We start from the raw sequence: 115,343 nt of genomic DNA, 5'->3' as shown, positions 1-115,343 counted from the left end.
CTGCTTGCGGCCGGCCGCATCCATCAGCGCGGCGCGCTCCGCCTGCACGCCGACGCCATACCCGCTTTCCTTGAACGACGAACAGGCGGCGAGCAGCCCCGCCAGCACCGTCACGCCCGCCAGTTTCACGATTCCATCGATCCGCTTCATCTTCGTTCCTCGCATTCGCCGCGTCAGTGCTGCGCCAGCGACAGCGCGTGCATCACCGAGATCATCCCGGGGCCTGCCGTCACGATCAGCAGCGCCGGCAGCAGCGTGACGATCATGACGCCCGTCATCTTCACCGTCAGGCGGCCGATGCGCTCGCGCAGCATCGCGCGGCGCGCCTCGCGCAGCCGGTCGCCGAACTGCTTGAGCGGCTCCTGCACCGCGCCGCCATGCTTGTCGACCTGGATCATCAGGCGCACGATCGCGCGCAGGTCCTCGTTGTCGAAGCCCGACGCCAGCCGCTGCAGCGATTGCTCGCGCGTGCGTCCGGCCGCGAACTGCCGCTGCGCGATGCCCATCTCCGACGACAGCACCGGCATCATTCCCCTGAAATCATTCGTCACGACCTGCAGGCTCTGGTCGAGCGACAGGCCGACGCCCTGCAGCAGGCGCAGCATGTCGACCAGCAGCGGCAGCTCGTCGACGACCGCCTGCCGGCGCGCAGCCGCGCGCCGCCGGATGAGGATCTTCGGCAGCATGAAGCCCGTGACGAACGCCAGCACGAGGCCGAGCACCCAGCGGCCGCCGTGCAGGCGCGGCCCGACGAAGGCGAGGAACAGCACCGGCGCGACGAGCGCGCCGGCCATCCGCGCGCTCAGGAACAGCCCGCGCGTGCGCGCGTCGGCATAACCGCACTGTTCGAGCAGCCGGCGGTCCTCGTCCGCGACGATGTGCCGGCCGAACCCCGTATCGAGCCAGCGGGCGCCGGCCGTCGACATCCGCTCGAGCAGTTGCGCGATGCGCGCGCGCCGCCCGGCGGCGGCCGGCGTCTCGCGCTTCGGCGGCGGCGCGGCGCCGTCCGGCGCGGGGCGCGCACCCGCTGCCGTGAGCGTGGCCGCGCGGCGGTCCAGCGCATCGGCCAGCGCGCGGCGGCTGCGCGACTCCGCGCCCGCGCGCCGCAGCGCCAGCCAGGCCAGCAGCAGCACGCCGAGCGCGCCGAGCGCGAGCGCAATCGATCCGAGTTGATTGGGCGTCATCGCATCACCTGAGCCGGGACATCCGGTACAGCCAGGCGCCGCCCGCGATCTGCATGATGAAGGCCAGATACAGGTACGAGCGCCCGCTGTCGTCGTTCCACATCGCACTGAGATACGACGGATTCGTCGCGATCACGAAGCCGCCGATCGCGATCGGCAGCATCACCAGCACCCAGGCCGACAGCCGCGTCTCCGACGACATCGCCACCAGTTCGCGCTCCGCCTGCTCGAGATCGCGCATGAACACCGCCATGCGTTCGAGCATCACGTCGGCGCGGCCGCCGTAGCGCACCGACAGCCGCAGCACCGACCCGACCAGTTCGAACTCCCGCGTGTGATAGACCTTCGCGATATGCACCATCGCGCGATCGATCTCGACGCCCGTGCGCAGCATCCGCGACACGACGTCGAGGCAGCCGCGCAACGGCGCCTCGGTCGTCAGCAGCGCGGCCTGGAACGCGGCCGGCACGCTGTTGCCGAGCGTCACGAGACGCACGATCCCGTCGAGGAACGACGGCAGCTGCCGCACGATCTGCAGGCGGCGGCGATGAATCCGCGACACGAGCCAGAACGCGAGCAGCGCGAGGCCGGCCGCGAGCGCCGCGACACTGCCGAGCAGCCCGCCGGTCCGCCCTGCGACGAGCGCGACGGCGGCCAGCGCCGCCAGCGCGAGCAGCCCCTTGCCGCGCGCATCCTCGATCCCGGCGCGGCTCGCGAGATGGTCGAGGTATTCGGCGAGCCGGTCGCGCCAGTGCACCCAGCGCGACGCGGGCGCCGATCCCGAGGCCGGGGCGGCCGCGCGCGCGCCGGTTCCGCCGGACGCCTGCGCCGCCCGTGCGCCCGGCGCGGACGCCCCCTGCGTCATGCCCCGCGCGCGCGCGGCCGGCTCGATCCGGCTGTCGATGAAGCGCTGCGCATCCGCGCGAGCGCGCCTGAGCTCGCCGTGCCGCCACAGCAGCAGCGCGGCGGCGATGCAGACGAGCGCGAGCGCCAGCGCGGCGACCATCAGGCTAGACATTGAAGCCTCCGCCGCGGCCGAAGCCGTCGCCGCCGAAGCCACCTCCCCCGAACCCGCCGCCCGACAGCGTCTGGCGGAAGCGCGCGAGCTTCGGCGAATGCGGGTGGATGCCGAGCGATTCCCAGTGGTCGACTTCGTCGCCTTCGGGCGTCACGCGCGCTTCGTAGCGGTACAGCTCCTGCGTCGCGATGATGTTGTCCGACAGCCCCGTGACCTCGGTGATCGACAGGATCCGCCGCCGCCCGTTCGACAGCCGGCCGATCTGCACGATGAAGTCGATCGCGTTCGCGATCTGCCGGCGCAGGCTCGATTCGGTGCCCTGGAACCCGGCGAAGCCGGCCAGCATCTCGAGACGGTACAGGCACTCGCGCGGCGAACTCGCGTGCACGGTGCCCATCGAGCCGTCGTGCCCGGTGTTCATCGCCTGCAGCATCTCGAGCACTTCGCCGCCGCGCACTTCGCCGACGATGATGCGGTCCGGCCGCATCCGCAGCGTGTTGCGCAGCAGGTCGCGGATCGTCACGACGCCGGTGCCGTCGAAGCCGCCCGGCCGGCTCTCGAGCCGCACCACGTGCGGGTGGTTCAGCGACAGCTCGGCCGTGTCCTCGATCGTGACGACGCGCTCGGGCTCGGGAATGTGGAATGCGAGCGCGTTGAGCAGCGACGTCTTGCCGGAGCTCGTGCCGCCCGATACGAGGATGTTGCAGCGCGCCTCGACCGCCGCCTCGAGCAGCGCGCCGAGCTCCTCGTTGAAAGTGCTGTTGGCGAGCAGGTCGGCCGGCTTCAGCGGGTCCTTGCGGAACTTGCGGATCGACACCACCGGCCCGTCGATCGACAGCGGCTCGATCACGACGTTCACGCGCCCGCCGTCCGGCAGCCGCGCATCGACCATCGGATTCGATTCGTCGAGGCGGCGGCCGATCGGCGCGAGGATGCGCCGCACGATCCGCAGCAGGTGCGCGTTGTCGGTGAAGCGCACCGGCAGCTTCGCCAGCACGCCGTGGCGCGACACGTAGATGTCCTTGTAGCCGTTGATGAGGATGTCCTCGACGTGCGGATCGGCGAGCAGGTCCTCGATCGGCCCGAAGCCGGCGAGCTCCTTCGTCAGCGCCTCCGCGATCGTGCGCACCTCGTTCTCGTTGAGCGGGATGCGGCGCAGGCGCACGAAGCTGTCGATTTCCAGGTCGACGAACTGGTTGATCGCCTGCCGCGACCAGCGTCCGAACTCGGCGCCCAGCTCCTCGATCCGCGTGAGCAGATGCTCGTGCGCGGCATTCTTGATGTCGTGGAATTGCTGCGTCTGGGAGAACGGCGCGGCGCCGTCGGCGAATTGAATGTCGTGTGCCATCGCTTACGATCGCCTGGACGAAGGTTGAATGAAGCGCTTGAGCGCGGAAAGACCCGACGCGGCGCGCGGTGCGGCGGCGGCGCCCGCCAGCCGCTCGGCGAGCGGCTCGAGGGCGCGCACGTACGGGTCGCGCTCCGCCGTGTCGACGATGAGCCGGCCCTGGTTCGCCGCCTGGCCGATCGGCACGCGGCGCGCGGGCAGCGTCGCCAGCAACGCGACGCCGAGGCGGTCGGCGATCTGGGTCGGCGTCAGGCTGAGCGCCGGGTCGTACTGGTTGACGACGAGCCGCATCTTGCCGCTGTCGACGCCCGCATCGCGCAGCCCCTCGAGCAGGTCGACCGCCGACACGATCGACGCGACGTTTTGGTCGCAGACGAGCCACGCCTCGTCGGACGCCGCCGCGATCTGCGCGACGAATTCCCGGTTCGAGAACCCGCCGAGATCGACGAGCTGCTGGTCGAAGAACGCGCGCAGCCGGTTCAGCAGGCCGACGCACGACGCGTACGACACCTCGCGCAGGTCGGCGAGGTTCGGTGGCAGCGTCGTCAGCGCGACGCCGCTCGCATGGCGGGTCAGCGCGGTGTTGACGAACGTGCGGTCGATGCGGCGCAGGTTGCGCACGGCCTCGACGAAGTGAAACTCGCAGCGCGTGTTGAGGAACAGCGCGCTGTCGCCGGTGGGCAGCCCGAGGTCGACGAGCGCCGTCTGCCGGCCGAGCGACGTGGCGCCGCCGCTTGATGCACCGCTCGATACACCGATTGCCGCACCGTCGGCCGCGCCCGCCGACCCGCGCTTGTGCAGCCAGACCGACAGGTTCGCCGCCAGCGTGCTCACGCCCATTCCGGCGCGCGCGCCGAGCAGCGCGACCAGCTTGCCGTGACGGTTCGCCGGCTCGCCGCCGCCGGCGTGCTCGAGCAGCCCGCGCGTGATGCGCAGCGCGTCTTCCGCGGCGCCGGACACGTCGATGAAGTCGCGCACGCCCGCCCGCAACGCGGCGAGCGCGCTTTCCGGTTCGGCGAGCGTGCCGAGCGCGACGACCGGCAGCCCCGGATGCGCGACCCGCACCGCGGCGGCGGCCGCACTCGCCGCCGCCTGCGCGCCGGAGAAATCGATGAAGACGATCGCGGGATTGAGCCCCGCGATGCGCTGTGCAAGCGCGGCCGGATCGAGCGGCGCGGCTTCCACCGCGCCGGCCGGCACCAGGGTCTCGCCGAGCCAGCCGATATGCCGGTCGTGCTGCGACGCGCATACGAAGTAGTCGGTCACGGCGGGCTCAGCCAACGAATGGGTTCTCGCGTTCATGTGGGACATCCCCGGTCAGACAGCGCGCGACGACGCGCCCCGCGTTCATTTCGAAAACCCCGGCGCCGCGTCGGGCGATGCGATGCCGCCGAGGTACGACCGCCACACCGGGCCGTCGCGCTGCTCGGACAGCTCGCCCGGCGTGGCCGGCAGCGAGGCGCCCTTCGCGATCGGCGCGACGAGGTGCGGCGTCACGATGATCAGCAGCTCCTTGTCGTTCTGCTGATAGTTGAGCGTCTTGAAGAACGCCCCGATGATCGGCAGGTCGCCGAGCACCGGCACCTTGTTGACGTTCGACATCGTCTCGCGATCGATCAGGCCGCCGATCACGAAGCTCTCGCCGTCGCCGAGCTCGACCGTCGTGTCGGCGCGGCGCGTCGTGATCGCGGGCACCGCGACGCTGTTGATCGTCACGCCATGCACGAAATCGAGCTGACTCGATTCCGGCGCGACCTTCAGTGCGATGCGCCGCGCACTCAGCACCGTCGGCGTGAGCGTCAGGCCGACGCCGTACTGCTTCCACTGGATCGCCGTCGAGCCGAGCGCCTGCGGCACCGGCACCGGGATCTCGCCGCCCGCGAGGAAGCTCGCGCTCTGACCGGACAGCGCGACGAGCGTCGGCTGCGCGAGCACGCGTGCGAGGTTGTTTGCTTCGAGGATCGAGATGTCGCCGAAAATGCCGCGGCCGGTCGAGTTCACGACAAGGTTGAATGCAGATGCAAGCGGCGTTGCCAGTGTCGGAATGAACGACAGTGTGCCGGGCCCGGATGTGTAGTCTGCGGGAGGCGACGCGTTCGTCGACGTGCCGCCCGTCGAAGTGCTGCTCGTTGCCGAGCTATACGATTGCAGCCCGCCGGGCCCCAGCGCGCCAAATGCGAAGCCGTTGCTGTGCTTGAAAAAGTTCAGCCCTGCCTGTTTCAGCACCGAGCGGCTGAATTCGACGACGCGCACGTCGACCTGCACGGTATTCCGGCCGCCGACCGTCGATGCGTCGATCATCGTGCCGCCCTTGCCGGCCTTGCCGAGCGTTCCGCTCGCGCCGCCGCCGCGCTTGCCGGTCGCGCCCGCGTCCCCCGCGCCCCAGCTTGCGCCGCCCTTGTCGGCCCCCTTGTCGGCCATGTGCTGGCCGATCGCGGCGGCGCGCTCGTGCGCATCGAGCGATGCCGCCGAACCGGACAGCACCGCGACGTCGCCATACGCCTTCGCGTCGGGCGTCGAGCTGTCGAGCACCGCATGCGCGGCCGCGTCGACGACGTTGACGTTCCATACCGTCGGCTCGTCGCGGCCGCGCTCCCACAGCATCACGTTCGTCGAGCCGGGCGCCTTCGCGACCAGCAGCACGGCGCCGGCGCGGCTGCCCTTCATGATCAGTACGTCGGCCACCGACGGGTCGCCGACCGCCACCCGCTGCAGCGCGCGCCCGGCGGCGATCTGCCGTTGCGAGCCGACGGCGAGATCGATCGATGCGCCGGCGCCGGCCGCCGCGGCCAGCGTCGCGCCTGTCAGGGTCCAGATGGCAATCGCGAATGCAATCAGTGTGTTCTTCATTGTGTCGCTGCTTTCGATGACCGTGCGGGTTGTCGTTCAGAAGTTGTTCAATAGGCGACCGTCTCGGCCCGCCCGCCGCGTATCACTTCGATGCCGCCGCCCGGCCGCGCCATGACCGGCGCGCGCGGCGCGGCCGGCTCGCGTGGCGCGCTGCGCGCGCGCGACGCGGACAGCTCGTCGAGCGCGACGCCCGTGGCCGCCACGGCCGACGGCCCGAGCTCGCCCATCGTGCGCATCGCGACGGTCTGCGCGGCGATTTCGTCATCGTGCGGATTGCGCAGCGCGAGCGTCAGGCGACCGTTCGCGTCGGCCAGCGTCAGCGCGTCGACCTGCGCGGTCGGTACCGCGAGCACCGCGGTCCGCGCCATGCTCGTCGGCCCAGCCGCGCCGTCGCGATCGGGCGTCGCATCGCCGAATGCCAGCACGCGCACCTTCGACAGCAGCAGGCGCGCCTGCGTACGCGGAATCTCCGAGCCGGTCTGGCCGCCGGCGCCGCCCTCGCGCTTCAGGTTCAGGAACACGTCGACGAAGTTGCCGGGCCGCAGCCGGTTGCCGACCGCACTCGTTTCATCCACCCTGACCGCGACCGCCCGCTCGCCGGGCGCCACCTGGTCCGCGAGCCCCGACGTCAGCGCGGCCGCGAGCACCGGCGACGCATCGAGGATGTCGTTCGCCGGCACGCGGCCGACGAGCGCGTCCGGATCGCTGAATGCGCCCGCCGGCAACACCGGCGCCTGCACGATCTTCAGCCCGTCGGCGGTGATCGCCTGCCCGGCCGGCAGCAGGTGCGCGGCGACGACGAGCGCCACCGTCGTCGTCACCGCGGCCTGCGCCACGACCGGCGCCGGCGCTCGGGCCGGACCGCGCCCGAGCATCCATGCATAGATGCCCAGCAAGACTGCGATCGCAATCAGCAGGCCGGCGATGATTTTGGTCAGGTTGTTCGCCATGGTGAGTGTCGGGTGCCGTCAGTGATGTTGTCGTGTCGGTTGTGTCGAAGTGCGGATCAGGGTTCACGCATCGGGGTCGCGTCGCGCATGCTGCGTCACAGGATGGTCGCCGGATTGATCTGCACGGTCGCCGTGCTCGTCAGCGCGCTCGGCAACACGAGGCCGAGCAGCGGCAGCGACGGCACCAGCGGATATTGCGCATACGGGTAGGTCACCGTGACCGTCACGCAGTACATCGAAGCGTCGTAGCTGCACGCCGCCGACGACGGCGCCGGCACCACGACGTTCGGCAGCCAGCGGGTCAGGTTCTGCGCGGCCCTGCGGGCTGCACTCGCGCGGTCCTGCAGCGCCTGCGCCCCCTGGCCGTTCGCCTCGGGCACATAGTTCAGCGCCGCCCGCGCACCTTCGGTCGCGGCCAGCGTCAGGTTCTGCTGGATCGCGAAGATCAGCCCGTACGACACGAGCGCATAAAAGATCACGAAGAACAGCGGGAACACGAGCGCGAACTCGACCGCCGTCGCGCCCCGCTGGCGCCGCCGTGCACGCGGCTGTCGCTGCGTCGTCATTGCACGCCCCCTGACGCGACGAGATGCGCGAGCCACCCTGCCGCCGGCGCCACGAGGCACGCGGCATACGGCGTCGCGCGCCGGCCGCCCAACGTCATCGCGGGCGCGCTGCGCTGCCGCAGCGCGCCGATCGACGTGTTCGACATCGCCATCAGCGCAAGCGCATGCACGCCGGCCGCGATGCTCGCGACCGCCCATAGCCAGAACAGCGCATGCGCGCCGCACCATGCGCCGAGCACCGCGAATACCTTCACGTCCGCTGCGCCCATGACGCGAAAGGCGAAAAAGGGAAAAAGGCTGACTGCCCCGACCAGCATGCCGATTAATGCCTGCTTCGGGAAAATGCCGAATGGATTGGCATGCGCGAATGTGCTTGCGAATCCCGCAATCAATCCCGCGACGACCAGCGTATTCGGTACGCGTCGAAAGCGGATATCGCCGAGTGCGACAAGCATCGCCCAGGCGAAGAAAATACCGATGCTGAACAGGAGTGCCATGTCGAAACCGGACGCGCGTGCGACAACGAGCGAGTCGCGATCGCGACTCGCTCGCCACGACTGCCGAACGCAGCGATCAGCCCGCGGCGGTTGCCAGCTGGTTGTAGATGTTGGTGAACACCTGACCCAGTCGAGTGCCGATATCCGAGACGCTCGTCATGATGGCAACAGCAATCAGCCCCGCGATCAGACCATATTCGATCGCGGTCACCCCGTCTTCCTCCTTGAGGAAGCGAATCATCATTGCTTTCATTTTATTTCCTCGTGCCTGTATGTTTGTTTCTCTGGCCGCTTTTACGATGCTTGAGTCCTCGCATATCCGGCCTGGCTCCGCGCCGTTTGCCACACTTGCCGTGACAACGATCGGATGCCCATTCTTTATAGCGCGTCCTGCACGACGCGGATCATCATTTGATGGAAATTAACATTCGCGTCATAGATCTCCTCGAACGTGTGTACCGAATCGTACAAAACTTACAACTGCCACGAATCTTATCTCCGAACCCTTTTAATTTCCAACCTCTTTTAACAATCCTGATCGAAAAAAACGATGCGTAGCACACCCTATTTGTACGGCGTTCCGGTACGTTTTACACATAGGATTTACGATAGGTTAGATGTGCACATCTAATCCACCTATAAAACAGACGACCGTTCGCACTCTCCTGCCCCGCACGTTACGTCGCTCGCGTAACGCCAATGATGTGACGTTACGTTACGAACCCGTTGAAATCGCTCCCCGGTTCCGGCCGCTCAAACATTTTCAACAATCTTTCAATTCACGCAAGCCCTTTTCCCATAAGGAAATACCTCGTTTAAAACCCGTCGTCGAACCATCGATCGCCGAAATGGCACGACAGTTGCAGAGTAGTCCGCGCACCACTCAACACAACACTAGTTTTAATGCGAGGACGAAATGGACACTCAGGTTATCCCTCATGGCGCGCTCCGGACGACTCTGATCACGGCCACCGTGGCAGCCATGCTTTCCCTGTCCGCCTGCGGCGGCTCCGGTTCGATCAGCAAGGGCCTCGGCGGCTCGAACTCGGGCGGCGGCAGCGATTCGATTTCCACGTCCGGCGGCGGCACGTCGGGCTCGACGAGCGGCACGTCGGGCAGCACGAGCGGCGGCACCAGCGGTTCAACGAGTGGTAGCACCAGCGGCACGACGAGCGGGACGACCAGCGGCACGAGCGGCACGTCGGGCGTGTCGTCGAACCCGGTCGGCAACGTGCTCGCCAGCAGCAGCAACATCGTGACCGGCGTCGGTTCGACCGTGTCGGGTCTCGGCGCCGTGGTCGGCAGCCAGACGCTGCCGGGCGTCAACCCGCAGACGACGCAAGCGGCCGGCGGCATCGTGCAAAGCGTCGGCGGCGCGGTGACCGCGCTCGGCGATGGCCTCGGCAACGGGCTCGGCCAGCTCGGCGCGACGAGCAACCCGGTCGGCGTCACGGTGGCCAGCACCGGCGGCGTGGTCAATCAGCTCGGCAACGCGGTCACGCAGACCGGCAATCTCGTCACGAGCCTCGGCAGCGGCCCGCTGTCGCCGCTCGCGCCCGTGACCGGCGCCGTCGGCGGCCTCGTGCAGACGGTCGGCAACACCGTCGCGAACGGCGGCAACACGCTGACCAACGCCCTGTCGACCGGCCCGATCCAGCAAGTCACGCAGACCGTCAGCTCCGTGATCACGCCGATCACGACGATGGTCGGCAACACGACCCAGACGGTTGGCTCCGCAACCGGTCTCGGCGCGCCGGTCAACACGCTGCTCGGCACGCTCGGCAACGGACTGAACCAGGCCGGCGCAATGATCGCGTCGACGGGCGGCAACCCGGTCACGACCGGCCTCGGCACCACGGTCTCGTCAACGGGCAATACCGTGAAGGCGGTCGGCGGGCTGCTGACCGGCGGCAGCGGCGGCGTCACCAATCCGCTCGCGCCGATCACGGGCATCGTGTCGACCGTCACTGGAGCGCTTGGCGGCGCGACCGGCGGCTCCACCAGCCCGCTCGCGCCGATCACGGGCATCGTGTCGACCGTCACCGGCGGGCTCGGCGGCGCGACCGGCGGCTCCACCAGCCCGCTCGCACCGGTCACGGGCATCGTGTCGACCGTCACCGGGGCGCTTGGCGGCGCGACCGGCGGCTCCACCAGCCCGCTCGCACCGGTCACGGGTCTCATCTCCACGGTCACCGGCGCACTCGGCGGCGCGACGGGTGGCTCCAGCGGCGCCAGCCCGCTCGCGCCGGTCACCGGGGCGCTGAACACGGTCACCACCGCGGCCGGCAGCGCGACGTCGGGCGCACCGGCGCTGGCCGGCGGCACCGGCGCAGTGACGAGCTCGGGCACGTCGTCGAATCCGCTCGCCCCCGTCACGTCGCTGATCGGCGGCCTGCTCGGCGGCATTCACAAGTAAATCCGCTCGTTCCATTCATCGACAAGACTGCGAGGAGTCAACCATGTCCCAGCAACGTACTCTCACGTCGGCCGCGCTGCGCCAGTGGCGCGTTCCCCTCACCGCGTTCGCCGCGGCGTGCCTGCTCGCCGCCTGCGGCGGCAACGGCGTGAACGCGCCGCCGGCCAGTGCCGACGGCGGCACCACGAGCGGCACGAACAACCCCAGCACGAGCGGCACCAGCAGCGGATCGACGGGCACCAAGGGCGTCGTCAGCACGCTCGGCCAGACCACCTCGGATCTCGGCAGCACGATCGGCAACGTGAGCGTGCCGGGCCTCGGCAACGGCGTGACGCAAGGCCTCGGCAGCACCGTGTCGAGCACGGGCACGATCCTCGGCGCAGCGGCGGACGCCGTCAGCAACGGGCTCGGCCAGATCGGCTCCACGCAGAACCCGGTCGGCACGACGGTGGCCGGCCTCGGCAACGTCGTCGGCGCGACGAGCAACACCGTGTCCGGGCTGAGCGCGACGGTCAAGGCGCTCGGCACCGGCCCGCTGGCGCCGCTCGCGCCGGTCACGTCCCCGGTCGGCACGGTGCTCGACACGGTCGCCAACGGCCTCGGCGCCGCCGGCAACACGATCGGCTCGACGCTGTCGTCCGGCCCCGTGCAGCAGGTGACGCAACCGCTCAGCTCGGCGATCACGCCGCTCGTCATCACGGCCGGCCAGCTCACGCAGCAGGTCGGCACGACGACGGGCCTCGGCCAGCCGGTTTCCGGCCTGCTCGGCCAGGTCGGCGGCGCGATCAGCTCGGCCGGCCAGCAGGTCGCGGGCACGTCGAGCCAGCCGCTCGTCGGCGACGTCGGCCAGCTCGTCAGCTCGGTCGGCAACACCGTGACCAACGCCGGCGGCCTCGTCAATCCGAACGGCCCGAATGGCGCCGCGCCGATCCCCGGCCTGATCACGAGCCTCGTCGGCGGCTCGACGGCCACTGTTCAGAGCGGCTCGCCGAGCGGCACGGCATCGGGTTCGACCAACCCGCTCGGCGGCCTGTTGTCGGGTCTCGGCTCGACGCCCCTCGGCCCGCTCACGGGCGCAATCGGCGGCTCGACGTCGGGCGGCGCGAGCAATCCGCTCGCGCCGGTCACGGGTCTCGTGTCGACCGTCACCGGCGCACTCGGCGGCGCGACGGGCGGCACGGGCAGTACAAACCCGCTCGCGCCCGTTACGGGCTTGCTGAATACTGTCACGGGCACGGCGAGCACCGGAGGATCGTCGAGCCCGCTTGCACCGCTCACGTCGCTGGCCGGAGGCGCGACGGGGTCCACGTCGGGCGGATCGACCGGTCTGCTCGCGCCGGTCACGGGGTTGCTGGGCACGCTGGGCGGCGTCGGCAAGTAAGGACACCTGCGCATTCGCGGCCGGATCGAACGCGCAGCCGTCCCGATCGCAACCGGCAAGGCGGCACACCACGCGCGGCGCCATCGGCGCCGCGTGCGGATATTAGAAGACGACAAGCAAGGCCAACGAGGAACAACAATGAAATCCAGACGCGATAAATGGATGCTGCTGCTCGCCATCACGGCGGCGGTAGGCGCGGCACAGGCGCAGACGCGCATCGCCGGCAACCCGGTCGACTCGCTTCCCCAGATCAATGCGCCGAAGAAGGGGCCGAACGTGACCGTGCAGGTCGCGCCCCAGGCGCCGCAATTGCAGGAACTGCTCTCGCGTCACCTGACGCCGGCCACGTTCCAGGTCGAAGGCGTCAAATCGGTGCCGTTCGAGGAAATCTCGCGCCGTTTCACGCCGCTCGTCGGCAAGGACATCACGATCGGCGAGCTGATCGAGACCGCCAACGGCGTGACGAAGCTTTACCAGGATCGCGGCTACGCGCTGTCGTTCGCGTTCATCCCCGCGCAAACCTTCGAAAACGGCGTCGTGCGCGTGACCGTCGTCGAGGGCTATGTTGCGGACGTGAAGGTCACCGGCAAGCCCGGCGCGATGGAATCGAAGATCCGCGCGATCGCCGCGCACATCACCGCCGATCGTCCGCTGCGCCGCGCGACGTTCGAGCGCTACGTGAACACGTTCGGCCTGCTGCCCGGCCTGTCGGTGAAGGCCAACGTGCCCCCGCCGCAGAGCACCGACGGCGCGACGACGCTCGAGCTGAACGTCGACCGCAAGCCGTTCAACATCGGCACCGGGATCGACTTCAACCACCCCGGCGTGCAAGGCCTCATCACCGCGACCGAAAACGGCCTCACATCGTTCGGCGAGCAGTTGAGCATCTCCGCGCTCGCGCCGCCGGGACGGGACAAGCAGACCTACTTCGCGTTCAGCGGCGCGGTGCCGGTCGGCAGCAGCGGGCTCATCACGCGCCTCGACGCCAGCACGTACCGCGGCAAGCCGGCCGACAACCCGGGCCTGCCGTCGTACGTCCAGCGCACGGTGAAAAACGAAAAGCTGGGTCTTTCGGCATCCTATCCGTTACTGCTGAACAACCAGCGCAGCCTGCTCGGCACCGTGTCCGGCTACGCGTCGCACAACGAGGATCGCTACCAGAACCAGATCAACGGGGCGACGCTCGACAACCGGACGCAGGTTCGCGTGCTGCAGATGCAGCTCGACTACACGAGCGTGAGTCCGACGCAGGTGCGAAAGCTGAGCGTGAACGTCGCGAAGGGTTTCGACATTCTCGGCGCGTCGAAATCGCAGGACATCAGCGTCGGCAACGCCACGACGTCGGTGCCGAGCCCGATTTCGCTGACCTTCGTGCGCACCGGCGCGACGTTCACGCAGACCAACGAATGGCCGTTCCGGATCGGCACGTCGGTCTCGCTGACGGGCCAGTACAGCCCGAATTCGCTGCCGACGTCCGAGCAGATCTCGTTCGGCGCGCAGCGCTACGCGCTCGGCTATCAGCCGGGCGAGACGTCGGGCGATTCGGGATGGGGCATGTCGCTCGAGGTCAATCGCGCGTTCTCGCCCGGCTGGACTTACCTGAAGTCGATCACGCCTTACATCGCGTACGACATGGCGCGGATCTACCTGCATGCCGGCACGCCGTCGCCGAGCCGGCTGTCGTCGGTCGGCATCGGCGTGCGGCTGACCGACAGCCGCTACTACAGCCTCGACCTGTCCGTTGCGAAACCGGTCGGCGACGCGCCGCTCGAAAGCGCGTCGCGCAGCCCGCGCGTGAACGCGTCGTTCTCGTACCAGCTCAATTGATTGCGCCCCGCTCGGCCCGCCGCGCGGGGCGTTTCGATTAGAGTCCCCTCTATCAAACGCGGCGCCTGGTTTCACGTATTCTGCCGGAAGCTCGCAACATGCCACCGTCCCACGCAGACGGTCGTGCGAGCGGTTCGAAAACGACATGCAAAACAAGGAGGACGACGATGACTCACCTGACCCGCCCGTTGCGCGCGATGGCCCTGGCCGGCGCGCTGCTCGCCTGTGCCGCGCACGCCTTTGCGCAAGGCGACAGCCCGATCGGCACGTGGCAGACGATCGACGACAGTACCGGCAAGCCGAAAGCGCTCGTGCAGATCGCCGAGGATTCGGACGGCTCGCTGTCGGGCAAGGTCGTCAAGGGCCTTGGCGCGAACGACACGCCTGATCGCCGCTGCACCGCATGCACGGACGAACGCAAGGATCAGCTGATCAAGGGCATGACGATCATCAAGGCGATGAAGAAGGATGGCGACCACTGGGATGGCGGCAACATCCTCGACCCCGAGAACGGCAAGGTCTACAAGTGCAAGATGACGCTGGACGACGGTGGTCAGAAGCTGGTCGTGCGCGGCTATATCGGCGTGTCGCTGCTCGGCCGGTCACAGACCTGGGTTCGCCAGCCGTAACGGCCTGCGCGCGACAGCGCGCCGCATCACATCAATCGGCCTGCGACGATGTCGCAGGCCGATTTCATTTCGGGACGACACAGGCGTGCAATGCGGGCGATCATGCTGCGCGCTTCAGTGCTTCCGCCCGATACGCGCGCGGCGCCGGCATTGCCACGCTGCGCGCTTCCGCTGCCTTCGACTGCGCGTGCTTGCGCATCCGCGTGACCAGCGTGTTGCACAGATTGATGCCCGCCTCGCCATAGAGCGCACGCATCACGTGCATCAGCGCGCCGGTTTCATGCCAGACCTTGAAGCGGCGATGGCACGTCTGGTACGACGGATAGCGGCGCGGCATTGCAGACCAGGTCGCGCCGCTGTAGATCACCCACAGCACGCCGTTCAGCACGGCGCGTGTGTTGGCGAGCGGCCGGCCGCGCAACTCGGTGCGCGGCTGCAATTCCGGTAGAAGCGACGTGACGCGCTTCCACTCGTCGTCGGTTAGATCGCGATACGGTGTCATGGACATCTCCAGCCTTAGGAACCATGACGCAACGATATCGGCTCAACCCGGGGTTGAATATAAGACTAATCCGAAATTACGACGAGATGACATCGATTTAACCGGAATTAAACATTGAATACCGCGACTTCGCACGCCGCATCGATCGCTCGCGCTCAGGTCAACGAAGTATCGACGATGCGGCGCGGCGTCTTGAGATACTCCTTCGACTGCATCTCGACGATCCGCGAGACCGTCCGCGTGAATTCGTTGGCCATCGGCCCTTCAATGTACAAATGCTCGGCCGGCACCGCCGCGGACATCAGCAGCTTGACCTTGTGGTCGTACAGCACGTCGATCAGCCACGTGAAGCGGCGCGCCTCCGACGCCATCCTCGGCGACATCTGCGGCACCTCGGACAGCACGATCGCATGGAAGCGGCTCGCGAGCTCGAGGTAGTCGTTCTGCGAACGCGGCCCGCCGCACAGCGTCGCGAAATCGAACCACACGACGCCGTCGGCCTTGCGCAGCGCCTTCAGCTCGCGCTTCTCGATATGCAGGATCGGGCTCTCGTCGGGCACCGCGGCGAGCTGCGCGAACGCATGGCGCAGCGCGCGATCCGCGTCCGCGCCGAGCGGCGTGTGGTACATCTGCACCTGCGCGAGCGTGCGCTGGCGATAGTCGACGCCCGCATCGACGTTGAGCACGTCGAGCCTGTTCTTGATGAGCGCGATCGCCGGCAGCATCCGGTCGCGATGCAGGCCGTCCGGATACAGGTCGTCCGGATCGTAGTTGGACGTCATCACGAACTGCACGCCGTTCGTGAACAGCCGGTCGAGCAGCCGGTACAGGATCATCGCGTCGGCGATGTCCGACACGTGGAACTCGTCGAAGCAGATCAGCCGGTAGCGCTTCGCGATGCGTCGCGCGAGCTCGTCGAGCGGATCGGCCTGCCCCTTCAGTTCCTCGAGCTCGCGGTGCACTTCGCGCATGAACTCGTGGAAATGAAGGCGCGTCTTGCGCTGCACGGGCACGACCGCATAGAAGCTGTCCATCAGGAAGCTCTTGCCGCGCCCGACGCCGCCCCACATATAGACGCCGCGCGGCAGGTCCGGACGAATGATGAGTTTCTTGAACGCGTTCGAGCGGCGCGCCTTGTAGGCCACCCACTCGTCGTAGCAACGCTGCAGGCGATCGATCGCCGCGCGCTGCGCGGGGTCGGACTGGTAACCGCGCGTGGTCAGCTCCCGCGCGTAGTATTCGGTGACGTTCATCGGGCAAACCAGAAAAGACGAAGGCGGGCAGGAAACCCCGCCCGCCTTCGTCGTAGGACCGCAGCGCCGGCCGCAGGACGGGCCGGCGCGTCAATGCGCGCTTAGCTGTTCAGCGAGCGCTTGTCGACGGCGAGCGCCGCTTCGCGCATCACTTCCGACATCGACGGGTGCGGATGGCAGATGCGGGCGATGTCTTCCGACGCCGCCTTGAACTCCATCGCCACCACGGCTTCCGCGATCAGGTCCGACGCGTTCGCCGCGATCACGTGCACGCCGAGCAGCTCGTCGGTCTTCGCGTCCGCGATCATCTTCACGAAGCCGTCCGGCGCGTTCATGCCGAGCGCGCGGCCGTTGATCGAGAACGGGAACTTGCCGCTCTTGATCTCGCGGCCTTCCGCCTTCAGCTGCTGCTCCGTCTTGCCGACCCATGCGATTTCCGGGTACGTGTAGATCACCCACGGAATGCAGTTGTAGTCGATGTGCGGCTTCTGGCCGTCGATCACTTCCGCGACCAGCACGCCTTCGTCTTCCGCCTTGTGCGCGAGCATCGGGCCGCGCACCACGTCGCCGATCGCGTAGACGTTCGGCACCGCCGTGCGGCAGTGGTCGTCCACGTCGATGAAGCCGCGCTCGTTCGCCTTCAGGCCGATCGCCTCGAGGCCGAGGTTGTCGGTGTTCGGCACGCGGCCGACCGACACGATCAGGCGGTCGGCGTCGAGCGTCTGTGCGTTGCCGTCCTTGTCCGTGTACGCGATCGACACGCCGTCCGGCGTCGCCTTCACGTCGCCGATCTTCACGCTGAGGTGAATGTCGAGGCCCTGCTTCTTGAACAGCTTCGCGGCTTCCTTCGCGAGCGCTTCGTCAGCCGCGCCGAGGAACGCCGGCAGCGCTTCGAGCACCGTCACTTCGGCGCCGAGGCGGCGCCACACCGAGCCGAGCTCGAGGCCGATCACGCCCGCGCCGATCACGGCGAGCTTCTTCGGCACCGAGTCGAACGTCAGCGCGCCTTCGTTGTCCGAAACGATCTTGTTGTCGACCGGGATGCCCGGCAGGTGACGTGCCTTCGAGCCCGTCGCGATGATCACGTTCTTCGCGGTGACGACTTCGGTTTCGCCCTCGCCGCTCACTTCGATCTGCACGCCGGCATCGGTCTTGCCGGTGAACTTGCCGTGGCCCTTCAGCCACGTGATCTTGTTCTTCTTGAACAGGAACTCGATACCGGACGTCATCTTCTCGACGATCCCGTCCTTGCGGCCGAGCATCTTCGCGAGGTCGATCTTCACGCCGTCGACGCTGATGCCGTGGTCGGCGAGGTGGTGCGACGCGTTCTCGAACTCTTCCGACGACGCAAGCAGCGCCTTCGACGGGATGCAGCCCACGTTCAGGCAGGTGCCGCCGAGCTTCAGCGCGCCGGCCGGGTTCTTCCACTTTTCGATACAGGCAACGGTCTTGCCCAGTTGAGCGGCGCGGATCGCGGCGATGTAGCCGCCGGGGCCGGCGCCGATCACGACGACGTCAAATTCCTTGGACATGGCAATCCTTTCTTCTTGTGCGTGCGCACGGGCGCGCGAGATCGCGCGCCCGTGCGGAGCGGGTCAATGCAGGTGGCGTGGCTTACAGGTCGAGCAGCAGGCGTGCCGGATCCTCGAGCGCATCCTTCATCGCGACGAGCGACAGCACCGCTTCGCGGCCGTCGATGATCCGGTGGTCGTACGACAGCGCCAGATAGTTGATCGGACGGATCACGATCTGGCCGTTCTCGACGACCGGACGCTCCTTCGTTGCGTGCACGCCGAGGATTGCCGATTGCGGCGGGTTGATGATCGGGGTCGACAGCATCGAGCCGAACACGCCGCCGTTCGAGATCGAGAACGTACCGCCCGTCATTTCCTCGATCGACAGCTTGCCGTCCTTCGCCTTCTGGCCGAATTCCGCGATCTTCTTTTCGATGTCGGCGAGGCTCATCTGGTCGGCATTGCGCAGGATCGGCACCACGAGACCGCGCGGCGAGCCGACGGCGATACCGATGTCGAAGTAGCCGTGATAGACGATGTCGTTACCGTCGATCGACGCGTTCACGAGCGGGAACTTCTTCAGCGCGTGGACTGCCGCCTTCACGAAGAACGACATGAAGCCGAGCTTCACGCCGTGTTCCTTCTCGAACTTGTCCTTGTACTTGTTGCGCAGCTCCATGACCGGAGCCATGTTGACTTCGTTGAACGTCGTCAGGATCGCGTTGGTCTGCTGCGACTCGAGCAGACGCTCGGCGATACGCGCACGCAGGCGCGACATCGGTACGCGCTGCTCCGGACGGTCGTTCAGCCACGTCGTTGCCGACGCCGGCACCTTCACGTCCGGCAGCGACGCCTTCGCCGCGGCGGTCTTCGCCGGTGCGGCGGCCGGTGCGGCCTTCGGCGCGCCGGCGGACAGCACGTCGCCCTTCGTGATGCGGCCGTCGCGGCCCGAGCCGGCGACGTCGCCTGCGGCGAGGCCCTTCTCGGCCAGCAGCTTCGACGCGGCCGGCGATGCAGCCGCCGTGCTCGACGCCGTCGCGGCGGCGGCCGGCTGGGCGGCCGGTGCGGCAGCAGCGGGAGCGGCTGCCGGCTTGACTTCGGTAGCGCCTGCCGCTGCTTCGGCCGCGCCTGCCTTCGCTTCGGTGTCGATCGTCGCGATCACCTGGTCGGCGACCACCGTGTCACCGTCGTTCTGCAGCACTTGTGCGAGCACGCCGGCGGCCGGCGCCGGCACTTCGAGCACGACCTTGTCGGTCTCGAGTTCGATCAGGATTTCGTCCTGCGCGACGGCTTCGCCGGGCTTCTTCTTCCACTGCAGCATGGTGGCTTCCGAAACCGACTCCGAAAGCTGGGGGACCTTGACTTCTACGATAGCCATGTGATTTTCCTGGATGCTTAATCTGGGTAATGACGAGCTGGCGATTCTTCAGGCCGATGCGGCGCGATGCGCGTCCTGCGGGCCAAAAGATTCGGGAAAGCGCTGCGCGCCTTCCCGTTTCGCTTGACGTCGGTTATTTCGCGATCGATGCGCTCTTCAGGCGGCCGAAAGCACCTTCGATGAGGGCCTTCTGCTGCTCGTAGTGCTTCGCGTAGTAGCCGACCGCCGGCGAGGCCGAAGCCGGACGGCCGCTGTATGCCAGCTTCTGCCCTTCCTTCATGCCTTCCTTCAGGTGGTGTTCGACGTAGAACCACGGGCCCTGGTTTTGCGGCTCGTCCTGCACCCAGACCACTTCGGTCGCGTTCTCGTACTTCTTCAGTTCAGCTTCGAACTGCTTGTGCGCGAACGGATACAGCTGTTCGATACGGATGATCGCAACGTCGTTCGCCTTCGTTTCGCGGCGATGCGCGACGAGGTCGAAGTACACGCGGCCCGAGCAGGCCAGCACGCGCTTGACCTTCTTCGCGTCGATGCCGCCGTCGGTTTCGCCGAGCACCGGCTGGAACGAGCCCTTCGCCAGTTCCGACAGGTCCGACACGGCTTCCTTGTGACGCAGCAGCGACTTCGGCGTCGCGACGATCAGCGGCTTGCGGAACAGGCGGATCATCTGGCGGCGCAGCAGGTGGAAGATCTGCGCCGGCGTCGTCGGCTGGACCACTTGCATGTTGTGGTCCGCGCACAGTTGCAGGAAACGCTCGATACGGGTCGACGAGTGCTCCGGGCCCTGGCCTTCATAGCCGTGCGGCAGCAGCATCGTCAGGCCCGACACGCGGCCCCACTTCACTTCGCCGGACGAGATGAACTGGTCGATCACGACTTGCGCGCCGTTGACGAAGTCGCCGAACTGCGCTTCCCACAGCACGAGCGTGTTCGGCTCGGCGGTCGAGTAGCCGTATTCGAAGCCCAGCACCGCCTCTTCCGACAGCACCGAGTCGATCACCGTGAACTTCGCCTGGTTGTCGGCGATGTTCTGCAGCGGCACGTACGTGCCGTCGTTCCAGCGCTCGCGGTTCTGGTCGTGCAGCACCGCGTGACGGTGCGTGAACGTGCCGCGGCCCGAGTCCTGGCCGGTCAGGCGCACCGAGTAGCCCGACGCGACGAGCGACGCGAACGCGAGGTGCTCGGCCATGCCCCAGTCGAGCGGCTGGTCGCCGCGCGCCATGTTGCGGCGGTCGTTGATCACGCGCTCGACGAGCGGGTGGACCTTGAAGTTTTCCGGCACCGTCGTGATGCGTTCGCCGAGACGCTTCAGCTCGGCGAGCGGCACCGCCGTGTCGGCTGCGTCCGTCCACTTGCGATTCAGGAACGGCACCCAGTCGACCGCGTACTTGCTCTTGTAGTTCGACAGGACCGGATCGACCGTGTGGTGTCCGTCGTCCATCGCCTTGCGGTACGCCTTCACGAAGCCGTCGGCGTCTTCCGCATTGATCACGCCCTGCTGCACGAGCTTCTCGGCGTACAGCGCACGGGTGCCCGGGTGCTGCGCGATCTTCTTGTACATCAGCGGCTGCGTGACCGCCGGCGTGTCCTGCTCGTTGTGACCCAGCTTGCGGAAGCAGACGATGTCGATCACGACATCCTTGTGGAACTGCATCCGGTAGTCGATCGCGATCTGCGTCGCGAGGATCACGGCTTCCGGATCGTCGCCGTTCACGTGCAGCACCGGCGCCTCGATCATCTTGACGACGTCGGTACAGTACAGCGTCGAGCGCGCGTCGCGCGGGTCGGACGTCGTGAAGCCGATCTGGTTGTTGATGACGATGTGCAGCGTGCCGTGCGTGCCGTAGCCGCGCGTCTGCGCGAGGTTCAGCGTTTCCATCACGACGCCCTGGCCTGCGAAGGCCGCGTCACCGTGGATCTGCACCGGCAGCACCTGCAGGCCGTCTTCGTCGCCGCGACGATCCATCCGCGCCTTCGCCGAGCCCTCGACCACCGGGTTCACGATTTCGAGGTGCGACGGGTTGAACGCGAGCGACAGGTGGACCGGGCCGCCTTCCGTCGACACGTCCGACGAGAAGCCCTTGTGGTACTTCACGTCGCCGGCCGGCAGGTCATCGACGTGCTTGCCTTCGAATTCGGCGAACAGGTCGGCCGGCATCTTGCCGAGCGTGTTGACGAGCACGTTCAGGCGGCCGCGGTGGGCCATGCCGATGATGATTTCCTGCACGCCGCGCTTGCCCGAGTGCTGGACGACTTCGTCCATCGCCGCGATGAAGCTTTCGCCGCCTTCCAGCGAGAAGCGCTTCTGGCCGACGTACTTGGTGTGCAGGTAGCGCTCGAGGCCTTCAGCGGCCGTCAGGCGGTTCAGGATGTGCTTCTTCTTGTCGACCGTGAAATTCGGCGTCGCGCGGGTCGATTCCAGGCGCTCCTGCCACCAGCGCTTCTGCTCGGGATCGCTGATGTACATGTACTCGGCGCCGATCGTGCCGCAGTACGTGTCGCGCAGCCCCTTGACGATGTCGCGCAGCGAAGCCTGGTCGAAACCGAAATACAGGTTGCTGGCGCTGTACGTCTGGTCCAGGTCGCCTTCGGAGAAGTCGTAGAACGCGGGTTCGAGTTCGGGAATGGCGGGACGTTCGCGACGCTTCAGGGGATCCAGATTGGCCCATTGCGAACCAAGGAAGCGATATGCGCTGATGAGGGACTGGACGTGAACTTGCTTGCGCGCCGCAGCCAGATTGGTGCCGCTTTCGCGCGGGATGAAGGCATTGGCCTTTGCACGCTCGGCGAACGATTCGACGATCGGGAAATGCGCGACGTCATTGGCATTCGAACCGTCCGTTGCAGGCACATTCTGCAGCGCGTCGAAATACTCTCGCCAGTTCTCCGGCACTGACGCCGGATTGTTGAGGTATGCATCGTACAGTTCTTCAACGTACGAAGCATTGCCGCCGAACAGATACGAGTTCAGCTGAAACTGCTTCATTACATCTGACATTTTACGCTCACCTTTCTTCGAGCTTCTCGAGAAATAGCGGGTTGCTCAACCTTCCGCGACACGGCCTGACCGTTTAGCGGATTGCGAATCAAGTCTTGCTTGGAAGGACCTAAAACTTGCGTGCGCGCAGCATATCACAGAACCGTTACCAGAGTTCACGCGGAAATGTGCCTGAAAGCACCGTGTGGCGGGGTTTCGCCGGATTGCCACATGCCGCTGAAACATTGTTTTGCAGGCCGCGCGCCTGCACGCCGCGCGGATGCGAAAAAGCCGCCCGGAGGCGGCTTTTTTCGTGTTGCCCGGAGTCGCTCCGGCGCACTCAGTCGATCGCGGCTTCGCGGCTTGCGCGGCGACGCTCGTGCTCCTTCAGGTGACGCTTGCGCAGGCGGATCGACTGCGGCGTCACTTCGACCAGTTCGTCGTCGTCGATGAACTCGACCGCGTATTCGAGCGACATCTGGATCGGCGGCACGAGACGCACGGCTTCGTCGGTGCCCGACGCGCGCACGTTGGTGAGCTGCTTGCCCTTGATCGGGTTCACGACGAGGTCGTTGTCGCGGCTGTGAATGCCGATGATCATGCCCTCATAGAGCGCGTCGCCCGGCTTCACGAACATGCGGCCGCGATCCTGCAGCTTCCACAGCGCGTATGCCACCGCTGCGCCGTCGTCCTGCGAGATCAGCACGCCGTTGCGACGCTCGCCGACCGAGCCGTCCTTGACCGGCGCGTACGAGTCGAAGATGTGGCTCATCAGGCCCGTGCCGCGCGTGAGCGTCAGGAACTCGCTCTGGAAACCGATCAGGCCGCGCGCCGGAATCTTGTATTCCAGACGCGTGCGGCCGCGGCCGTCCGACGCCATGTCGAGCATCTCGCCCTTGCGGCGACCGAGCTCTTCCATCACGCCGCCCTGGTGTTCGTCCTCGAGGTCGACCGTCAGCAGTTCGTACGGCTCGTGCTTCACGCCGTCAACTTCCTGCATCACGACGCGCGGACGCGACACCGCCATCTCGTAGCCTTCGCGGCGCATGTTCTCGACCAGGATCGTCAGGTGCAGTTCGCCGCGGCCCGACACTTCGAACACCGTCTCGTCGCCCGTGTCGCGCACGCGCAGCGCGACGTTGTGGTTCAGTTCCTTCATCAGGCGGTCGCGGATCTGGCGGCTCGTCACGAACTTGCCTTCACGGCCCGCGAGCGGCGACGAGTTGACGAGGAAGTTCATCGTCAGCGTCGGCTCGTCGACGGTGATCATCGGCAGCGCTTCCGGCGTGTCCACCGCGCAGATCGTCGCGCCGATGCCGACGTCTTCGATGCCGTTGATCAGCACGATGTCGCCCGCTTCGGCCGACTCGACCTGCACGCGCTCCAGACCCTTGAACGACAGCACCTGGTTGATCTTGCGGTTCAGCACGTCGCCTTCCGGGCCGAAGCGCATCACGACCGGCTGGCCCGGCTTGATGCGGCCGCGCGTGATGCGGCCGACGCCGATCCGGCCGACGTACGTCGAATAGTCGAGCGACGTGATCTGCAGCTGCAGCGGCGCTTCCGGGTCAGCCGGGCGGACCGGCACGTGCTCGAGGATCGCCTCGAACAGCGGGCGCATGTCGCCTTCGCGCGTGGCCGGATCGAGCGACGCGTAGCCGTTCAGGCCCGATGCGTAGACGATCGGGAAGTCGAGCTGCTCCTCGGTTGCACCGAGCTTGTCGAACAGGTCGAAGGTCTGGTTGATGACCCAGTCGATGCGCGCGCCCGGGCGGTCGACCTTGTTGATCACGACGATCGGCTTCAGACCGAGCGCGAGCGCCTTCTTCGTCACGAAGCGCGTCTGCGGCATCGGGCCCTCGACTGCGTCGACCAGCAGCAGCACCGAGTCGACCATCGACAGCACGCGCTCTACCTCACCGCCGAAGTCCGCGTGTCCCGGGGTGTCGACGATGTTGATGTGCGTGCCTTCGTATTCGACCGCGCAGTTCTTCGCGAGAATCGTGATCCCGCGCTCCTTTTCGATGTCGTTCGAGTCCATCACCCGCTCGGCGACTTGCTGGTTCTCGCGGAAGATGCCGGACTGGCGAAGCAGTTGGTCGACGAGCGTTGTCTTGCCGTGGTCGACGTGGGCGATGATGGCGATGTTGCGAAGGGCGCGGGTCATAGAAACCTGGAAATCGATTGGGTGCGCAAGTGCGCACGCCCGTTTGTCACGTGCGTGCGCGATGCACAGCTTGGAAACCATAAATTATAGCACGCGCGAATGACGCGAACGGTCCGCGCACTGCACCGCAACAAACCGGACCGCGATCCCAGTCCGCCAATGCGCCGGGCGCCCGCCCCGCCCGGCTTCCACCCCTCCGGCAAAAACCCTCTTTTCCGTAGGGCATTGGGCGGCGCCCTGCATACCCAAAGCCGTTCGATTAACATTTGTCGAAGCAAGCATTTGCGCCTACACTACTGCCTAGTCAACTATTGCAGTTTCACGGTTTTATGTCGGATCCTTCCTCTTCCCAGCCGCAGTCCGTATCGCTTTCGACCTATCAGGTGAACGATAGCGTCGGCTATCTGATGTCGCGTGTGAAATCGCTGATGACCAACCTCGTCACGCAGCGCACGCAAGGCGAACTCGGCATCACCGGCACGCAGGCCAGCATGCTGTTCATGATCGCGGTCGGCAAATGCTCGACGGCCGCCGAACTCGCCCGCGAATACGGGATCGACGCGAGCGCGGTGACGCGCCTGCTCGACCGCGTCGAGAAGCGCGGCCTGCTGTCGCGCGTGCGCAGCATCGAGGACCGGCGCGTCGTGCGGCTCGAACTGACCGACGAAGGGCGTGCGCTCGCCGAACGCCTGCCGGCCATCTTCCGCAGCGTGCTCGACCAGCTGCTGGACGGCTTCACGCCGGAGGAAGTCGGCTTCCTGAAAAGCATGCTGCGCCGCATTCTCGGCAACGCGTGCGAGACGACCGGCGGCAGCACGCCACAATAATTGCAACAACAATCATCTTTGACAGATTAATGTAAGGAAATCCTTGCAGTGGCCATTATTCATTCCGAGTCAGGGATCAGCGCGATGAAATCCTCTCCGTTATCCGTGCGCGCCGTCTCGTACCGGTCCGCCATCGCCGTCGCGGTCGCCGCGCTGGCGCTGACGGGCTGTGCGAACTACTTCGGCATCAAGAGCGACAAGCAGATCGCCCCGGCGTCGCAGTTCGAAACCGCGCAGAGCCTGCCCGCCCAGGGCGGCAAGTGGCCGTCGCTCGACTGGGCCACCGGGTTCGGCGACCCGCAGTTGCCGAAGCTTATCGACGAGGCGCTCGCCGACAATCCGTCGATCGCGCAGGCGCAGGCGCGGATCGCGAAGGCGTCGTCGTACATCGAGTCGTCGCGCTCGACGCTGCTGCCGAAGGTCGAAGGCAGCTATTCGTGGAACCGCCAGCTGTATTCGAGCAACGCACTCTTCCCGCCGCCGCTGGGCGGCCAGTGGTACAGCGAGAACAACGCGCTCGCGAGCGCGTCGTGGGATCTCGACTTGTGGGGCAAGAACCGCGAGCGCCTGCACACCGCCGTGTCGCAGGAAAAGGCCGCCGAGGCCGACATGCAGCAGGCGCGCATCACGCTCGCGTCGTCGATCGCCCGCACCTACAATTCGCTCGCGCAGCTCTATGCGCTGCGCGACATCGCGCAGCGCGAGATCGTCAACCGCCAGACGGTCGGCAAGATCACCGACGGCCGGGTGACCGCCGGCCTCGACACCAACGTCGAACGGCAGACCGCGCGCGGCAACATCGCGACGACCCAGGCGTCGCTGTCCGACCTCGACGGCCAGATCACGAGCGTGCGCTACCAGCTTGCCGCCCTGCTCGGCAAGGGGCCGGACCGCGGCCTGCAGATCGCCGCGCCGGTGCTGAATCCGGGCGGCGCCGTCGCGCTGCCCGACAATCTGCCGGCCGACCTCGTGTCGCGGCGCCCCGACATCGTCGCCGCGCGCTGGCAGGTCGAAGCCGCGATGCACGACGTGAAGGAAGCGAAAGCCGAGTTCTACCCCGACGTGAACCTCGCGGCGGGCTTCGGCTTCGATGCGTTCGGCTGGGGCAAATTCCTGAACTTCGCGAGCCGCCAGGCGCAGTTCAGCCCCGCGGTCCACCTGCCGATCTTCGACGGCGGCGCGCTGCGCGCGCAGCTCAAGGGCCGCTATGCGGACTTCGACCTGTCGGTCGCGAACTACAACCAGACACTGATCAGTGCACTGAACGACGTCGCGACGCAGGTTTCGTCGATCCGCGCGATCGACCGGCAGATGGACGACGCGCAGCGGGCGCTCGACGCGTCGACGAAGGCATACGACCTCGCGGTGATCCGCTACAAGGCCGGCCTGTCGCCGCAACTGCAGGTGCTGAACGCGGACAGCAACCGCCTCGCATCGGAACAGACCGTGACCAACCTGAAGATGCGGCGGCGCGACATGCAGCTCGCGCTGATCAAGGCGCTCGGCGGCGGCTTCGACGCCACCGGCACCCGCCTCGCCGCACCCGATGCCGAACAGCGCACCGCGCAGGCCAAGGCCGCGCAACAGGCCGCGAACTGAATCGGCACGACCACTACGCAGACACTCGAAACAACGGACGGAGAAAATCGCCATGAGCGACCCTCAACAGAACGCCGCCAGCGCCCAGGCGCAGAGTAACGGCAAGCGCAAGCGGATGATGACGCTGCTCGTCGCGGTCATCGTGATCGCGGCCATTGCCTACGGGCTGTACTACTTCCTCGTCGCGCGCTTCCACGAATCGACCGACGACGCCTACGTGAACGGCAACGTCGTGCAGATCACGCCGCAGGTCACGGGCACCGTGATCGCGGTGAAGGCCGACGACACGCAGACCGTCAAGGCCGGCGATTCGCTCGTGGTGCTCGACCCGGCCGATTCGCAGGTCGCGCTGCAGCAGGCCGAAGCGAACCTCGCGCAGACGGTGCGCCAGGTGCGCGGCCTGTTCGTCAACGACGACCAGTACCGTGCGCAGGTTGCGCTGCGCCAGTCGGACCTGTCGCGCGCCGAGGACGACCTGCGCCGCCGCCTTGCAGTCGCGCAGACCGGCGCCGTGTCGCAGGAAGAGATCTCGCATGCGCGTGACGCCGTAAAGGGCGCACAGGCGTCGCTCGACACCGCGCAGCAGCAGCTCGCGTCGAACCGCGCGCTGACCGCGAACACGACGATCGCGTCGCACCCGAACGTGCTCGCCGCGGCCGCGAAGGTCCGCGACGCGTATCTCGCCAACGCGCGCAACACGCTGCCCGCGCCCGTCACCGGCTACGTCGCGAAGCGCTCGGTGCAGGTCGGCCAGCGCGTATCGCCGGGCACGCCGCTGATGTCGGTCGTGCCGCTGAACGCGGTATGGGTCGACGCGAACTTCAAGGAAGTGCAGCTCAACCACATGCGCATCGGCCAGCCGGTCGAGCTGACGGCCGACATCTACGGCTCGTCGGTCGTCTATCACGGCAAGGTCGTCGGCTTCTCGGCCGGCACCGGCTCCGCGTTCTCGCTGCTGCCCGCGCAGAACGCGACCGGCAACTGGATCAAGGTCGTGCAGCGCCTGCCGGTGCGAATCGAACTCGACTCGAAGGATCTCGAAAAGCACCCGCTGCGCATCGGCCTGTCGATGCAGGTCGACGTCAACATCAAGGACGAGAGCGGCAACCAGCTCGGCAACGTGCAGAACACGGTTTACCAGACCGACGTGTTCGCGAAGTACGGCGACGAAGCCAACGCCGAAATCGCGCGCATCGTTGCGGAGAACGCGGGCGGCAACGCGTCGACCCCGGCGCCGGCCGCGGCGAAGCAAAGCAGCATCGCGAAGATGATGTAATCCGTTCCGTTCCCGGAAGACCATCGACATGGCACAGCCTCCTGTCTCTCACCCGCCCTTGCAGGGCGGGCAGCTCGTGATCGGGACGATCGCGGTGTCGCTCGCCGTGTTCATGAACGTGCTCGACACGTCGATCGCGAACGTCGCGATCCCGACCATCTCGGGCGATCTCGGCGTGTCGTCCGACCAGGGCACATGGGTCATCACGTCGTTCGCGGTCGCGAACGCGATCTCCGTGCCGCTGACGGGCTGGCTCACCGATCGCTTCGGACAGGTTCGCCTGTTCCTCGCGTCGATCATCCTGTTCGTCATTTCGTCGTGGATGTGCGGACTCTCGCCGACACTGCCGTTCCTGCTCGTGTCGCGCGTAATCCAGGGCGCCGTCGCGGGCCCGATGATTCCGCTGTCGCAAGCGCTGCTGCTCGCGAGCTACCCGCGCGCCAAGGCGCCGATGGCGCTCGCGCTCTGGGCGATGACGACGCTGATCGCCCCCGTCGCCGGCCCGATTCTCGGCGGATGGATTTCGGACAACTACTCATGGCCCTGGATCTTTTACGTCAACATCCCGGTCGGCATCGCCGCCGCGATCGCGACGTGGATGATCTACCGCCAGCGCGAGTCGGTCGTGCGCCGCGCGCCGATCGACGGCGTGGGCCTCGCCCTGCTGGTCGTCTGGGTCGGCTCGCTGCAGATCATGCTCGACAAGGGCAAGGATCTCGACTGGTTCGCGTCGACGACCATCATCGCGCTCGCGCTGACCGCCGTCATCGCGTTCGCGTTCTTCGTCGTCTGGGAGCTCACCGCCGAGCATCCGGTCGTCGACCTGTCGCTGTTCCGCATACGGAACTTCACCGGCGGCACGGTCGCGCTGTCGATCGGGTACGGGCTGTACTTCGGCAACCTCGTGCTGCTGCCGCTGTGGCTGCAGACGCAGATCGGCTATACCGCAACCGACGCCGGCCTCGTGATGGCGCCGGTCGGGCTGTTCGCGATCCTGCTGTCGCCGCTCACCGGGAAGTACCTGCCGCGCACCGATCCCCGCTATATCTCGACGGCGTCGTTCCTGACCTTTGCGCTGTGCTTCTGGATGCGCTCCCGCTACACGACCGGCGTCGACGAATGGTCGCTGACGCTGCCGACGCTCGTGCAGGGCATCGCGATGGCCGGCTTCTTCATCCCGCTCGTGTCGATCACGCTGTCCGGCCTGCCCGGCCACCGCATTCCCGCGGCGTCGGGCCTGTCGAACTTCGTGCGGATCATGTGCGGCGGGATCGGCACGTCGATCTTCCAGACCGCGTGGGATCACCGGAACAACTTCCATCACGCGCAGCTGGTCGAGCAGGCGAATGCCTATAACCCGGTGTTCAACCAGGCCGTCACGCAGATGGGCAATCTCGGCCTGACCCAGCAGCAGGCGCATGGCCTGATCAACAACATGGCCACGCAGCAGGCCGCGCAGCTCGGCGTGAACGACCTGTTCTACATCTCGGCCGCGATCTTCGTGCTGCTGATCGCACTGATCTGGACCACGAAACCCGAGCGCGCGGGCGGCGGCGATGCCGGCGCGGCGGCGGCGGCGGCGCACTGAACGCAGCGCCCACCGGCGCACAAGACAAAAGGCCCGGTCGACAACGACCGGGCCTTTTTTTCATGCCGCCGGCAATGCCGGCGCGCCGCGCGGCTTCACGCCGCCGTCACGACGAGCCGTTCAGGCGCCAGCACGCCGTTCGCCGCGCGGGCCACGCCAAGCAGCCGCGTCGCGTCGTAGACCCGCACCCGCTCGCCTTCGCTCGCGTCGATACGCGCGATCTCCGACAGCTTCAGGCGCTGGCCGTGCAGGAAACGCTTCGCGCACGCGTCGTCGAGCCGCACCATCGGAAACGTCGACAGCAGCGCGTCGACCGGCTGGAGCCATGCGTCGCGCGCGGCATCGTCGGCATCGGACAGCGCATCGAGCGTTACCGCATGGTCGAGCGTCAGCGCACCGACGCCGGTGCGGCGCAGCATCGTCAAGTGTGCGCCGCAGCCGAGCGCCTCGCCGAGATCTTCCGCGAGCGTGCGCACGTACGTGCCCTTACTGCAGGTCACGCGGAACGTCACGTCGGGCAGGTCGCACGCGAGCAGTTCGAGCCGGTGGATCGTCACGTTGCGCCCTTCGCGCTCGACCGTCTGGCCGGCGCGCGCATATTCGTAGAGCGGCTTGCCGTCGCGCTTGAGCGCGGAGTACATCGGCGGCACCTGCACGATTTCGCCGGTGAAGCGCTCGAGCGCCGCTTGCACGGCCGCCCGGTCGCATTCGACGGGACGCGTGTCGAGCACCTCGCCTTCCGCATCGCCGGTCGCGGTGCGCACGCCGAGGCGCATCGTCGCCTCGTAAGTCTTGTCGGCTTCGAGCAGATCCTGCGAGAACTTCGTCGCTTCGCCGAAGCACAGCGGCAACAGGCCCGAGGCCAGCGGATCGAGCGTGCCGGTGTGGCCGGCCTTCTTCGCGAGATAGAGGCGCTTCGCGCGAATCAGGGCATCGTTGCTCGACAGCCCGACCGGCTTGTCGAGCAGAAGGACGCCGTCCAGCGCGCGCCGGGGCACGCGCGGACGTTGGGATGCTGCAGTCGTCATAGGCCGGGCGAGCTCAATCTTCCTTGGCGGGCGCGCCGGTTTCGTCGTCGTCCAGCGCGCGCGTCGAGTTCGCTTCCTTGATCAGACGCGACATCTCCACCGCCTTCTCGATCGTCTGATCGTAGTGGAAATGCAGCGTCGGCACCGTATGGATGTGCAGGCGCTTGAACAGCAGGTTGTGCAGGTGACCGGACGCGTGGTTCAGCGCCTCTTGCGTCTTTTCCGGATCGCCGGTGAGCGCCGTGAAGTATACCTTCGCGTGCGCGTAGTCCGGCGTGAGTTCCACGCTCTGGATGGTCACGATGCCGATGCGCGGGTCCTTGACCTCGCGCATGATGAGTTCGGACAGGTCGCGCTGAATCTGGTCGGCGATCTGCACGTTGCGATTGGGAGAAGTACGTTTCCTGGACATGATCGATCCCTGATGCGTTTATCAGGACAATGCGGCGACCCTTGGTGCGCCGCCATGAAAATGGGCGGGACAGGCCCACGCCTGCCCCGCCCATGAGCCGATGCGCGATGCTTACAGCGTACGCGCGACTTCGGTCACTTCGAAGACTTCGAACTGGTCGCCTTCGATGACGTCGTTGAAGTTCTTCACCGACATGCCGCACTCGAAGCCTTGCTTGACTTCCTTCACGTCGTCCTTGAAGCGCTTCAGCGACTCGAGTTCGCCGGTGAAGATCACGACGTTGTTGCGCAGCACGCGAACCGACGACGAACGCTTGACGATACCGTCCGTGACCATACAGCCCGCGACCGTACCGACCTTCGGCACCTTGAACACCTGGCGCACCTCGACCATGCCGGTCACGACTTCGCGCTTCTCCGGCGCCAGCATGCCCGACATCGCCGCCTTCACCTCATCCACTGCGTCGTAGATGATGTTGTAGTAGCGGATGTCGACGCCATTGGCTTCCGCGAGCTTGCGCGCCTGCGCATCCGCACGCGTGTTGAAGCCGATGATGACCGCCTTCGATGCCGTCGCCAGGTTGACGTCGCTTTCGCTGATGCCGCCCACGGCGCTGTGCACGATCTGCACGCGCACTTCGCTGGTCGACAGCTTGAGCAGCGACTGCACGAGCGCTTCCTGCGAACCCTGCACGTCGGCCTTGATGATGAGCGGCAGGTTCTGCACTTCGCCTTCGCCCATCTGCTCGAGCATGCTTTCCAGCTTCGCTGCCTGCTGCTTCGCCAGCTTGACGTCGCGGAACTTGCCCTGACGGAACAGCGCGATTTCGCGCGCCTTGCGCTCGTCCGGCAGCACGATCACTTCCTCGCCTGCGCCCGGCACTTCCGACAGACCCTGGATCTCGACCGGGATCGACGGGCCGGCTTCCTTCGTCGGCTTGCCGTTCTCGTCGAGCATCGCACGAACGCGGCCGTAAGCGGTGCCCGCGAGCACGATGTCGCCGCGGTTCAGCGTACCGGACTGCACCAGCATCGTTGCGACCGGGCCCTTGCCCTTGTCGAGCTTCGCTTCGATCACGATGCCCTTGGCCGGCGCCTCGACCGGTGCCTTCAGCTCCAGCACTTCGGCTTGCAGCAGCACGTTCTCGAGCAGATCGTCGATGCCCGTGCCCGTCTTTGCCGACACCGGCACGAACGGCGAGTCGCCGCCGTATTCTTCCGGCACGACGCCTTCGGCGACCAGTTCCTGCTTCACACGGTCCGGGTTCGCTTCCGGCTTGTCGATCTTGTTGATCGCGACGACGATCGGCACCCCGCCCGCCTTCGCGTGCGAGATGGCTTCCTTCGTCTGCGGCATCACGCCGTCGTCGGCCGCCACCACCAGAACGACGATGTCGGTCGCCTTCGCACCACGCGCACGCATTGCCGTGAACGCCTCGTGACCCGGGGTATCCAGGAACGTGACGACACCGCGCGGCGTTTCGACGTGATACGCGCCGATGTGCTGCGTAATGCCGCCCGCTTCGCCCGCTGCGACCTTCGCGCGGCGGATGTAGTCGAGCAGCGAGGTCTTGCCGTGGTCGACATGACCCATCACGGTGACGACCGGCGGACGCGGCAGTTGCTCTGCATCGGTACCGGTCTCGCCTTCGACGAGCAGTGCTTCCGGATCGTCCAGCTTCGCCGCAACCGCGCGGTGGCCCAGTTCCTCGACGACGATCATCGCGGTTTCCTGGTCCAGCACCTGGTTGATCGTGACCATCTGGCCCATCTTCATCATCACCTTGATGACTTCGGAGGCCTTGATTGCCATCTTGTGCGCAAGGTCGGCCACCGAGATGGTTTCCGGCACATGCACTTCACGGACGATCGGCTCGGTCGGCGCCTGGAACGACGATGCGCTTTCCTGGTGACGGCCGCGCCCCTTCGGGCCGCCGCGCCATCCGCGGTCGACGCCGCCGCTCGAGTCGCCACGCGTCTTGATGCCGCGGCGCTTCGCGGCGTCGTCCTGCCAGCCGCCCTTGCCGGCGCCCGGCTTCTTGTTGCGGTCGCCCGCGCCGGCCGGCGCCTGCGTCGTCGCCGGTGCTGCGCCGGCCGGCTTCTTCGCCGCCGGACGCGCCTGCGCGCCTTCCGGCTTCGCCGGCTTGTGCAGCGTGCCCTTCGCTTCGGCCGGCTTGGCCGGCTCCGCCGGCTTCGGCGGCTCGACAGCCTTGACCACGGCCTTGCGCGGCGTGTTCATCATCTCGCGGATCGCACGCGCTTCCGCCTCGGCGGCCGCGCGGCGCTTGCTGATCTCTTCCTGCTCGGCGCGCGCCTTGTCCGCCGCTTCGCGTGCAGCATCCTCGGCCTTCTTCGCCGCTTCGCGCTGCGCCGCACGTTCGGCAGCCGCGCGCTCATCGTCCTGCGAGGACTGCGGGCGCGCTTCCTGTTCGGCCGCTGCCGCCTGCTGGGCTGCAGCCTGCTTCGCCGCCGCTTCGGCTGCGGCGCGCTTCGCCGCCTCTTCCTCGGCGCGGCGACGCTCCGCTTCGGCCGCTTCCTCGCGGGCGCGGCGTTCCGCTTCCTCGCGCTCGAGGCGCTCCTGGCGCTCGCGCAGCTCCTGCGCCTGCTTCTCGAGCAGCTCGGCCTCGCGGCGCGCCTCTTCCTCGCGGCGCTTCAGTTCCGCGTCGTCATCCGCTTCGGCGGCCTGTGCGTGACCCTGGTCCGCGACATCGCCCACGTCGTCACGCTTGACGAACGTGCGCTTCTTGCGGACCTCGACCTGAATGGTGCGAGCCTTGCCCGTCGCGTCGGACTGCTTGATCTCCGACGTATGCTTGCGGGTCAGCGTGATCTTGCGCTTGTCGCCGTCGGTCGCGCCGTGCGACTTGCGCAAATGATCGAGCAGACGCGCCTTGTCCGCCTCGGACAGCGCATCGTCTTCACTCGCTTTCTGGACGCCCGCTGCCTGCAGCTGTTCGAGCAGCACACCAGCAGGCATTTTCAGTTCCGCGGCAAATTGGGCTACGTTGTTACTCGCCATTCATTCCTCTTAGTGCAAGGACCGATTCCTTGCGGTTAGCATCGGGTCAGGCCATACGGCCGCCATCAAATCAGTGCGCCATGGTCATTTCTCACTGGAACCAATGTTCACGTGCTTTCATGATCAACGCCTTAGCGGCATCCTCTTCCACCCCGGTCATATCGACCAGTTCATCCACTGCCAGCTCGGCGAGATCGTCGCGCGTGGCCACACCGTGTTCGGCCAGCTTCGAGAGCAGCTCCGGCGTGATGCCGTCGAGGCTCTTCAGGTCCAGCGCCGCGTTTTCGACCTTTTCTTCGTTGGCGATCGCCATCGTCAGCAGCGCGTCGCGCGCGCGGTTGCGCAGCTCGTGCACGGTATCCTCGTCGAACGCCTCGATCTCGAGCATTTCGTTGAGCGGCACGTAAGCGATCTCTTCGAGGCTCGTGAAGCCTTCGTCGATCAGGATGTCGGCAACTTCTTCGTCGACGTCGAGACGCGCCATGAACAGGGCACGCAGCCGGTCGCGCTCTTCGCCCTGCTTCTGGGCGGACTCGTCCGGCGTCATGATGTTGATCTGCCAGCCGGTCAGCTCGCCGGCAAGGCGAACGTTCTGACCGCTGCGGCCGATCGCGACGGCCAGTTCGTTCTCGTCGACGACGACATCCATCGAGTGCTTTTCTTCATCGACGACGATCGACTGAACGGCTGCCGGCGCGAGCGCGCCGATCACGAATTGGGCGGGATCTTCCGACCATAGCACGATGTCGATGTTTTCGCCACCGAGCTCGTTGCGCACCGCCTGCACGCGCGAACCGCGAATGCCGACGCAGGTGCCGATCGGATCGATCCGCTTGTCGTACGCGACGACGCCGATCTTCGCGCGCACGCCCGGGTCGCGCGCGGCCGCCTTGATCTCGAGCAGGCCCTGCTCGATCTCCGGCACTTCCATCTCGAACAGCTTCATCAGGAATTCCGGCGCGGTGCGCGACAGCTCGATCTGCGGGCCGCGCGCGGTGCGGTCGACCTTCGCGATGTACGCGCGCACGCGGTCGCCCACGCGCAGGTTTTCCTTCGGAATCAGCTGGTCGCGGCGCAGCAGCGCTTCGACGCGACCCGATTCGACGATGAAGTTGCCCTTGTCGAGGCGCTTCACCGTGCCCGTCATGATCTTTTCGCCGCGCTCGAGGTAGTCGTTCAGGATCTGCTCGCGCTCCGCGTCGCGCACCTTCTGCAGGATCACCTGCTTGGCGGCCTGCGCGCCGATGCGGCCGAACTCGATCGACGGCACCGACTCCTCGATGTAGTCGCCGACTTCGACGTCGCCCTTCTGCTCACGCGCCTCGAACAGCAGGATCTCGCGATCCGGCTCCTGCAGGCCCGCTTCGTCGGGCACGACGAGCCAGCGACGGAAGGTTTCGTGCTCGCCGCTTTCGCGATCGATATGGACGCGGATCTCGGCGCCTTCGTCGAACAGCTTCTTGGAAGCCGATGCGAGCGCCGCCTCGAGGGCGCCCAGCACGACATCCTTGTCGACGTTTTTCTCGCGCGCCAGCGCATCCACCAGCATCAACACTTCGCGACTCATTATTTGCGGCTCCTAAAGTCAACTTGCGGAATCAGGCGGGCTTTGTCGATATCGGCCAGCGTGAAATCCAGCATGGCTGCCTCGCCCTTGTTCCTCTCAAATTCCAAACCGATCGTTTCGCCGTTCGGCGCGTGCAGAATGCCCCGGTACGTCTTGCGCCCGTCCAGCGGCTTTTTCAAGGTCACGGAGACTTCGCTGCCAGCGAAGCGCTCGAAGTCGGCCAGCTTCTTCAACGGGCGGTCGAGCCCCGGGGACGAGACTTCGAGCCGTTCGTAATCGATGTTTTCGACCGTCAAGACGTGCTGGAGCTGACGCGTGACCTTTTCGCAATCGTCGAGCGAAATGCCGGCAGGCTGGTCGATATAGATGCAAAGCATGCCGCGCCCGGTGCGCTCGAGATCCACCAGCTCGTAGCCGAGTCCGGTGACCGTGGTTTCTATCAGTTCCGTCAGTTGCACAGTGCCCTCTCAGGTGTTCGCGCCCGCCGCTCGCGATTCACCCGCGGGCGCGCGCCTTAGCCGGCGCAGGAAGCGCTACCCGAGATGCCTAACCGTTTCAGCAAAAAAAAATGGGCGGAACGCCCATCTTCTTACCGGTGGTCGCACCTGAGCCGCACATCAAATCCGTACGCCCAGCGACTTTGCGATTATAGCGATTTTCGGCGCAAACGCCAAGCGCCCGCCGGCAAAACCGGACTTTCAAACCGATTTCGCCGGCGAGACGCGGCAGGTTGCGCCGCGATCCGCAGCTCAGCGGCCGCGCGAGCGATTCCGCTGCGGACGCTGGCCGCCGCGCGCGCCGCCGCCGTTGCCGGCGCCTTCCGCGCGATTGCCGTTCGGGTTGCGATTGCCGCCGCCCTTGCCGGCGCCGCCGCCACGTTTGTTGCCGCCCGCGCCATACGATGCGCGGTTGCCGTCGACGTCGCGCCCGCCGCCCGCACGCTGGCCGCTGCCGTAGCCGCCCGACATGCCCGGCATGCCGCCGCCGAAGCCGCTCGGGCCGGCGAAGCCGCCCGCCGCGCCACGCCGCGGGCCGCGCCGCGGCTGCTCGAGGTTGCCGTGCGTCGTCAGCACCGGCTCACGGCCGATGAAGCCCATCGACGTCTGCATCGGGTCGGGCTGGCGGCGCTCGGCCTGGCCACCGCTACCGCGCTTGCCCTTCTCTTCCGACGGCGCCTTCAGGCCGACCGTCGCCATCAGCTTGCGCACCTGCGCTTCGTCGAGCTCTTCCCAGCGGCCGCGCTTCAGGCCGCGCGGCAGCGGGATCGGGCCATGGCGCGTGCGGATCAGGCGGCTCACCATCAGGCCGGCCGCCTCGAACATCCGGCGCACTTCGCGATTGCGGCCTTCGGCCAGCGCAACGTGATACCAGTGATTCGTGCCTTCGCCGCCGCCATCGCGGATGCGCAGGAAGTTGGCCGGGCCGTCGTCCAGCTCGACGCCGTGCAGCAGCTTCTGCCGGTTGCCTTCGGACAGCTCGCCGACCACCCGCACCGCATACTCGCGCTCGACGCTGTAGCGCGGATGCATGAAGCGGTTCGCCAGGTCGCCCGACGTCGTCAGCATCAGCAGCCCTTCGGTGTTGAAGTCGAGCCGGCCAACCGCAAGCCATTTGGCCGTCTTCATCGGCGGCAGGCGGTCGAACACCGACGGCCGGCCTTCCGGATCCGCATGGCTGACGATCTCGCCTGTCGGCTTGTGATACAGCAGCACGCGCGGCGGCTTGTTCGGCAGCTTGCGCTTGACCGGCTTGCCGTTGATCCGGACCTGGTCGGTCGGCATGATGCGCTGGCCGATGTGCGCTGGTTCGCCGTTCACCGACACGCGGCCGGCGACGATCAGCTCTTCCATTTCACGGCGTGAGCCCATGCCGGCTTCCGCCAGCACCTTGTGAAGCTTCGGCGCATCGTCGTCCGGCGACAGCACGCGCTTGTTGGCCGTCTGGCCGCGGCCGCGCCGCAGCATCGGCGCGCGCACGCCGCTGCCCGCCGCGGAATTGTCCGCATCGAACGCCGGCGACGTCACGTACGCGAACAGGTCGTCCTGGGCCGCTTCCCCGGCCGTGCCGGCAGCACCGGCCGCGCCGGCAGCACCGCCGCGCTTGCCCTGGCCGCCCTGGCGCGCCGCGCCTTCGCGCTTGGGCGCCGGCTTGCGCCCGCCCTTCGCCGCGCCTTCCTTGCGCGGCGCCCGCGCCGGCGGCTGCGCTTCCGCTGCCGCGGCAGGCGCTTGCGCACCTTCCTCGCCCTGCGGCGAGCCCTCGGCGCCCTTCGACTTCGCAGCCGCGCGACGGCGCGCGATCAGGCTGCGCGGGCCGCGCCGCAGGCCGCGGCGGGGACGTTCGTCGCCACCCTCGGCCGAGCCGCCCTGCTCGGGCGCATCGTCGGCGCGCGCTGCCTGCACGGCAGGCGCGGACGATTCAATATCGTGGATATCAGTCAAAACAACCTCAAAATGTCAGGTCTCGCGCCCGGCGCGGGCGCGGCATGGAATTGGCCGCGATCAGGCGCGACGCTGTTCAGGTTCTGCTTCGTCGTCCGGCAGCTCGTCCGCCCCGATGGGCGCGCTGGCGCTGCGTACGGCATCCGCGAGGCTGTCGGACGTGTCGTCCGTCATCTCGTCGTCCGCAGGACGGGAACGGGGTGCGTCGGCATGCCCGGCCACGCCGGACATGTCGTCGACCGCTTCCGCTCCGTCGCCGGCTGCCGCTTCGGCGGCCGGCTTGCGATCTTCCTCGTTCAACTCCGCGTGCAGCGACTCGGGCTGCACGTCGGCCGGCGTTGCTTCGACGCCGGCGTCTTCCGTTCCCGCACCCTCAATCGCGAGCGTATCGCGGTCCGGCGATTCGTGCGCCGAGGCACCGCCGGCCTCGACGTCAGCCGGCTGCGCGAGCGCTTGCGCCGATCCGGACGCATCCGCCGCCGCGTCGTCCGCGGCTGCCGCATCCTCGGCGGCCGGCGCACCGTCTTCGAAATCCATCGCATGCTGCGCGAGCAGCGCGGCCTCGATGTTCGCCGCAGGCTCCTCGAGCGCGGGCAGATCGTCGAGCGCCTTCAGGCCGAGATCGTCGAGGAACTGCTTGGTCGTCGCATACAGCGCCGGACGCCCCGGCACGTCGCGATGCCCGATCACCTCGATCCAGCCGCGATCCTCGAGCTGCTTGACCACCTGCGTGTTGACCGTGACACCGCGGATTTCCTCGATGTCCCCGCGCGTGACCGGCTGCCGGTACGCAATGATCGCCAGCGTCTCGAGCACCGCGCGCGAATACTTCGGCGGCTTCTCCGGATGCAGGCGGTCGAGAAAGCTGCGCATCGCCGGCTTGCTCTGAAAGCGCCAGCCGCTCGCCAGCGCCACCAGCTCGACACCACGACCGGACCATTCCTGTTTCAGATCTTCGAGCAACGTGCGGACCGTGTCAGCCGACACGCTGTCGGCAAATAGCTTGCGCAGATCGCCGAGCTTCAGCGGTTCCTGCGCGCAGATCAAAGCAGTCTCGAGGACGATCTTCGCCTCTTGGGTATTCATGCAGCTAGGCCAGACCCTGTGGTCAAACGAACCGGATCAACAAACAGACGAAAGGAACGGAAGACGCGCTCGCCCGATTCTGATCGGTCATATTGATGGGAGCACGAACCGGGGGCGGCGAAACAACTTCAAGCCAGGCCCAAACCGGACGGAACAGCACGATTCAACGAGGGAACCGCGTGACTGAGCGCCATCTTACGCAAAATTGCCGAGTGCGTAAAGATGAGTAGAGGGACCCGCTCTCGCCCTGCCGGAACGGTCCAGCCCCGTTTCAGCGCGACGCCGCCCCGGTCGCCAAAAACCGCCGCAGCCGCTCGACGCCCGCGTCCAGCCGCGCCGGGTCGCACGCGTAGCACCATCGCACGAACCCCTCTCCCTCGGGACCGAACGCGCATCCCGGCGCAAGGCCGAGCCCCGCCTCGCGCACCAATGTCTTGCAGAATGCAAGACTCTGCTCCGATCCGGGCAAGCGCAGGAACAGGTACATCGCACCGGGCGGCGGCGGCACGTCGACGCCCGGCAGCGTGCGCAGTGCGGCGATCAGATGGTCGCGCGCCTCGTGCAGCGCCGCGACGAACGACCGGACGAACGGCTCGCCGTCGCGCAACGCGACTTCGCCCGCGGCCTGCACGAAGCCCGGCGCGCACGACGTGTTGTATTCGACGAGCTTCGCGAGCTCGCCCATGACCGATGCCGGCGCAACCAGCCAGCCGAGCCGCCAGCCGGTCATCGCCCACGCCTTCGAGAACGAGTTCACGACGACGACCCGCTCGTCGCGCGACGCGATGTCCAGAAACGACGGCGCGCCAGCGCCGTCGAACGCAAGCCGCTCGTACACCTCGTCGGCGACCACCCAGATCCCGTGACGGCGGCAATGCGCGAGCACCGCGCACTGATCGTCGCGCGACATGGTCCAGCCGGTCGGGTTGTTCGGCGAATTGAGCAGCAGCATGCGCGTGTCGGGCGTCAGCGCCGCGAGCAACCGGTCGACATCGAGCCGCCAGCCCGTCGCGCCATGACGCAGCGGCACGGACTCGACCCTCGCCCCGAGAATCTTCGGGATCTCGACGAGATTCGGCCACAGCGGCGTCACCGCGACGACGCGGTCGCCCGGACCGACGAGCAGCTGCGCGACCAGCATCAGCGCACTGACGCCCGAACTCGTCACGGCGACCGTGTCCGCCGTCGTCGCGCCGTGGCGCGCCCCCACGTAGGCTGCGATTGCCTCGCGCAGCGCCGCGGTGCCGAGGTTGTGCGTGTAGAACGTCGCACCGTCCCGCAGTGCGGCGGCGGCCTCGTCGCGGACGAAACCCGGCGTGACGCGGTCGGATTCGCCGAACCAGAACGGCAGCACGTCCGGCACGCCGAAGCCGGCATTCGCCACTTCCCGGATCAGCGACGGCCGCAGGTCCCGCACCGCATCGCGCGCCGCCGGCTCGCCCGTCGCCGGACGACAACCAGAGGAATTCGTCATCGGATCTCGCCCCGAAGGAACATGTTCCGCAGTGTAACGGCGCTGACGGCGAGCGGGCGCGGACCGGCGGCGACGCTGTCAGTCGAGATCCTCGGCCCGGGCGGGCATCTGGTGCACGAGCTCCCAGATCGCCTGCGCGGCGGGAGACAGCGAGCGGTCGCGGCGGCGCACCAGTTCGACCGTGCGCTCCGTGCGCGGCGTGAGCGGGCGCGCGACGAGCGTCGAACCGGCCGGCAGCGGCAGCGACAGCCACGGCTGCACGCTCACGCCGACGCCGGCTTCGACGAGCCCGAACACCGTCGCCGAATGCCCGAGCTCCTGCATGACCGTCGCGCTCACCCGATGCGCGGCCAGCGCCGCATCGATCAGGGGCCGGCTGCCCGACGCGTGATCGAGCAGCACGAGGCGCTCGCCGTTCAGCGCCGACCACGGCACCTCCGCGCGCGACGCGAGCGGATGGTCGGCGCGCGCCACGAGGCAGAACGAATCGGTCATCAGCGGCTCGCTCACGAGATCGGCGACGCTGAGCGGCCCGATCACGACGCCGAAATCCACCTCGCCCGACTTCACCTTGCGCAGCACGTCGCTCTGCACGTCGTCGCGCAGGCCGAGCGTGACGAACGGAAACTGCCGTTCGCAGGCGGCGACGACGCGCGGCATCAGCCGGCACGCGATCGTCGGGCTGGCGGCGACGATCACGCGCCCGCGGCGCTGCTCGCCGATTTCGCGAATCTCGCGCAGCGTGTCGTCGAGATCGCCGATCAGACGCGACACGCTCGCGACCAGGTTCCCGCCGACGTCGGTCAACTGCACGTCGCGCGTGGTGCGATCGATCAGCTTCAGCCCCAGCTCCGCCTCCAGTTCCCGCACGCAGCGGCTCACCGCGGACTGCGTGAGCCCGATCTCGTCGCCGGCGCGGCTGAAGCTCTTGAGCCGCGCGACCTCGATGAATACGCGAAGCTGGCGCAGCGTGATGTTCATGTCCTGTCCTCATCAATCTCTGGCATCGATGCGCGATTCTAGTGCGCGAATCCGGCACCTGTCGCACATGTTTCGCTGCGGTGCAATATGCGCGCAAACGCACGCGGTGCGGGCGAATTGCACAAGATTGGTGATTGTCCCGATTTGCTGGCGGGTTATTTTGGCGTCTTATACGCCCCTAGCTGACGCAGCCGTCAGCTCGCTGCCAAGCGGCTTTCGCGGGATATGCCTCCCACGTGGCACGCTTCGTGCTTTTACCTGACGCACAGGGCGCGGTTTCGTCCGATGGAACGCCTGAGATCCATCACCGGCGGACCGGACGCCCCCACCCGGCACTTGGTGATCGAGTGCTTGAAGAGTGCGCGGCGCAGGGCAGCGCACCGGAGTTTGCTTCGCTGAGGTGAGGACATGATGCTGTTCGACGATTTGAGAGATAACGAGTGGGCGCTGGTCGAGGGTCTGTTTTGTTCGGAACCCGCACGGAGTGAGCGTCGCGGTCGTCCCCGCGTGGAAGCCCGTTCGGTGGTGAATGCCGTGCTGTGGGTGCTGTCGACCGGTGAAGGCTGGTCGAAGCTGCCGGGGCGCTATCCGTCGCCGCCGACCTGCCGCCGCCGCTTCGACGAGTGGCAAGCCGACGGCACGCTCGCCGAGATCGTCAAGCGACTCGGCACGAGCGGCCGGCAGATCTCGCTGCGCGGCCGCATCGGCGCGAGCGCGGCCAAGCCGCCCGCACCGCCGAGCCGCGACCGCCTGCGCGGCGCCTTCTGGACCAATCCGGAATCCTGGCGCGCACCGGTCAAGATGGCGTAAAGGACAGGACACCGAACCGGGCGGCTGCGGCCGCCCGGTCTCTTTTCGGCAACGGCCACGCGGAACGGGCCGCGTCGCCGGGCTCCGCTGTCGCGCGGCGATACATCTATTTACCAATATTTACAGCAAGCCTGCACTCCCACGCTTACCTTAGCGTCATGTCAGCGAGCCGCATCGACGGCTTGAAGGGAGCCCGCCATGAAACCGATGTCACTGCTCGCGGCATGCGGCATTGTCGTTTCACTGGCGCTTGCCTTGCCGGCGCACGCGGACGACCACGCCAGGCAGCCGCACCGCCAGCAGGAACACAAGGGCAATCCGCATGCGCCGCCCGGCGCCGAACAGTCCAACCAGACGGTACCGCGCGGCGACCTGCGCGGCGACATCGCCAGCAATGCCCGCGCACGTGTCGGCCTGCCGCCGCAGGATTCGCGCCGCCATCCGTAACCCGGCGCCCCGCCCGTCTTCAACAAAGAATTTGCCTGCGTCCGGGAACTGCGCGATGCGTGGCGAGTCAACATCGTTGCCATGAGCACAGCGTGGCAGCAGCAAAAAGTATCCGGTACGCCCGTATCCTCGCGATACGGGCTTTTTTTTCGCCGAGTTGCCGGCGGGCCTGATGCGCTAGAGCCGGCTTTCGAGGATCGCGACGGCGCTTGCTTCGCTCAGCGCGTAATCCTCGATCCTGCGATCGGTCCAGGCGGGCAATTTCTCGTCGCGTTCGAGGCGTGCGAATTCGGCGCGTCCGCTGTCGGTCAGCACGGCGATGTCGACCGGCGCGTGAAAGCCTGGTGCAGGCGCAACGGTCTTCTGCCTGACCGTGTCCATCAGCCCAAGCGACCGCAGATACTCGAACACGCCCGGACGACGCGCCCACGGCACCTGGCGATACTGCACCCGCCTCAGCGCGTCGAGCACCGCTTCGTTGGAATACGTGGCCATCTCGATTCTTTCTTAAAGTGCAGCGACAATGCCAGGCAGCGCGCCGGGCGGGGTCTCCGCCCGCCGGCGCCGCCACCGGTTCAGGAGGCTGGACGCTCGGCGTCGAGTCGGGGCCAGATCATCAGCCATCCATAAAAAGACACCATACCCCAATCAAATTGATTCTGTTCGATTCATTTGCACTTCTCTTCGTCGTTTTCATGCTGTGCCGCAAGTGGCGGCGCACGATCGCGGCGGCCGCCTTCGCGCTGTTCTGGCTGCTTGCGACGGGCTGGCTCGCAGCACCGTTGATCGCATGGTCGCAGGCGGGCGTGACACCCGTCGAACACCCCGACATGCACGGGCAAACCGTGCTGATCCTGCTCGGCACGGGAACGCGGCGCATCGACGGACGGCTCGAGCCACGCACGGACGGCTTCCCCCGCATTCGCAAGACCGCCGCGCTGTACCGCGATTGCCGACAGCGCGCCGAACGTTGCACGGTCATCGTGTCCGGCGGCGATCCCGAGCGGCACGGCGCGACCGAAGCCGCGACGTATGCGCCGTATCTCGTCGCCCAAGGCGTCGACCCGCGCGATCTCATGCTCGAAGCAAACAGCCGCACAACCTACGAAAATGCGAAGTTCACGACGCCTATACTACGCTCACGGCATGTCGATGCGACGATCCTCGTCACGTCGTCGTATCAGATGCGACGTGCGCTGCTCGATTTCCGGCACTTCGGCATCGACGCACAGCCGGTCTACGCCAATCGCCGCGACGCGCGAACCGGCTGGCTGCCTCGCCGGCAGAATCTGATCAACGCCGAGCATGCGTTGCACGAATTGATCGGCATCGCGCAATTTCACGTGTACAGCCGGCTCGGGTGGTTCTGAGGACACCTTCACACTTGCCCCGGCAACACGCCGCGCCGCATGGCACGCGCGTGACGAAACGCGGCAAGTGTTGCGCGACTTCAACGCGGCCTTGCGCCGCGCGGCCGTTCCAATGCATTGATCCGTCACTTTTGTTACACTCGACACGCACTCGATTGCGGTCGCCAGACTGAACGGCAACACTCGGGTTCATCACCACTTAGCGGAGGTAAAGCAATGAAGAAGACGTCCCTGGCTATCCTGGTTGCGATGTCGGCGCTGGCTGGCGCAGCGTATGCGCAAGAGAGCACGGAAATCAAGACCATCACCGATCCGGCCAAGATTGCCGAGATCGAGCAGCGCGCGCAGGCCCTGCAGCAGCAGCAAGCTGCCCAGGCAGCCGAGCCGGCGATGCACGAAGAACACCACGGCAAGAAGGCAGCTCACCACAAGGCGGCAAAGAAGGCCGTCAAGAAGGCTGCTCCGGCCGACGCCGCAAGCCAGTAACTTCCGCGGCACCGCATAAGCAAAAAAGCCGAATCCGGGCAACCGGGTTCGGCTTTTTTGGTTGCGGCGCCGGTACGCTGTGCTACAGTCGCGCACCGAACTTTTCCACCCCGTACGCACCCTGGTGCGGAGGACAGCATGAGCAATATTCAACTCGACATCGAGTGGACGGAAGCCGCCACTCGCAAGATCAAGCAACTGATGCCGCGCGGCTCGGACGACGCCTTTCTCGCGCTCCCGCCGATCGAGTGCCTGCCGATGGAAGGCGACGTGCTCTTTCTCGGCCCGCAAGGCAAGCAGCAGCCGTTCATCGTCGCCGAACGCCAGTACCATCATGACGGCGACGCGGACTGGACGATCATCCTGATCCTCGACGTACCCGACACGTCGCACTGACGCCGGCCGGGCGGGCAGTTCGGTCGCTCGCCCGCCCGCCCGCCCGCCCGCCCGCCCGCCCGCCCGCCCGCCCGCCCGTCAGACGATCTTAGACAACACGCGAATCTCCGAGCTCGCAATCCAGTCCGCGGCCGCCTCGCGATAGGTGCGAATGTGCGCGGAACCCGCATGCGCGGCCAATGCCGCCTCGCTCGCCCAGCGCTCGACGAACACGAACCGGGCAGGCTCCTTCAGATCGCGATGCAGGTCGTATTGCAGCGCGCCCGGCTCGTTGCGGGTCGGCTCGACAATCCCCTCGAGCACGACACGCAGCTTTTCCTCCTCACCCGGTTTCGCCACGATCAGCGCGACGACTGCGATTTCCGTCATTCCAGCCTCCTCGGTCTCGAAAGAGGCCGAGCATACGCGAATCCCGCGGCGACCGTATCGGCGCCCCAGCACATGATCGACGCCCAAAAAAATTGCCCGCGCTTCACAGGAAGCGCGGGCGAAACCGTCGCCCTACGAGGATAGGCGACGGGGCCATCGAGATCCGCGCACGCGCGCGGATCGTCATCGATTGCGCCGGCGCGGGTTGCGCCGGCATTTAAAGCGCCGATACCGTTTGTCACGCACTCGCGACGCGTGTCCGGGATCTGGCGCCATCCTCCCTGCCCTGATGATCTGCCTATAAAAAGCAGATTTCATGCCAGATACTGATAAAACGTCATCGCATTGATTTAAAAGGGAAATTTTCGAAGCAACGTGGCATGACTTGCGCCCGGTCGCCCGTAACACCCGAATGTTACGTAACGTCACGTCGCGGGGACCGATCCGGAAACGACACAAGAACAAACAGTACGCAGCGGGTGCCGGAACGAAAAAAAGCCCGCCAGAAAACTGGCGGGCTTTCCCGAATGCAGCAGAGTGGGCGTTGCGATCAGCGCAGCTGGTTCACCAGCAGCCCCATGATCTGACGGGCCGGCTGCGACGAATCGATCGCGCCCGACTCGTCGACGACCGCGACACGCGTCTGATCCGGCGTGAGCGCCTTCACGTTGACCCGGTACTGCTTCGCCTGCTTTTCCTTCTTGCCGTGGAACAACTGGCTCCAGAAGCCCTGCTCGGCGGCGCTCAGATCCTTCGGATCGACGTATCGCACGAAATACAGGCCCTTCTGGCGATCGCGATCGTCGACCGTGAAGTTGGCGCGATCGAGCGCGAGGCCGACGCGCAGCCACGAGCGATCGTACGCCTCGCCGAGCGTGACTTCGGACGGCACCGCATCGCTCGCATCGGCAGTTCCCTGCGACGACGAACGCGCGACGTTTTGCGTCGCAATGGCCGCTGCCGCCGCCTTCGACGACGCGTCCGCCGCGCCCTTCTTGTCCTTCGCGGGCGGAGTGTCGCTGATATTGGCGATCGGCGGCTCGCCGTTCTTCGCGCGCAGGTCGTTCTGCGCGAGGACGGCCATCAACCGCTTCAGGTATTCCGTCTCGAGCGCCGGATCGTTCGGCTTCGGCTCCCACTTGCTCGAGTCGTTGTTCGGGCCGGTCAGCGCTTCGCGCATCCCCTTCTGGCTGATGAACACGTAGGTACCGCCGTTCGGCGCCACGTCGAGACGTGTGCGGTATTTGTTGCGCTCGGCCGTCACGTACGAATTGCCCATCGCCTTCGAGATCACGCTGCGGATCAGGCCGTCGTTGATCTGCGGATGGGTTTCGTTCCAGTCGGTTTCCATCACGCCCTTGTCGCGCTGGTCGACGACAAGCAGGAAGCCCTGTTCCTGCCAGAAGCGGCGGACCTGCGGCCAGATGTCGGCCGGCTTCTTGCCGTCGATGACGAGCCAGCTCTCGGTGCCGTCGCGCTGGATATGCATGCCGGTCACGGGCGGCACGACGGCATCGGTGGACGGCGCGGCCTGCTGGACTTGCTGGAGCGCCGACAGGGAGGTTGCACCGCCCTGCGGCGGCAACGAGCGCTGATCGGCCGTCTCCTCGAGCATGTTGGGCGGAACTGCGAGCGAAACCTCCTTCGATTTCGAGTCGCTCTTGTAGTCCACTTTCGTGGGCGACGGCGAACTACAACCGGCAACGAGCACGCCGGTGGCGAGCACTGCAGCGAACCGCTTGGTAAGACGAAGATCAGTCATGTTCTGGGAATCCTCTTCCGCTAAATCACGGCGCTTTCCGTGGATCAACCTTGTATTTTACCGGTGCGACGGCGGGCTGTGCAAAAAGCGGGCATGCGCGGTGCCGGCCGGGGGATTGGTCGGCGCGTGGCGCGAGCCGTCCGCAGCAGGGAGAAACCCGCGACAGCCTTGACTGATGCGGGTGCCAGCCTGGTCGGGAGACAAAATATGACGCATTGTCTGTCGGCAACTTGCCGCCCTCCATCGTCCGACACGTTCCGATGGCGCACCGTGGCAGCCAAGCATTGCCGGACCATCATGCCCGGGATGGCACTAAGGGGCATCACGCCGAATGGATAGCGAGAACGTCGATTTGCTGATCGCCCTGTCAACGAAATACCCGGATCCGGGATATGTCATGTGCGAGACGTCATAGGCGACCGGAATGTACTTCGTGCTGGAGGCGGAAATCACGCACCCGTTCTTGTTGCACAGATGGTCCAGCGGAGAGATGAAGTCCGCTCCAGCCTTCGCGGCAACCTCTTTCACACGCGCATCGATTCCGTAGAGCGTCGTGTCGAACCGCTCGAATGTGCGATCCCGTTCATTCGGGATGAACAGCCTTCCACCCAGTTTGGGCAGGCTGATCTCGAAGACCGGGAAGCAGCCGACGACAATGATTTTTCTGACCCCCATCTGCCGGATGGCCCGAATCGTGTCGGCCAACGCCGCCGAATCAAGCTCGTTATATCCCTTCTTCTCGAAATAGAGCGACCACGAGCCGGTCAGCATGACGACATCCGGCTTGAGCGCCCGGAGTTTTTCCAGGCTGCGCACGTAGAAATCCTCGCACCTTGGCGATTGGGTCGGCTGATAGCCGATGACGGGCGGGCAGCCGCCCTTCATCGCAACCGCAAGGCGAATGCCGAGTTCGTTGAGCTTGTCCGATGTGAGCCCATAAGAAACGTTCGCCGCGTGCGAATCGCCCCAAAGAAAGACGAGCGGCGCGGCTGCGCTTCCGGCGGAATCCAGGCACGACTTGGGCGGAACGTTGCCGTCCTCGGTTACGGAGCAGTTGATGGCCGTTGCGGGTGCAACGTTATACGCATCCAGGTCTTGACGAAGCTCCCGCTTGACGGCGCTGCGAAACGGAAGCCCGCCCCTGACGAAAGCGTTGTAGCCCGCATATCCGATACCGATCAGCAGGATGACCAGCAAGACAGCCACCTTTCGGCCGCCGCGCCGACGGATCGGACGTTCTACAAACTCGTAGACCAGATAGGCCAGGAAGACAGCGAGCGCGACCATGCCCGCGGTTTCGAGCGCCGACGCCTTTTCGGTCATCACCAGGTTCCAGAACGCGAGTATCGGCCAGTGCCACAGATACAACGGAAAACTGATCAGGCCGATCCAGACGAGGACCCTGTTCGACAGGATATGAAAGTTGAACGGGGCGTCGGGCCCGGCGAGGATGATGCACAGGGCGCCGAGAACGGGAGGGATTGCCCGCCATCCCGGAAACGGCTGGTCCTTCTGCAACAGGAGAATCGCTCCGGCGATCAGGACGAAACCGGCCAGCGCCGCAGCGCCGCCGAAGCGATCCCGCCAGCGTTGCACGGGGGCTTCGTGTTCGCGCATCAGATATGCGCCGAGGGCGCCGGCGAGCAATTCCCAGAAACGCGACAGCGGCGAGTAGTATGCGCCCGCACTGCCAATCGAAATGAGCCAGGTATTCCAGGCAAACGAGCCAATCGCGATGACGCCGATGGCGAGCAAAAGCCGCCGCCGGAATGCGACCGCCGCCAGGATGACGACCGGCCAGACGATGTAAAACTGCTCTTCGACTCCCAGCGACCACAGATGCAGCAGCGGTTTCGTCGAACCGTCCGGGTCAAAGTACCCGCTTTCGTTCCAAAGAACAACATTGGACACAAACGCGGCCGCACCCGCGAGGTGCTTGCCGAGAAGACCGAAGTCACCTTCGCCCAGCAGACGCCAGCCGGCCGCATAACACGAGACAAGAACGACCAGTAACGCGGGAACGATCCTGCGGATTCGGTGGATATAGAAGTCGACGAAGCTGAAATTACCCGCCCGGGCGCCGTCCATGACGATGCGGGAGATCAGAAAGCCGGAAATGACGAAGAATATGTCCACACCGGCAAATCCGCCTCGTATCACGTCCGGAAAGGCGTGAAAGGCCACGACGGCCATCACGGCAACCGCCCGCAGGCCGTCGATGTCGGGGCGGTAGGTGCGATGGCTCGTTCCTGTTGCCGCAGCGATCTGTGGATCCCCGTGCGCGGGCTGGACAATGCTTGTTCTTGTTGTGGCGATTTGATTCATCAATCTGGGGTGCAACAAAGTGCTCCGGGGCGCTACCGGAGGCATTCAGACGCGCCAGGCAATGCTGGCGGGACTCGGATTGCAAAGGAAAATTTGAATTAACCGATGTGCATATAGCGTGGAGAATCGATCAACGGACGTGCGGGAACTCGGACTCGAGGTTCGGCAGGTCAGCTTCGGAGGGACGAATCGTCGATGCCCCTTCAGCACGTATCGGCTGGACAGAGAAAAACTTGAGGTTCCGGGACGAGAAATCTGCGCCATCCGGCAACCGCATTGAACTCGGCACTAGCGGGAATGCGGCCTGGAAGATCCACGTGGAGGCCGGGACCGAGCCGTTGCCGCTTAGCATTTCCACGCAACGACAGAGAGAATCGGCCGCGCACGGATATGCAGCCGGAAAATGAAAAACCCGCGACAGCTAATGCTGTCGCGGGTTTTGATCTGGTCGGGGCGAGAGGATTTGAACCTCCGACCACCTGCACCCCATGCAGGTACGCTACCAGGCTGCGCTACGCCCCGAAAGAGAGAAAGTATAACAGACACTTTCGCGGTTTAGAACGGGTCGCATGCATTTTCTGAATACGAATCTTGCACGCGCCCATTCGTCCACAATCGGCCGACTCGCAACGGCGTTCATACGGTCGTTTGATCCCGCCGGCACACCACCCCGCATCCTTTGCCGCATCGCCTCTTCGCCACGTTCGTCCCCATCCCCGCTGTTTGGTGACGCCGCTCTAGCGCGCTATGCCACACTGCGCTGCATCGACGCAGGATGCCGCGCCCGGTGCGCGCATGCGGCGGACGATCAAGACAAGATACGGAGACAGACGATGCGGAATGCGGTCCGGCGCGGCCATCGCTCGCCTTTGGCAACACCCCGATTGATTTCCGGTGCGCAGCACATTGCCGGCGCCGCATTACGCCGGACCTCGCATGCACTTGGCTGCGGCGCCCTCGCGCTCGCCCTGCTCGGCGCGGGCTGCGCGGAGCCGGCCGCGCAGCGCGACAGCAACGCGAGCGTCGCATCGACGACGATCGAGCGCGCGAAGGCCGACCGCCTCGCCCGCGAACAGCAGATCGCGCGCACGGTGCCGTCGCTCGCATCGATCCGGCTCGCGCAGCCGCGCTCGTTCACGCTGCGCGACTCCGGCCAGAACGGCGCGATGACGTTCCTGCGCGACGTCGACTTCCGCATCGTCAACAATCTCGGCTTCTTCATTCACCAGCTGTCGGCGACGCTCGTGCCGACGCAGGCCGGCGCGCCGATCGTGTTCGACGACCCGACGAGTTTCGAGATCGACGTGCATCGGGGCGCCGTCACGCTCGACAGCGCGAAACTGACGGCGCTCTTCAATACCTACATCTTCGGTTATCGCAACGCGCCGCTGCGCAAGCTCGTCGTCTCGACCGGCGACGGCGTGATCCAACTGCGGGGCGAGATGCAGCGCGACGGCTGGGTGCCGTTCTCGCTGACCGGCACGCTCGCGATCCGCGACGGCAGCCAGCTCGTGTTCCATCCGACCGGCGTGCGCGTCTCGGGCCTCGACGCGCAGCCGGTGATGCGCGCCGCCAACGTGAAGATGGCCGATCTGCTCAAGGTCGACACGCCGATTGCGCGGCTTTCCGGCGACGATCTCGTGATGTCGGTCGACCGGCTGATGCCGCCGCCGCGCCTGAAGATCGCGATCACGGCGCTGCGCGTGACGCCCGCCGGGCTCGACCTGACGCTCGATGACGGCACGCGCGCGGGTTTCGCGATGCCGGCGAACGCGCCGCAGCAGGCGATGTACATTCGCGGCGGCGACGTGAAGTTCATGCGCTCGATGCCGATGAATGCCGACATCCTGATCAGCCCGGTCGATCCCGCCAAGACCGACCGGAATTTCGTCTTCGACCTGTACCACTACCGCGAGCAGGTCTCCGCGGGCTATTTCAATTTCGACGAGCGCGGCGCGATGGCGATCCGGATGCCGTCGTATGGGGGCCCGCCAAGCGGCGCCGCGCTCGGGAATCCCGCCGTGCGCCTGAACGACAGCTTCCTTGCTGCGCAGCAGAGCACGCTGCGCGACGTGCGCCAGCATTGGGAAGCCAATGCGCTCGCGGCCGGCGACGCGGCGCGGCCGGGCATGCAGAAGGTCGCGATGCGCCGCGGCACGAACGTGCCGTTCGACGAGCGGCACGTGTCGAATCGCAGTCCGTCGATCCACCTGCGCAACGTCGATTTCAACCTATCCGGCGACATCGGCTTTCACGTCGAGGAGCTCGACGTGCAGCTCGTCGCGAAGCGCCCCGCCGAGCCCGTCGACCTCGACGACCCAAACCAGTACGACATCCGCATTCTCGGCGGCACGGTCGTGGCATCGTGGAAGGCAATGTCGGCGCTCTTCAACGACTATCTGCTCGATTACTCGCCGCGCTCGCTCAACCACCTGCAATTGAGCGCCGACGGCCGGAACCTGCGCGTGCAAGGCGGCATCAAGCTGTGGAACCACGTGCCGGGCGTCTGGCTGCCGACCGACATGAAGGGCTCGCTCACGGTGCTCGACGACCGCCATCTGGCGTTCTCGCCGACCGAGGTGTCGGTGCTCGGCATTCCGCAGGCGCAGCTGCTGCGCTCGCTCGGCGTCGAGCTCGCGTCGTTGACGCCGCTGCGGCGGCGCGGTGCGGAGCTGCGCGGCGACTCGCTCGTGCTCGACCAGTACACCGTGTTCCCGCCGCCGGTGCTGAACGGCAAGCTCGCTACGGCCACCGTCGAGCGAGACGGCCTGCGCCTCACGTTCCGACGCGTGCCGGACGCGCCCGCACCGAAGCGCCCGCCGATTTCCGCGCCCAGCTACATGTGGATGGAAGGCGGCGACATGAAGATGTTCAACGTGCTTGAACTGAACGTGCGCGCGCTGATCCAGAATTCGGCCGAGGCCGGCCCGATGCGCTTCGACCTGTACGGCTACCGCAATCAGGTCGCGCAAGGCTCGGTGCGGATGCTGCCGGACGGCACGCTGGTCGTCGACCTCGGACGGCCGAACCCGCTCGCCGCACGCTGAATCGTCCCAAATCGTCCAGGCAAGCGCCGACAAAAAAGCCCGGAAAGCTGAACGCCTTCCGGGCTTCGTCGTATGCGCGACCTGCCTTCAGCCGCGCTTCAATCCTTCGATGACGTCGAGCAGCGCCTGCCGCAACGCGGCGACGTCGACCGTCGCACTCGGCCGGCTCGACGCGGCCGTGCGCACTTCCGTACCCGGCGCGTCGGGTTCGAGTTCCGGCGCCGGGCCGCGCTCGCCGCCCCCCGGCGAATCGAGCCGGTTGCGCGCACCATTGATCGTAAAACCCTGCTCGTACAGCAATTCGCGGATCCGCCGGATCAGCAGCACCTCGTGATGCTGGTAATACCGCCGGTTGCCGCGCCGCTTCACCGGCCGCAACTGCGTGAATTCCTGTTCCCAGTAGCGCAGCACATGCGGCTTCACGCCGCACAGTTCGCTGACTTCACCGATCGTGAAGTAGCGCTTCGCGGGAATCGGAGGCAAGACGACTTTCTCAACCGTCGTGGTCATCGTCAGTCAACCATCGGTAAAGGTGCGCGGCGGTCGCGCGGGAGACGTCAGCGCGCGGGGCTTGGCTCCGCGCCGTTTTCGACCAGCGCCTTGAGCTTCTGGCTCGCGTGGAACGTGACCACTCGACGCGCGGCGATCGGAATCGCCTCGCCCGTCTTCGGGTTGCGGCCCGGGCGCTGCGGCTTGTCGCGCAGCTGGAAGTTGCCGAACCCCGACAGCTTGACGCTTTCACCGTTCTCGAGCGCGTCGCGGATCACTTCGAAGAACGCCTCGACCATGTCCTTCGCTTCACGCTTGTTCAGCCCGACGCTGTCGAACAGCAGCTCCGCCAGCTCCGCCTTCGTCAGGGTCGGCGTCTCCGTGGACGCCGGCGCCGAAACGTCGCGGTTCATGGCGCTGCGTTGCGCCGTCAGGAGGGCTTCGAATTCACTCGAGGTCATGTCGTTCATATCTGCCATACAGCGCGTTAAATCAAAACTCACGATGGGGAGCCGGCCGCCCGGGCGGCGTCACGCCCGGGCAACCCGGGCTCCTTAGCCGCGCAAGCGCGCACCCACACGAGCCATCCGCTCGACAAGCGTCTGGATCGCCTGATCGACGACCTCGTCCTGTAGCGTGCCGGCCGCGTCCTGCAGCGTCACGCGGAAGGCAAGGCTCTTCTCGTGCGCGGCGAGTCCACCGGAAGTATTTGATTTTGCACGAAATTCGTCGAAGAGTACAACCTTCTGAACGAATCGGCAGGCGTCGTCGGCCAACGCCTTCTTCATCTCGTCGAACAGCGCCTGGACCTCGACCGCCTGATCGACCACGACTGCGATGTCGCGGCGCACCGGCGGGAATTTCGACACGTCGGTCGGCACCGGCAGTGCACGCGCGATCAGCGCGTCGGCGTCGATCTCGAACAGCACCGGCGCGTGCGGCAGCTCGTACTTCTGCATCAGGCGCGGGTGCAGCTCGCCGATCCAGCCGACCGCGCGGCCGTCGACTTCGATGCGCGCGCTGCGGCCCGGATGGAGCGCCGGATGCTCGGCCTTCACGAAACACGCGGACGTCGGCGCGAGCAGCGCCTCGAGGTCACCCTTCACGTCGAAGAAATCGACCGCACGGGTCGTCACGCCCCACTGCTCGTCGAGCGCCGGGCCGTAGGCCAGCGCGCCGACGCGCTTCGGCTGCGCGTAGCCCGCGACCGACAGTTCGCCCGCCGTGACCGACGAGTCGGTCAGGAACACGCGCCCCGTCTCGAACACGCGCACACGGTCCGCGCGGCGGTTCAGGTTGTGGCGCAACACGGCGATCAGGCTGCCGAACAGCGTCGTGCGCATCACCGACAACTGGCTCGCGATCGGATTCAGCAGACGGATCGGGTTGTCGTTGCCCGCGAAATCACGTTCCCACTCCGCGTCGACGAAGCTGAAGTTGACCGTTTCCGCGTAGTCGCGCGCGGCAAGCGCGTGACGAATCGTGTGGATCGAGCGCTGCGTCTCGTTGGTCGCGCGCATTTCGCTCGTCGCGACCGGCGGACGCGCCGGAATCTTCTCGAAGCCGTAAATGCGCGCCACTTCCTCGATCAGGTCTTCCTCGATCTCGATGTCGAAGCGGTGCGACGGGGGCGCGACCGAGAACACGTCCTCGTCGCGCTCGAACGACAGGCCGAGGCGCGTGAAGATGTTCGCGATCTCGTCGGCGTCGATCTTCACGCCGATGATGCGGTTCGCGCGCGACACGCGCATCTTGACCGGCGCGCGCTGCGGCAGGTTGACGGCCTGGTCGTCGACCGGGCCGGCCTTGCCGCCGCAGATTTCGAGAATCAGCTGCGTGATGCGCTCGATGTGCTCGACGGTCGTCGCGTAGTCGACGCCGCGCTCGAAACGATGCGCCGCATCGGTCGAGAAGTTGTACTTGCGCGCGCGGCCGCGGATGCTGTCCGGCCACCAGAACGCCGCTTCGAGATAGATGTTGGTCGTGTCGAGCGTGACGGCCGTGCTGTCGCCGCCCATGATGCCCGCGAGGCTCTCGACCTGAACGTTGTCGGCGATCACGCCGACCGTCTCGTCGAGCTCGATCGTATTGCCGTTCAACAGCTTCAGCGACTCGCCGCGCTTGCCCCAGCGCACCTCGATGCCGCCGTGGATCTTGTCGAGATCGAACACGTGCGACGGACGGCCGAGTTCGAACATCACGTAGTTCGAGATGTCGACGAGCGCCGACACGCTGCGCTGGCCGGCGCGCTCGAGGCGCTCGACCATCCACTGCGGCGTCTTCGCGCGCGCGTTCACACCGCGGATCACGCGGCCCGAAAAGCGGCCGCACAGGTCAGGCGCGGCGATCCGCACGGGCAGCGTCTCGTCGAGCTCGACGTGCACGGGGCGGATGTCGACCGGCGTGAGCGGCGCGCCGGTGATCGCGGCCGTCTCGCGCGCGATGCCGAACACCGACAGGCAGTCGGCCTTGTTCGGCGTCAGCTTGATTTCGAAGATGGAGTCGTCGAGGTTCAGCGTGTCGCGGATGTCCTGGCCGACCGGCGTGTCTTCCGGCAGGATCAGCAGGCCGCTGTGGTCTTCGGACAGCTTCAGCTCGCGCGCCGAGCACAGCATCCCCTGGCTCTCGACGCCGCGCAGCTTCGACAGCTTGATCGCGAACGGCTTGCCGCCTTCTTCGGCGGGCGGCAGCTCCGCACCGACCAGCGCGACCGGCACCTTGATGCCCGGCGCCACGTTCGGCGCGCCGCAGACGATGTTCAGCGTCGCGCCTGTGCCGGCGTCCACCTGGCAGACATTGAGCTTGTCCGCATCCGGATGCTTGACGACTTCGAGCACCCGCCCGACGACGATCTTCGACGTCGGCGGCGCGGCCTTGCTCAGCGACTCGACTTCGAGCCCTGCCATCGTCAATGCGTGCGACAGCTCATCGGTCGTCAGCTGCGGATCGACAAAGGTTCTCAACCAGGATTCAGGGAATTGCATGGATGTCTACGTTCGAAACGGGTTGAATCGACGCCCGGCTCGCTGCGAAGCGCGCACGGGCACAAGTCGGCGCAGCGGCTCGCGTTACGCGAACTGGCGCAGGAAACGCAGGTCGTTCTCGAAGAACAGACGCAGGTCCTGCACGCCGTAGCGCAGCATCGTCAGGCGCTCGAGGCCGCTGCCGAATGCGAAGCCGATGTAGCGCTCGGGATCGAGGCCCATGTTGCGGATCACGGTCGGATGCACCTGCCCCGAGCCGGAGATCTCGAGCCACTTGCCGGCATTCTTGCCGTGCTCGAACATCATGTCGATCTCGGCCGACGGTTCCGTGAACGGGAAATACGACGGACGGAAGCGCACGAGGATATCGTCGCGCTCGAAGAATTTCTTCAGGAAGTCGGCATAGACGCCCTTGAGGTCGGCGAAGCTGATGTTTTCGTCGATCCAAAGCCCCTCGACCTGATTGAACATCGGCGAGTGGGTCGCATCGCTGTCGACGCGATACGTGCGGCCCGGCGCGATCACCTTGATCGGCGGGCGGTTCATGCGCGCATAACGCACCTGCATCGGGCTCGTGTGCGTGCGCAGCAGCAGCGGACGGCCGTCGGCATCCTTGCCGTCGACGTAGAACGTATCCTGCATCGAACGCGCCGGATGGTTCTCCGGGCTGTTCAGCGACGTGAAGTTGAACCAGTCGGTCTCGATCTCGGGACCGTCGGCCACGTCGAAGCCGATCGTGCGGAAAATCTGTTCGACACGCTCCCACGTGCGCATCACGGGGTGCAGGCTGCCCGCACCGGCGCCGCGGCCCGGCAGCGTGACGTCGATCGACTCGGCGGCGAGGCGCTGGTTCAGCAGCGCGTCGGCCAGTGCCTGACGGCGCGCGGTCAGCGCGGCTTCGACCTGCTGCTTCGCGACGTTGATACGTGCGCCTTCGGTCTTGCGTGCTTCGGGATCGAGCTTGCCGAGGCCCTTCAGCAACTCGGTCAGCGCACCCGACTTGCCGAGGAAGCGGGCTTTCTCGTTTTCGAGCGTGGTGATGTCGGCAGCCTGTTCGAAGGACTGCTGCGCGTCGGCGACAATCTGGTCCAGATCCATAGATCCCATCATTTCCAACGTCATTCGGTCTTGGCGAGCGAAATCGCTCATCCAAACAAAAAAGGGGCTCGGAAGAGCCCCGTTTTCGCTGCAGCGGCCGAAACTACCGGAACATCGCTGCAACTAACCACGCAGTGCTAATTTCGCAATTAGGCTGCAACGGCGGCTTTCACCTGCTTGACGATCGCAGCAAAAGCAGCCTTGTCGAACACCGCCATGTCGGCCAGCACCTTACGGTCGAGTTCGATCGACGCCTTCTTCAGGCCGTTGATGAACACGCTGTAGGTCATGTCGTGCTGGCGAACTGCCGCGTTGATACGCGTGATCCACAGTGCGCGGAACACACGCTTCTTGTTGCGGCGATCGCGGTACGCGTACTGACCAGCGCGCATCACCGCCTGCTTGGCGATGCGGTAGACGTTATTGCGGCGGCCGCGATAACCCTTGGCCAGGTTGATGATCTTCTTGTGACGGGCCCGTGCGGTTACCCCACGTTTGACTCGAGGCATGTTTCTCTCCTTAGAGTATCGATTGAGGGGTTACGCGAACGGGAGCATCGCGCGGACGGAGTTCAGATCGGAATCATGAACTGCCGTGGCGCCGCGCAGGTGACGCTTGTTCTTCGTGGTTTTCTTGGTCAGGATGTGGCGCTTGAAGGCTTGACCGCGCTTGACGGTACCGCCCGGACGCACCACGAAGCGCTTTGCAGCGCTCTTCTTGGTCTTCATCTTAGGCATGACGAACAACTCCAGTTTATTAGATGGCGATGGGTGTGCGGTTGGCTTGCGCCCTTGACCCGCCCTTCGAAACCCAGTCCACTTGTGTACGGCGAACCGCTTGCGCAGCCGCCGTCATTGTTGGCGCGCCGCCCTGACCGGGCCACGCGCCGAACCACTTCCGAACCTGCGCGAGACGCGCGCGGGCCCGTTACTTCTTTTTCTTCGGCGAGAGCACCATGATCATCTGGCGCCCTTCCATCTTCGGCATCTGCTCGACCTGGCCGACTTCCTCGAGATCCGTGCGCAGACGCTCAAGCATCCGCATGCCGATCTCCTGGTGAGCCATTTCGCGGCCGCGGAAACGCAACGTGATCTTCGTCTTGTCGCCCTCTTCGAGGAAGCGCAGGAGGTTGCGGAGCTTGACGTTGTAATCCCCGTCATCGGTACCCGGGCGGAACTTGACTTCCTTGACCTGGATGACCTTCTGCTTCAGCTTCGCTTCGTGCTGCTTCTTGGACTCCTGATACTTGAACTTGCCGTAATCCATCAGACGGCAGACCGGAGGAACCGCTTGAGGCGCGATTTCCACCAGGTCAACATCCAGCTCTTCCGATTTACGGAAAGCATCAGCGAGTTTTACGATACCGAGCGGTTCGTTCTCGATCCCGACCAGACGCACTTCCGGCGCAGTGATTTCACCGTTGATGCGATGCGACGACTTATCAGTAGCGATGTTACGTTTCCTCTAAAAATTAAAAAAACGAGCCGCGCTGCCAGGGCGGTTACTTGAACGAGCGCAGGTCTTCCTGCAGACGCTCAACGAAGGCTTCGACCGGCATCACGCCAAGATCGACGCCGCCACGGGCACGCACGGCTACCGTTTGCGCATCACGCTCCTTGTCGCCCACGACGAGCAGATAAGGCACCTTTTCCAGCGTGTGCTCGCGTATTTTATAGCTAATCTTCTCGTTGCGCAAATCGGCCGCCGCCCTAACCCCTTGTTTTTGCAACGTTTGGGCTAAAGATTGCGCATATTCGGCCTGACTTTCGGCAATATTGAGCACAATTGCCTGGAACGGCGCGAGCCAGACCGGCATTGCACCAGCGTGGTGCTCGATCAGGATGCCGAGGAAACGCTCCATCGAACCGACGATCGCCCGGTGCAGCATCACCGGCCGGCGGCGGCTGTTGTCTTCCGCGACGTACTCGGCACCCAGGCGCTCCGGCAGCACCATGTCGAGCTGCAGCGTACCGCACTGCCACGAGCGGCCGAGCGCATCCTTGATGTGGTACTCGATCTTCGGGCCGTAGAACGCGCCCTCGCCCGGCAGCTCTTCCCACGTGAGGCCGCAGGCCGTCAGCGCATCGCGCAGGCCCTGCTCGGCACGATCCCACGTCTCGTCCGTGCCCGCACGCTGGTCAGGGCGCAGCGACAGCTTGATGTCGATGTGATCGAAGCCGAAATCCTTGTACACGCTCATCGCGAGCGTGTTGAACGCGATCGATTCCGAGATGAACTGATCTTCGGTACAGAAGATGTGCGCATCGTCCTGCACGAAGCCGCGCACGCGCATCAGGCCGTGCAGCGCGCCCGACGCCTCGTTGCGGTGGCACGAGCCGAATTCGGCGTAGCGCAGCGGCAGGTCGCGGTACGAGCGCAGACCGTGCTTGAACACCTGGACGTGCCCCGGGCAGTTCATCGGCTTGATCGCGTAGTCGCGCTTCTCCGACTCCGTCGTGAACATGTTCTCGCGGTAGTTCTGCCAGTGGCCGGACGCCTCCCACAGCGAGCGGTCCATGATCATCGGCGTCTTGATCTCGAGGTAGCCGGCCTCGTTCACGCGGCGGCGCATGTACTGCTCGACCTGCTGCCACAGCGCCCAGCCCTTCGGGTGCCAGAACACCATGCCCGGCGACTCTTCCTGCATGTGGAACAGGTCGAGCTGCTTGCCGAGCTTGCGGTGGTCGCGCTTTTCCGCTTCCTCGAGCATGTGCAGGTACTGGTCCTGGTCTTCTTTCTTCGTCCAGGCCGTACCGTAGATGCGCTGCAGCTGCTCGTTCTTCGAGTCGCCGCGCCAGTACGCGCCCGCGACCTTCATCAGCTTGAAGACCTTCAGCTTGCCCGTCGACGGCACGTGCGGACCGCGGCACAGGTCCGTGAAGCCGCCGTGCGAATACAGCTTGATCTCATCGCTTTGCGGAATCGACTCGATGATCTCGGCCTTGTACTTCTCGCCGATGCTGCGGAAGTACCCCGCCGCCTCGTCGCGCGACACGACGCGGCGCGTCACCGGCTCGTCCTTCTTCGCGATCTCCTGCATGCGCTTTTCGATCTTTTCCAGATCTTCCGGCGTGAACGGCCGGTGGTACGAGAAGTCGTAGTAGAAGCCGTTGTCGATCACCGGCCCGATCGTCACCTGCGCGTCCGGATACAGTTCCTTGACCGCATAGGCGAGCAAGTGCGCCGTCGAGTGGCGAATGATGTCGAGACCGTCGGCGTCCTTGTCCGTGACGATCGCGAGCGACGCGTCGCGGTCGATCACCGCGGACGTATCCACGAGCTCGCCGTCGAGCTTGCCGCCGAGCGCAGCCTTTGCGAGACCGGGACCAATCGAGGCCGCCACTTCGGCGACCGTCACCGGATGCTCGTATTGTCGAACTGAGCCGTCAGGCAAGCGTATCGAAACCATAGCAATCTCCGTGATGCCGTCAGTGGGCGGCAGACCAAGCACGCGATAAAGTCACGCGCGAAATTTTCGCGACAAAAAAAATGCGGCCCCGCTTTCGAGGGGCCGCATTCGATACTTCACTCAAACCGCAGGGGCGAAAACGTTCCTCGACTAGCGTCGCTCCGAAGTGGTTTCGGTCAACGTTCGCGGTGTCATAACCGTATTCGCCTTGTACGCGTTGAGTTTTTACTGCTTCGAACACCCGGAAACCGGATGCTCCTGTTCGTTGGTAGGCTCGATTGGACTCGAACCAACGACCCCCACCATGTCAAGGTGGTGCTCTAACCAGCTGAGCTACGAGCCTGAAGAAGCTGAAATTATATGGAGCTGTAATTCACTTGGCAAGCATTTTTATGCAATCGCAGCAAAATAATGTGGATCCGGCCCCGACCTCACGCCTTCCGGCCGGCCCGGACGACGCCCTGCACCTCGCCGAGCAGCGCGCAAGCGCGCTGCACCTGTGCCGAGTTCGAGATCTCTACCGTGAACTGCATGAATGCCGCATTGCGGCGAGTCTGCGTCTTTACGCCGACGACATTGAGCTTCTCGCGCGCGAACACTTCGGAGATGTCGCGCAGCAGCCCCTGCCGGTCGGTCGCCTCGATCATCAGGTCGACCGGATAGACCGACGCGCCGCGGCCGCCCAGCACGTCGGCGGACCAGGTGGTCTGCAGCACGCGCTCCGGCGCACGCTCCGCCATCCGGCGGAACGTCGCGCAATCGCTGCGATGGATCGACATCCCCTTGCCGCGCGTGACGAAGCCGCTGATCGGATCGGGCGGCGCGGGCCGGCAGCAGCGCGCGAGCTGCGTCAGCAGCGCATCGACGCCGACCACCAGCACCCCGGTCGACGCGCCGTGCGCGACGCTCGCGCCGCTGCTGCGCTTCTCGAAATCGGCGGGCGCCTCGGGCACGGGTTCGGGCGGCGGCGCATCGGACAGCGCCTGCTCGACGTTGCGCAGGCTGAACTCCTCCTTGCCGACGACCGAGAACAGCTCGTCGGGCGTCTTGAAGCCGAGCTTCGCCGCCAGGTTGTCGAGATTGACCGAAGTCCTGCCTTCGCGCTGCAGCGTCTTTTCGACGAGCGCGCGGCCGTGCGCGATGTTCTCCTCGTGCTCGATCGCATTGAACCACGCGCGCACCTTCTGCCGCGCGCGCGGGCTCTTCAGGTAGCCGAGCTGCGAATTCAGCCAGTCGCGCGACGGCCCGCCCTCCTTCACCGCGACGATCTCGACCGTCTGGCCGTTCGCGAGCGGCGTGTTGAGCGGCACCATCGCGCCGTCGACGCGCGCGCCGCGGCAGCGGTGGCCCAGCTCGCTGTGCAGGTGATAGGCGAAATCCACCGGCGTCGCGCCCTGCGGCAGCGCGATCACGCGCGCCTGCGGCGTCAGCACGTAGATGTGGTCGTCGTCGAGCGTCGTCTCGCGCAGTTGCGCCCACGCCTTGCCGCCGGCCGCGCCCCCGCCGTCCTCGACGTCGTCCTTCCACGCGAGCAGCTGGCGCAGCCAGGCGATCTTCTCGTCGTATTTGTCGCTTGCGGAGAACTGGCCGCCGTAGCCGCGCGCGCCGGCCTCCTTGTAGCGCCAGTGCGCGGCGACGCCGTATTCCGCGAAGCCGTGCATCTCGTGCGTGCGGATCTGCACTTCGAACGCACGCCCGTCGTCGCCGATCACGACCGTGTGCAGCGACTTGTAGCCGTTCGGCTTCGGACGCGAGATGTAGTCGTCGAACTCCTTCGGCACCGGCTGCCACAGGTGATGCACGATGCCGAGCACCGTGTAGCAATCCTTGATGTCCGGCACGATCACGCGAAACGCGCGCACGTCGTACAGCTCGGAGAAGTCGAGCTCCTTGCCGCGCATCTTGCGCCAGATGCTGTAGATGTGCTTCGGCCGGCCGCTCACCTCCGCCTGGATGTGCGCGGCTGCAAGCTCGCGCTGCAGGCTCCCGATCGCCTCCGCGACATACGCCTCGCGCTCGACGCGCTTCTCGTCGAGCAGTTTCGCGATCCGCTTGTACGTGACCGGATCCTCGAAGCGGAACGCCAGGTCCTCCAGCTCCCATTTCAGTTGCCAGATGCCGAGACGGTTCGCGAGCGGCGCGTAGATCTCGAGCGTTTCGCGCGCGACGTCCGGCGGCGGCGCGACCTTCGCCGCCGCGTAGTAGCGCAGCGACTGCAGTCGCGACGCGAGCCGGATCAGCACCACGCGGATGTCCTGCGCAAACGCGAGCAGCATCTTGCGCAGCGCCTCGATCTGCGCGCGGCGCTCGGCCGCGGCGTCGCGTCCGGCCTCCGGCGCCGCGCTCTGCGCGACGCGCAGGCTGATCGTGCCGAGCCGCAGCAGCTTGCGCACGTCGGACACGAGGCGCGCGACTTCGTCGCCGAACCGCGCGGCAAGCTCGCGCTCCGGATCGTTCAGGTGCGGCGTCAGCGCAAACAGCGCCGCCGCCTGCACCGCGGGCGGATCGACGTTCAGCTTGCCCATGATCGACGCCGTGCCGGCCGCGTGATCGGCGAGCAGCTCGCCCGACGACAGGCGCGCGTCGCCCGCATGCTCGCGCACGAACGCGAGCACGTCGTCGAACGACGGCGACGCGGCGGAAGAAGCGGAAACGGTATCGGCGGTCATCATGCAGCCCGGTGAGGCATCGTCGTCAGCGACGACGCTCGGTTCAGGTCAGCTCCGCTGCGCAGCAACGACGACGATTTCGACGAGCAGCGCGGGATCCGCGAGCTTCGCCTCGACGGTGGCGCGCGGCGGCGTATTGCCCGGCGCCACCCATGCGTCCCACTCTTCGTTCATGCCCGCGAAGTTCGCCAGATCGGAAATGTAGATCTGCACCGACAGCAGATGCGCCTTGTCGCTGTTCGCCTCCGCGAGCAGGCGGTCGATGTGCCCAAGCACTTCGCGCGTCTGGCCCTTGATGTCCTGGGTCGTGTCTTCCGCGATCTGGCCGGCGAGGTACACGGTGCCGTTGTGAATCGCAATTTCGGAAAGACGGGCGCCGACGTGGTGACGAGTAACTGCCATGGAATGTTCCGCTTGAATGAATGGATGATTCGCCCGGCGGCGCGGCCCGCACCGCCGAACCATATATTATGACGCGGATGCGCCCTCTTCGAGGAAAAACCCGCGCGCGAGCGCGATCTGGTCCGCGCTCATGAACGCCGGCGCATGGCCGACGCCGGCAATTTCCGCCTGCGACACATGCCGGCCGCGCCGCGTCATTTCCGCGACCGTCTCGCGCGACAGCAGGTCGGACGCCGCGCCGCGCACGACGAGCAGCGTCGCGTCCGTCGTTTCGATCGCGCGCCACAGCGCAGCCTCGCCGAGCGCGGCCAGCTCGGGCGTCGTCGCCTTGAACGGCTCCGCGATCCGCGGGTCGTAGCGGATCGCCCAGCCGCCATCGGGCAGCTCGCGCAGCAGCGGCGCGTTGATCTCGCGCCATTCGTCGCCGGTGAGCGCGCCGAACGGCAGCGACAGCGACGTCAGGTAATCGATGCCTTCCTGCTCGGTCGCGAAGCGCGGCTGCACGCCGAGGTATTCGCCGATGCGCGTGAGCGAATCCGGCTCGATCCGCGGGCCGACGTCGTTGACGATCATCCGCCGCACCGGCGAGCCCGGCAGCCCCGCGAGCGCGAGCCCGATCAGGCCGCCCATCGACGTGCCGAACCAGTCGACCGATTCGACGTCGAGGCGCGCGATCAGCGTAACCATGTCGGCCACGTATTGCGGAATCGCATAGAGCCGCGAATCCGCGAGCCAGTCGGAGCGGCCTCGCCCGACGACGTCCGGGCACACGACGCGATACGTATCGGCAAGCGCCGCGGCGAGCCGGTCGAAATCACGCCCCGAGCGGGTCAGCCCGTGTACGCAGACCAGCACGCGCGGATTGGCGGGATCGCCCCACTCGGTGTACGCCACGTGGTGAAGGCCGGCCGCGCTCGCGCACTGCACGCGCCGCTGGCGAGGTACCAAGGGGTTCGCTGAGATCGTTGGCATCGTTGGCATCCTGTCGAACGGGCGCTGCGCGGCGGCGCAAACGGTGCGCCGCCCGGTGCGATCGATTGTAAACCGCTTCCGTTCACGGAGCCGTCTCGGCGCCGGGCGAACGCCGCCGCATCGTGCGCGCACGCGTGCCCCCGCAACGCGTCAGCCTTCGCCCCAGCACCACTCGGCCTGCAACCGCTCCCGCACGAAATCGACGAACGCGCGCACGCGCATCGCAAGATGCCGCCCGCCCGGATACACGGCGTGCAACGGCGCGGCCGGCGCCGCGTACGCAGGCAGTATGCGGACGAGCCGGCCCGCCTCGAGATCGGGACCGACGTCCCAGATCGACTTCAGCGCGATGCCTGCCCCCGCCAGCGCCAGCGTGCGCGCCGCGCCACCGTCGTTCGTCAGCAGCGCCGCCGTTACCTCGACCTCGAGCGCGCCGCCGTCGCCATCGAACCGCCATTCGGCACGCGGCTGCTCGCCCATCACGATGCAGCGATGCCGGCACAGTTCGCCCGGGTGCGCCGGTTCGCCGTGCTCGGCAATGTACGCAGGCGCTGCGCACAGCACGCGACGGTTCGGCGCTAGCTCGCGCGCGATCATCGACGAGTCGGCCAGGCTGCCGATCCGCACGGCGACGTCGATCTCGTGCGCGAGCAGGTCGATGACCGAATCGGTCAGCATCAGTTGCACGGTCACCTGCGGATGCTGCCGCTGAAATTCAGCGACGAGCGGCGCAAGCCGCAGGCGGCCGAGTTCGCCCGGCGCCGTCACGCGCAGCAGGCCGCTTACGGTGCCGCGCCGATCCTGCATCAGCGCTTCGGCCTGCTCGATTTCGGCCAGGATGCGCAGCGCCTGCGCGTGGAACTGCGCGCCTTCGTCGGTCAGCGTCTGCTGCCGCGTCGTGCGGTGCAGCAGGCGCACGCCGAGCCGCGACTCGAGGTGCGCGAGCCGCTTGCTGACCACCGACAGCGACAGGTCGAGTTCTCGCGCGGCCGCCGACAGGCTGCCCGCCGACACGATGCGGGCGAAGGTTTCGAGCGCCGGCAAGTCGTCGATCAGCACCGCGCCCCTCGCGCTTCGCTCACCTTTCCAATTTTCGAATAATCCATTCGCGATCAGTCCGTATTTACATCCAAAACGGAAACTTACCATGTGCATCACGCGTTGACCCGACGCCTCTTCACGAACAGGAGAATCCGATGTCCGCCCTTTTCCGCCCGGCCGGCCGCCTGACCGCCCGCCTGCTCGCCGCCGCGCTGGTCGCGGCCGCGCTGCCGCCCACGGCTGCGCAAGCCGACGATCTCGTCACACCGCGCGACCTGACGGTCGCCGCCGGCCTGCCCGCCGCGCAGGCAAGCGCGCAGGTTCTCGCGGCGCGCCGCTACGGCACGTTCTGGGATACCGGCGACGCGACGCTCGCCCGCGCGGCGCTCGCACCCGATTTCACCGACCGCACGCTGCCTGCCGGACGCGCCCAGGGGCTGCCGGGCCCGCTCGCCGCCTCGCGCACGATGCGCGCGGCGGTGCCGGACCTGCGTTGCGAGATCGAGCAGATGATCGTGGCCGGCGATCGCGTCGTCGTTCACCTGCACTTTCGCGGGCACTTCACGGGGACCTTCAACGGCTCCGCCGGGCACGGCCAGCCGGTCGACTTCATCGCGACCGACATCTACCGGATTGCGGACGGCCGCATCGCCGACAACTGGCACATCGAGGACAACCTGACGCTGATGCGCCAGCTTGGCCTCGCCAACTGAGGATGCCGCGATGACGCCCATCGATCCCTCCATGCGCCCCGGACGGCGCACGTTTCTCGCACAGGCAGGCGCCGGCGCGGGACTGGCCGCCGGCCTCGCGCTCGGCGCGGCCACCACGCCGGCCGGCGCCGCGACCGCCGGCGCCGCCGCTGCGGCGCAGCACGGCGCGGGACCGTTCTGGCCCGACGGCATCCGCCTCGTGATCTCGATCTCGATGCAGTTCGAAGCGGGCGGCCAGCCGCCCAAGGGCGCGGACAGCCCGTTTCCGCCCGTCGCGTTCCCGCCGTCCGTGCCCGCCGACCTCGCGTCCGGCACCTGGTTCGCGTACGGCTACCGCGAAGGCATCCCGCGCATGCTCGACCTGTGGGACCGGCACGACGTCAAGGTCACGTCGCACATGATCGGCGAAGCGGTCCGGCATCGCCCCGAGTTGGCCCGCGAGATCGTCGCGCGCGGTCACGAGGCCTCGGCGCACGGGCCGAGCTGGCGCTCGCAATTCGCGATGAGCCGCGACGACGAGCGGCGCTTCCTGCTCGACGCCCGCGACATGGTGGAAGCCGCGGCCGGCCAGCGGCCGATCGGCTACAACTGCAACTGGCTGCGGCGCGGCCCGAACACGCTGTCGCTGCTGCAGGAGCTCGACTACGTCTATCACATCGACGACGTCAGCCGCGACGAGCCGTTCATCGAGGCAGTCAACGGACGCGACTTCGTGGTCGTGCCGTACACGCTGCGCAACAACGACATCCTGCTGATCGAGGGCCGCAATTATTCGCCGTCGATGTTTCTCGAACAGATCAAGCTCGATTTCGACCAGCTGTACGAGGAAGCCGGGCAACGGCGCAGGCTGATGTCGATCAGCGCGCACGACCGGATCAGCGGCACGCCGCAAATGGTGCGCGCGTGGGACGCGTTCCTGCGCCACGCCCGGTCGCATCCGGGCGTGGCCTTCATGCGCAAGGACGACATCGCGCGCTACGCGCTGGGCAGCCCGTCGACGCTGCGCGAAACCGAAACGATCTGAGCGACCGCCCATTCTCATCGGAACCGACCATCATGAACGATTCACTCAATGGCAGGAAAGTCCTCGTCGTCGGCGGCAGCTCCGGCATCGGCGCCGCCGCCGCGCAAGCCTTCGCGCAACGCGGCGCGACCGTGACGATCGCGTCGCGCGACCCGCACAAGGCGACCGCCGCCGCGGCTTCGCCCGGCAGCCCGGTGCGCCGCGAAACGCTGGACGTCACCGATACCGCGGCCGTCGACGCGTTCTGCGCGCGGGCCGGCCAGTTCGACCACGTCGTGATCTCCGCCGCCCGGACGGCTGCCGGCCCGGTCCGGTCGCTGCCGTTCGACGACGCGCAAGCCGCGATGAACAGCAAGTTCTGGGGCGCGTATCGCGTCGCACGCGCGATCGACATCGCGCCGGGCGGCTCGCTGACGTTCGTGTCGGGTTTCCTCAGCGCAAGGCCGAGCGCGTCGTCCGTGCTGCAGGGCGCGATCAACGCGGCGCTCGAGGCGCTCGCCCGCGGCCTCGCGCTCGAACTGGCGCCGGTGCGCGTGAATACCGTGTCGCCGGGCCTGATCGCGACGCCGCTGTGGGACAAGCTCGCCCCCGACGCGCGCGACGCACTGTTTGCGAATGCCGCGCAACGCCTGCCCGCCCGCCGCGTCGGCCAGCCTGAGGACGTCGCGAACGCGATCGTCTATCTGGCGACGACGCCCTACGCAACCGGCTCGACCGTGCTGGTCGACGGCGGCGGCACGATTGCGTGACGCGCGCCGCGGCCGGTGGGCCGCTCGTTCGCCGCGCCCGAATGACAAGCGCCCCGCATTCCGTCGGGAATGCGGGGCGCCGGAGGGCACGGCGGACGCGCGCGACGCGCTTACGCGACCGCGCTCACGTCGAGCGGCGCGCCGGTCTTAGCCTGGATCTCGTCGACGCTGACACCGTCGGCGAGTTCGATCACCTTGAGGCCAGCCGGCGTTACTTCGATCACGCCGAGATCGGTGATGATCAGGTCGACCACGCCGACGCCCGTCAGCGGCAGGTTGCATTCCTCGAGGATCTTGTGCTGGTCGCCCTTCGCGACGTGCTCCATCAGCACGACGACGCGCTTCACGCCGGCGACGAGATCCATCGCGCCCCCCATCCCCTTGATCATCTTGCCGGGGATCATCCAGTTCGCGAGGTCGCCCTGCTTGCTGACCTGCATCGCGCCGAGGATCGCGAGGTTGATGTGGCCGCCGCGGATCATCGCGAACGAATCGGCGGACGAGAAGATCGACGAGCCCGGCAGCGTCGTGACGGTCTGCTTGCCGGCGTTGATCAGGTCGGCGTCGACTTCGTCCTCGGTCGGCGACGGGCCGATGCCGAGCAGGCCGTTCTCCGACTGCAGCCAGACTTCGACGCCTTCCGGCACGTGGTTCGCGACGAGCGTCGGCAGGCCGATGCCGAGGTTCACGTAAAAGCCGTCCTGCAGTTCCTGCGCCGCGCGCGCGGCCATCTGGTCACGATTCCAAGCCATGTCAGTCTCCTTTCGCGCGCACGACGCGTTGTTCGATGCGTTTCTCGGGCGTCGCGTTCAGCACGAGCCGCTGCACGAAAATCCCCGGCGTATGGATCTGGTCCGGATCGAGCTCGCCGTTCTCGACGATCTCCTCGACCTCGGCGACCGTGATCCGGCCCGCCATCGCGCACATCGGATTGAAGTTGCGCGCCGTGCGGCGGAAGATCAGGTTGCCCGACTTGTCGGCCTTCCACGCCTTCACGAGTGCGACGTCGGCCGTCAGCGACGGCTCGAGCACGTAGTGGCGATCGCCGAACTGGCGCGTTTCCTTGCCTTCCGCGATCACGGTGCCGTAGCCGGTATTGGTGAAGAACGCGGGGATGCCCGCGCCGCCCGCGCGCAGCTTCTCGGCGAGCGTGCCCTGCGGGGTGAATTCCAGTTCCAGTTCGCCCGCCAGGTACTGGCGCTCGAATTCCTTGTTCTCGCCGACATACGACGAGATCATCTTCCTGATCTGGCGCGTTTCGAGCAGCAGGCCGAGACCGAAGCCGTCGACGCCCGCGTTGTTGCTGATGCAGGTGATGCCCTTGACGCCCGAATCGCGCAATGCGCCGATCAGCGCCTCGGGAATGCCGCACAGGCCGAAGCCGCCCACCGCGAAGGTCTGTCCGTCCTGGACGATCCCTTCCAGCGCGGCCGCCGCGCTTGGATAGACTTTGTTCATCTGTATGTCCCTTCCTCTATGGAAACCAGCGAAACCGGGTTCGCGCGCCGGCGTGGCTCGCAGGCCCGCCGCATCATTCTATGCATGCACGGCAAGGCCTGCCGCGACGACGCGCTTCTTCTTGTTTCGCGGCAAGCGCCGCGAGATGCCTGAAAGGGTACGATGCGGCGCGGATGCGGCACAATACGCAAAAATACATAAGCATTTGCCATCGTTCGCCCGCTTCCATGTCCGCCCTCGACTACCAGACCGCCTTCCATCTCGCGCCGATCGGCCTCGTCATGTCGCGCGACCGCGTGATCGAGGATTGCAACGACGCGGTCGCGGCGATCTTCCGCTGCACGTGCGCCGACCTGATCGGGAAATCGTACGAGGTGCTCTACCCGTCGCCGGACGAATTCCAGCGGATCGGCGAGCGCATTTCGCGGGTGATGGTCGTGAACGGCAGCTATGCGGACGACCGGATCATGAAGCGCGCCGACGGCGAGCTGTTCTGGTGCCACGTGACGGGCCGCGCGCTCGATCGCACCGCGCCGCTCGCGGCCGGCGTCTGGACCTTCGAGGACCTGAGCGCGACCCGCCCGGTGGCCGTCGCGCTGACGCCGCGCGAGCGCGAGATCGCCGCGCAGCTCGCGACCGGCAAGACGAGCAAGCAGATCGGCCGGGTGCTCGACATCAGCTCGCGCACGGTCGACATCTATCGCGCGCGGCTGATGCGCAAGTACGGGACGGGGAACACGGCCGAACTGCTGCAGCGTCTGCTCGGCCATTGAGCGGCGCGACGCAACGGCCGTCGCGCCCGGACTTCAGCCGATCCTGGCGGCGAGTGCGCGCTCGATCGTGTCGCGCAGCAGTTGCGGCAACGGCACCGACTTGCCGAGCGCATAGTCGACCCATACGCAGCGCGCGCTGCCGCGCGCGTAGACGTGGTGCGGATCATCGGCGCGGGTCAGCTCGAAGCCGGTGTCGAAGCTGCTGCGCCCCGGCTTCGCGGCCGACATCTTCGCGATCACGTCGCCCGGGTAATGCAACTGCTTGAGGAACTCCATCGACGCGGTCACGATGACCGGCCCCTGCGTTTCGCCGTTGCCGCCGGCGACGCCGAGCGTCTCGAACCAGGAAATCCGCACCTGCTCCATATAGCGGAAATAGACCGTGTTGTTCACGTGTCCGAACGCGTCCATGTCGCCCCAGCGGATCGGCATCGACATCTCGAAAACAGGGGAGTAATCGCTCATTGCAGTCATCTTTGTTGCTGAGTATTGCTGTTGCTGTGAATCGTCCGGTCACGCGAGGCCGAAGCCGTCGTCCGCGGAGATGATCGAGCCGTTGATGAACTGCGACTCGTCGGCCGCGAGCAGCAGCAGCAGCCCGTCGAGATCCTGCGGCTTGCCGACGCGCCGGCGCGGCAGCATCGACTGCAGCTTCTGGCCCTGCTCGGTTTCCCACAGGTAGTGATTGATTTCCGTATCGATATAGCCCGGGCAGATCGCGTTGACGTTGATGCCGTGACGCCCCCATTCGAGCGCCATCGCGCGCGTCATGTGCACGACCGCGGCCTTGCTCATCGCGTACAGGCCGATCTGCGAAAACACGCGCAAGCCGGCCACCGATGCGATGTTGATGATCCGGTAAGGCGGCTTGCCGTTGCCGTTGGTGCGCATCATCATCCGCTTCGCGACTTCCTGCGCGACGAAAAACGCGCCGCGCGTATTCGTGTCGAACACGAACTCGAATTCGCTGGGCGTCACGTCGACGAGCTTCTGCATCGTCGACACGCCCGAATTGTTGACGAGGATATCGATGGTGCCGGCTTCCGTTTCGGCATGCGCGACCGCCGCCTTGATGCTCTGGACATCGGTGACGTCGAGCGACACCACGTGCGCCGCGCCGCCTGCCGCCTCGATCTCTGCACGCAGCTCCTTGAGCCGCTCGACGCGCCGACTCGCGAGCACGACCTTCGCGCCCGCCTGCGACAGCACCTGTGCAAAGCGCTGGCCGAGCCCGCTCGAAGCGCCCGTTACCAGCGCGACCTTGCCTTCCAGATTGATCGACCGACCCATTGCGCACCCCTTTCGATGTCGTTTCTCCGCCGCGGACGGCCAGGCCCATGCGGCGTTACCCTAACACAAAAAATAGAACGATCGTGCTAATCTATCCGCATGCTGTTGCGGCAAGCGTTTCGTTTCGCAGACAATACGCTCCCGAATAAAAGCATTCTAACGGTTAGAGGAACGCCAATGACCCCCGCAAGCCTCATCGAGCAATACGGCCCGCGCGAATCGATGGAATACGACGTCGTGATCGTCGGCGGCGGCCCTGCCGGGCTGTCCGCGGCGATCCGGCTCAAGCAGCTCGCCGCTGAAAAAGGCGTCGAGATCGGCGTCTGCGTGCTCGAGAAGGGCTCGGAAATCGGCGCGCACATCCTGTCGGGCGCGGTGATGGACCCGCGCGCGATCGGCGAGCTGTTCCCCGACTGGAAGGAGCAAGGCGCGCCGCTCACCGTCGAGGTGACCGAGGACCGCTTCCTGTTCCTGTCCGAGAAGAGCGCAATGCAGACGCCGAACTGGGCGCTGCCGGACAACTTCAAGAACCACGGCAACTACGTGATTTCGCTCGGCAACGTCACGCGCTGGCTGGGCCAGCAGGCCGAAGCGCTGGGCGTCGAGATCTTCCCGGGCTTCCCGGCCGCCGAGATCCTCTACCACGACGACGGCTCCGTGAAGGGCGTCGCGACCGGCAACATGGGCATCGGCAAGGACGGCGAGCCGACCGAGAACTTCCAGCTCGGCATGGAGCTGCACGCGAAGTACACGCTGTTCGCCGAAGGCTGCCGCGGCCACCTCGGCCGCCAGCTGATCTCGAAGTTCAAGCTGGACGCGAACGCCGATCCGCAGGCGTACGGGATCGGCATCAAGGAGCTGTGGGAAATCGATCCGGCCAGGCACAAGCCGGGCCTCGTGATCCACACCGCCGGCTGGCCGCTGAAGGCCGACACCTACGGCGGCTCGTTCCTGTACCACATGGACAACAACCAGGTCGTGGTCGGCTTCGTGGTCGGCCTCGGCTATACGAACCCGTACCTGTCGCCGTTCGAGGAATTCCAGCGCTACAAGACGCATCCGTCGATCCGCGCGTTCCTCGAAGGCGGCAAGCGCGTGTCGTACGGCGCCCGCGCGATCACCGCGGGCGGGCTGCTGTCGCTGCCGAAGACGGTGTTCCCGGGCGGCGCGCTGATCGGCGACGACGCGGGCTTCCTGAATGCGTCGCGGATCAAGGGCAGCCATGCGGCGATCAAGACCGGCATGCTGGCGGCCGACGCCGCGTTCGACGCGGTGCAGGCCGGGCGTCAGGCGGACGAACTGAATGCCTATCCGGACGCGTTCAAGCAATCGTGGCTGTACACCGAGCTGTATCGCGCGCGCAACTTCAAGCAGTGGATGGCGAAGGGACTGTATCTCGGCACGCTGATGGTCGGCCTCGAACAGAAGGTGATGGGCGGCAACGTGCCGTGGACGCTGCATCACAAGCACGCGGATCACGAGACGCTGAAGCCGGCGTCGCAGTGCGAGCCGATCGAGTATCCGAAGCCGGACGGCAAGCTGACGTTCGACCGGCTGTCGTCGGTGTTCATCTCGAACACGAACCACGAGGAAAACCAGCCGGCGCACCTGACGCTGAAGGATGCGAACGTGCCGGTAAACGTGAACCTGCGCACCTACGCGGGGCCGGAAGGCCGGTTCTGCCCGGCGGCGGTGTATGAATTCGTGAAGAACGACGACGGCAGCGATCGCCTCGTGATCAACGCGCAGAACTGCGTGCACTGCAAGACCTGCGACATCAAGGACCCGACGCAGAACATCGTGTGGGTCACGCCGGAAGGCGGCGGCGGACCGAACTACCCGAACATGTGACGTGCCGGAAAACGCCGCCTCGAGCGGCGTTTTTTTCGCCGCTCAAACGAAACGGGGTGCTGCTCGACGCAGCACCCCGTTTTACATGGATTCGACGGCCGGCCTCCTGCGCGGCGGCGCCCCGGTCGTATCAGGTCGCGCTGCCCGAAATCTTCGGCGTTTGCGTTTCGACGTCGCCGCATTGCGCGCGATGGCGCAGCGCATGATCGATCAGCACCAGCGCGAGCATCGATTCCGCGATCGGCGTCGCGCGGATGCCGACGCACGGATCATGACGCCCGAACGTTTCCACCATCGCGGGCTCGCCTGCCTTCGTGATCGACCGGCGCGGCGTACGGATGCTCGACGTCGGCTTGATCGCGATCGATACCGTGATGTCCTGCCCGGTCGAGATGCCGCCGAGCACGCCGCCCGCGTGATTGCCGACGAAGCCGTCCGGCGTCAGCTCGTCGCCGTGCACGGAGCCGCGCTGCGCGACGCTCTCGAAACCCGCGCCGATCTCGACGCCCTTCACCGCGTTGATGCTCATCATCGCCTTCGCGATGTCCGCGTCGAGACGGTCGAACACCGGCTCGCCCCAGCCGACCGGCACGCCGGAAGCGACGACGTCGATGCGCGCGCCGATCGAATCGCCGTCCTTGCGCAGCGCGTCCATATACGCCTCGAGCTGCGGCACGACGTCGGCGTTCGGCGCGAAGAACGGGTTCTCGCTCACGTGCGACCAGTCGACGAACGGCACGTCGATCTCGCCGAGCGCGCTCATGCAGCCGCGCACCTCGACGCCGACCCGCTCGCGCAGCCACTTCTTCGCGACCGCACCCGCGCCGACGATCGGCGCGGTCAGGCGCGCGGACGAGCGGCCGCCGCCGCGATAGTCGCGGATTCCGTATTTCTGCCAGTACGTGTAGTCGGCATGGCCCGGCCGGAACGTTTCGACGATGTTGCCGTAGTCCTTGCTGCGCTGGTCGGTGTTGCGGATCAGGAGCGCGATCGGCGCGCCGGTCGTAACGCCTTCGAACACGCCCGACAGAATCTCGACCTCGTCGGCTTCCTGCCGCTGCGTGACATGCCGCGACGTGCCGGGCTTGCGGCGGTCGAGCTCCTGCTGGACGTCGGCCTCGGTCAGCCCCATGCCCGGCGGGCAGCCGTCGATCACGCAGCCGATCGCGGGACCGTGCGATTCGCCGAAGGTCGTGACAGTGAAAAGCGTGCCGAGAGTATTGCCGGACATGGTGGAACCGCCCAAAGAGAGATAGGCAAACTGACGCGCCGCCCGCCGGAACGCGGGCAGATCGATCGTTCGCCGGTCGAAAAGTTTAGCTAAAACGCTATTATGCCAGCCGTCCCGGCGGCGCGGGCCGCGCGATGCGACCCCGCCCTGCCCGCCGCTACTTGCGCGCGCCGCGCAATTCGGCCACCGCGGACTGCAGCGCCTCGGGCGTCGCGAGCGTCGACGGCATCGGCTCGCCGACCGCCAGCGTCAGCCGGCTCATCACGCCGCGCTTCACGGGCCGCGGCCAGCGCGCGTCCGCGTGCCGCGAGAACACGCTGCCCCACAGGCCGCGCAGCGCCATCGGAATCACCGGCGCCTGCGTACGGCTAAGGATCTCCGTCACGCCGTGATGGAACGTGTTGATGTCGCCCGTCTTCGTCAGCTTGCCCTCGGGGAAGATGCATACGAGTTCCCCTTCCTGCAGCGCGGCCACGCACGCGTCGTACGCGCGCGCGAGCATTTCGGGATTCTCGTGGCGCGGCGCGATCGGGATCGCCTTCGCGTGCCGGAACACCCAGCTTGCGAACGGCGTCCTGAAGATCCGGTGATCCATCACGAAGCGGATCGGACGCGGGCTCGCGGCTGCGAGCACCAGCGCATCGACATAGCTGACGTGATTGCAGACGAGCACGGCCGCCCCCTCCTCCGGAATCCGCTCCGCATGCACGAGCCGGATCCGGTAGAACGTATGCACGAGCACCCATGCGACGAAGCGCAGCAGGAATTCGGGCACGAGCAGGTAGATGTAGGCCGCGACCACGACGTTGAGCAGCGCGGTAACGAAGAAGATGCCCGGAATGCTGACGCCCGCCTTGGTCAGCGCCATCGCCATCACCGCCGACACGATCATGAACAGCGCGTTGAGGATGTTGTTCGCGGCGATGATCCGCGCGCGGTGCGTCGGCGCGCTGCGGCTCTGGATCAGCGCGTACAGCGGCACGCTGTAGAAGCCGCCGAACATCGCGAGCAGGAACAGGTCGGCGAGGATGCGCCAGTGGCGCGCGCCGGCCAGGAACTCGCCGACCGACAGCAGGTGCCCGGGCGCGGGCAGCGCATGGCTCGCGAAATACAGCTCGATCGCGAACGCGCTGATGCCGATCGAGCCGAGCGGCACGAGACCGATCTCGACGCGCCGCCGCGACAGCCGCTCGCACAGCAGCGAGCCGATGCCGATGCCGACCGAGAACGTCGCGAGCAGGATCGTGACGACGTCGGGGCTCGCAGACAGCACGTCCTTCGCGAAATTGAAGAACGACGTGAGGAACGTCGCGCCGACGAACCACAGCCACGAGATGCCGAGCAGGCTCAGGAACACGGTGCGGTTCTGGCGCGCGAGCCCGAGGTTGCGCCACGTTTCGCTGACCGGGTTCCAGTTGATCACGAGATCGGGCTGCGGCGCGGGCGTCGGCGGCACCCGCTGCGCGGCGATGCGCCCCGCGAGCGCGATCGCGACGCAGCTCACCGCGAGCACGAGCTCGCCGCGGCCGGCCAGCCCCGCGGCCGCGCCGCCGATGATCGTGCCGATCAGGATCGCGATGAAGGTGCCCATCTCGACGAGGCCGTTGCCGCCGACCAGCTCATGCTCGCCCAGGTGCTGCGGCAGGTACGAATACTTGACCGGCCCGAACAGCGTCGAGTGCATCCCCATCATGAACGTGCACAGGTACAGCAGCGCCGCGCTGTGCGTGACGAAGCCGGCGGCGCCGACGAGCATCAGCACGATCTCGAAGGACTTCACGAAGCGCGTGAGGCGCGCCTTGTCGTACTTGTCGGCGATCTGCCCGGACGTCGCCGAGAACAGCACGAACGGCAGGATGAAGATCGCGGAGATCAGGAACGCGGCAGTCTTCGCGTCGACGCCGGAAAACCGCGCGGTGTGATAGGTGACGAGCGACGTGAAGCCGATCTTGAAGACGTTGTCGTTCAGCGCGCCGAGAAACTGGGTCGTGAAGAACGGCGCGAAGCGGCGTTCGCGCAGCAGGTCGAACTGGGAGGCGTGCGCGCGCCGTTCGCTGCGGCGCTCTGACGAGACTGACGTGTGATCGCTCATGCGGAATACGCGCGCGTCGTCTCGGCGAAGCTGCGCGGGCCCTGGTTATCGGAGGAAAGGCAGCGCCGCAGGCGCAGGCCTGGCCCGCGCCGCCGCGCTGGACGGATGCACCCGCGCCGGATGGGGCGGCACGGGCGCGGCGTTCAGCCGGCGACCGGCTTGTGGGCTTCGGATTCCGGCTCCGGCCAGTCGCGGATGTACGCCTTCAGCATCCGGTTCTCGAAGCTCTGCGCTTCGACGACCGTCTTCGCGACGTCGTAGAACGAAATGACGCCCATCAGCACCTTCTTGTCGAGCACCGGCATGTAGCGCGCATGACGCTCGAGCATCATCCGGCGCACTTCGTTGACGTCCGTTTCGGGCGTGCACGTGAGCGGCTCGTCCATCACCTTGCGGACCTGAACCTCGCCGATCGCGCCGCCGTTTTCGCGCAGGCGCAGAATGATCTCGCGGAACGTCAGCATCCCGACGAGATCGCCGTACTCCATCACGACAAGCGAACCGATGTCGTGTTCGGCCATCGTATCAACCGCTTCGCGCAGCGGCGTATCGGGCGTCACCGTGAACAGCGTGTTGCCCTTGACTTTCAGAATATCGCTGACGCGCATCGTAGTCCCCTCATGCATATATGCAAAACCGGCTTTCGATCCTATCGGAAAGCCTGTCAAAAGGAAAGCGGAGGCCGCCCAGCCGGCCCGCTTGCGGCCGCCCGCCGCTCGCCGCACAATGGCTTCATGGACAGCGGCCCGAGGAGACGGCCATGGCGCATTCGCATACGGAGCATTTCGCCAGCTTCGCTGACTTCTACCCGTACTACCTGAACGAACACCAGAACCTGACGTCGCGGCGGCTGCACTTCATCGGCTCGCTCGGCGTGATCGGCTGCGTCGCGATGGCGATCGCGACCGGCGACTGGCTTTGGCTGCCGGCCGCCGTCGTGTGCGGCTATGCGTTCGCGTGGGTCGGGCACTTCTTCTTCGAGAAGAACCGCCCCGCCACCTTCCGCCACCCGATCTACAGCCTGATGGGCGACTGGGTGATGTTCAGGGACATCTGCACCGGCAAGATCCCGCTGTGACGGCGGCTCACGCGGTGCGGTGCGGCCGCGCGTGCGGGTCCGCACTCCCCGGCGCGGGCGCGATCGCCGCGGCGGCCGGATGCGCGTCCGCGTGCCCGTGCGCGGCGATCAGCGACGCGAGCGACACGTCGAAGCGGTCGCTCGACAGCACCGCGAGCAAGGCCGCGCCGTCGACATGGGTGCGGCGCCGCTGCAGCTGGTAGGTCAGCTCGGTCCGGTCGATCACCAGCACGTCGAACAGCTGCGCGAGCGTCAGCTGCTCGGGGTTCGCGAGCAGCACGTAGCGCGGCGCGCCGTCGCCGCCTTCCAGCCGCGCGACCCACTCGCGCTCCTCCAGCAGCGCCAGCAAGCGCTGCGCGGTCTCGATGTCGCAGCGCAGCATCGCTGCGAGCCGCAGCGCGGAATAGCCGGGCTTGCCGGCCGCGCGCGCCTCCGCGAGCCGCGCAAGCAGTTCCAGCGCATCGAGCAAGTCGCTGCCCGGATAGTGGATGCGGTGGAACTGACCGACGCGAATCGCCGGCAACGCCGACGTCACCATCCCGCCGAGCAGCGCGATGAACCAGCTCAGGTACACCCACAGCAGGAACACCGGCAGCGCGGCGAACGCACCGTACACCGCGGTATAGGTCGGAATCCGCCTCACGTAGTACCCGAAGCCGCGCTTCGCGAGCTCGAACGCGATCGCGGCGAACAGCCCGCCGATCGCCGCGTCGCGCCACGCGACCGTGCAATTGGGCAAATAAACGTAGAGAAGCGTGAACGCGAGCACCGTCAGCGGCAGCGACGCGAACGTCAGCAGCCATTCGACGACCGACGTCGTCGGCGCCGCGCCGGTGAACGCGAGCGACTCCGTGAACAGGTACGACGAGATCGACAGGCTCACGCCGAACAGCAGCGGCCCGAGCGTGATCAGCGCCCAGTACGCGAGCACCCGCTGCGCGAACGGCCGCGGCTTGCGCACCCGCCAGATCAGGTTGAACGCGGATTCGATCGTCATCATCGTCATCACGGACGTGACGACGAGCGCGATCAGGCCCGCCGTGGTCAGGCCCTTCGCCTTCGACGCGAACTGGTTCAGGTACTTGAAGATCTGGATGTTGAACTGCGCCGGCATCAGGTGATCGGCGAGGAACCCCTGCAGCGAGATCTGGAACGACGCGAACATCGGGAACGCGGTAAACAGCGCGAACGCTACCGTCACGAGCGGCACGAGCGCCAGCATCGTCGTGAACGTGAGGCTGCCCGCCACCTGCGGGATGCGGTCCTCGGCGCTGCGTTTCGCGGCGAAGCGCGCGAGGCGCTTGATGGTGTCGAGATCGACGCTCAACTTCGGCAAACGGTTTCCTCCTTCGACATGCGTTGCGCCATACGGCGCGCACCGTCGCTTCGCACGACGGCTTCAGCCCCTATAATAGCCGCTCAATCCGGCAGGGGCGGTTCGCGCACGGCGCGCACATGCGCTGCCGCGAGAACGCCCCTTTGCCCATGAAAGACATTCTCGTGCTTTATTACAGCCGTCACGGCGCGACGCGCGATCTCGCGCTCGCGATCGCGCACGGCATCGACAGCGTGCCGGGCATGCAGGCGCGCATCCGCACCGTGCCGCCCGTGTCGGCCGTATGCGAGGCGACCGCGCCCGAGATTCCGGACGACGGCCCGCCGTACGCCGAACTGCGCGATCTCGAGGAGTGCGCAGGCCTCGCGCTCGGCTCGCCGACCCGCTTCGGCAACATGGCCGCGTCGCTCAAGTATTTCCTCGACGGCACGACGCCGCAATGGCTGTCCGGCGCGCTGACCGGCAAGCCCGCGTGCGTGTTCACGTCGACCGGCAGCCTGCACGGCGGCCAGGAATCGACGCTGCTGTCGATGATGCTGCCGCTGCTCCATCACGGGATGATGATCGTCGGCATCCCGTACAGCGAATCCGCGCTCAGCACGACGCAGACGGGCGGCACGCCGTACGGCGCGTCGCACGTGTCGCGGCACGAGCGCGCCGCGCCCGGCGGGCTGTCCGCCGACGAAAAGGCGCTGGCCGCCGCGCTCGGCGCCCGGCTGGCCCGCACGGCCTCCGCCCTCGCCGACGCGCAGGCCGCCGCATGAATCCGCCCGAACCCGCCCGCCCCGCTCCGGCCGCCCGGCCGCGCTATGCACTGACCGCCGCCGCGTGCCTCGTCGCGCTGATCGCGCTGTCGCTCGCGTGGGAGCTGCGGCTCGCGCCGCTGCGGCCCGGCGGGTCCGCGCTGATGCTCAAGGCGGTGCCGCTCGCGCTCGCGCTGCCCGGCGTCTGGCGGCGTAACATCTATACGATGCAATGGGCGAGCATGCTGATCCTCGCCTATTTCGCCGAAGGCGTCGTGCGCGGCATGTCGGATCGCGGCCTGTCCGCGACGCTCGGCTGGTGCGAGACCGCGCTTGCCGTCGGCTTCTTCGCGGCGGCGCTTGCGTACGTCGCGCCGTTCAAACGCGCGGCGAAAAAATCGCGCGCCGCGCCCTGATCCTTACGCGACCGACCGCCATGAATTCTTCCGAAGCTTTCGTTTCCGCCTGCCGCGACGCGATCGGCGCGGACTACGTGCTGACCGACGCGCACGACACCGAACCGTTCCTGACCGACTGGCGCCGCCGCTACAAAGGGTCCGCGTGCGCGGTGCTGAAACCGGCGAACACCGCCGAAGTCGCGGCGCTCGTGAAGCTCGCGAACGCGCACGGCGTCGCGCTCGTGCCGCAGGGCGGCAATACGGGCCTGGCCGGCGGCGCGACGCCCGACGCGAGCGGCGGCCAGGCGGTGCTGAGCCTCGCGCGCGTCAATCGCGTGCGCGCGCTCGATCCGCACAACAACACGATCACCGTCGAGGCCGGCGTGATCCTCGCCGACGTGCAGGCCCGCGCGCGCGACGCCGGCCGGCTGTTCGCGCTGAGCCTCGCGGCCGAGGGCAGCTGCACGATCGGCGGCAACCTCGCGACCAACGCCGGCGGCACCGCGGTGCTGCGCTACGGCAACGCGCGCGAGCTGTGCCTCGGGCTCGAGGTCGTGACGCCGCAGGGCGAGATCTGGGACGGCCTGCGCGGGCTGCGCAAGGACAACACCGGCTACGACCTGCGCGACCTGTTCATCGGCGCCGAAGGCACGCTCGGCATCATCACCGCCGCCGTGATGAAGCTGCACCCGCTGCCGGCCGCGCGGGTCACGGCGCTCGCCGCGCTCGAATCGCCGCATGCGGCGCTCGACTTCCTCGCGCTCGCGCAGCGCGCGGCCGGGCCGCTGCTGACGGGTTTCGAGCTGATGTCGGATTTCTGCATGCAGCTCGTCGGCAAGCACTATCCGCAGCTGCGCTACCCGTTCGATCGCACGCACCCGCAAACGGTGCTGCTCGAACTGTCGGACAACGAAAGCGAAGCGCACGCGCGCGCGCTGTTCGAGAAGCTGATGGAGGAGGCGTTCGAGGCCGGCATCGTGGTCGACGCAGTGGTCGCGGAGAACCTCGCGCAGTCGCGCGCGTTCTGGGACCTGCGCGAGCACATCCCGCTCGCGCAGGCCGACGAAGGGCTCAACATCAAGCACGACATCGCGGTGCCGATCTCGTCGATCGCGCGCTTCATCGACGAGACCGACGCGGCGATCCAGCAGGCGGCGCCGGGCGCGCGGATGGTGACGTTCGGCCATCTCGGCGACGGCAACCTCCACTACAACGTGCAGACGCCCGCAGGCGGCGATCCGAAGGCGTTCCTCGCCGAATACCAGGCGCCGGTCAACCGGATCGTCTACGACAACGTGCACCGCCATCACGGCACGATCAGCGCGGAACACGGGATCGGCCAGCTGAAGATCGACGATGCGCAGCGCTACAAGTCGCCGGTCGAGATCGGGCTGATGCGCGCGCTGAAGGCCGCGCTCGATCCGCGCGGCCTGATGAACCCCGGCAAAGTGCTACGCTGAAGCCACTTGTTTCGGAGCGACGTTCGTGAAGATCCGCGTGCTGTCCGACCTGCATCTCGAAAGCAACCTGCCCGACGTGATTCCCCATGCCGACGCGGATCTCGTCGTGCTGGCCGGCGACATCCACAACCACGCGGAGGGCCTGCGCTGGGCCGCCGAGACGTTCGACCCGGAACTGCCGGTGATTTACGTTCCCGGCAACCACGAGTACTACGACGGCGAATTCGGCGCGCTCGAGGCGGCGATGCGCGACGCGGCGCGCGCGCTCGACAACGTGCATTACCTGAACAACGACACCTACGTCGATCCGGCCGGGCGCTTCCGGGTGCTCGGCACGACGCTGTGGACCGACTTCGCGCTGTTCGGCGCGGACGATGCGAGCGTTGCACGCGCGATCGACGCGGCGTCGCGCGTGATGCTCGATTTCAAGGGACTGATTCAGGTGACGTGGCCGCACGACGCGGCGGTCCATGCGGGCGGCGATGCGCCGGCGTGCGGCGCGGAGCGCGATTTCACGCCGGCCGATGCGCTCGCGCTGCACCGCCGGTCGCGGGCGTGGCTCGAGGCACAGCTGGCTGCGCCGTTCGCCGGCAGGACGATCGTGGTCACCCATCACGCGCCGCACCGGCGCTCGCTCGCCGAGCGCTATGCACAGGATCCGGTGTCGGCCGGGTTCATCAACGATCTGGCGGGGCTGATGCGCGCGCCGGTCGCCCTCTGGGTGCACGGCCACACGCATACTTCATTCGATTACGTGACGGAAGGCGGCACGCGCGTCGTCTGCAATCCGCGCGGCTACATTCGCCGGCGCACCGGCGAACTGGAAAACACCGCGTTCGCCTGGGACAAGGTCGTGGTGCTCGACGGGGCGACCAACCGCTAGGCCGCCCTACCGCCCCTTCGCTTCAGCGCCCGAGGCGGCGCGCGGCTTCCGACGCCGACCGCACCCGGACCGGCGCCGGCTGCAGCCGCGCCTTCATTGCGCGCAGCAGGTCGCGCGACGCGACGGCGCCGATCACGCCGAACAGGATTCCAAGGCCGATCATCAGGTGCGTATCCATTGCTTCTCCGTATTGCTGCAGATCACTCTGAGCCAGACAGTATCAAACTGTCCGCCGGACGACCGTAAAAAAGTGTTGCGCGAACGACAAATCTCGTCAGATTTCGCGATCCCGCGACGTCATGTCGCGCGCGTGAACTGCTCGAGCGCGGCCTCGTCGGCGTCGAGCGTCGCCGGCAGCTCGTCGCGCAGGAAATCGACCCAGGTCCGGATTTTCGCGTCGAGATACTGGCGCGACGGATACAGCGCGTAGATGTTCATCACGTGCGACCGGTACTCGGGCATCACGCGCACGAAATGGCCGTTGCGCAGGCCGGCGATCGCCGAGTAGATCGGCAGCACGCCGATGCCCATCCCTTCCCGCACGGCCACCGCGAGCGCCTCGGCGACGTTCACGCGGAACGGCGGCGCCGGCAGCGCGACGTGCTCGTCGCCGTTCGGCCCGGACAGCGTCCAGTCGTCGTAGTGAAAGCCCGGCGCGACCATGCCGAGACAGGTGTGATGCGCGAGATCCTGCGGCTGTTGCGGCACGCCGTGCTGCTCGAGGTAGCGCGGCGACGCGCAGACGACGCTGTACGATTCGCCGAGCCGCTGCGACACGAGCCCGGAATCCGGCAGGTCGCGGCCGACGACGATCGCGACGTCGTAGCCCTCGTCGAGCAGGTCCGGCATCCGCTGCGCGAGCGTCAGGTCGACGTGCACGTCCGGATAGCGCTCGCGATAGCGCGACACGGCCGGCACCGTATAGTGCTGGCCGAGGCTCGTGAAGCAGTGCACCTTCAGCTTGCCCGACGGACGCGCGTGCGCATCGCTCGCCTCCGCTTCCGCCTGGTCGACATACGCGAGGATCTGTTCGCAGCGCTGCAGATAGCGTTCGCCGGCCTCGGTCAGCGCGATGCGGCGCGTGGTCCGGTTCAGGAGCCGGGTGCGCAGGTGCGCCTCCAGGTCCGAGACGGCGCGCGACGTATAGGCGGTCGTCGAATTCATCTGCTGCGCGGCCGCGGTGAAACTGCCCGCGTCGACCACGCGCATGAATACCCGCATGTTCTGTAACGTATCCATGCCATTACCCGTGAGAATCGGGGAGGATTGTTACACGTTCACCAACAAATATTATCTCAGCTTTTGTAAAAATGACTTGCACCGTTGTCCGTATATTCAGCAATTGCCTAAAAATATAATCCCACTCGGCTCATCTATATCCGAAAGGGAGAAAATCGTGCAGTCTCCGGCAATAAAAGGGACGCTCGCACTCGCGGTTCTTGCAGTCTCATTAATAATGACCGGATGCGCGAGCATGGGCGACAACAAGCCGCAGTCCACGCAGATCGATCCGGGCGCGCTCGACGCCGGCGCGGCCATCCGTGCGGCCGACCGCGACGCGGGCTGGCCCGCGGCCGACTGGTGGCGCGCGTATCGCGATCCGCAGCTCGACGCATGGATCGCCGCCGCGCAGGCCGGCAACCCGACGCTCGCCGCCGCGCAGGCGCGCGTGCGCGAGGCGCAGGCGATGGCCCGCGTCGCCCGCTCGGCCGAACTGCCGCAGATCAACGGCAACCTGTCGCTGATGCGCCAGCACTGGCCGGACAACGTGTTCTACGGCCCGGGGCCGCTCGCGAACGCCGACACCTGGAACAACACCGGCACGCTCGGCCTGTCGTATCACCTCGACCTGTGGGGCAAGGACAAGAACGCGACCGAGCGCGCGCTCGACGTCGCGCATGCAAGCGCGGCCGATGCCCGCGCGGCGCGGCTCGAACTCGAGGTCAACGTCGTGCGCGCCTACGTCGGGCTGTCGATGAACTATGCGCTGCTCGACCTCGCGCACGACACCTTCGAGCGCCAGCACGCGCTCGCGGACCTCGCGCGCAAGCGGCTGCAGGCCGGCCTCGGCACGCAGCTCGAGGTCAGCCAGGCGGAATCGACGCTGCCCGACTACGAACGCCAGATCGATACGTACGAGGAAGCGATCCAGCTCGCCCGCCACCAGCTCGCGGCCCTCGCCGGCAAAGGGCCCGGCGCCGGCGATTCGATCGCGCGGCCGAAGCTCGCGCTCGATGCGCCGGCCGGCCTGCCGTCCGCGCTGCCGGCCGACCTGCTCGGCCGCCGGCCGGACGTCGTCGCGGCGCGCTGGACGGTCGACGCGCAGGCGCGCGGCATCGACGTCGCGAAGGCCGCGTTCTATCCGAACATCGACCTGCTCGCGACCGTCGGCGGCTTCGGCGTGACCGCGCCGTTCGCCGACTTCCTGCGCGCGATGAACGGCGGCTGGACCGCCGGCCCGGCGCTGTCGCTGCCGATCTTCGAAGGCGGCCGGCTGCGCGCGCAGCTCGGCGCGGCGTCGGCCGGCTACGACCAGGCGGTCGAGCACTACAACCAGACGATCGTCGGCGCACTCAAGGACATCGCCGACCAGGTCGTGCGGATTCGCTCGCTCGATACGCAGAAGAAGGATGCCGCGCGCTCGGTGGCCGCCAACGACCGCAGCTATCAGCTGTCGCGCGAAGGCTTCCGCCGCGGCCTGACCGATTACGTGAACGTGCTGATCGCGCAGCAGCAACTGTTGCATGCGCAGGAAACGGCCGCGCGGATCGACGCGGAGCGCCTGTCCGCGCATGCGGCGCTGATGGCCGCGCTCGGCGGCGGCGTCGAGACGGGTGAGGATGTGCCGGGCGTCGCTACGTCGGGCGTCGCTACGCCGGGCGTCGCTACGTCGGGCGCCAAAGCACCGGCTGCCGCCTCGGGCGCCAAGGCGCCGGCTGCCGCTGCGTCGAATCCGAAAGCCGCCGGCGCCGCGCCGCTCGCGAGCGCCGACGCGGCCCGCGCGCCGGCGGCCCGGTAACGCGGAGCGCTCGTCATGCCAGCCACCTCCTCCGCCTCCCCGCCCGCCGGCAACCCGCCGTCGGCGTGGCTCGCCGCGCTCGGCGACTGGGCCCGCACCGACGGCGTCGCCTGGCTCTATCTCGTCAAGGCGCTGCTCGCGGCGTTCATCGCGCTCGGCGTGTCGATGCGCCTCGACCTGCCGGCGCCGAAGACCGCGATGACGACCGTGTTCATCGTGATGCAGCCGCAAAGCGGCGCCGTGTTCGCGAAGAGCTTCTACCGGCTTGCCGGCACGTTCTTCGGGCTGATCGCGACGCTCGCGTTCGTCGGCCTGTTCCCGCAGCAGCCGCTGCCGTTCCTGCTCGCGGTCGCGCTGTGGGTCGCGATGTGCACGGCCGGCGCCGCGCGCAACCGCAACTTCCGCAGCTACGGCTTCCTGCTCGCCGGCTACACGGCCGCGCTGATCGGCTTGCCCGCGTCGCAGCATCCGGACGGCGCGTTCATGACCGCGATGACCCGCGCCGCCGAGATCGTGGTCGGGATCGTGTCGGCCGGCGTCGTCAGCGCACTGGTGTTTCCGCAATACACCGGCGAGCAGATGCGCACGACGGTGCGCCGGCGCTTCGGCGCGTTCGTCGACTATGTCGCGTCGGCGCTGTCCGGCCAGCTCGATCGCGCGCACATCGAAAGCGTGCACACCCGTTTCGTGGCCGACGTGGTCGGCTTCGAGGCCGCGCGCAGCATGGCCGTGTTCGAGGACCCCGACACGCGGATGAGAAGCGGCCGCCTCGCGCGCCTGAACAGCGAGTTCATGAGCGCGTCGAGCCGCTTCCATGCGCTGCACCAGTTGATGAACCGGCTGCACGCGGCCGGCGCGAGCGCCGCGATCAACGCGATCGAACCGTATTTCCGCGAAATCGCCCCGCTGCTCACGCGCGCCGGCGAACCGGTGCGCTCGTCGGCCGATGCCGCACACGCGGCCGAACAGCTGCTCGCGTGGCGCGACGCGCTGCCGCGCCGCATCCGTGCGACGCGCGCCGAACTCGAGACGCAGCCGGACTGCCCGCTGCTCGATTTCGACACCGCCTCCGAACTGCTGTACCGCTTCATCACCGACCTGCATGCGTATGCGGCGACCTACGCGTCGCTCGCGACCGCGAACCACGAGCGGGAGCGCTGGATCGAGCGCTACGAGCCGCGCACCAACCTGAGCGCCGCGCTGATCGCCGGCATCCGCACCGCGACGGTGATGCTCGTGCTCGGCTGGTTCTGGATCCAGACCGCCTGGCCGAACGGCGTGACGATGGTGCTGAACGCGGCCGCGGTCTGCGCGCTCGCGTCGTCGATGCCGCGGCCGACCACGATGGCCTACCAGATGGCGATGGGCACCGTGCTCGCGTCGTTCATGGGGCTGATCGCGATGTTCGGGGTGTATCCGCGCGTCGACGGCTTCGTGATGCTGTGCGTCGGGCTCGTGCCGTTCCTCTCGCTCGGGCTCTACCTGTCGATGAAGCCGAAGACCGCCGGCTACGGCGTCGGCTACTGCATCTTCTTCTGCACGCTCGCCGGCCCGGAAAACCTGATTCACTACGACCCGAGCGGCTTCATGAACGACGCGCTCGCGCTCGTGCTGTCGATGCTCGTGTCGGCGATCGCGTTCGCGGTGCTGTTCCCGCCGACCGCGCCGTGGCTGAAGAAGCGCCTGTTCGCGGACTTGCGCCACCAGGCGGTCGCGGCCTGCCATGCGCGCCTCGCCGGCCTGCGCACCCGCTTCGAGAGCGGCGCACGCGACCTGATGTACCAGGCGCACACGCTGTCGGCCGATCAGCCGGACGTGCAGCGCGACGCGCTGCGCTGGATGTTCGCGGTGCTCGAGGCCGGCAACGCGGCGATCGACCTGCGCAACGAACTCGCCGCGCTGCCGGCCGACCCGCACTACGCGCGCGAAACGTCGTGGCGCCGCGCGATCGACACGATGCGCGGCGCCCTCTCCGCGCTGTTCGAGAAACCGGCCGCGGACCGCTTCGACGCGACGCTCGCGGCCACCAACGCGGCGATCGACGCGACCCGGCAGGCGCTTGCCGCACTGATCGCGCTCGCGCCGCCGCGCGACGAACGCCACCGGCTGCAGCGCATCCTGAGCCACCTGCATTTCGTGCGCACCGCGCTGCTCGATCCCGAATCGCCGCTCGCGTCGCTGAACCGCGGCCGCGCCCCCCAACAAGGAACCTCGTCATGATGCCGCGTGAACTCGCCATCCTCGATGCCTACATGCCCACGGTCGTGCTGATGTTCGTCATCGGCGCGCTGGCGACGTGGGCCGTCGACCGGCTGCTCGCCTACACCGGGCTCTACCGTCTCGTCTGGCACCCGTCGCTGTTCCGGGCCTGCCTTCTCGTCTGCATCTGCGGCGGGCTGAGCCTCGCCGTTTACCGTTGAACCACAACAATCATGATTCTGCGAAAACTCTTCGGCTTCGTCGCGACGGCCGTCATCCTCATCGTCGCGATACTGATCGGGCGCTCATTGTGGGTGCACTACATGGATGATCCGTGGACGCGCGACGGGCGCGTGCGCGCCGAGATCGTCAACGTCGCGCCGGACGTGTCGGGCGCGATCGTCGAGCTGCCGGTGCACGACAACCAGCTCGTGAAGAAGGGCGACCTGATCATGCAGATCGACCCGTCGCACTACCAGATCGCGGTCGAGCAGGCGCAGGCGGCCGTCGCCGCCCGCCGCGCGGAACTGCAGATGCGCCGCGACGACGCGGCCCGCCGCGCGGACCTCGACGCGCTCGTCGTGTCGAAGGAAAACCGCGAGAACGCCGCGCACAGCGCAACGAGCGCCGACGCGCAGTACCAGCAGGCGCTCGCCGCGCTCGACGCCGCGAAGCTCAATCTCGAGCGCACGCGCGTCGTCGCGCCGGTCGACGGCTACATCACGAACCTGCAGACGTTCAAGGGCAACTACGCGGTGGCCGGCCAGGCCAAGCTCGCGATCGTCGACAGCCAGTCGTTCTGGGTCTACGGCTATTTCGAGGAAACCAAGCTGCCGCGCGTGACCGTCGGGGCGCCGGCCGAAATGCGGCTGATGAGCGGCGGCGTGCTGAAGGGCCACGTCGAGAGCATCTCGCGCGGCATCTTCGACCGCGACAATCCGCAAAGCCGCGACCTCGTCGCCGACGTGAACCCGACCTTCAACTGGGTGCGCCTCGCGCAGCGCGTGCCGGTTCGGATCAAGATCGACGAAGTGCCCGACGGCGTGCTGCTGTCGGCGGGCACGACCTGCACGGTCATCATCGATCCGGACAAGCAGAAGAAAAAGTCGTGACGCGCGGCGGCCCGCCGGGCCGCCGCAATACCCTGCCGGCGCGCGCCGCGCGCGTCAGCCTCCGGCAGGCGCCGTGAACCGGAAGCGCCCGACCAGCGCCTTCAGCGCCTGCGCCTGCTCGTCGAGCGCGCTTGCCGCGGCAGCCGCCTGCTCGACGAGCGCCGCGTTCTGCTGGGTGCCGGCGTCCATCTGCGTGACCGCGCGGCCGATCTCGTCGATGCCCGCGCTCTGCTCGCTCGACGCGGCCGAAATCTCGCCGATGATGTCGGTCACGCGCTTCACGGCGCGCACCACGTCGCCCATCGTGCGGCCCGCATCGTGCGCAAGCGCCGCACCGTTCGCGACGCGCTCGACCGACGCGCCGATCAGCGCGCGGATCTCCTTCGCCGCGGTCGCCGCACGCTGCGCGAGCAAGCGCACCTCGCCCGCCACCACCGAAAAGCCGCGCCCCTGCTCGCCGGCGCGCGCCGCCTCGACCGCCGCGTTCAGCGCGAGGATATTGGTCTGGAACGCGATGCCCTCGATCACGTCGATGATGTCGCGGATGCTCTTCGCGCTCTCGTCGATCTCGCTCATCGTCGCGACGACCCGGTCGACCACCTCGCCGCCCGCCTCCGCGACCGTCGACGCGTTCTCCGCGAGCGCGCTCGCCTGCCGCGCGTTCTCCGCGTTCTGGCGCACCGTCGACGTCAGCTGCTCCATGCTGGCCGCGGTCTTCTCGAGCGCGACCGCCTGCTGCTCGGTGCGCTGCGACAGGTCGAGGTTGCCCACCGAGATCTCGCCGGACGCGGCCGCGATCGCCTCGGCGCTGACGGCGATCTCGGAGACCGTCGTCGCAAGCCCGGCCTGCATGTCGGACAGCGCGCGGACCATGCTGTCGCGGTCGCGTCGGCCGAGTGCGATCGGCTGCGTCAGGTCGCCCCGCGCGATGTCCGCGGCAATCGCCTTCGCATACGCGGGCTCGCCGCCGAGCTGCGCGACGAGGCGGCGCACGACCCGCTCGGCGATCACGATCGCGAGCACGATCAGCGCGACGGTCGACGCCGCGATCATCGCGAACGACGACGAGAAGATCGTCGACGACGCATCGAGCGTCGCCTTCGATTTCGCGCCGCGCGTCTTCACGAGTTCGGCGACGAGCTTCTCGAGCTTGCCCGTCTCGACGAGCAGCGACACGTCCTGCGTGCCGACCTGCCAGTTCATCTGCGACAGGTCGAGCGGCTGCGCGCGCACCAGCGTGACGAAATCGCGCAGGTGGCCGCTCCAGCCGCCGACGGCCGATGCGAACGCGCGCAACCGCGCCGAATCGTCCGCGTCCGCCGGGTCCGCGTCGCGCTGCAGCGCGCCGAGCGCCTTGCCGATCGACGCGAGCCCCGCGTCGATCTCGGCGCCGAGCTCGTCGCGCTCCTTCCCGGTCGTCGCGGTCAGCAGCATCTTCTGCGCGCGGCTCGCGCGCAGCACTTCGGCCCGCACTTCCTGCGCCGCGCGGCTCGCGACGTGCCCCTGCTCGTAGACCGACGCGATCGAGCCGTTCAGGCGGCTGATCTGCGCGAGCGAAAACACCCCGATCGCGAGCGTGCCGGCCAGCAGCACCGCGAACGCGGCGCGCAGCGTCGCCTTGACGCTCCAGGGTTGGCGCGCGCGCCGGGCCGCATGCTTGGCGCCGTCGCCCGGCGCGTCGACAGGAGCGCCCGGCTGCGGACGCAGTGAAGCTGCATTCATCGATAGAGTCCCCATTTTGATCACGCTGCCGGAAAGGTCGGTTCCGACGTCACCGCGATGGCTGTCGCGCCCGCGCGTCCGCCCCGGCGCGGCTCGTGGCCGGCGTCCGGGGCGGCGCGCCCGTCTGGTTATTTCGTCGGTTCTACGGCAGCCGGCGGCATTCCTTGAGTCCGGTGAAACGCGCATCCGGCACGACGCAGCCCGACACGACGCACACCGCCAGCGTTATACCCGGCCAAAAAGGCGCGCAACCGGCGATGCGCCCCTCAATGTCTGATTTGCGACAAAACTTGGCCGGACATTCACAACGCGCCACATTACACTCGCTTGACGCTGCAACGATCCGAACGCGCCGTCCGCACCGAGCGCGTCCCGCCACCCCAACCCGCTCAGCTCACATGGAAACCAGCCTCGACACGCGCGCTGCCGGCCAGGCCGCGCCGGCCGCCTCCTTGCCGCACGCGGCGCCTGCCGCCCCGACGACCCGCACCGTCTATCCGGTGCTCGGCGCGATCAGCTTCTCGCACCTGCTCAACGACATGATCCAGTCGCTGATCGTCGCGATCTATCCGATGCTCAAGAGCCAGTTCGCGCTGTCGTTCGCGCAGATCGGCCTGATCACGCTGACCTACCAGATCACCGCGTCGCTGCTGCAGCCGCTCATCGGCCTCTACACCGACAAGCGTCCGCAGCCGTACTCGCTGCCGGTCGGCATGGGCTTCACGCTGGCGGGGCTGCTGCTGATGTCGGTCGCGCCGAGCTTCGGCGCGCTGCTGGTCGCCGCGGCGCTCGTCGGCTGCGGGTCGTCGGTGTTCCATCCGGAATCGTCGCGCGTCGCGCGAATGGCGTCGGGCGGCCAGCACGGGCTCGCGCAGTCGGTGTTCCAGGTCGGCGGCAACGCGGGCGCGGCGCTCGGGCCGCTGCTCGCCGCGCTGGTCGTGATCCCGCACGGCCAGCCGAGCATCGCGTGGTTCTCGGCCGCCGCGCTCGTCGCAATGGTCGTGCTCACGCGGATCGGCCACTGGTACAAGCGGCATCCGTCGCTGCGCAGGAAGGGCGCGCCGGCCGCGCACGCGACGCTGCCGCGCAACCGCGTGATGCTCGCCACAGGCGTGCTGGTGCTGCTCGTGTTCTCGAAGTACTTCTATCTCGCGAGCATCAACAGCTATTTCACGTTCTACCTGATCGACAAGTTCCACCTGTCGGTGCAGGCCGCGCAGCTCCACCTGTTCGTGTTCCTCGCGGCCGTGGCCGCCGGCACGCTGATCGGCGGGCCGGTCGGCGACCGCATCGGCCGCAAGTACGTGATCTGGGTGTCGATCCTGGGCGTCACGCCGTTCACGCTGCTGCTGCCGTACGCGAACCTGTTCTGGACGAGCGTGCTGACGGTGATCATCGGGGTCGTGCTCGCGTCCGCGTTCGCCGCGATCATCGTCTACGCGACGGAGCTGATGCCCGGCAAGGTCGGCATGGTCGCCGGGCTGTTCTTCGGCCTCGCGTTCGGGCTCGGCGGCGTCGGCGCGGCGGTGCTCGGCCAGCTCGCCGACGCGACGAGCATCGCGTTCGTCTACAAGGTGTGCTCGTTCCTGCCGCTCATCGGCGTGCTGACGGTGTTCCTGCCGAACCTCGAAGGCAGCCGGCGCGCGTAGCCGGCGTGAAGTGAAATGCGCGAGCCCGGCGCGCGGCGATGCGCGCCGGGCTCGCGGAAGACCGTACGACGGCGGCGCTCAGGCCGCCGTCGCCGCATGCAGCGTCAGGAAACGCTTGAGGATGCCGGACGAATAGCTGCTCGCGATTTCCGACAGGAAATGCGAGAACGACTGGGTCGCGTGATCGTCGGCGGTGTCGGAGATCGTGCGCACGAGCGCGAACGGCACGCCGTGCTCGACGCACACCTGCGCGATCGCCGCCCCTTCCATCTCGACCGCGAGCGCATCCGGCAGCGCGTCGCGCAGCGCGACGACCTCGCGCTCGCTCGACACGAAGCGGTCGCCGCTGATCACGAGCCCGTTGCGCAACTGCGCGCCGGCCAGCCGGAAGCGTTCGGCAAGCGCGCCGCCCTCTTCCGCGATGAACTGCGCGCACGCGGCCTTCAGGCGCGCGGACAGCTCAGCGTCGGGTTCGAAATGCGTGGCGCCGAGCAGCGGCACCTCGTAGCGCGGGAACAGCGGCGACGCGTCGAGATCGTGCTGCAGCAGGGTATCCGCAACGACGACGTCGCCGACCCGCACCACGTGGGCAACGCCGCCCGCGACACCCGTAAACACGACGCCCGCGACGCCGAACACGTGGATCAGCGCGCTGACCGTCGCGGCGGCCGCGACCTTGCCGATCCGCGCGAGCGTGACGACGCACGCCGCGCCGTGCACGGTGCCGACGTGATAGTCGCGGCGGCCGAGCGTGACCGTCTCGACCGCGCCTTCGGCGCGCATCGCGGCGATCAGGTCGCCGAGCTCCTCGGGCAGCGCGGCGAGAATGCCGAGCGGCTTGCCCGGCGACGAAGCCTTGATATCCATGCTCATTCCACCGCCTGCAGTTTCGCGACCGCGAGCGCGAGCCATTTCTCGCCGTGCCGCTTGAATTTCACCTGGGCCTTCGCGTCCGCGCCGTTGCCTTCGAGCGCGGTGACGGTGCCTTCACCGAATTTGGTGTGGAACACCTGCTGGCCGACCCGGAAGCCGGTGTCGGCCGCGCGTTGCTGGTTCGCGAACGCGGGCAGCGGCGCCGACACGGCTGCGTCGACGATCTGCTCGCGCCCGGCGCCCGGCCGCGCGAACCAGTCGCGGCCCCAGCCTGCGTTGTCGCTACGGCCGCCGCCCCAGCGCGCGCCCGCCTCGACCTTCGGCGTCAGCCACTTCAGCACGTGCTGCGGCAATTCGTCGAAGAAGCGCGAGCGCACGTTGTAGCGCGTCTGCCCGTGCAGCATCCGGCTCTGCGCGAACGACAGGTAGAGCCGCTCCTTCGCGCGCGTGATCGCGACGTACATCAGGCGGCGCTCCTCCTCGAGGCCGTCGGATTCGAGCACGCTGTTCTCGTGCGGGAACAGCCCCTCCTCGAGGCCGGTGATGAACACCGCCGCGAATTCGAGGCCCTTCGCCGCATGCACCGTCATCAGCTGCACCGCGTCCTGGCCCGCCTGCGCCTGGTTGTCGCCGGCCTCGAGCGACGCGTGCGACAGGAAGCCCGCGAGCGGCGTCATCGTGTCGGGATTCTGCGCGGGATCGCCCGGGGCCGCCGGGTCAAGCACGTCGACGACTGCGCCGTCCGGCGCCGCGCCGAGCTCGGGCGCCGCGATCGCGCCCGCGCGCAGCGGGATCGAGCGGGCCGGCGTGTCGAGCCCGTAGCCTTCCTCGCCGACGAACGCGGTCGCCGCGTTGACGAGTTCCTGCAAGTTCTCGAGGCGGTCCTGGCCTTCGCGCTCGCCCTGGTAGAAATCGGCGAGGCCGCTCGCGCGCACCACGTATTCGACGGTCTCCGGCAGGCTCATCTGCTGCGTGTCGGCGCGCATCTTCGCGATCAGGTTCGCGAACGCGCCGAGGCTCGTGCCGGCCTTGCCGGTCACGTACGGGATCGCGGCGGCCATCGCGCAGCCGTACAGGCGCGCCGCGTCGGCGAGCTGCTCGATCGAGCGCGCGCCGATGCCGCGCGCCGGGAAGTTCACGACGCGCGCGAACGCGGTGTCGTCGCTCGGGTTGTCGATCAGGCGCAGGTACGCGAGCGCGTGCTTGATTTCCTGCCGCTCGAAGAAGCGCAGGCCGCCGTACACGCGGTACGGGATGCCGGCCGTCATCAGCGTGTGCTCGATCGCGCGCGACTGCGCGTTGCTGCGGTACAGGATCGCGACCTCGCTGCGCGCCATTCCGGTATTGATCAGCGAGCGGACCTCCTCGACGATCCAGCCGGCTTCCTGCGAATCGGTCGTCGCCTCGTACACGCGCACGGGCTCGCCGTGGCCGGCGTCGGTGCGCAGGTTCTTGCCGAGGCGGTGCGCGTTGTTCGAGATCAGGTGGTTCGCCGCGTCGAGGATGTTGCCGTGCGACCGGTAGTTCTGCTCGAGCTTGATCAGGTTGCGCACGCGGAACTCGTCCTCGAAATCGCGCATGTTGCCGACGTTCGCGCCGCGGAACGCGTAGATCGACTGGTCGTCGTCGCCGACCGCGAAGATCGCGTTCTGGCCGCCCGCGAGCAGCTTGAGCCACGCGTACTGCAGCTTGTTCGTATCCTGGAACTCGTCGACGAGGATGTGCTTGAAGCGCGCCTGGTAATGCGCGCGCAGCGGCGGGTTGTGCGCGAGCAGCTCGTAGCAGCGCAGCAGCAGCTCGGGGAAGTCGACGACGCCTTCGCGCTGGCACTGCTGGTCGTACGCCTGGTAGATCTCGACGAACTTGCGGTTGAAGCTGTCGGTCGCGTCGACCTTGTCCGGCCGCAGCCCCTGCTCCTTCGCGTTGTTGATGAAGTACTGGACGTTCTTCGGCGGATATTTCTCGTCGTCGATGTTCGCGCCCTTCATCAGCCGCTTGATCGCGGACAGCTGGTCGGACGTGTCGAGGATCTGGAAGGTCTGCGGCAGGCCCGCGTCGCGGTAGTGCGCGCGCAGCATCCGGTTGCACAGGCCGTGGAACGTGCCGATCCACATCCCGCGCGTATCGATCGGCATCATCGCCGACAGGCGCGCCATCATCTCGCGCGCGGCCTTGTTCGTGAAGGTGACGGCGAGCACGGTCGCGGGCGACGCGTAGCCCTGCTGGATCAGCCATGCGATCCGCGTGATCAGCACCCGCGTCTTGCCGCTGCCCGCCCCCGCGAGGATCAGCGCCGGTTCGTTCGGCAACGTGACGGCGGCGTATTGTTCAGGGTTGAGATTCGCGAGCAGATCGGGCATAAAAGGCGACGCGGGAAGGCGATGGGATGCAAAGCCGACATTATAAGTCGCGTGCGTGCGCTCGCCGCTCAACGCGTCGCCTTCCCTGCCGTCTTGCGCGGCAGCCCGGCGGGTTTGTCCCCAATCCAGGCGGGATGCGGCACGTACCGGCGCACTTGCTCGTCGAGCTCGGGGCTGTGGTACAGGTCCAGGCATTTCAGCAGATCGAATGTGGCGCCGCCGTAACCTTCCACGGGATTGGCGTAATCGCGGCGCAAATAACGTTCCACTAGTTGATCGACCGCCCGATCGCCCTTGTCCTCATCGTAATAAGTCCATTCCAGGAACGCGCTCTTGGTGATATGGGCATCCTTGCCCGCCGGAGAACCTTGATAAGCGACCGACAGGCATGCCGCCAATGCCCTGTCCTTATAGTTTTCCGCATTGGTGCGATGCACGGCCATCACGGAATCGGCAGCTTCGGCCGACAGTGCGGAACACAGCGCGATGGCAACGACTGCATGAAAAGCACTCATCTGAGCGACCAGAAACAAGCGTTGCGAGTGCGATAGGTTGCTCCCGGCTCGTTGAAATAACAGGCGTCGTAGCATTGGCTTCCGTTGTAAAGCGTCGCATGACCGCGCGCTCACGCCGCGGACAGAAATCGCAATTTAGTCCGTCCAGCACGCGACGGCGATAGGATGAGTTCGAACTTGCTGCGAGCCGCGCACGGCCCGGCCCGGCGCGCGTCGATTTATAATGCAAGGTTCCCGTATCCAACACGCAATTTTCAGCAGATTTCCGACCATGAGCGACAGCACGCTGGCGAAGAGTTTCGAGCCCCACACCATCGAGGCCCAATGGGGGCCGGAGTGGGAAAAACGCGGCTTTGCCGCCCCGGCGTTCGATCCGGACCGGCCCGATTTCGCGATCCAGCTGCCGCCGCCGAACGTCACGGGCACGCTGCACATGGGGCACGCGTTCAACCAGACGATCATGGACGGCCTCACCCGCTATCACCGGATGCTCGGCGAGAACACGCTGTGGGTGCCGGGCACCGACCACGCGGGGATCGCGACCCAGATCGTCGTCGAGCGCCAGCTCGACGCGCAGGGCGTGTCGCGCCACGACCTCGGCCGCGAGCAGTTCGTCGAGCGCGTGTGGGACTGGAAGCAGCAGTCCGGCTCGACGATCACGGGCCAGGTGCGCCGCCTCGGCGCATCGACCGACTGGTCGCGCGAATACTTCACGATGGACGACAAGATGTCGGCCGCCGTGCGCGACGTGTTCGTCACGCTCTATGAACAGGGCCTGATCTATCGCGGCAAGCGCCTCGTCAACTGGGATCCGGTGCTGCTGACCGCGGTGTCCGACCTCGAAGTCGCGAGCGAGGAAGAGAACGGCCACCTGTGGCACATCCGCTACCCGCTCGTCGACGGCTCGGGCACGCTGACCGTCGCGACCACCCGCCCCGAGACGATGCTCGGCGACGTCGCGCTGATGGTCCATCCGGAAGACGAGCGCTACAAGCACCTGATCGGCCGGCTCGTGAAGCTGCCGCTGACCGACCGCGAGATCCCGGTGATCGCCGACGACTACGTCGATCGCGAATTCGGCACCGGCGTCGTGAAGGTCACGCCCGCGCACGACTTCAACGACTACCAGGTCGGCCTGCGCCACCACCTCGCGCCGATCGAGATCCTGACGCTCGACGCGAAGATCAACGACAACGGCCCCGAGCAATACCGCGGCCTCGACCGCTTCGACGCGCGCAAGGCGATCGTGGCCGACCTCGATGCGCAGGGCTTCCTCGAATCCGTGAAGCCGCACAAGCTGATGGTGCCGCGCGGCGACCGCACGGGCGTCGTGATCGAGCCGATGCTGACCGACCAGTGGTTCGTCGCGATGACGAAGCCGGCGCCGCAAGGCACGTTCAACCCAGGCAAGTCGATCACCGAGACGTCGCTCGACGTCGTGCGCAACGGCCAGATCAAGTTCGTCCCGGAAAACTGGACGACCACCTACTACCAGTGGCTCGAGAACATCCAGGACTGGTGCATCTCGCGCCAGCTGTGGTGGGGCCACCAGATCCCCGCGTGGTACGGCGAGAACGGCGAGGTGTTCGTCGCGCGCAGCGAGGAAGACGCGCGCGCGCAGGCCGCCGCGAAGGGCTACACGGGCGCGCTGAAGCGCGACGACGACGTGCTCGACACGTGGTTCTCGTCGGCGCTCGTGCCGTTCTCGTCGCTCGGCTGGCCGAACGAAACGCCTGAACTGAAGCACTTCCTGCCGTCGTCGGTGCTCGTCACCGGCTTCGACATCATCTTCTTCTGGGTCGCCCGGATGGTGATGATGACGACCCACTTCACGGGCAAGGTGCCGTTCCACACCGTGTACGTGCACGGCCTCGTGCGCGACTCGGAAGGCCAGAAGATGTCGAAGAGCAAGGGCAACACGCTCGACCCGATCGACATCGTCGACGGCATCGACCTCGAAACGCTGGTCGCGAAGCGCACGACCGGCCTGATGAACCCGAAGCAGGCCGCGACGATCGAGAAGAAGACACGCAAGGAATTCCCGGACGGCATCGCCGCGTTCGGCACCGATGCGCTGCGCTTCACGATGGCGTCGATGGCGACGCTCGGCCGCAACGTGAACTTCGACCTCGCGCGCTGCGAAGGCTACCGCAACTTCTGCAACAAGCTGTGGAACGCGACGCGCTTCGTGCTGATGAACTGCGAAGGCCACGACTGCGGGCTCGACAAGCCGGAAGTCTGCGGCGCGAGCGACTGCGGCCCGGGCGGCTATCTCGACTTCTCGGCGGCCGACCGCTGGATCGTGTCGCTGCTGCAGCGCACCGAGGCCGACATCGCGAAGGGCTTCGCGGACTACCGCTTCGACAACATCGCGAACAGCATCTACAAGTTCGTGTGGGACGAGTACTGCGACTGGTATCTCGAACTCGCGAAGGTGCAGATCCAGAACGGCACGCCCGAGCAGCAACGCGCGACGCGCCGCACGCTGCTGCGCGTGCTGGAAACGGTGCTGCGCCTCGCGCACCCGATCATCCCGTTCATCACCGAGGCGCTCTGGCAGAAGGTCGCGCCGCTCGCGGGCCGCTATCCGCAAGGCAAGGCCGAGGGCGTTGCGTCGCTGATGACGCAGGCCTACCCGCTCGCCGATCTCGAGAAGATCGACGAGGCGTCCGAGCAATGGGCGGCCGACCTGAAGACGATCATCGACGCGTGCCGCAACCTGCGCGGCGAGATGAACCTGTCGCCGGCGACCAAGGTGCCGCTGCTCGCGGCGGGCGAAGCCGAGCGCCTGCGCGGGTTCGCGCCGTACGTGCAGGCGCTCGCGCGCCTGTCCGACGTGCAGATCCTCGCGGACGAAGCCGCGCTCGACAAGGAAGCACATGGCGCGCCGATCGCGATCGTCGGCCAGAACAAGCTGGTGCTGAAGGTGGAAATCGACGTCGCGGCGGAGCGCGAGCGCCTGTCGAAGGAAGTCGCGCGCCTGACGGGCGAGATCACGAAGTGCAATGCGAAGCTCGGCAACGAGGCGTTCGTCGCGAAAGCGCCGCCCGCGGTCGTCGAGCAGGAGCAGAAGCGCCTCGCCGAATTCCGGACGACGCTCGAGAAACTGCGCGCGCAGCTCGAACGGTTGCCGGCGTAACAATCCGTAAGGCTGTTTGCGCTCACTATAATGCGGGCGCGAACATAATCCGCAGTGTCGATTACAGGAACAAAGGTCCGATCATGTTGAAAGTCACCAAGGCAGTATTCCCGGTCGCCGGCCTCGGAACACGCTTCCTGCCCGCGACGAAGGCCAGCCCGAAGGAAATGCTGCCCGTCGTCGACAAGCCGTTGATCCAGTACGCGGTCGAGGAAGCGATCGCCGCCGGCATCACGGAAATGATCTTCGTCACCGGTCGCAGCAAGCGCGCGATCGAGGACCATTTCGACAAGTCATACGAAATCGAAGCGGAACTCGAGGCGCGCGGCAAGGAAAAGCTGCTGGAGCTGGTGCGCAGCATCAAGCCGAGCCACGTCGACTGCTTCTACGTGCGCCAGCCGGAAGCGCTCGGCCTCGGCCACGCGGTGCTGTGCGCGGAGAAGCTCGTCGCGGACAACCCGTTCGCGGTGATCCTCGCCGACGACCTGCTCGACGGCAACCCGCCCGTGATGAAGCAGATGGTCGACGTGTTCGACCACTATCACAGCTCGGTGATCGGCGTCGAAGAGATCCCGCCGTCGGAGACGAAGTCGTACGGCATCGTCGACGGCAAGGAATGGGAGGAGTCGATCATCAAGATGTCGGCGATCGTCGAGAAGCCGGAGCCGGATGTCGCGCCGTCGAACCTCGGCGTGGTCGGCCGCTACATCCTGAAGCCGCGGATCTTCGAGCACCTGCGCGCGCTGAAGCCGGGCGCGGGCGGCGAGCTGCAGCTGACCGACGCGATCGAGGCGCTGCTCGCCGACGAGCAGGTGCTGGCTTACAAGTACCAAGGCACCCGCTACGACTGCGGCAGCAAGCTCGGCTACCTGAAGGCGACCGTCGAATTCGCGCTGCGCCACCCGGAAGTCGGCACGGAGTTCGACGCGTACCTGCGCACGCGCGGCGTGACGCAACCCGCCGCGTAACTGCGGCACGGGCCCGCGGCACCGCGGGCCCCGCACCCGGCACGGCCGCCGGCGCGCTCAGCGCGCGGCAGCCGGCTTCACCGAGACGACGCCCGGCATGCCGCCCGCGTCGTCTTTTTTCGTTTTCGTCTCGACGAGCCAGCCGCCGCCCGCTTCGAACGGCAGCTTCGCGAGCGCGCTCGTGACGAGCGCCGGCGCGGCGTGCTGCGCGCCCGGCTCGCGATCGCGCAGCGCGGCCGACACGCGATAGACGTCCGCGCCCGACTTCGCGTCGACGAACCGCAGCGTCAGCACGTGCCGATAGACCTTGCCGGCGAACGGCAGCCCGAACGGCGCCGGCCCGTCGACCGCGACGCACGCGCTGCTCGCGCCGCCGCACCGCTCGGCCGTGGCCGCGACCGCCGCAGGCTGGGTCGCGTAGGCGATCGACAGCCGGTAGCGCGCGTCCTTGAGCGGCTGCGCATCGAAGCCGCGACGCGCGAGCTCGCCGTGCACGAGTGTCTCGATCTGCCGGTATTGCTCGTCGCCCGCCTGCGCGTCGGTGCGCACGAAGCCGTAGCCGTGCGCGCCCGACGCGAATGCGTCCGGCTGCCCGACCGCGCTCACGCCGGTGGTCACGCCGGCGCAACCCGTCAACAGCGCCGCCGCCAGCGCGGCCGCCGCCCATTCGTGTTTCATGACATTCCCCATTGCTTGCCGCCGCGCCCGGCCCTGTCAGGCGGGCGGCTCGTCGATCATGGGCAGCGCCACCGTCACCGCGGTGCCGACGCCCACTTCGCTTTCGACCGTCACGTTGCCGCCGTGGCGCGTGACGACCGTCTTCACGAATGCCATGCCGAGCCCGGAACCCGAAATCTCGGGCCGCTCGCCGGCATGGAACCGCTTGAAACGTTCGAACAGATGCCGCTGGTCTTCCGGCGTAATGCCGTACCCCTGATCGCGAATCGTACAGAACATCCGCTTCGACGCGTGCCCGATCGACAGCGTACACGCGATCACGGTATCGGTCGGACTGTACTTGACCGCGTTGTTCAGCAGGTTGACGAACGCGCGCGTGATCAGCGAACGGTCCGCGCGCACCCAGCACATCTCGCCGCCGATGTCCGTGTCGATGCGGATGCGCTTGGCCTGCGCCTGCGGCCACACCTCGTCGCTCGCGTCGATCAGCACGTCGACGAAGCTCGTCGCCTCGAACTGGTACGCCTGCGATTCCGCGCGCGCGAGCTGCACGAACTCGTCGGCGAGCGACAGCGCGCGGTGCGCATAGCGCTCGATCCGCGCGAGCAGCCGGCGCACGTCGTCGGACTCGACGCGCTGCCGCTCGATCTCGACGAGCGCGAGGATCGACGACTGCGGCGAGCGCATGTCGTGCGACAGCAGGTGCAGGGCTTCCTCGCGCTGGCGCTCGGCCGCATGCAGCTCGGTCACGTCGACGAGGCCGGCGATCCAGCCGGTCACGCGCCCCTGCGCGTTCGTGCACGGCGCGTAGCGTAGCAGATGATCGAGACCGTCGCGATCGCGCACCTCGATGCCCCGCTCCATCGCGTCGTTGTCCGCCTCGAGCGTCGGGTCGAGCGCGGCCGGCCAGCGCTGGCTGATCGCGGCGTCGTGCTCGGCGTTGCCGTCGACCGTCTTCACGAACGCCAGCTCGCCGAGCGCGGCGCGCAGCGGCCGCCCCTCCGGCAGCGGCAGCGCGAGCCGCGCCCCGTAGCGCTTCGCCGCGTGATTCGCGATCAGCACGGTGCCGGCCAGGTCGGTGACGAAAATCGGCTCGGGCATACTGTCGAGGCTGTCCCAGACGAAGCGCTTCATGTCCTGCACGCGCTGCGCGGCCTGCGCCATCAGCGCCATCTGCCGCTCCAGCAGGTCGCCGCCGACGCTCTGCGTGCGCGGCGCCTCCGGCAGCAGGTGCGGTTCGTCGGCCAGCCGCTGCAGCTCGCGGCGCAGGTACGCCATCGTCATCTCGAGCCGCCGCCAGTTCCAGATCGGGTACACGGCGATCAGCCCGAAGATCGCCGGCGCGGGCGACAGCCAGAGCCGCCCTTCGTACAGCAGCGCCGCGCTCACGATGACGGCCAGCCCCGCGAGACTCAGCGTCAGCAGCAGCGCGCGCCACGGCGACAGCATCAGGAAGCCGGCCAGCAGCACCGCGAGCGGCAGCAGCGACGCGGCGAACAGGCCCGCGCGCGACACCGGCGAAATCGCCCGGCCGGTCGTCAGCATGTCGAGCACGCCGGCATGGATGTAGACCCCCGCGAGCGGCCCGAAGTCGCCGGACACGGGCGTCGCGAAACGATCGTACAGGCCCGACGCGGTCACGCCGACGACGACGATCTTGCCGCGCAGCGCGTCCGGCGGCACGCGAGCGTGCAGCACGTCGTCGAACGACAGCGACGGATACGCGGGCGTGTTGCGGCTGAACGGGATCAGGTAGCGGCCCTCGCCGCGCGCGTCGCGCGACAGGTCGTGCCCGCGCGCGAGCGGCGCGCCGCTCGCCGGATGCAGCTTGCCGGCCCCGAGCGCGTCGAACACGGGCACCATCAGCTGCGGCCAGCGCGTGCTGCCGTCGCTTTCGAACAGCGCGACGCTGCGCACGATGCCGTCGGGATCGACTTCGAGATTGATGTGGCCGAGGCCCGCGGCGCGCGCCGCGAGCGCCGGCACCGGCGGATCGACGGTGCGCGTGCCGTCCGCGCGCTCGGGGCTCAGCAGGATCGGCAGGAAGGTCGGCACCCGGCCGAGTTCGTCGGCGAACGCACGATCGTCGGCCGACGGCTCCGTGAACAGCACGTCGTAGACCACGGCGGCCGGCTTCGCGCGCGCGAGCGCGTCGAGCAGCCGCGCATGCACGTCGCGCGGCCACGGCCAGCGGCCGAGCGCCGCGACGCTCTGGTTGTCGATGTCGACCACCACGATGTCGGGCGACAGCGGCAGGCTGCGCAGCATCAGCAGGCGGTCGTAGATCAGGCCGTCGACGCTCGTCGACGCGCGCCCGAGCGCGCACGCGAGGATCACCGCGATCCCGAGGCAGCCGATCGCGATCCATTCGATGAGGAAGCGGCGGCCAAGGCGCCGCCGCGGGGAAACGGAGTCGGGTTTCATGCGCCGCGGGTCAGCGCGACAGCGTGAACGCGCCGACCGGACTCGTCTTCTCGTAGAAGCGGCCGCCGTCGAATTCCTCGACGATCACCGCCCAGAAATACTCGCCGGGCGGCAGGTGCGCGACGGTGATCTGCCGCGCCTGCAGGCCGACCTCGTCGACGACCGGCGCGCTCAGGTCCTTCGACCTCGACAGCACGAACCGGTAGCGCGCATTCGCGGCGGCGCCGTTCGACGACCAGCGGAACTCGTAGCCGCCGGGGCCGGGCGTCGCGGTCGCGTCGAGCCCCATCAGGCGCCGCTCGAACGCGTAGGTGCGCGGCCGCCCTTCGAGACCGTTCTCGTCGATCGCCGCGATCCGCACGAAAAACGTACCGTTCGGCACGTTGCGGAACACCGCGCGCGGCGCATCCGTGCGGGTCTGGCTGAACAGGTCGAGCAGCCCGGCGTCGTGCGCCAGCTGCACGTGATACGCGTGGGCGCGGGCGAGCGGCGCGATCTCGAACGCGACGTCGGGCTCGTCCTGCACCTTGGCCGGCGCCGTGAGCGCCGGCGCGGGCAGCAGCTCGACCGGGGCGCCGATCGCGCCCGACGACGTCGCGACGCTGCCGTAGTTCGCAGGCACGAGCGTCGCGTCGGCCGGACGCCGGCTGCGCGCGACACCCACCGCGCCGTCGAGCACCTCGACGCGCGTCGTCGCGTTGCCGGCGGCGTCGTAGTTGACCCGGAAGCGCGTGCCGCGCACGCCGGCCACGACCGACGGCGAGCGGATCTGGAAGCGGTCGTCGCGCTTCTTCAGGTGAGTGACTTCGCTGTCGACGGTTCCGCGCGTCAGCTCGAACTCGCGGTCGAGGGTACCCGTCAGCACGGTGCGGCGCAGCATCTTCAGGTCGAGCTGGCTGTCGGGCGGCAGGCTCAGGTGCGTGCCGTCGGCGAGCTCGAGCGTCACGAAGCCGTTCGCGCCGGTGCGCACGCGGTCGCCTTCGGTCAGCGTCGCATTGACCGCAAGCGGTGCGAACGCTTCGCCGGACGTGCGCTCGGCGGCCCCCTGCACCGCGACGACGCGGGCGGACAACTGCTCCTTGCGCAGCCGCGCGACCGGCAGCTTCAGCGCAAGGCCGGGCTGCAGGCGCTTCGGCGCGGGCACGCCGTTCATCTGCGCGAGCACCTGCCAGTCGTCCGGGCCCTGCAGGTAGCGCTCGGCAACGTCATACAGCGTGTCGCCTGCGCGCGTCGTATAGACGACCGTCTTGCCGGCCGCGCGGGGCCGCGACTGCGCGGCCGCCGGCTGGGCCGCGACGGCCGCCGCGAGCAGGCACGCCGCGCCGAGGGCCGCGGCGCGCAAACGCGCCGCGCGCAGGCTCGGCGCGCCCGACGTGCGTTGGGCGCTCCCCATGATCACTCCGATTCCCCTTGGCCGACCCGCTCGAGCCGGTAGCCGTAGCCGTAGATCGGCGCAAGGCGGTAGCCGTTCTCCGGGCGCAGGCCGAGCTTCGTGCGCAGCATCGAGATGTGCGTGTCCATCGTGCGCGACGGGATGTCGGTCGCCTGCTTCCACACGAGGTCGAGAATGTGCGCGCGCGACAGCGGCCGGTCCAGGTGCTGGAACAGCAGCAGCGCGAGCTCGAATTCCTTCTGCGTGAGGCTCACCGGCTTGTCGCCGACGTAGGCCTGCTTCAGGTTCACGTCGAAGCGGAACTGGTCGAATTCGCGCACCGCCGCCTCGACGTTGACCGGATACGCGCGGCGCAGCAGCGAGCCGATGCGCGCGCGCAGGATCGGGCCGGACACCGGCTTGACGACGTAATCGTCCGCGCCGGCGTTGAGAATCTGCGTGATTCCCGCTTCGTCGTCGCGGCTCGTCATGAAGATGATCGGCAGGCTGTGCTCGGTCTGATTGGCGCGCACCCACTTCAGCACTTCCTCGCCGGACATGTCGGGCACGTTCCAGTCGAGCACGAGCAGATCGAAGGTTTCGCGCTGCAAGCGCTTCTTCAGCGCCTTGCCTTCCTTGAAGGCGTAGCAGGTATGGCCCGCGGCCGTCAGCGTTTGACTGACGAAGTCCGTCTGGGCCGGGTCGTCATCCAGTACAGCAATTCTCATAGCACCCCGCAAAACGAAATCCAGTTCGACTCCTCGCGCTCACCGCGGCACCGCCTGTGGCGGCGCACTGGCGCCGGGCCCGGCAGCGGGCCGCGTTCCCGCGGCGCGCACCACGCGCGCGAGCGAACGAACCCGGCCTATATCTCAAAAACGGGGCGCGGACGAACCGGCGATTCCACCATAGTAGTATGAAAATCGCCAAGGATTTGCGCGGCAGGCCGCCCTTTCTTCGAATAATCCTTCCCGAAACGCAATCGGCGCGCCTATTCGACCCCTGCCGCGCAGTCGTCCGATTCGTCGGCCGACTCATCAGCCGACTCATCGGCCTGCTCGCGCGGCTGCCGCAGCAACGACTGCCGCAGCAACCCCAGCAACTGCCCGCGCACCCGCTCCCATGCCGCGGCGGCGTAGTCGGGCTGACTCGCCGCCCATGCATGGGCCAGGTCGAACACGCGCTCGACAGTCGCCGCACACTGCGTGACGCCGGCTTCCCCGTCCGGCAGCGCGTCGCGCAGCCATTCGGCCAGCCACGGCATCTCCGCCGCGACCGAATCCGCATAGGCTTCCAGCGCGGCGCGCGCATGACGGTCGCGTTGCGGGTCGAGCTCGACTCGGCCCAACCCGGTTGCGCACGCAGGCGCGGTGTGTTTCGCTTCGGACGGACTTCGATTGGTCCCCGGTCTGAAGGGCATGTCCTCTCCCCGTGTGCGACGGCAGCGTCAGGCATGGCCCCCGTGCCCGCCTCGAATCGACGTACCGCGACCGAAGCATCCGTTGAGTGCGGACGACCGGCCGGCTCAGTATACGTAGCGTGCGGCACAGCGAGGTTTAAGAATTGTCAGAAACACGGCCGCGCCGGAGCAGGCACGGCCGGAACCGGGCGGCGCCGGTCAGCGGCGGCGCATCAGGAACACGAAGGTCTTGTCCTGGGTCGTCGATTCGAGGATCTCGTTGCCCGTCTGTTTCGCGAACGCGGCGAAATCGCGCTGCGAGCCGGGATCGGTCGCAAGCACCTTGAGGATCTGCCCGCTTTCCATGTCCGCGAGCGCTTTCTTCGCGCGCAGGATCGGCAGCGGGCAATTGAGCCCGCGCGCATCCACTTCCTTGTGAATCTGCATCGGCTTTCGACCTTCGAATGGCGCGCCGCGTGCGGCGCTGGAGGAAGCGGGGATTTTACCGCAGCGCCGCCGGGGCTGCCGGAGCCCCGGGCAGCCCGCCCTCCAGCCGCCCTGCCCGCTACAGGTCGACCGACCGGCCGGTTTCGAGCGCGGTGCGCAGCGCGTGGCCGATCCGCGTCGCCTCGAGCGCGTCGGCGAGGGTCGCCGCGCCGGTGTCGCGCGCACCGTTGACCGCCGCGACGAACGCCTGCGCCTCGAGCAGGAACGCCTCCTCGAAGCGTTCGAAGAAGCTCGGCGTGCACGTATTGCGGATGCCGAACTTGTCGTAGATCTCGACGCGGTTCGCGCGCGGGTTCGCGCCGATCGTCAGCGCGCCGGCCGTGCCGATCACGTCCGAGTGCGTGTCGTTGCCGTGCGCCATCGTGCGCGACGCGTAGAACATCGCGAGGCGCCCGTCGTCGAACTCGCAGATCGCGACGCCGTTGTCGACGTCGCCGCACGCGCGCAGCCCGTCGTGCAGCGCGATCGTGCCCGCCGCGAACACGCGCTTCGCGCGCGGCCCGCCGAGCAGCCAGCGCGCGACGTCGATGTCGTGCACCGTGCAGTCGAGGAAGATCCCGCCGGAGGTCGGCGCGAAACGCACGAAGAAGCCGTCGGGGTCGTTCCGGTCGCAGGTCTGCGAGCGCACCAGGAACGGCCGGCCGATCTGCCCGGCCGCGACCCTCGCGTAAGCATCCCGATAGCTCGGATCGAAGCGGCGCATGAAGCCGATCGTCGCCTGCAGGTGCGGTCGCGCGGCCGCTTCCGCGAGCACCCGCTCGCACTCGGCGAGATCGAGCGACAGCGGCTTCTCGCAGAACACGTGCTTGCCCGCGGCGAGCGCGGCGACGATCTGGTCCGCGTGCAGCGCCGACGGCGTGACGAGCCACACCGCGTCCAGCTCGGGATCGGCGACGAACGACGCGAAATCCTGATGCACGCGCGGCACGCCGAGCGCGTCGCGCGCCCACGCGCATTCGTCGGCGACCGGGCTGCACGCGGCCGCGAGCACCGCGCCCGGCACGCGGCGCGCGAGGTTTTCCGCGTGGCGGCGGCCGAGCCGGCCGAGGCCGGCGATGCCGATGCGCACCGGCGCGGGTCGGGTCGATGAAGTCATCAGCTCGCCCTCCCCGGGGTCAGTCCGCGCCGCCGAGCCGGATCGCGCGCCCTTCGCGCCACGAACGGGTCGCGGCTTCCGCAAGCTCGAGCGCCTTCACGCCGTCGGCGATCGTCGTGCGCACCGGCTCGCCGCGCGCGACCGCCGCGAAGAAGTGCTCGATCTCGCGCGCATAGGCCACCCGATAGCGCTCGAGGAAGAACGCCTCGGGCAGGTCGGTCGACACCGCGCGCGCCGAATAGCCGGTCACTTCCGTCGGCCGCACGTTGCCGGCCTGCAGCATCCCCGCACTGCCGAGCACCTCGAAGCGCTGGTCGTAGCCGTATGCGGCGCGCCGCGCGGTGTTGATCTGGCACAGCCGGCCGCGCTTCGTGCGGATCGTCACCGCGGTGGAATCGATGTCGCCCGCGTCGGCGATCGCCGGGTCGGACAGGCAGCTGCCGGTCGCGTGGATCGTGTCGGCGTCGTCGTCGAGGATCCAGCGGAAGATGTCGAAATCGTGGATCAGCATGTCCTTGAAGATGCCGCCCGAATGCCTGATGTAGTCGACGGGCGGCGCGCCCGGGTCGCGGCTCGTGACCACCAGCATCTCGGGCGCGCCGATCTCGCCCGCGTCGATGCGCGCCTTGACCGCCTCGAAGGTCGGATCGAAGCGGCGCTGGAAACCGATCATGCAGACGACGCCCGCCTGCGCGACCGCCCGCTCGCACGCGCGGGCCCGCTCGACGCTCAGGTCGACCGGCTTCTCGCAGAACACGTGCTTGCCCGCCGCGGCCGACTGCAGGATCAGGTCCGCGTGCGTGTCGGTGCTCGAGCAGACGACGCTCGCGCCCACCGTCGGATCGCCGAGCGCCGCGTCGCGATCGACCGCAAGCGCGCCGTGCTGTGCGGCGAGCGCGTCGGCGGCCGCCCGGTTCACGTCGACGACGTACTTGAGCCGCACGCCCGGCTGGCGCGCGAGGTTGCCTGCGTGTATGCGGCCGATCCGGCCCGCGCCGAACACGGCGACGTCGAGGGTCGCCCGTTGGTCAGTCATCGTATCCTCCAGTCTCTTTCGCTTCTTCTACGTTCAATTCCAGCCGGTACGCGAGCGCGATGAACAGCGCCTGGCACAGGCAGATCGTGCTGGTCAGCGAACGGAACGCGAACGCGCTCCCCTCCTTCACCAGCAAATGGGCGCCCGCGTCGCGCACGAGCGGCGACAGGCGGCTGTCGGTGATCACCAGCGTCTGCGCATGGTTGTGGCGCGCCGCCCGCAGGCAGTACTGGGTTTCCTTGCCGTACGGCGCGAAGCTGATCGCGATCACGACGTCGCCCTTGCGCACGCTGCGGATCTGCTCGCGATACATCCCGCCGAGGCCGGACACGAGATGCACGCGCTTGGCCGTATGTTGCAGCGCATACACGATGTAGCTCGCGACCGGGAACGAGCGGCGCACGCCGATCACGTAGATGTTCTCGGCGCGCTCGAGCATCGTCACCGCCGCGTCGAACTGGCCGTCGTCGAGGCCGGCCGCGAGCTCGTCGAGCCCCGCGCGCGACGCGTCGATGAACTCGCGCGCGACCGAGCCGCCCGACAGCGGGCCGGCCGTCTCGTCGATCAGCCGGCGGATGCGCTGCTGGTAGCTCTGCGCGGTCGGGTTCTGGCCCGTGTACGCGTGCCTGAACACCGCCTGCAGGTCCGAAAAGCCGGAAAAGCCGAAGCGCTGCGCGAAGCGCACGACCGCGGACGGATGCACGCCGCAGCGCTCGGCGATGTCGCTCGTGCGGTCCATCATCACGCTCGCGCGGTGCTCGTCGATGTACGACGCGATGCTCTTCAATTGGCGCGGCAGCGAATCGTAGGCGTCGGTGATGCGCCGCAGCAGCGCATCAACGTCGGGCGCGGCGGCGGCATCGGGAGTGGAATCGTCTTGCATGGGATGGTCGGCTCGCAAGGCGCGGCGGGGCCGCCCGCGCCGGGTTGTGTCGTCTCCTTCGTGAACCGAGTATAGACACGCCCCCCTCGAAATGGAACAAATTTTCCATACACAATGAAAATAAAATTTTCTTTGCATTCACTGTCGACTTGACCTACGCTTGCTCGTGAACGCGGCGGCTTTGCATCACCGCGCATCACCGCGCCGCGTCGATCCAAGAACGACAGACAGAGAAAGGTGGAGACATGAGACTTTGCTTGGGCAAGGCTGCCGTCCGGGCCATCGCTGCAACGTTCGCCGTCGCGGCGGCGGCCGGGCTCGCCGCGCCGGCGGCGCAGGCCGACGGCCCCAACGGCCACTTCGTGCTGGTGAGCCACGCGCCCGATTCCGATTCGTGGTGGAACACGATCAAGAACGCGATCAAGCAGGCCGACGAGGATTTCGACGTGAAGACCGACTACCGCAATCCGCCGAACGGCGACATCGCGGACATGGCGCGTCTGATCGAGCAGTCGGCCGCGCGCGACTACGACGGCGTGATCACGACGATCGCCGACTACGACGTACTGAAGAACTCGCTCGGCAAGGTCACCGCGAAGAAGATCCCGCTCGTCACGATCAACTCGGGCACCGAGGAACAGAGCGCGCAACTCGGCGCGATCATGCACGTCGGCCAGCCCGAATACTTCGCGGGCCACGCGGCCGGCGAGAAGGCGAAGGCCGCTGGCGTGAAGTCGTTCCTGTGCGTGAACCACATCGCGACCAACAGCGTGTCGTTCGACCGCTGCCGCGGCTTCGCGGACGCGATCGGCGCCGACTACAAGACCTCGACGATCGATTCGGGCCAGGACCCGACCGAGATCCAGTCGAAGGTCAGCGCGTACCTGCGCAACCACCCGAACACGCAGGCGATCCTCACGCTCGGCCCGGTGCCGGCCGCGGCGTCGCTGAAGGCGGTCCAGCAGATGGGGCTCGGCGGCAAGCTCTACTTCGCGACGTTCGATTTCTCGGACGACATCGCGAAGGCGATCCGCGCGGGCACGATCCAGTTCGCGATCGACCAGCAGCCGTACCTGCAGGGCTACATCCCGGTCGCCGTGCTCGCGATCGCGAGGAAGAACAAGACGACCGACCCCGCGAAGATCCGCCAGCTCCTCGAGGCGAACCCGAGGTTCCAGGCGCGCATGTCGACCTACGGCCTGCAGCCGTCGTACGGCCCGAAGAACATCCGCTCGGGTCCCGGCTTCATCACGAAGGACAACCTCGACAAGGTCGTGAAGTACGCGGGCCAGTATCGCTGACGCCCGGCCGTTCGGTTCGTCGCGCGGCGCAGCGCCGCGCGCTTCACCGGCGACGCGGGGTTTCCCGCCCCGCCCGCCGGGCATCAAGGAGACATCATGGGTGTAGCCGGTAAGCATCTGTCCGCGCATTCGCCTCAGCCGGAGGCGCGCGCCGACGAGCGCGTGCGCAACGAAGCGTGGTTCCAGCGCTTCCTCAACCGTCCCGAATTCGCCGCGATCTCCGGCGCCGTGCTGGTGTTCGCGGTGTTCGCGCTCGGCGCGGGCGGGTCGGGCATGTTCAACCTCGACGGCATCATGAACTGGTCGCAGGTCGCGGCCTACCTCGGCATCCTCGCGGTCGGCGCGTGCCTGCTGATGGTCGCGGGCGAATTCGACCTGTCGATCGGCTCGATGATCGGCTTCGCGGGCATGATGGTCGCGATCCCGACCGCGTACTTCCACTGGCCGATCTGGGGCGCGGTGATCTTCGCGTTCGCGGGCTCGATGGCGCTCGGCGCGCTGAACGGCTACCTCGTGATGCGCACGCGGCTGCCGTCGTTCATCGTCACGCTCGCGTTCCTGTTCATCCTGCGCGGCCTCACGCTCGCGCTGTCGATCATGTTCGCGGACCGCACGATCATCTCGGGGCTCGGCGACATCGCGCACGAGGACTGGCTCACGCACACGCTGTTCCAGGGCGTCGCGTTCCACGACCTGTTCCGCTGGCTCGCGCAGCACGGCCTCGGCCGCACGCTCGACAACGGCGAGCCGCTGGTGCCGGGCGTGCCGAAGGTGATCCTGTGGTGGTTCGCCGTCACCGCGATCGGCGCGTTCGTGCTCGCGAAGACGCGCTACGGCAACTGGATCCTCGCGGTCGGCGGCGACGCGAACGCCGCGAAGAACGTCGGCGTGCCGGTGCGCCGCGTGAAGATCTCGCTGTTCGTGCTGACCGCGTTCTGCGCGTGCCTGTTCGCGGTGCTGCAGGTCGCCGACATCGGCTCGGCCGCCGCGGACCGCGGGCTGCAGAAGGAGTTCGAGGCGATCATCGCGGCCGTGATCGGCGGCACGCTGCTCACGGGCGGCTACGGCTCGGTCGTCGGCGCCGCGTTCGGCGCGCTGATCTTCGGCGTCGTGCAGATCGGCATCACGTACACCAACATCAGCTCCGACTGGTTCCGCGTGTTCCTCGGCGTGATGCTGCTGATCGCGGTGCTGTTCAACCACTACGTGCGCCGGCGCGTGTCGCAATCGTAACGGGAGGCTTGCCATGTCCACTGTACAGACCGGCGACGACACGATCCTCGCGCTCGAGAACGTCAGCAAGTATTTCGGCAAGGTGATCGCGCTGTCGGACGTGACGCTGCGCCTGAAGCGCGGCGAGGTGCACTGCCTGCTGGGCGACAACGGCGCCGGCAAGTCGACGCTGATCAAGACGCTCGCGGGCGTGCATGCGCCGTCGGAGGGCCAGTACCTGGTCGACGGCCGGCCCGTGCATTTCGAATCGCCGAAGGACGCGCTCGACCTCGGCATCGCGACCGTCTACCAGGATCTCGCGCTCGTGCCGCTGCTGTCGGTCGCGCGCAATTTCTTCATGGGCCGCGAGCCGCAGAAGAAGCTGTTCGGCTTCCTCAACGTGATGGACCTCGATACGAGCGCCGAGATCGCGCGCGCGAAGCTCGCCGAGATGGGCATCCACGTGCGCGACCCGCACCAGCCGATCGGCACGATGTCGGGCGGCGAGCGGCAGTGCCTCGCGATCGCCCGTGCGATCCACTTCGGCGCGCGCGTGCTGATCCTCGACGAACCGACCGCCGCGCTCGGCGTCAAGCAGAGCTTCAACGTGCTGAAGCTGATCCACACCGCGCGCGCGAAAGGCATCTCGGTGATCTTCATCACGCACAACGTGCATCACGCGTACCCGATCGGCGATTCGTTCACGCTGCTCAATCGCGGCCGTTCGCTCGGCACCTTCACGAAAGAGACGATCAGCAAGGACGAAGTGCTCGACATGATGGCGGGCGGCGCCGAAATGCAGAAGATGATCAGCGAGCTCGACGGCGCGGTGATCTAACCCAGGATTTTCCATGGCACTCTCATCCCACACCTTTGCGCAGAACCGGCCGCTCGACGTGATCTGCATCGGGCGCGTCGCGGTCGACCTCTATGCGCAGCAGATCGGCGCGCGGCTCGAGGACGTGACGAGCTTCGCGAAGTACCTCGGCGGCTCGTCGGGCAACATCGCGTTCGGCTGCGCGCGGCTCGGCCTGAAAGCGTCGATGCTGTCGCGCGTCGGCCACGACCACATGGGGCGCTTCCTGATCGAGACGCTCGAGCGCGAAGGCTGCGACACGAGCCACCTGCGCGTCGACCCCGACCGGCTGACCGCGCTGGTGCTGCTCGGTCTGAAGGATCGCGACACGTTCCCGCTGATCTTCCATCGCGAGAACTGCGCGGACATGGCGCTCGACGAAGGCGACTTCGACGAGGCGTTCATCGCGTCCGCGAAGGCGCTGCTGATCACCGGCACCCACTTCTCGACCGGGCAGGTGAACCGCGCGAGCCGCCGCGCGCTCGACCATGCGCGCCGCAACCAGGTGCGCACGGTGCTCGACATCGACTACCGGCCCGTGCTGTGGGGGCTGACCGGCAAGGCCGACGGCGAGACCCGCTTCATCGCGAACGAAGGCGTGACCGCGCACCTGCAGCGCATCCTGCCGCTGTTCGACCTGATCATCGGCACCGAGGAGGAATTTCGCATCGCCGGCGGCAAGGACACGCTGCTCGACGCGCTCGCGATGGTGCGCGCGGTCACGAGCGCGACGCTCGTCGTCAAGCGCGGGCCGCTCGGCTGCTCGATCGTCGAAGGCCAGGTGCCGGCGTCGCTCGACGCGCTGGCGATCGTCGGCGGCGTCGAGGTCGACGTGATGAACGTGCTCGGCGCGGGCGACGCGTTCGCGTCCGGCTTCCTGTCGCAATGGCTGCGCGGCCGCCCGCTCGACGAAGCGGCGCGCACCGCGAACGCGTGCGGCGCGCTCGTCGTGTCGCGCCACGGCTGCTCGCCGGCGATGCCGACGCCGGCCGAGTTGCGCTACTTCCTGGAAGAAGCGCAGCGCGACCCCGCGAAGATGCGCCGCCCCGATCTCGACCGCACGCTCGCGCGCCTGCATCGCGTGAGCCCGCCGCGCGTGCCGCGCGACGAGGTGCTCGGCTTCGCGTTCGATCATCGCAATCAGTTCTTCGAGCTCGCGCAGCAGACCGGCGCGCCGCTCGCACGGATCGATGCGCTCAAGCGCCTGTTCGTCGACGCGGTCGCGCAGACCGAGGCGCAGCTCGGCCTCGCGGGCCGGATCGGCGTGCTGATCGACGACCGCTACGGCCAGGACGCGCTGAACGCCGCCACCGGGCGCGGCTGGTGGATCGGCCGGCCGGTCGAGCTGCCCGGCTCGGTGCCGCTCGAATTCGACCACGGCCGTTCGGTCGGCACGACGCTCGCGAGCTGGCCGCACGAGCACGTCGCGAAATGCCTCGTGCAGTTCCATCCGGACGAGCCGGTCGAGCAGCGCATCGAGCAGGAAACGCAGCTGCGCACGCTGTACGACGCGGTGCAGGCGAGCGGCCACGAACTGCTGCTCGAAGTGATCCCGCCCCGCCGCGCGGACCTGCCGCAAGGGCCCGACGTCGTGTATCGCGCGTTGAAGCGCCTGTACAACCTCGGCATCTACCCCGAATGGTGGAAGCTCGCGCCGCTCGACGCCGCGCAATGGCGCGCGATCGACGCGCTGATCGCCGAGCGCGACCCGCATTGCCGCGGCGTCGTGCTGCTCGGGCTGTCGGCGAGCGTCGACGAATTGACGCGCGGCTTTCCGGCCGCCGCGGCGTCGGCGAGCTGCCGCGGCTTCACGGTCGGCCGCACGATCTTCCACGAGCCGAGCCGCGCGTGGCTCGCCGGCGAGATCGACGACGCGGCGCTGGTCGCCCGCGTGCGCGCGACGTTCGAGACGCTGATCGGCGCGTGGCGCGCCGCGCGTCACGGCATGCCGGCCGCGCGCCGCGTCGCGTAAGGAGGCCCGATGCATCATCCCGCGCCCTCCGGCGTCTCCCTTCAGGAGCCTATCGTGAACGCATCCTCCAACGGAACGATCCGCCTGACCGCCGCGCAGGCGCTCGTGCGCTACCTCGCCGCGCAGCGGGTCGAGACGGGCGACC

The 115,343-nt window shown here is 67.3% G+C and carries 99 protein-coding genes, 2 tRNA genes and 1 pseudogene (2 of these 102 running past the window's edge); 36 read left to right on the top strand and 66 right to left on the bottom strand.

The genetic code is table 11. The features are described 5' to 3' along the window. The 10 genes from HWX31_RS07610 to HWX31_RS07565 all read right to left on the bottom strand — a co-directional run. Positions 1-150: the 5' portion of a tetratricopeptide repeat protein gene (locus tag HWX31_RS07610; protein ID WP_174964226.1), read on the bottom strand. The gene continues 726 nt to the left of window position 1, outside the view; only the first 150 of its 876 coding nucleotides appear in the window; its start codon is at positions 148-150; the stop codon falls past the left edge of the window. 23 nt (positions 151-173) lie between these two features. After that, a complete protein-coding gene (locus tag HWX31_RS07605) occupies positions 174-1,184 on the bottom strand; it encodes a type II secretion system F family protein (RefSeq protein ID WP_175933890.1) in 1,011 nt (336 codons plus the stop codon). A 4-nt stretch (positions 1,185-1,188) separates the two neighbouring features. Continuing rightward, entirely contained in the window at positions 1,189-2,202 is a 1,014-nt protein-coding gene (locus HWX31_RS07600; RefSeq protein WP_174965643.1) for a type II secretion system F family protein, read from the bottom strand. After that, on the bottom strand, positions 2,195-3,550 hold the full coding sequence (locus tag HWX31_RS07595; RefSeq protein ID WP_060114220.1) for a TadA family conjugal transfer-associated ATPase: 1,356 nt from the start codon (positions 3,548-3,550) through the stop codon (positions 2,195-2,197). The genes HWX31_RS07600 and HWX31_RS07595 overlap by 8 nt, the downstream gene beginning before the upstream one ends. 3 nt (positions 3,551-3,553) lie before the next feature. Next, positions 3,554-4,852: a fimbrial protein gene (locus HWX31_RS07590; protein WP_174965642.1), complete on the bottom strand. Its 1,299-nt coding sequence runs from the start codon at positions 4,850-4,852 to the stop codon at positions 3,554-3,556. Positions 4,853-4,897: 45 nt separating this feature from the next. After that, the gene (locus tag HWX31_RS07585) at positions 4,898-6,400 is read right to left on the bottom strand and encodes a type II and III secretion system protein family protein (RefSeq protein ID WP_174965641.1); all 1,503 of its coding nucleotides are present in this window, start codon (positions 6,398-6,400) and stop codon (positions 4,898-4,900) included. A gap of 47 nt (positions 6,401-6,447) precedes the next feature. Beyond that, the gene (gene cpaB, locus HWX31_RS07580; RefSeq protein WP_174965640.1) at positions 6,448-7,350 is read right to left on the bottom strand and encodes a Flp pilus assembly protein CpaB; all 903 of its coding nucleotides are present in this window, start codon (positions 7,348-7,350) and stop codon (positions 6,448-6,450) included. Between the two features lie 95 nt (positions 7,351-7,445). Then, positions 7,446-7,916 (bottom strand): TadE family protein, encoded by a 471-nt coding sequence (locus tag HWX31_RS07575; protein WP_059617202.1) that lies wholly within the window; start codon positions 7,914-7,916, stop codon positions 7,446-7,448. Beyond that, positions 7,913-8,413, bottom strand: coding sequence for an A24 family peptidase (locus HWX31_RS07570; protein ID WP_174965639.1), 501 nt, complete (start codon positions 8,411-8,413; stop codon positions 7,913-7,915). The genes HWX31_RS07575 and HWX31_RS07570 overlap by 4 nt, the downstream gene beginning before the upstream one ends. A gap of 76 nt (positions 8,414-8,489) precedes the next feature. Beyond that, positions 8,490-8,666, bottom strand: coding sequence for a Flp family type IVb pilin (locus HWX31_RS07565; protein ID WP_174965638.1), 177 nt, complete (start codon positions 8,664-8,666; stop codon positions 8,490-8,492). A 663-nt stretch (positions 8,667-9,329) separates the two neighbouring features. Here HWX31_RS07565 and HWX31_RS07560 point away from each other — a divergent pair. The 4 genes from HWX31_RS07560 to HWX31_RS07545 all read left to right on the top strand — a co-directional run bounded on the left by HWX31_RS07560 (position 9,330) and on the right by HWX31_RS07545 (position 14,666). Continuing rightward, complete coding sequence (locus HWX31_RS07560) at positions 9,330-10,829, top strand: collagen-like triple helix repeat-containing protein (protein WP_174965637.1); 1,500 nt, start codon at positions 9,330-9,332, stop codon at positions 10,827-10,829. A gap of 43 nt (positions 10,830-10,872) precedes the next feature. Further along, entirely contained in the window at positions 10,873-12,210 is a 1,338-nt protein-coding gene (locus HWX31_RS07555; protein WP_174965636.1) for a collagen-like triple helix repeat-containing protein, read from the top strand. A 138-nt stretch (positions 12,211-12,348) separates the two neighbouring features. Beyond that, positions 12,349-14,037 (top strand): ShlB/FhaC/HecB family hemolysin secretion/activation protein, encoded by a 1,689-nt coding sequence (locus HWX31_RS07550; RefSeq protein WP_174965635.1) that lies wholly within the window; start codon positions 12,349-12,351, stop codon positions 14,035-14,037. A gap of 167 nt (positions 14,038-14,204) precedes the next feature. Then, positions 14,205-14,666 (top strand): DUF2147 domain-containing protein, encoded by a 462-nt coding sequence (locus HWX31_RS07545; protein ID WP_174965634.1) that lies wholly within the window; start codon positions 14,205-14,207, stop codon positions 14,664-14,666. Positions 14,667-14,766: 100 nt separating this feature from the next. On the opposite strand, the gene HWX31_RS07540 is transcribed toward HWX31_RS07545, so the two are convergent. The 6 genes from HWX31_RS07540 to typA form a co-directional block, all read right to left on the bottom strand. After that, positions 14,767-15,168 carry a transposase gene (locus HWX31_RS07540; RefSeq protein WP_059617190.1) on the bottom strand — a complete coding sequence of 134 codons (402 nt, stop codon included), beginning with the start codon at positions 15,166-15,168 and terminating at the stop codon, positions 14,767-14,769. A 155-nt stretch (positions 15,169-15,323) separates the two neighbouring features. After that, positions 15,324-16,421 carry a cell division protein ZapE gene (gene zapE, locus HWX31_RS07535; RefSeq protein WP_174965633.1) on the bottom strand — a complete coding sequence of 366 codons (1,098 nt, stop codon included), beginning with the start codon at positions 16,419-16,421 and terminating at the stop codon, positions 15,324-15,326. Positions 16,422-16,522: 101 nt separating this feature from the next. Further along, positions 16,523-17,953, bottom strand: a complete 1,431-nt coding sequence (lpdA, locus tag HWX31_RS07530) for a dihydrolipoyl dehydrogenase (RefSeq protein WP_174965632.1) — start codon at positions 17,951-17,953, stop codon at positions 16,523-16,525. Between the two features lie 82 nt (positions 17,954-18,035). After that, positions 18,036-19,313: a 2-oxoglutarate dehydrogenase complex dihydrolipoyllysine-residue succinyltransferase gene (gene odhB, locus HWX31_RS07525; RefSeq protein ID WP_010092529.1), complete on the bottom strand. Its 1,278-nt coding sequence runs from the start codon at positions 19,311-19,313 to the stop codon at positions 18,036-18,038. A 133-nt stretch (positions 19,314-19,446) separates the two neighbouring features. Next, positions 19,447-22,311 carry a 2-oxoglutarate dehydrogenase E1 component gene (locus tag HWX31_RS07520; RefSeq protein ID WP_174965631.1) on the bottom strand — a complete coding sequence of 955 codons (2,865 nt, stop codon included), beginning with the start codon at positions 22,309-22,311 and terminating at the stop codon, positions 19,447-19,449. A gap of 319 nt (positions 22,312-22,630) precedes the next feature. Further along, entirely contained in the window at positions 22,631-24,457 is a 1,827-nt protein-coding gene (typA, locus tag HWX31_RS07515) for a translational GTPase TypA (protein WP_175933889.1), read from the bottom strand. A 329-nt stretch (positions 24,458-24,786) separates the two neighbouring features. Here typA and HWX31_RS07510 point away from each other — a divergent pair, with 329 nt between their 5' ends. The 4 genes from HWX31_RS07510 (at position 24,787) to HWX31_RS07495 (ending at position 29,747) form a co-directional block, all read left to right on the top strand. Next, positions 24,787-25,284, top strand: a complete 498-nt coding sequence (locus HWX31_RS07510; protein ID WP_059478601.1) for a MarR family winged helix-turn-helix transcriptional regulator — start codon at positions 24,787-24,789, stop codon at positions 25,282-25,284. A gap of 84 nt (positions 25,285-25,368) precedes the next feature. After that, positions 25,369-26,883 carry an efflux transporter outer membrane subunit gene (locus HWX31_RS07505; RefSeq protein ID WP_174965629.1) on the top strand — a complete coding sequence of 505 codons (1,515 nt, stop codon included), beginning with the start codon at positions 25,369-25,371 and terminating at the stop codon, positions 26,881-26,883. 52 nt (positions 26,884-26,935) lie between these two features. Next, complete coding sequence (locus tag HWX31_RS07500) at positions 26,936-28,159, top strand: HlyD/EmrA/EmrK family protein (protein ID WP_174965628.1); 1,224 nt, start codon at positions 26,936-26,938, stop codon at positions 28,157-28,159. A 28-nt stretch (positions 28,160-28,187) separates the two neighbouring features. Then, entirely contained in the window at positions 28,188-29,747 is a 1,560-nt protein-coding gene (locus tag HWX31_RS07495) for a DHA2 family efflux MFS transporter permease subunit (protein WP_174965627.1), read from the top strand. A 95-nt stretch (positions 29,748-29,842) separates the two neighbouring features. On the opposite strand, the gene truB is transcribed toward HWX31_RS07495, so the two are convergent. From truB to HWX31_RS07450, 9 genes are all read right to left on the bottom strand, one after another. Next, positions 29,843-30,775: a tRNA pseudouridine(55) synthase TruB gene (gene truB / locus HWX31_RS07490; protein WP_042583816.1), complete on the bottom strand. Its 933-nt coding sequence runs from the start codon at positions 30,773-30,775 to the stop codon at positions 29,843-29,845. Between the two features lie 13 nt (positions 30,776-30,788). Next, complete coding sequence (rbfA, locus tag HWX31_RS07485) at positions 30,789-31,187, bottom strand: 30S ribosome-binding factor RbfA (protein ID WP_045566223.1); 399 nt, start codon at positions 31,185-31,187, stop codon at positions 30,789-30,791. Between the two features lie 111 nt (positions 31,188-31,298). Beyond that, a complete protein-coding gene (gene infB, locus HWX31_RS07480) occupies positions 31,299-34,205 on the bottom strand; it encodes a translation initiation factor IF-2 (RefSeq protein ID WP_174965626.1) in 2,907 nt (968 codons plus the stop codon). A gap of 91 nt (positions 34,206-34,296) precedes the next feature. Beyond that, the gene (nusA, locus tag HWX31_RS07475) at positions 34,297-35,772 is read right to left on the bottom strand and encodes a transcription termination factor NusA (protein WP_059617169.1); all 1,476 of its coding nucleotides are present in this window, start codon (positions 35,770-35,772) and stop codon (positions 34,297-34,299) included. Beyond that, positions 35,772-36,230, bottom strand: coding sequence for a ribosome maturation factor RimP (gene rimP / locus HWX31_RS07470; protein WP_011884583.1), 459 nt, complete (start codon positions 36,228-36,230; stop codon positions 35,772-35,774). Before rimP ends, nusA begins: the two co-directional genes overlap by 1 nt. A gap of 291 nt (positions 36,231-36,521) precedes the next feature. Continuing rightward, positions 36,522-38,210: a 23S rRNA pseudouridine(2605) synthase RluB gene (gene rluB / locus HWX31_RS07465; RefSeq protein WP_175933888.1), complete on the bottom strand. Its 1,689-nt coding sequence runs from the start codon at positions 38,208-38,210 to the stop codon at positions 36,522-36,524. Positions 38,211-38,270: 60 nt separating this feature from the next. Continuing rightward, positions 38,271-39,296, bottom strand: a complete 1,026-nt coding sequence (gene scpB, locus HWX31_RS07460) for an SMC-Scp complex subunit ScpB (RefSeq protein ID WP_174963694.1) — start codon at positions 39,294-39,296, stop codon at positions 38,271-38,273. 271 nt (positions 39,297-39,567) lie between these two features. Then, the gene (locus HWX31_RS07455) at positions 39,568-40,770 is read right to left on the bottom strand and encodes a pyridoxal phosphate-dependent aminotransferase (RefSeq protein ID WP_174963695.1); all 1,203 of its coding nucleotides are present in this window, start codon (positions 40,768-40,770) and stop codon (positions 39,568-39,570) included. Positions 40,771-40,848: 78 nt separating this feature from the next. Beyond that, complete coding sequence (locus HWX31_RS07450) at positions 40,849-41,751, bottom strand: LysR family transcriptional regulator (RefSeq protein ID WP_059757798.1); 903 nt, start codon at positions 41,749-41,751, stop codon at positions 40,849-40,851. A gap of 411 nt (positions 41,752-42,162) precedes the next feature. On the opposite strand from HWX31_RS07450, the pseudogene HWX31_RS07445 reads away from it, so the two are divergent. Continuing rightward, positions 42,163-42,558: pseudogene (locus HWX31_RS07445) on the top strand (transposase); the annotation flags it as partial. Between the two features lie 201 nt (positions 42,559-42,759). Further along, complete coding sequence (locus HWX31_RS07440; RefSeq protein ID WP_060258992.1) at positions 42,760-43,008, top strand: hypothetical protein; 249 nt, start codon at positions 42,760-42,762, stop codon at positions 43,006-43,008. Positions 43,009-43,185: 177 nt separating this feature from the next. On the opposite strand, the gene HWX31_RS07435 is transcribed toward HWX31_RS07440, so the two are convergent. After that, on the bottom strand, positions 43,186-43,503 hold the full coding sequence (locus HWX31_RS07435; RefSeq protein ID WP_010092548.1) for a hypothetical protein: 318 nt from the start codon (positions 43,501-43,503) through the stop codon (positions 43,186-43,188). Between the two features lie 158 nt (positions 43,504-43,661). On the opposite strand from HWX31_RS07435, the gene HWX31_RS07430 reads away from it, so the two are divergent. The 3 genes from HWX31_RS07430 to HWX31_RS07420 all read left to right on the top strand — a co-directional run bounded on the left by HWX31_RS07430 (position 43,662) and on the right by HWX31_RS07420 (position 45,260). Next, complete coding sequence (locus tag HWX31_RS07430) at positions 43,662-44,378, top strand: YdcF family protein (protein ID WP_174963740.1); 717 nt, start codon at positions 43,662-43,664, stop codon at positions 44,376-44,378. A 216-nt stretch (positions 44,379-44,594) separates the two neighbouring features. Continuing rightward, positions 44,595-44,864 carry a hypothetical protein gene (locus tag HWX31_RS07425; RefSeq protein WP_059617153.1) on the top strand — a complete coding sequence of 90 codons (270 nt, stop codon included), beginning with the start codon at positions 44,595-44,597 and terminating at the stop codon, positions 44,862-44,864. Positions 44,865-45,002: 138 nt separating this feature from the next. Continuing rightward, a complete protein-coding gene (locus HWX31_RS07420) occupies positions 45,003-45,260 on the top strand; it encodes a hypothetical protein (RefSeq protein WP_042583805.1) in 258 nt (85 codons plus the stop codon). Positions 45,261-45,338: 78 nt separating this feature from the next. On the opposite strand, the gene HWX31_RS07415 is transcribed toward HWX31_RS07420, so the two are convergent. The 4 genes from HWX31_RS07415 to HWX31_RS07400 form a co-directional block, all read right to left on the bottom strand. Further along, positions 45,339-45,629, bottom strand: a complete 291-nt coding sequence (locus HWX31_RS07415; protein WP_174963696.1) for a putative quinol monooxygenase — start codon at positions 45,627-45,629, stop codon at positions 45,339-45,341. 550 nt (positions 45,630-46,179) lie between these two features. After that, positions 46,180-47,391: an outer membrane protein assembly factor BamC gene (gene bamC, locus HWX31_RS07410; protein WP_174963697.1), complete on the bottom strand. Its 1,212-nt coding sequence runs from the start codon at positions 47,389-47,391 to the stop codon at positions 46,180-46,182. Positions 47,392-47,703: 312 nt separating this feature from the next. Further along, positions 47,704-49,716, bottom strand: coding sequence for an acyltransferase family protein (locus HWX31_RS07405; RefSeq protein WP_174963698.1), 2,013 nt, complete (start codon positions 49,714-49,716; stop codon positions 47,704-47,706). 445 nt (positions 49,717-50,161) lie between these two features. Then, positions 50,162-50,238: transfer RNA gene (locus HWX31_RS07400), tRNA-Pro, on the bottom strand. Positions 50,239-50,549: 311 nt separating this feature from the next. Between HWX31_RS07400 and HWX31_RS07395 the strand changes: the two genes are divergently transcribed. Further along, the gene (locus tag HWX31_RS07395) at positions 50,550-52,763 is read left to right on the top strand and encodes a hypothetical protein (protein WP_174963699.1); all 2,214 of its coding nucleotides are present in this window, start codon (positions 50,550-50,552) and stop codon (positions 52,761-52,763) included. 87 nt (positions 52,764-52,850) lie between these two features. Here the strand turns inward: HWX31_RS07395 and HWX31_RS07390 are convergent, their stop codons facing one another. The 13 genes from HWX31_RS07390 to HWX31_RS07330 form a co-directional block, all read right to left on the bottom strand. Further along, entirely contained in the window at positions 52,851-53,273 is a 423-nt protein-coding gene (locus HWX31_RS07390) for a MerR family transcriptional regulator (protein WP_174963700.1), read from the bottom strand. A gap of 47 nt (positions 53,274-53,320) precedes the next feature. Continuing rightward, positions 53,321-53,722 carry an integration host factor subunit alpha gene (locus HWX31_RS07385; protein ID WP_010092556.1) on the bottom strand — a complete coding sequence of 134 codons (402 nt, stop codon included), beginning with the start codon at positions 53,720-53,722 and terminating at the stop codon, positions 53,321-53,323. Between the two features lie 84 nt (positions 53,723-53,806). Then, the gene (pheT, locus tag HWX31_RS07380) at positions 53,807-56,236 is read right to left on the bottom strand and encodes a phenylalanine--tRNA ligase subunit beta (RefSeq protein ID WP_174963701.1); all 2,430 of its coding nucleotides are present in this window, start codon (positions 56,234-56,236) and stop codon (positions 53,807-53,809) included. A gap of 84 nt (positions 56,237-56,320) precedes the next feature. Next, on the bottom strand, positions 56,321-57,334 hold the full coding sequence (gene pheS, locus HWX31_RS07375) for a phenylalanine--tRNA ligase subunit alpha (RefSeq protein WP_059617141.1): 1,014 nt from the start codon (positions 57,332-57,334) through the stop codon (positions 56,321-56,323). 149 nt (positions 57,335-57,483) lie between these two features. Beyond that, positions 57,484-57,843: a 50S ribosomal protein L20 gene (rplT, locus tag HWX31_RS07370; protein WP_004192938.1), complete on the bottom strand. Its 360-nt coding sequence runs from the start codon at positions 57,841-57,843 to the stop codon at positions 57,484-57,486. Positions 57,844-57,873: 30 nt separating this feature from the next. Beyond that, complete coding sequence (gene rpmI / locus HWX31_RS07365) at positions 57,874-58,071, bottom strand: 50S ribosomal protein L35 (protein WP_004191477.1); 198 nt, start codon at positions 58,069-58,071, stop codon at positions 57,874-57,876. Between the two features lie 190 nt (positions 58,072-58,261). Beyond that, positions 58,262-58,786, bottom strand: a complete 525-nt coding sequence (infC, locus tag HWX31_RS07360; RefSeq protein WP_072465527.1) for a translation initiation factor IF-3 — start codon at positions 58,784-58,786, stop codon at positions 58,262-58,264. A gap of 49 nt (positions 58,787-58,835) precedes the next feature. After that, on the bottom strand, positions 58,836-60,743 hold the full coding sequence (thrS, locus tag HWX31_RS07355; RefSeq protein WP_045566232.1) for a threonine--tRNA ligase: 1,908 nt from the start codon (positions 60,741-60,743) through the stop codon (positions 58,836-58,838). Positions 60,744-61,009: 266 nt separating this feature from the next. Beyond that, a tRNA-Val gene (locus tag HWX31_RS07350) sits at positions 61,010-61,086 on the bottom strand. Positions 61,087-61,174: 88 nt separating this feature from the next. Then, positions 61,175-63,412, bottom strand: coding sequence for a RelA/SpoT family protein (locus HWX31_RS07345; RefSeq protein ID WP_174963741.1), 2,238 nt, complete (start codon positions 63,410-63,412; stop codon positions 61,175-61,177). 48 nt (positions 63,413-63,460) lie between these two features. Next, the gene (locus tag HWX31_RS07340) at positions 63,461-63,814 is read right to left on the bottom strand and encodes a RidA family protein (RefSeq protein WP_042583797.1); all 354 of its coding nucleotides are present in this window, start codon (positions 63,812-63,814) and stop codon (positions 63,461-63,463) included. Between the two features lie 66 nt (positions 63,815-63,880). Further along, on the bottom strand, positions 63,881-64,786 hold the full coding sequence (locus tag HWX31_RS07335; RefSeq protein ID WP_174963702.1) for an alpha/beta fold hydrolase: 906 nt from the start codon (positions 64,784-64,786) through the stop codon (positions 63,881-63,883). Positions 64,787-64,936: 150 nt separating this feature from the next. Further along, positions 64,937-65,845 carry a LysR family transcriptional regulator gene (locus HWX31_RS07330; protein WP_174963742.1) on the bottom strand — a complete coding sequence of 303 codons (909 nt, stop codon included), beginning with the start codon at positions 65,843-65,845 and terminating at the stop codon, positions 64,937-64,939. A 137-nt stretch (positions 65,846-65,982) separates the two neighbouring features. On the opposite strand from HWX31_RS07330, the gene HWX31_RS07325 reads away from it, so the two are divergent. Genes HWX31_RS07325 through HWX31_RS07315 form a run of 3 tightly spaced genes read left to right on the top strand, consistent with a single transcriptional unit; the run spans position 65,983 to position 68,313 of the window. Further along, positions 65,983-66,540: an ester cyclase gene (locus HWX31_RS07325; RefSeq protein WP_174963703.1), complete on the top strand. Its 558-nt coding sequence runs from the start codon at positions 65,983-65,985 to the stop codon at positions 66,538-66,540. Then, positions 66,524-67,564: a polysaccharide deacetylase family protein gene (locus HWX31_RS07320; protein WP_415494278.1), complete on the top strand. Its 1,041-nt coding sequence runs from the start codon at positions 66,524-66,526 to the stop codon at positions 67,562-67,564. Before HWX31_RS07325 ends, HWX31_RS07320 begins: the two co-directional genes overlap by 17 nt. Positions 67,565-67,596: 32 nt before the next feature. Next, the gene (locus HWX31_RS07315; RefSeq protein ID WP_174963705.1) at positions 67,597-68,313 is read left to right on the top strand and encodes an SDR family oxidoreductase; all 717 of its coding nucleotides are present in this window, start codon (positions 67,597-67,599) and stop codon (positions 68,311-68,313) included. 110 nt (positions 68,314-68,423) lie between these two features. Here the strand turns inward: HWX31_RS07315 and HWX31_RS07310 are convergent, their stop codons facing one another. Beyond that, positions 68,424-69,065, bottom strand: coding sequence for a CoA transferase subunit B (locus tag HWX31_RS07310; protein ID WP_059617123.1), 642 nt, complete (start codon positions 69,063-69,065; stop codon positions 68,424-68,426). Position 69,066: 1 nt separating this feature from the next. Next, positions 69,067-69,771 carry a CoA transferase subunit A gene (locus tag HWX31_RS07305; protein WP_059617121.1) on the bottom strand — a complete coding sequence of 235 codons (705 nt, stop codon included), beginning with the start codon at positions 69,769-69,771 and terminating at the stop codon, positions 69,067-69,069. A gap of 227 nt (positions 69,772-69,998) precedes the next feature. Between HWX31_RS07305 and HWX31_RS07300 the strand changes: the two genes are divergently transcribed. Next, positions 69,999-70,544: a PAS and helix-turn-helix domain-containing protein gene (locus HWX31_RS07300; protein WP_174963706.1), complete on the top strand. Its 546-nt coding sequence runs from the start codon at positions 69,999-70,001 to the stop codon at positions 70,542-70,544. Between the two features lie 33 nt (positions 70,545-70,577). Here HWX31_RS07300 and HWX31_RS07295 read toward each other — a convergent pair whose 3' ends face one another. Both HWX31_RS07295 and HWX31_RS07290 read right to left on the bottom strand, forming a co-directional pair. Beyond that, the gene (locus tag HWX31_RS07295) at positions 70,578-71,009 is read right to left on the bottom strand and encodes an acyl-CoA thioesterase (protein ID WP_059617563.1); all 432 of its coding nucleotides are present in this window, start codon (positions 71,007-71,009) and stop codon (positions 70,578-70,580) included. Positions 71,010-71,057: 48 nt separating this feature from the next. Beyond that, on the bottom strand, positions 71,058-71,834 hold the full coding sequence (locus HWX31_RS07290; protein WP_042583788.1) for an SDR family oxidoreductase: 777 nt from the start codon (positions 71,832-71,834) through the stop codon (positions 71,058-71,060). 177 nt (positions 71,835-72,011) lie between these two features. On the opposite strand from HWX31_RS07290, the gene HWX31_RS07285 reads away from it, so the two are divergent. After that, entirely contained in the window at positions 72,012-73,685 is a 1,674-nt protein-coding gene (locus tag HWX31_RS07285) for an electron transfer flavoprotein-ubiquinone oxidoreductase (RefSeq protein ID WP_175933887.1), read from the top strand. A gap of 130 nt (positions 73,686-73,815) precedes the next feature. Here the strand turns inward: HWX31_RS07285 and aroC are convergent, their stop codons facing one another. The 3 genes from aroC to HWX31_RS07270 all read right to left on the bottom strand — a co-directional run bounded on the left by aroC (position 73,816) and on the right by HWX31_RS07270 (position 77,616). Next, positions 73,816-74,916: a chorismate synthase gene (gene aroC / locus HWX31_RS07280; RefSeq protein ID WP_174963708.1), complete on the bottom strand. Its 1,101-nt coding sequence runs from the start codon at positions 74,914-74,916 to the stop codon at positions 73,816-73,818. Positions 74,917-75,073: 157 nt separating this feature from the next. Next, positions 75,074-77,008: an MFS transporter gene (locus tag HWX31_RS07275; RefSeq protein WP_174963709.1), complete on the bottom strand. Its 1,935-nt coding sequence runs from the start codon at positions 77,006-77,008 to the stop codon at positions 75,074-75,076. Between the two features lie 143 nt (positions 77,009-77,151). Continuing rightward, positions 77,152-77,616, bottom strand: coding sequence for a CBS domain-containing protein (locus HWX31_RS07270; protein WP_042583784.1), 465 nt, complete (start codon positions 77,614-77,616; stop codon positions 77,152-77,154). Positions 77,617-77,768: 152 nt separating this feature from the next. On the opposite strand from HWX31_RS07270, the gene HWX31_RS07265 reads away from it, so the two are divergent. Further along, the gene (locus HWX31_RS07265; RefSeq protein ID WP_010092579.1) at positions 77,769-78,086 is read left to right on the top strand and encodes an Mpo1-like protein; all 318 of its coding nucleotides are present in this window, start codon (positions 77,769-77,771) and stop codon (positions 78,084-78,086) included. Positions 78,087-78,093: 7 nt separating this feature from the next. On the opposite strand, the gene HWX31_RS07260 is transcribed toward HWX31_RS07265, so the two are convergent. Further along, on the bottom strand, positions 78,094-79,422 hold the full coding sequence (locus HWX31_RS07260; RefSeq protein ID WP_174963710.1) for a YihY family inner membrane protein: 1,329 nt from the start codon (positions 79,420-79,422) through the stop codon (positions 78,094-78,096). Between the two features lie 149 nt (positions 79,423-79,571). Here HWX31_RS07260 and wrbA point away from each other — a divergent pair, with 149 nt between their 5' ends. Genes wrbA through HWX31_RS07240 form a run of 4 tightly spaced genes read left to right on the top strand, consistent with a single transcriptional unit; the run spans position 79,572 to position 82,906 of the window. Beyond that, positions 79,572-80,186, top strand: a complete 615-nt coding sequence (gene wrbA, locus HWX31_RS07255; protein ID WP_174963711.1) for an NAD(P)H:quinone oxidoreductase — start codon at positions 79,572-79,574, stop codon at positions 80,184-80,186. Continuing rightward, entirely contained in the window at positions 80,183-80,581 is a 399-nt protein-coding gene (locus HWX31_RS07250) for a DUF2069 domain-containing protein (RefSeq protein WP_174963712.1), read from the top strand. Before wrbA ends, HWX31_RS07250 begins: the two co-directional genes overlap by 4 nt. A gap of 20 nt (positions 80,582-80,601) precedes the next feature. Further along, positions 80,602-82,023: an FAD-binding oxidoreductase gene (locus tag HWX31_RS07245; protein WP_174963713.1), complete on the top strand. Its 1,422-nt coding sequence runs from the start codon at positions 80,602-80,604 to the stop codon at positions 82,021-82,023. A gap of 25 nt (positions 82,024-82,048) precedes the next feature. Next, the gene (locus HWX31_RS07240) at positions 82,049-82,906 is read left to right on the top strand and encodes a metallophosphoesterase (RefSeq protein WP_174963714.1); all 858 of its coding nucleotides are present in this window, start codon (positions 82,049-82,051) and stop codon (positions 82,904-82,906) included. A gap of 22 nt (positions 82,907-82,928) precedes the next feature. Here HWX31_RS07240 and HWX31_RS07235 read toward each other — a convergent pair whose 3' ends face one another. Then, a complete protein-coding gene (locus HWX31_RS07235; protein ID WP_010092586.1) occupies positions 82,929-83,084 on the bottom strand; it encodes a hypothetical protein in 156 nt (51 codons plus the stop codon). Positions 83,085-83,203: 119 nt separating this feature from the next. Then, positions 83,204-84,145, bottom strand: coding sequence for a LysR family transcriptional regulator (locus HWX31_RS07230; RefSeq protein ID WP_174963715.1), 942 nt, complete (start codon positions 84,143-84,145; stop codon positions 83,204-83,206). Between the two features lie 157 nt (positions 84,146-84,302). Between HWX31_RS07230 and HWX31_RS07225 the strand changes: the two genes are divergently transcribed. The 4 genes from HWX31_RS07225 to HWX31_RS07210 are packed head-to-tail and all read left to right on the top strand — an operon-like array spanning position 84,303 to position 89,236. Then, complete coding sequence (locus HWX31_RS07225; RefSeq protein WP_174963716.1) at positions 84,303-85,925, top strand: efflux transporter outer membrane subunit; 1,623 nt, start codon at positions 84,303-84,305, stop codon at positions 85,923-85,925. A 15-nt stretch (positions 85,926-85,940) separates the two neighbouring features. Continuing rightward, complete coding sequence (locus tag HWX31_RS07220; RefSeq protein ID WP_174963717.1) at positions 85,941-88,145, top strand: FUSC family protein; 2,205 nt, start codon at positions 85,941-85,943, stop codon at positions 88,143-88,145. After that, positions 88,142-88,345 (top strand): DUF1656 domain-containing protein, encoded by a 204-nt coding sequence (locus HWX31_RS07215; RefSeq protein WP_010092591.1) that lies wholly within the window; start codon positions 88,142-88,144, stop codon positions 88,343-88,345. The genes HWX31_RS07220 and HWX31_RS07215 overlap by 4 nt, the downstream gene beginning before the upstream one ends. A 12-nt stretch (positions 88,346-88,357) precedes the next feature. After that, the gene (locus tag HWX31_RS07210; RefSeq protein WP_059483608.1) at positions 88,358-89,236 is read left to right on the top strand and encodes an efflux RND transporter periplasmic adaptor subunit; all 879 of its coding nucleotides are present in this window, start codon (positions 88,358-88,360) and stop codon (positions 89,234-89,236) included. 54 nt (positions 89,237-89,290) lie between these two features. Here the strand turns inward: HWX31_RS07210 and HWX31_RS07205 are convergent, their stop codons facing one another. Then, positions 89,291-90,958 carry a methyl-accepting chemotaxis protein gene (locus HWX31_RS07205; RefSeq protein WP_174963718.1) on the bottom strand — a complete coding sequence of 556 codons (1,668 nt, stop codon included), beginning with the start codon at positions 90,956-90,958 and terminating at the stop codon, positions 89,291-89,293. A gap of 398 nt (positions 90,959-91,356) precedes the next feature. On the opposite strand from HWX31_RS07205, the gene HWX31_RS07200 reads away from it, so the two are divergent. After that, positions 91,357-92,607 (top strand): MFS transporter, encoded by a 1,251-nt coding sequence (locus tag HWX31_RS07200; RefSeq protein ID WP_174963719.1) that lies wholly within the window; start codon positions 91,357-91,359, stop codon positions 92,605-92,607. Between the two features lie 78 nt (positions 92,608-92,685). Here the strand turns inward: HWX31_RS07200 and HWX31_RS07195 are convergent, their stop codons facing one another. From HWX31_RS07195 to HWX31_RS07185, 3 genes are all read right to left on the bottom strand, one after another. Continuing rightward, a complete protein-coding gene (locus tag HWX31_RS07195; RefSeq protein WP_174963720.1) occupies positions 92,686-93,474 on the bottom strand; it encodes a 5'-methylthioadenosine/adenosylhomocysteine nucleosidase in 789 nt (262 codons plus the stop codon). Positions 93,475-93,476: 2 nt separating this feature from the next. Continuing rightward, positions 93,477-95,840, bottom strand: coding sequence for a UvrD-helicase domain-containing protein (locus tag HWX31_RS07190; protein WP_059616220.1), 2,364 nt, complete (start codon positions 95,838-95,840; stop codon positions 93,477-93,479). A gap of 68 nt (positions 95,841-95,908) precedes the next feature. Then, positions 95,909-96,355 carry a type VI secretion system amidase immunity protein Tai4 gene (locus HWX31_RS07185; protein ID WP_174963721.1) on the bottom strand — a complete coding sequence of 149 codons (447 nt, stop codon included), beginning with the start codon at positions 96,353-96,355 and terminating at the stop codon, positions 95,909-95,911. Between the two features lie 271 nt (positions 96,356-96,626). Between HWX31_RS07185 and HWX31_RS07180 the strand changes: the two genes are divergently transcribed. Both HWX31_RS07180 and galU read left to right on the top strand, forming a co-directional pair. Then, positions 96,627-99,494: a valine--tRNA ligase gene (locus HWX31_RS07180; RefSeq protein ID WP_174963722.1), complete on the top strand. Its 2,868-nt coding sequence runs from the start codon at positions 96,627-96,629 to the stop codon at positions 99,492-99,494. A gap of 83 nt (positions 99,495-99,577) precedes the next feature. Continuing rightward, positions 99,578-100,462: a UTP--glucose-1-phosphate uridylyltransferase GalU gene (galU, locus tag HWX31_RS07175; RefSeq protein WP_059614175.1), complete on the top strand. Its 885-nt coding sequence runs from the start codon at positions 99,578-99,580 to the stop codon at positions 100,460-100,462. 57 nt (positions 100,463-100,519) lie between these two features. Here galU and HWX31_RS07170 read toward each other — a convergent pair whose 3' ends face one another. The 9 genes from HWX31_RS07170 to HWX31_RS07130 all read right to left on the bottom strand — a co-directional run bounded on the left by HWX31_RS07170 (position 100,520) and on the right by HWX31_RS07130 (position 109,857). Further along, positions 100,520-101,140, bottom strand: a complete 621-nt coding sequence (locus tag HWX31_RS07170; RefSeq protein ID WP_174963723.1) for a DUF4136 domain-containing protein — start codon at positions 101,138-101,140, stop codon at positions 100,520-100,522. Between the two features lie 36 nt (positions 101,141-101,176). After that, positions 101,177-103,564, bottom strand: coding sequence for a CHASE2 domain-containing protein (locus tag HWX31_RS07165; RefSeq protein WP_174963724.1), 2,388 nt, complete (start codon positions 103,562-103,564; stop codon positions 101,177-101,179). Positions 103,565-103,574: 10 nt separating this feature from the next. Continuing rightward, positions 103,575-104,957 (bottom strand): FecR domain-containing protein, encoded by a 1,383-nt coding sequence (locus HWX31_RS07160; RefSeq protein ID WP_174963725.1) that lies wholly within the window; start codon positions 104,955-104,957, stop codon positions 103,575-103,577. A gap of 2 nt (positions 104,958-104,959) precedes the next feature. Then, a complete protein-coding gene (locus HWX31_RS07155; protein ID WP_042583764.1) occupies positions 104,960-105,664 on the bottom strand; it encodes a response regulator transcription factor in 705 nt (234 codons plus the stop codon). 263 nt (positions 105,665-105,927) lie between these two features. Next, positions 105,928-106,356, bottom strand: coding sequence for a hypothetical protein (locus tag HWX31_RS07150; RefSeq protein ID WP_174963726.1), 429 nt, complete (start codon positions 106,354-106,356; stop codon positions 105,928-105,930). 198 nt (positions 106,357-106,554) lie between these two features. Then, a complete protein-coding gene (locus tag HWX31_RS07145) occupies positions 106,555-106,782 on the bottom strand; it encodes a sulfurtransferase TusA family protein (protein WP_174963727.1) in 228 nt (75 codons plus the stop codon). Between the two features lie 118 nt (positions 106,783-106,900). After that, positions 106,901-107,938, bottom strand: a complete 1,038-nt coding sequence (locus tag HWX31_RS07140) for a Gfo/Idh/MocA family oxidoreductase (RefSeq protein ID WP_174963728.1) — start codon at positions 107,936-107,938, stop codon at positions 106,901-106,903. Positions 107,939-107,957: 19 nt separating this feature from the next. Then, positions 107,958-108,974 (bottom strand): inositol 2-dehydrogenase, encoded by a 1,017-nt coding sequence (gene iolG / locus HWX31_RS07135; protein ID WP_174963729.1) that lies wholly within the window; start codon positions 108,972-108,974, stop codon positions 107,958-107,960. Further along, positions 108,967-109,857 carry a MurR/RpiR family transcriptional regulator gene (locus tag HWX31_RS07130; RefSeq protein WP_174963730.1) on the bottom strand — a complete coding sequence of 297 codons (891 nt, stop codon included), beginning with the start codon at positions 109,855-109,857 and terminating at the stop codon, positions 108,967-108,969. The genes iolG and HWX31_RS07130 overlap by 8 nt, the downstream gene beginning before the upstream one ends. 245 nt (positions 109,858-110,102) lie before the next feature. Between HWX31_RS07130 and HWX31_RS07125 the strand changes: the two genes are divergently transcribed. From HWX31_RS07125 to iolD, 5 genes are all read left to right on the top strand, one after another. Beyond that, positions 110,103-111,158: a sugar ABC transporter substrate-binding protein gene (locus tag HWX31_RS07125; protein ID WP_174963731.1), complete on the top strand. Its 1,056-nt coding sequence runs from the start codon at positions 110,103-110,105 to the stop codon at positions 111,156-111,158. 96 nt (positions 111,159-111,254) lie between these two features. Continuing rightward, entirely contained in the window at positions 111,255-112,391 is a 1,137-nt protein-coding gene (locus HWX31_RS07120) for an ABC transporter permease (RefSeq protein ID WP_174963732.1), read from the top strand. Positions 112,392-112,404: 13 nt separating this feature from the next. After that, positions 112,405-113,208 carry an ATP-binding cassette domain-containing protein gene (locus tag HWX31_RS07115; protein WP_042583757.1) on the top strand — a complete coding sequence of 268 codons (804 nt, stop codon included), beginning with the start codon at positions 112,405-112,407 and terminating at the stop codon, positions 113,206-113,208. A gap of 13 nt (positions 113,209-113,221) precedes the next feature. Continuing rightward, the gene (locus tag HWX31_RS07110; RefSeq protein ID WP_174963733.1) at positions 113,222-115,198 is read left to right on the top strand and encodes a bifunctional 5-dehydro-2-deoxygluconokinase/5-dehydro-2-deoxyphosphogluconate aldolase; all 1,977 of its coding nucleotides are present in this window, start codon (positions 113,222-113,224) and stop codon (positions 115,196-115,198) included. Positions 115,199-115,207: 9 nt separating this feature from the next. Next, positions 115,208-115,343, top strand: the 5' end (the start) of a protein-coding gene (iolD, locus tag HWX31_RS07105) for a 3D-(3,5/4)-trihydroxycyclohexane-1,2-dione acylhydrolase (decyclizing) (protein ID WP_174963734.1). Its footprint extends 1,823 nt past the window's final position; 136 of the gene's 1,959 nt are visible here — the first part of the coding sequence; its start codon is at positions 115,208-115,210; its stop codon lies off the right edge, out of view.

Origin of the sequence: Burkholderia ubonensis, from assembly GCF_902833085.1 — a bacterium.
In the GTDB taxonomy this organism is placed as follows: Bacteria; Pseudomonadota; Gammaproteobacteria; order Burkholderiales; family Burkholderiaceae; genus Burkholderia; species Burkholderia ubonensis.
This window is presented reverse-complemented; position numbering and strand designations above follow the sequence as displayed.

Coding starts and splice junctions, on each gene's coding strand:
- HWX31_RS07605 (WP_175933890.1), bottom strand. CDS start 1,184: ATGACGCCCAATCAACTCGGATCGATTGCGCTCGCGCTCGGCGCGCTC.
- HWX31_RS07600 (WP_174965643.1), bottom strand. CDS start 2,202: ATGTCTAGCCTGATGGTCGCCGCGCTGGCGCTCGCGCTCGTCTGCATC.
- HWX31_RS07595 (WP_060114220.1), bottom strand. CDS start 3,550: ATGGCACACGACATTCAATTCGCCGACGGCGCCGCGCCGTTCTCCCAG.
- HWX31_RS07590 (WP_174965642.1), bottom strand. CDS start 4,852: ATGAACGCGAGAACCCATTCGTTGGCTGAGCCCGCCGTGACCGACTAC.
- HWX31_RS07585 (WP_174965641.1), bottom strand. CDS start 6,400: ATGAAGAACACACTGATTGCATTCGCGATTGCCATCTGGACCCTGACA.
- cpaB (WP_174965640.1), bottom strand. CDS start 7,350: ATGGCGAACAACCTGACCAAAATCATCGCCGGCCTGCTGATTGCGATC.
- HWX31_RS07575 (WP_059617202.1), bottom strand. CDS start 7,916: ATGACGACGCAGCGACAGCCGCGTGCACGGCGGCGCCAGCGGGGCGCG.
- HWX31_RS07570 (WP_174965639.1), bottom strand. CDS start 8,413: ATGGCACTCCTGTTCAGCATCGGTATTTTCTTCGCCTGGGCGATGCTT.
- HWX31_RS07565 (WP_174965638.1), bottom strand. CDS start 8,666: ATGAAAGCAATGATGATTCGCTTCCTCAAGGAGGAAGACGGGGTGACC.
- HWX31_RS07560 (WP_174965637.1), top strand. CDS start 9,330: ATGGACACTCAGGTTATCCCTCATGGCGCGCTCCGGACGACTCTGATC.
- HWX31_RS07555 (WP_174965636.1), top strand. CDS start 10,873: ATGTCCCAGCAACGTACTCTCACGTCGGCCGCGCTGCGCCAGTGGCGC.
- HWX31_RS07550 (WP_174965635.1), top strand. CDS start 12,349: ATGAAATCCAGACGCGATAAATGGATGCTGCTGCTCGCCATCACGGCG.
- HWX31_RS07545 (WP_174965634.1), top strand. CDS start 14,205: ATGACTCACCTGACCCGCCCGTTGCGCGCGATGGCCCTGGCCGGCGCG.
- HWX31_RS07540 (WP_059617190.1), bottom strand. CDS start 15,168: ATGACACCGTATCGCGATCTAACCGACGACGAGTGGAAGCGCGTCACG.
- zapE (WP_174965633.1), bottom strand. CDS start 16,421: ATGAACGTCACCGAATACTACGCGCGGGAGCTGACCACGCGCGGTTAC.
- lpdA (WP_174965632.1), bottom strand. CDS start 17,953: ATGTCCAAGGAATTTGACGTCGTCGTGATCGGCGCCGGCCCCGGCGGC.
- odhB (WP_010092529.1), bottom strand. CDS start 19,313: ATGGCTATCGTAGAAGTCAAGGTCCCCCAGCTTTCGGAGTCGGTTTCG.
- HWX31_RS07520 (WP_174965631.1), bottom strand. CDS start 22,311: ATGTCAGATGTAATGAAGCAGTTTCAGCTGAACTCGTATCTGTTCGGC.
- typA (WP_175933889.1), bottom strand. CDS start 24,457: ATGACCCGCGCCCTTCGCAACATCGCCATCATCGCCCACGTCGACCAC.
- HWX31_RS07510 (WP_059478601.1), top strand. CDS start 24,787: ATGTCGGATCCTTCCTCTTCCCAGCCGCAGTCCGTATCGCTTTCGACC.
- HWX31_RS07505 (WP_174965629.1), top strand. CDS start 25,369: ATGAAATCCTCTCCGTTATCCGTGCGCGCCGTCTCGTACCGGTCCGCC.
- HWX31_RS07500 (WP_174965628.1), top strand. CDS start 26,936: ATGAGCGACCCTCAACAGAACGCCGCCAGCGCCCAGGCGCAGAGTAAC.
- HWX31_RS07495 (WP_174965627.1), top strand. CDS start 28,188: ATGGCACAGCCTCCTGTCTCTCACCCGCCCTTGCAGGGCGGGCAGCTC.
- truB (WP_042583816.1), bottom strand. CDS start 30,775: ATGACGACTGCAGCATCCCAACGTCCGCGCGTGCCCCGGCGCGCGCTG.
- rbfA (WP_045566223.1), bottom strand. CDS start 31,187: ATGTCCAGGAAACGTACTTCTCCCAATCGCAACGTGCAGATCGCCGAC.
- infB (WP_174965626.1), bottom strand. CDS start 34,205: ATGGCGAGTAACAACGTAGCCCAATTTGCCGCGGAACTGAAAATGCCT.
- nusA (WP_059617169.1), bottom strand. CDS start 35,772: ATGAGTCGCGAAGTGTTGATGCTGGTGGATGCGCTGGCGCGCGAGAAA.
- scpB (WP_174963694.1), bottom strand. CDS start 39,296: ATGAATACCCAAGAGGCGAAGATCGTCCTCGAGACTGCTTTGATCTGC.
- HWX31_RS07455 (WP_174963695.1), bottom strand. CDS start 40,770: ATGACGAATTCCTCTGGTTGTCGTCCGGCGACGGGCGAGCCGGCGGCG.
- HWX31_RS07450 (WP_059757798.1), bottom strand. CDS start 41,751: ATGAACATCACGCTGCGCCAGCTTCGCGTATTCATCGAGGTCGCGCGG.
- HWX31_RS07440 (WP_060258992.1), top strand. CDS start 42,760: ATGAAACCGATGTCACTGCTCGCGGCATGCGGCATTGTCGTTTCACTG.
- HWX31_RS07435 (WP_010092548.1), bottom strand. CDS start 43,503: ATGGCCACGTATTCCAACGAAGCGGTGCTCGACGCGCTGAGGCGGGTG.
- HWX31_RS07425 (WP_059617153.1), top strand. CDS start 44,595: ATGAAGAAGACGTCCCTGGCTATCCTGGTTGCGATGTCGGCGCTGGCT.
- HWX31_RS07420 (WP_042583805.1), top strand. CDS start 45,003: ATGAGCAATATTCAACTCGACATCGAGTGGACGGAAGCCGCCACTCGC.
- HWX31_RS07415 (WP_174963696.1), bottom strand. CDS start 45,629: ATGACGGAAATCGCAGTCGTCGCGCTGATCGTGGCGAAACCGGGTGAG.
- bamC (WP_174963697.1), bottom strand. CDS start 47,391: ATGACTGATCTTCGTCTTACCAAGCGGTTCGCTGCAGTGCTCGCCACC.
- HWX31_RS07405 (WP_174963698.1), bottom strand. CDS start 49,716: ATGAATCAAATCGCCACAACAAGAACAAGCATTGTCCAGCCCGCGCAC.
- HWX31_RS07395 (WP_174963699.1), top strand. CDS start 50,550: ATGCGGAATGCGGTCCGGCGCGGCCATCGCTCGCCTTTGGCAACACCC.
- HWX31_RS07390 (WP_174963700.1), bottom strand. CDS start 53,273: ATGACCACGACGGTTGAGAAAGTCGTCTTGCCTCCGATTCCCGCGAAG.
- HWX31_RS07385 (WP_010092556.1), bottom strand. CDS start 53,722: ATGAACGACATGACCTCGAGTGAATTCGAAGCCCTCCTGACGGCGCAA.
- pheT (WP_174963701.1), bottom strand. CDS start 56,236: ATGCAATTCCCTGAATCCTGGTTGAGAACCTTTGTCGATCCGCAGCTG.
- pheS (WP_059617141.1), bottom strand. CDS start 57,334: ATGGATCTGGACCAGATTGTCGCCGACGCGCAGCAGTCCTTCGAACAG.
- rplT (WP_004192938.1), bottom strand. CDS start 57,843: ATGCCTCGAGTCAAACGTGGGGTAACCGCACGGGCCCGTCACAAGAAG.
- rpmI (WP_004191477.1), bottom strand. CDS start 58,071: ATGCCTAAGATGAAGACCAAGAAGAGCGCTGCAAAGCGCTTCGTGGTG.
- thrS (WP_045566232.1), bottom strand. CDS start 60,743: ATGGTTTCGATACGCTTGCCTGACGGCTCAGTTCGACAATACGAGCAT.
- HWX31_RS07345 (WP_174963741.1), bottom strand. CDS start 63,412: ATGACCGCCGATACCGTTTCCGCTTCTTCCGCCGCGTCGCCGTCGTTC.
- HWX31_RS07340 (WP_042583797.1), bottom strand. CDS start 63,814: ATGGCAGTTACTCGTCACCACGTCGGCGCCCGTCTTTCCGAAATTGCG.
- HWX31_RS07335 (WP_174963702.1), bottom strand. CDS start 64,786: ATGCCAACGATCTCAGCGAACCCCTTGGTACCTCGCCAGCGGCGCGTG.
- HWX31_RS07325 (WP_174963703.1), top strand. CDS start 65,983: ATGTCCGCCCTTTTCCGCCCGGCCGGCCGCCTGACCGCCCGCCTGCTC.
- HWX31_RS07315 (WP_174963705.1), top strand. CDS start 67,597: ATGAACGATTCACTCAATGGCAGGAAAGTCCTCGTCGTCGGCGGCAGC.
- HWX31_RS07310 (WP_059617123.1), bottom strand. CDS start 69,065: ATGGCTTGGAATCGTGACCAGATGGCCGCGCGCGCGGCGCAGGAACTG.
- HWX31_RS07305 (WP_059617121.1), bottom strand. CDS start 69,771: ATGAACAAAGTCTATCCAAGCGCGGCGGCCGCGCTGGAAGGGATCGTC.
- HWX31_RS07300 (WP_174963706.1), top strand. CDS start 69,999: ATGTCCGCCCTCGACTACCAGACCGCCTTCCATCTCGCGCCGATCGGC.
- HWX31_RS07295 (WP_059617563.1), bottom strand. CDS start 71,009: ATGAGCGATTACTCCCCTGTTTTCGAGATGTCGATGCCGATCCGCTGG.
- HWX31_RS07290 (WP_042583788.1), bottom strand. CDS start 71,834: ATGGGTCGGTCGATCAATCTGGAAGGCAAGGTCGCGCTGGTAACGGGC.
- HWX31_RS07285 (WP_175933887.1), top strand. CDS start 72,012: ATGACCCCCGCAAGCCTCATCGAGCAATACGGCCCGCGCGAATCGATG.
- aroC (WP_174963708.1), bottom strand. CDS start 74,916: ATGTCCGGCAATACTCTCGGCACGCTTTTCACTGTCACGACCTTCGGC.
- HWX31_RS07275 (WP_174963709.1), bottom strand. CDS start 77,008: ATGAGCGATCACACGTCAGTCTCGTCAGAGCGCCGCAGCGAACGGCGC.
- HWX31_RS07270 (WP_042583784.1), bottom strand. CDS start 77,616: ATGCGCGTCAGCGATATTCTGAAAGTCAAGGGCAACACGCTGTTCACG.
- HWX31_RS07265 (WP_010092579.1), top strand. CDS start 77,769: ATGGCGCATTCGCATACGGAGCATTTCGCCAGCTTCGCTGACTTCTAC.
- wrbA (WP_174963711.1), top strand. CDS start 79,572: ATGAAAGACATTCTCGTGCTTTATTACAGCCGTCACGGCGCGACGCGC.
- HWX31_RS07250 (WP_174963712.1), top strand. CDS start 80,183: ATGAATCCGCCCGAACCCGCCCGCCCCGCTCCGGCCGCCCGGCCGCGC.
- HWX31_RS07245 (WP_174963713.1), top strand. CDS start 80,602: ATGAATTCTTCCGAAGCTTTCGTTTCCGCCTGCCGCGACGCGATCGGC.
- HWX31_RS07235 (WP_010092586.1), bottom strand. CDS start 83,084: ATGGATACGCACCTGATGATCGGCCTTGGAATCCTGTTCGGCGTGATC.
- HWX31_RS07230 (WP_174963715.1), bottom strand. CDS start 84,145: ATGGATACGTTACAGAACATGCGGGTATTCATGCGCGTGGTCGACGCG.
- HWX31_RS07220 (WP_174963717.1), top strand. CDS start 85,941: ATGCCAGCCACCTCCTCCGCCTCCCCGCCCGCCGGCAACCCGCCGTCG.
- HWX31_RS07215 (WP_010092591.1), top strand. CDS start 88,142: ATGATGCCGCGTGAACTCGCCATCCTCGATGCCTACATGCCCACGGTC.
- HWX31_RS07210 (WP_059483608.1), top strand. CDS start 88,358: ATGATTCTGCGAAAACTCTTCGGCTTCGTCGCGACGGCCGTCATCCTC.
- HWX31_RS07205 (WP_174963718.1), bottom strand. CDS start 90,958: ATGAATGCAGCTTCACTGCGTCCGCAGCCGGGCGCTCCTGTCGACGCG.
- HWX31_RS07200 (WP_174963719.1), top strand. CDS start 91,357: ATGGAAACCAGCCTCGACACGCGCGCTGCCGGCCAGGCCGCGCCGGCC.
- HWX31_RS07195 (WP_174963720.1), bottom strand. CDS start 93,474: ATGGATATCAAGGCTTCGTCGCCGGGCAAGCCGCTCGGCATTCTCGCC.
- HWX31_RS07190 (WP_059616220.1), bottom strand. CDS start 95,840: ATGCCCGATCTGCTCGCGAATCTCAACCCTGAACAATACGCCGCCGTC.
- HWX31_RS07185 (WP_174963721.1), bottom strand. CDS start 96,355: ATGAGTGCTTTTCATGCAGTCGTTGCCATCGCGCTGTGTTCCGCACTG.
- HWX31_RS07180 (WP_174963722.1), top strand. CDS start 96,627: ATGAGCGACAGCACGCTGGCGAAGAGTTTCGAGCCCCACACCATCGAG.
- galU (WP_059614175.1), top strand. CDS start 99,578: ATGTTGAAAGTCACCAAGGCAGTATTCCCGGTCGCCGGCCTCGGAACA.
- HWX31_RS07170 (WP_174963723.1), bottom strand. CDS start 101,140: ATGAAACACGAATGGGCGGCGGCCGCGCTGGCGGCGGCGCTGTTGACG.
- HWX31_RS07165 (WP_174963724.1), bottom strand. CDS start 103,564: ATGAAACCCGACTCCGTTTCCCCGCGGCGGCGCCTTGGCCGCCGCTTC.
- HWX31_RS07160 (WP_174963725.1), bottom strand. CDS start 104,957: ATGGGGAGCGCCCAACGCACGTCGGGCGCGCCGAGCCTGCGCGCGGCG.
- HWX31_RS07155 (WP_042583764.1), bottom strand. CDS start 105,664: ATGAGAATTGCTGTACTGGATGACGACCCGGCCCAGACGGACTTCGTC.
- HWX31_RS07150 (WP_174963726.1), bottom strand. CDS start 106,356: ATGCCCTTCAGACCGGGGACCAATCGAAGTCCGTCCGAAGCGAAACAC.
- HWX31_RS07145 (WP_174963727.1), bottom strand. CDS start 106,782: ATGCAGATTCACAAGGAAGTGGATGCGCGCGGGCTCAATTGCCCGCTG.
- HWX31_RS07140 (WP_174963728.1), bottom strand. CDS start 107,938: ATGACTTCATCGACCCGACCCGCGCCGGTGCGCATCGGCATCGCCGGC.
- iolG (WP_174963729.1), bottom strand. CDS start 108,974: ATGACTGACCAACGGGCGACCCTCGACGTCGCCGTGTTCGGCGCGGGC.
- HWX31_RS07130 (WP_174963730.1), bottom strand. CDS start 109,857: ATGCAAGACGATTCCACTCCCGATGCCGCCGCCGCGCCCGACGTTGAT.
- HWX31_RS07125 (WP_174963731.1), top strand. CDS start 110,103: ATGAGACTTTGCTTGGGCAAGGCTGCCGTCCGGGCCATCGCTGCAACG.
- HWX31_RS07120 (WP_174963732.1), top strand. CDS start 111,255: ATGGGTGTAGCCGGTAAGCATCTGTCCGCGCATTCGCCTCAGCCGGAG.
- HWX31_RS07115 (WP_042583757.1), top strand. CDS start 112,405: ATGTCCACTGTACAGACCGGCGACGACACGATCCTCGCGCTCGAGAAC.
- HWX31_RS07110 (WP_174963733.1), top strand. CDS start 113,222: ATGGCACTCTCATCCCACACCTTTGCGCAGAACCGGCCGCTCGACGTG.